Source organism: Arthrobacter sp. 8AJ (assembly GCF_902506025.1).
Classification (GTDB): Bacteria; Actinomycetota; Actinomycetes; order Actinomycetales; family Micrococcaceae; genus Arthrobacter.
The window spans coordinates 2,003,516-2,117,189 of record NZ_LR733289.1 but is presented as its reverse complement, the minus strand read 5'-3'; the positions used below and the strand labels follow the sequence as shown (position 1 = coordinate 2,117,189).

106 protein-coding genes (1 of these 106 only partly in view) are annotated in these 113,674 nt (G+C 66.7%); 30 read left to right on the top strand and 76 right to left on the bottom strand.

Annotation, left to right across the window (positions count from 1 at the left end):
• Positions 1–240 carry the 5' portion of an rRNA maturation RNase YbeY gene (gene ybeY / locus BACI349Y_RS09855; protein WP_159631944.1) on the bottom strand. The gene continues 234 nt to the left of window position 1, outside the view, so the window shows 240 of its 474 coding nt (coding positions 1–240); the start codon lies at positions 238–240; its stop codon lies beyond the left edge, outside the window.
• The gene (locus tag BACI349Y_RS09850) at positions 237–1,325 is read right to left on the bottom strand and encodes a PhoH family protein (protein ID WP_159635493.1); all 1,089 of its coding nucleotides are present in this window, start codon (positions 1,323–1,325) and stop codon (positions 237–239) included. Before BACI349Y_RS09850 ends, ybeY begins: the two co-directional genes overlap by 4 nt.
• Before the next feature lie 442 nt (positions 1,326–1,767).
• Here BACI349Y_RS09850 and BACI349Y_RS09845 point away from each other — a divergent pair, with 442 nt between their 5' ends.
• On the top strand, positions 1,768–2,685 hold the full coding sequence (locus BACI349Y_RS09845; protein ID WP_159631943.1) for a GerMN domain-containing protein: 918 nt from the start codon (positions 1,768–1,770) through the stop codon (positions 2,683–2,685).
• Here the strand turns inward: BACI349Y_RS09845 and BACI349Y_RS09840 are convergent.
• The 3 genes from BACI349Y_RS09840 to hrcA all read right to left on the bottom strand — a co-directional run bounded on the left by BACI349Y_RS09840 (position 2,678) and on the right by hrcA (position 5,683).
• Positions 2,678–3,451, bottom strand: coding sequence for a 16S rRNA (uracil(1498)-N(3))-methyltransferase (locus BACI349Y_RS09840; RefSeq protein ID WP_159631942.1), 774 nt, complete (start codon positions 3,449–3,451; stop codon positions 2,678–2,680). The genes BACI349Y_RS09845 and BACI349Y_RS09840 overlap by 8 nt on opposite strands.
• Positions 3,452–3,453: 2 nt before the next feature.
• Entirely contained in the window at positions 3,454–4,581 is a 1,128-nt protein-coding gene (dnaJ, locus tag BACI349Y_RS09835) for a molecular chaperone DnaJ (protein ID WP_159631941.1), read from the bottom strand.
• A gap of 88 nt (positions 4,582–4,669) precedes the next feature.
• Positions 4,670–5,683, bottom strand: a complete 1,014-nt coding sequence (gene hrcA, locus BACI349Y_RS09830; RefSeq protein WP_159631940.1) for a heat-inducible transcriptional repressor HrcA — start codon at positions 5,681–5,683, stop codon at positions 4,670–4,672.
• Between the two features lie 171 nt (positions 5,684–5,854).
• On the opposite strand from hrcA, the gene BACI349Y_RS09825 reads away from it, so the two are divergent.
• Together BACI349Y_RS09825 and BACI349Y_RS09820 are read left to right on the top strand one after the other, a co-directional pair.
• Entirely contained in the window at positions 5,855–6,706 is an 852-nt protein-coding gene (locus tag BACI349Y_RS09825) for a DUF3097 domain-containing protein (protein WP_159631939.1), read from the top strand.
• A gap of 119 nt (positions 6,707–6,825) precedes the next feature.
• On the top strand, positions 6,826–7,236 hold the full coding sequence (locus tag BACI349Y_RS09820) for a DUF4870 domain-containing protein (protein WP_141941485.1): 411 nt from the start codon (positions 6,826–6,828) through the stop codon (positions 7,234–7,236).
• A 53-nt stretch (positions 7,237–7,289) separates the two neighbouring features.
• Here the strand turns inward: BACI349Y_RS09820 and hemW are convergent, their stop codons facing one another.
• Both hemW and lepA read right to left on the bottom strand, forming a co-directional pair.
• Complete coding sequence (gene hemW, locus BACI349Y_RS09815) at positions 7,290–8,519, bottom strand: radical SAM family heme chaperone HemW (protein ID WP_159631938.1); 1,230 nt, start codon at positions 8,517–8,519, stop codon at positions 7,290–7,292.
• Between the two features lie 25 nt (positions 8,520–8,544).
• Positions 8,545–10,401: a translation elongation factor 4 gene (gene lepA / locus BACI349Y_RS09810; RefSeq protein WP_043454334.1), complete on the bottom strand. Its 1,857-nt coding sequence runs from the start codon at positions 10,399–10,401 to the stop codon at positions 8,545–8,547.
• Between the two features lie 173 nt (positions 10,402–10,574).
• Between lepA and BACI349Y_RS09805 the strand changes: the two genes are divergently transcribed.
• Together BACI349Y_RS09805 and rpsT are read left to right on the top strand one after the other, a co-directional pair.
• Positions 10,575–11,123, top strand: coding sequence for a type II toxin-antitoxin system PemK/MazF family toxin (locus BACI349Y_RS09805; protein ID WP_159631937.1), 549 nt, complete (start codon positions 10,575–10,577; stop codon positions 11,121–11,123).
• Positions 11,124–11,292: 169 nt separating this feature from the next.
• Positions 11,293–11,553, top strand: coding sequence for a 30S ribosomal protein S20 (gene rpsT, locus BACI349Y_RS09800; protein WP_018761400.1), 261 nt, complete (start codon positions 11,293–11,295; stop codon positions 11,551–11,553).
• A 166-nt stretch (positions 11,554–11,719) separates the two neighbouring features.
• Here rpsT and holA read toward each other — a convergent pair whose 3' ends face one another.
• The 7 genes from holA to leuS all read right to left on the bottom strand — a co-directional run bounded on the left by holA (position 11,720) and on the right by leuS (position 21,514).
• Positions 11,720–12,736: a DNA polymerase III subunit delta gene (holA, locus tag BACI349Y_RS09795; protein ID WP_159631936.1), complete on the bottom strand. Its 1,017-nt coding sequence runs from the start codon at positions 12,734–12,736 to the stop codon at positions 11,720–11,722.
• Positions 12,670–14,529, bottom strand: a complete 1,860-nt coding sequence (locus tag BACI349Y_RS09790; RefSeq protein ID WP_201302422.1) for a ComEC/Rec2 family competence protein — start codon at positions 14,527–14,529, stop codon at positions 12,670–12,672. The genes holA and BACI349Y_RS09790 overlap by 67 nt, the downstream gene beginning before the upstream one ends.
• A gap of 390 nt (positions 14,530–14,919) precedes the next feature.
• The gene (locus tag BACI349Y_RS20405; protein ID WP_159631935.1) at positions 14,920–15,885 is read right to left on the bottom strand and encodes a ComEA family DNA-binding protein; all 966 of its coding nucleotides are present in this window, start codon (positions 15,883–15,885) and stop codon (positions 14,920–14,922) included.
• 91 nt (positions 15,886–15,976) lie between these two features.
• Complete coding sequence (locus BACI349Y_RS09780; RefSeq protein WP_159631934.1) at positions 15,977–16,513, bottom strand: hypothetical protein; 537 nt, start codon at positions 16,511–16,513, stop codon at positions 15,977–15,979.
• Between the two features lie 186 nt (positions 16,514–16,699).
• A complete protein-coding gene (locus tag BACI349Y_RS09775) occupies positions 16,700–17,767 on the bottom strand; it encodes a hypothetical protein (RefSeq protein ID WP_236560788.1) in 1,068 nt (355 codons plus the stop codon).
• 138 nt (positions 17,768–17,905) lie between these two features.
• A complete protein-coding gene (locus BACI349Y_RS09770; RefSeq protein WP_159631933.1) occupies positions 17,906–18,901 on the bottom strand; it encodes a DegV family protein in 996 nt (331 codons plus the stop codon).
• Positions 18,902–18,988: 87 nt separating this feature from the next.
• A complete protein-coding gene (gene leuS / locus BACI349Y_RS09765) occupies positions 18,989–21,514 on the bottom strand; it encodes a leucine--tRNA ligase (protein ID WP_159631932.1) in 2,526 nt (841 codons plus the stop codon).
• Between the two features lie 288 nt (positions 21,515–21,802).
• Between leuS and BACI349Y_RS09760 the strand changes: the two genes are divergently transcribed.
• The gene (locus BACI349Y_RS09760) at positions 21,803–23,431 is read left to right on the top strand and encodes an FAD-dependent oxidoreductase (protein ID WP_236560787.1); all 1,629 of its coding nucleotides are present in this window, start codon (positions 21,803–21,805) and stop codon (positions 23,429–23,431) included.
• A 6-nt stretch (positions 23,432–23,437) separates the two neighbouring features.
• On the opposite strand, the gene glpK is transcribed toward BACI349Y_RS09760, so the two are convergent.
• The 3 genes from glpK to BACI349Y_RS09745 all read right to left on the bottom strand — a co-directional run bounded on the left by glpK (position 23,438) and on the right by BACI349Y_RS09745 (position 27,659).
• Positions 23,438–24,952: a glycerol kinase GlpK gene (gene glpK / locus BACI349Y_RS09755; protein ID WP_159631931.1), complete on the bottom strand. Its 1,515-nt coding sequence runs from the start codon at positions 24,950–24,952 to the stop codon at positions 23,438–23,440.
• A gap of 42 nt (positions 24,953–24,994) precedes the next feature.
• Positions 24,995–25,744 (bottom strand): MIP/aquaporin family protein, encoded by a 750-nt coding sequence (locus BACI349Y_RS09750; protein WP_159631930.1) that lies wholly within the window; start codon positions 25,742–25,744, stop codon positions 24,995–24,997.
• A 91-nt stretch (positions 25,745–25,835) separates the two neighbouring features.
• Positions 25,836–27,659: a glycerol-3-phosphate dehydrogenase/oxidase gene (locus BACI349Y_RS09745; protein ID WP_159631929.1), complete on the bottom strand. Its 1,824-nt coding sequence runs from the start codon at positions 27,657–27,659 to the stop codon at positions 25,836–25,838.
• 125 nt (positions 27,660–27,784) lie between these two features.
• Between BACI349Y_RS09745 and BACI349Y_RS09740 the strand changes: the two genes are divergently transcribed.
• Genes BACI349Y_RS09740 through BACI349Y_RS09725 form a run of 4 tightly spaced genes read left to right on the top strand, consistent with a single transcriptional unit; the run spans position 27,785 to position 31,654 of the window.
• Positions 27,785–28,750: a sugar-binding transcriptional regulator gene (locus tag BACI349Y_RS09740; RefSeq protein WP_159631928.1), complete on the top strand. Its 966-nt coding sequence runs from the start codon at positions 27,785–27,787 to the stop codon at positions 28,748–28,750.
• 19 nt (positions 28,751–28,769) lie between these two features.
• On the top strand, positions 28,770–29,639 hold the full coding sequence (locus BACI349Y_RS09735; protein WP_159631927.1) for an aldo/keto reductase: 870 nt from the start codon (positions 28,770–28,772) through the stop codon (positions 29,637–29,639).
• A 9-nt stretch (positions 29,640–29,648) separates the two neighbouring features.
• Positions 29,649–30,578, top strand: a complete 930-nt coding sequence (locus tag BACI349Y_RS09730) for an alpha/beta fold hydrolase (RefSeq protein WP_159631926.1) — start codon at positions 29,649–29,651, stop codon at positions 30,576–30,578.
• Positions 30,575–31,654, top strand: a complete 1,080-nt coding sequence (locus BACI349Y_RS09725; RefSeq protein WP_159631925.1) for a glycosyltransferase family 4 protein — start codon at positions 30,575–30,577, stop codon at positions 31,652–31,654. Before BACI349Y_RS09730 ends, BACI349Y_RS09725 begins: the two co-directional genes overlap by 4 nt.
• On the opposite strand, the gene BACI349Y_RS09720 is transcribed toward BACI349Y_RS09725, so the two are convergent.
• The 13 genes from BACI349Y_RS09720 to pyrR all read right to left on the bottom strand — a co-directional run bounded on the left by BACI349Y_RS09720 (position 31,651) and on the right by pyrR (position 46,660).
• Positions 31,651–33,735, bottom strand: coding sequence for a primosomal protein N' (locus tag BACI349Y_RS09720; RefSeq protein WP_159631924.1), 2,085 nt, complete (start codon positions 33,733–33,735; stop codon positions 31,651–31,653). The genes BACI349Y_RS09725 and BACI349Y_RS09720 overlap by 4 nt on opposite strands.
• 125 nt (positions 33,736–33,860) lie before the next feature.
• A complete protein-coding gene (metK, locus tag BACI349Y_RS09715; protein ID WP_159631923.1) occupies positions 33,861–35,096 on the bottom strand; it encodes a methionine adenosyltransferase in 1,236 nt (411 codons plus the stop codon).
• 76 nt (positions 35,097–35,172) lie between these two features.
• On the bottom strand, positions 35,173–36,411 hold the full coding sequence (coaBC, locus tag BACI349Y_RS09710; protein WP_159631922.1) for a bifunctional phosphopantothenoylcysteine decarboxylase/phosphopantothenate--cysteine ligase CoaBC: 1,239 nt from the start codon (positions 36,409–36,411) through the stop codon (positions 35,173–35,175).
• A gap of 38 nt (positions 36,412–36,449) precedes the next feature.
• On the bottom strand, positions 36,450–36,710 hold the full coding sequence (rpoZ, locus tag BACI349Y_RS09705) for a DNA-directed RNA polymerase subunit omega (RefSeq protein WP_026264487.1): 261 nt from the start codon (positions 36,708–36,710) through the stop codon (positions 36,450–36,452).
• A 15-nt stretch (positions 36,711–36,725) separates the two neighbouring features.
• A complete protein-coding gene (gmk, locus tag BACI349Y_RS09700) occupies positions 36,726–37,319 on the bottom strand; it encodes a guanylate kinase (RefSeq protein WP_159631921.1) in 594 nt (197 codons plus the stop codon).
• A 44-nt stretch (positions 37,320–37,363) separates the two neighbouring features.
• Positions 37,364–37,681, bottom strand: coding sequence for an integration host factor, actinobacterial type (gene mihF, locus BACI349Y_RS09695; RefSeq protein WP_201302514.1), 318 nt, complete (start codon positions 37,679–37,681; stop codon positions 37,364–37,366).
• Positions 37,682–37,791: 110 nt separating this feature from the next.
• A complete protein-coding gene (pyrF, locus tag BACI349Y_RS09690) occupies positions 37,792–38,652 on the bottom strand; it encodes an orotidine-5'-phosphate decarboxylase (protein WP_159631920.1) in 861 nt (286 codons plus the stop codon).
• Entirely contained in the window at positions 38,645–41,959 is a 3,315-nt protein-coding gene (carB, locus tag BACI349Y_RS09685) for a carbamoyl-phosphate synthase large subunit (protein WP_159631919.1), read from the bottom strand. Before carB ends, pyrF begins: the two co-directional genes overlap by 8 nt.
• On the bottom strand, positions 41,959–43,212 hold the full coding sequence (carA, locus tag BACI349Y_RS09680) for a glutamine-hydrolyzing carbamoyl-phosphate synthase small subunit (protein WP_159631918.1): 1,254 nt from the start codon (positions 43,210–43,212) through the stop codon (positions 41,959–41,961). Before carA ends, carB begins: the two co-directional genes overlap by 1 nt.
• Entirely contained in the window at positions 43,193–43,711 is a 519-nt protein-coding gene (locus tag BACI349Y_RS09675; RefSeq protein ID WP_159631917.1) for a PH-like domain-containing protein, read from the bottom strand. Before BACI349Y_RS09675 ends, carA begins: the two co-directional genes overlap by 20 nt.
• Entirely contained in the window at positions 43,711–45,051 is a 1,341-nt protein-coding gene (locus BACI349Y_RS09670; protein ID WP_159631916.1) for a dihydroorotase, read from the bottom strand. The genes BACI349Y_RS09675 and BACI349Y_RS09670 overlap by 1 nt, the downstream gene beginning before the upstream one ends.
• On the bottom strand, positions 45,051–46,076 hold the full coding sequence (locus BACI349Y_RS09665; protein WP_159631915.1) for an aspartate carbamoyltransferase catalytic subunit: 1,026 nt from the start codon (positions 46,074–46,076) through the stop codon (positions 45,051–45,053). The genes BACI349Y_RS09670 and BACI349Y_RS09665 overlap by 1 nt, the downstream gene beginning before the upstream one ends.
• Positions 46,073–46,660 carry a bifunctional pyr operon transcriptional regulator/uracil phosphoribosyltransferase PyrR gene (gene pyrR / locus BACI349Y_RS09660; RefSeq protein WP_141160350.1) on the bottom strand — a complete coding sequence of 196 codons (588 nt, stop codon included), beginning with the start codon at positions 46,658–46,660 and terminating at the stop codon, positions 46,073–46,075. The genes BACI349Y_RS09665 and pyrR overlap by 4 nt, the downstream gene beginning before the upstream one ends.
• 179 nt (positions 46,661–46,839) lie before the next feature.
• Between pyrR and BACI349Y_RS09655 the strand changes: the two genes are divergently transcribed.
• The gene (locus BACI349Y_RS09655) at positions 46,840–48,117 is read left to right on the top strand and encodes a PrsW family intramembrane metalloprotease (protein WP_159631914.1); all 1,278 of its coding nucleotides are present in this window, start codon (positions 46,840–46,842) and stop codon (positions 48,115–48,117) included.
• Positions 48,118–48,186: 69 nt separating this feature from the next.
• Here the strand turns inward: BACI349Y_RS09655 and nusB are convergent, their stop codons facing one another.
• From nusB to BACI349Y_RS09585, 14 genes are all read right to left on the bottom strand, one after another.
• A complete protein-coding gene (nusB, locus tag BACI349Y_RS09650) occupies positions 48,187–48,597 on the bottom strand; it encodes a transcription antitermination factor NusB (RefSeq protein ID WP_141160348.1) in 411 nt (136 codons plus the stop codon).
• Positions 48,597–49,160 (bottom strand): elongation factor P, encoded by a 564-nt coding sequence (gene efp, locus BACI349Y_RS09645; protein WP_141160347.1) that lies wholly within the window; start codon positions 49,158–49,160, stop codon positions 48,597–48,599. Before efp ends, nusB begins: the two co-directional genes overlap by 1 nt.
• 172 nt (positions 49,161–49,332) lie before the next feature.
• Positions 49,333–49,851 (bottom strand): tetratricopeptide repeat protein, encoded by a 519-nt coding sequence (locus tag BACI349Y_RS09640; RefSeq protein WP_159631913.1) that lies wholly within the window; start codon positions 49,849–49,851, stop codon positions 49,333–49,335.
• On the bottom strand, positions 49,851–50,942 hold the full coding sequence (gene aroB / locus BACI349Y_RS09635; RefSeq protein WP_159631912.1) for a 3-dehydroquinate synthase: 1,092 nt from the start codon (positions 50,940–50,942) through the stop codon (positions 49,851–49,853). The genes BACI349Y_RS09640 and aroB overlap by 1 nt, the downstream gene beginning before the upstream one ends.
• A complete protein-coding gene (locus BACI349Y_RS09630; RefSeq protein WP_159631911.1) occupies positions 50,939–51,508 on the bottom strand; it encodes a shikimate kinase in 570 nt (189 codons plus the stop codon). Before BACI349Y_RS09630 ends, aroB begins: the two co-directional genes overlap by 4 nt.
• Complete coding sequence (gene aroC / locus BACI349Y_RS09625) at positions 51,508–52,707, bottom strand: chorismate synthase (RefSeq protein WP_159635481.1); 1,200 nt, start codon at positions 52,705–52,707, stop codon at positions 51,508–51,510. The genes BACI349Y_RS09630 and aroC overlap by 1 nt, the downstream gene beginning before the upstream one ends.
• 23 nt (positions 52,708–52,730) lie before the next feature.
• Positions 52,731–53,591, bottom strand: a complete 861-nt coding sequence (locus tag BACI349Y_RS09620; RefSeq protein ID WP_159631910.1) for a shikimate dehydrogenase — start codon at positions 53,589–53,591, stop codon at positions 52,731–52,733.
• Positions 53,588–55,339 carry an endolytic transglycosylase MltG gene (gene mltG / locus BACI349Y_RS09615; RefSeq protein WP_159631909.1) on the bottom strand — a complete coding sequence of 584 codons (1,752 nt, stop codon included), beginning with the start codon at positions 55,337–55,339 and terminating at the stop codon, positions 53,588–53,590. The genes BACI349Y_RS09620 and mltG overlap by 4 nt, the downstream gene beginning before the upstream one ends.
• Positions 55,336–55,935 carry a Holliday junction resolvase RuvX gene (ruvX, locus tag BACI349Y_RS09610; protein WP_159631908.1) on the bottom strand — a complete coding sequence of 200 codons (600 nt, stop codon included), beginning with the start codon at positions 55,933–55,935 and terminating at the stop codon, positions 55,336–55,338. Before ruvX ends, mltG begins: the two co-directional genes overlap by 4 nt.
• A 7-nt stretch (positions 55,936–55,942) precedes the next feature.
• Positions 55,943–58,621: an alanine--tRNA ligase gene (gene alaS, locus BACI349Y_RS09605; protein WP_159631907.1), complete on the bottom strand. Its 2,679-nt coding sequence runs from the start codon at positions 58,619–58,621 to the stop codon at positions 55,943–55,945.
• Positions 58,622–58,747: 126 nt separating this feature from the next.
• The gene (locus BACI349Y_RS09600) at positions 58,748–58,978 is read right to left on the bottom strand and encodes a DUF6167 family protein (protein WP_224026156.1); all 231 of its coding nucleotides are present in this window, start codon (positions 58,976–58,978) and stop codon (positions 58,748–58,750) included.
• A 17-nt stretch (positions 58,979–58,995) separates the two neighbouring features.
• Positions 58,996–59,370 carry a DUF948 domain-containing protein gene (locus BACI349Y_RS09595; protein WP_141160339.1) on the bottom strand — a complete coding sequence of 125 codons (375 nt, stop codon included), beginning with the start codon at positions 59,368–59,370 and terminating at the stop codon, positions 58,996–58,998.
• A gap of 145 nt (positions 59,371–59,515) precedes the next feature.
• Positions 59,516–60,142 (bottom strand): 30S ribosomal protein S4, encoded by a 627-nt coding sequence (gene rpsD, locus BACI349Y_RS09590; protein WP_009357431.1) that lies wholly within the window; start codon positions 60,140–60,142, stop codon positions 59,516–59,518.
• 169 nt (positions 60,143–60,311) lie between these two features.
• On the bottom strand, positions 60,312–61,781 hold the full coding sequence (locus BACI349Y_RS09585) for a replication-associated recombination protein A (RefSeq protein WP_159631906.1): 1,470 nt from the start codon (positions 61,779–61,781) through the stop codon (positions 60,312–60,314).
• A gap of 67 nt (positions 61,782–61,848) precedes the next feature.
• Between BACI349Y_RS09585 and BACI349Y_RS09580 the strand changes: the two genes are divergently transcribed.
• The 6 genes from BACI349Y_RS09580 to BACI349Y_RS09555 all read left to right on the top strand — a co-directional run bounded on the left by BACI349Y_RS09580 (position 61,849) and on the right by BACI349Y_RS09555 (position 67,740).
• Positions 61,849–62,481, top strand: coding sequence for an acVLRF1 family peptidyl-tRNA hydrolase (locus BACI349Y_RS09580; protein ID WP_236560785.1), 633 nt, complete (start codon positions 61,849–61,851; stop codon positions 62,479–62,481).
• Positions 62,482–62,547: 66 nt separating this feature from the next.
• Positions 62,548–63,333: an IclR family transcriptional regulator gene (locus BACI349Y_RS09575; protein WP_159631905.1), complete on the top strand. Its 786-nt coding sequence runs from the start codon at positions 62,548–62,550 to the stop codon at positions 63,331–63,333.
• Between the two features lie 122 nt (positions 63,334–63,455).
• On the top strand, positions 63,456–64,217 hold the full coding sequence (locus BACI349Y_RS09570; RefSeq protein ID WP_159631904.1) for an SDR family NAD(P)-dependent oxidoreductase: 762 nt from the start codon (positions 63,456–63,458) through the stop codon (positions 64,215–64,217).
• Positions 64,218–64,311: 94 nt separating this feature from the next.
• Positions 64,312–65,988 (top strand): FAD-dependent oxidoreductase, encoded by a 1,677-nt coding sequence (locus BACI349Y_RS09565; RefSeq protein WP_159631903.1) that lies wholly within the window; start codon positions 64,312–64,314, stop codon positions 65,986–65,988.
• A gap of 1 nt (position 65,989) precedes the next feature.
• On the top strand, positions 65,990–66,319 hold the full coding sequence (locus BACI349Y_RS09560) for a Dabb family protein (protein WP_159635472.1): 330 nt from the start codon (positions 65,990–65,992) through the stop codon (positions 66,317–66,319).
• A 17-nt stretch (positions 66,320–66,336) separates the two neighbouring features.
• Complete coding sequence (locus BACI349Y_RS09555) at positions 66,337–67,740, top strand: MFS transporter (RefSeq protein WP_159631902.1); 1,404 nt, start codon at positions 66,337–66,339, stop codon at positions 67,738–67,740.
• 23 nt (positions 67,741–67,763) lie between these two features.
• Here BACI349Y_RS09555 and BACI349Y_RS09550 read toward each other — a convergent pair whose 3' ends face one another.
• Entirely contained in the window at positions 67,764–68,528 is a 765-nt protein-coding gene (locus BACI349Y_RS09550) for a GNAT family N-acetyltransferase (RefSeq protein ID WP_159635469.1), read from the bottom strand.
• 138 nt (positions 68,529–68,666) lie between these two features.
• Positions 68,667–70,463: an aspartate--tRNA ligase gene (gene aspS, locus BACI349Y_RS09545; RefSeq protein ID WP_201302421.1), complete on the bottom strand. Its 1,797-nt coding sequence runs from the start codon at positions 70,461–70,463 to the stop codon at positions 68,667–68,669.
• A gap of 98 nt (positions 70,464–70,561) precedes the next feature.
• On the opposite strand from aspS, the gene BACI349Y_RS09540 reads away from it, so the two are divergent.
• Positions 70,562–71,809, top strand: a complete 1,248-nt coding sequence (locus BACI349Y_RS09540) for an APC family permease (RefSeq protein WP_159631901.1) — start codon at positions 70,562–70,564, stop codon at positions 71,807–71,809.
• 9 nt (positions 71,810–71,818) lie between these two features.
• Here BACI349Y_RS09540 and hisS read toward each other — a convergent pair whose 3' ends face one another.
• A complete protein-coding gene (hisS, locus tag BACI349Y_RS09535; protein ID WP_159631900.1) occupies positions 71,819–73,189 on the bottom strand; it encodes a histidine--tRNA ligase in 1,371 nt (456 codons plus the stop codon).
• Between the two features lie 228 nt (positions 73,190–73,417).
• Between hisS and BACI349Y_RS09530 the strand changes: the two genes are divergently transcribed.
• The 3 genes from BACI349Y_RS09530 (at position 73,418) to BACI349Y_RS09520 (ending at position 76,821) form a co-directional block, all read left to right on the top strand.
• A complete protein-coding gene (locus tag BACI349Y_RS09530; protein ID WP_159631899.1) occupies positions 73,418–74,236 on the top strand; it encodes a peptidylprolyl isomerase in 819 nt (272 codons plus the stop codon).
• 66 nt (positions 74,237–74,302) lie between these two features.
• Positions 74,303–75,928 carry a DUF349 domain-containing protein gene (locus BACI349Y_RS09525; protein WP_159631898.1) on the top strand — a complete coding sequence of 542 codons (1,626 nt, stop codon included), beginning with the start codon at positions 74,303–74,305 and terminating at the stop codon, positions 75,926–75,928.
• Positions 75,929–76,044: 116 nt separating this feature from the next.
• Entirely contained in the window at positions 76,045–76,821 is a 777-nt protein-coding gene (locus BACI349Y_RS09520; RefSeq protein ID WP_159631897.1) for a hypothetical protein, read from the top strand.
• On the opposite strand, the gene BACI349Y_RS09515 is transcribed toward BACI349Y_RS09520, so the two are convergent.
• The 9 genes from BACI349Y_RS09515 to pdxT all read right to left on the bottom strand — a co-directional run bounded on the left by BACI349Y_RS09515 (position 76,702) and on the right by pdxT (position 86,663).
• The gene (locus BACI349Y_RS09515; protein ID WP_159631896.1) at positions 76,702–79,092 is read right to left on the bottom strand and encodes a RelA/SpoT family protein; all 2,391 of its coding nucleotides are present in this window, start codon (positions 79,090–79,092) and stop codon (positions 76,702–76,704) included. The two genes, BACI349Y_RS09520 and BACI349Y_RS09515, sit on opposite strands and share 120 nt — an antisense overlap.
• 149 nt (positions 79,093–79,241) lie before the next feature.
• Complete coding sequence (gene secF / locus BACI349Y_RS09510) at positions 79,242–80,258, bottom strand: protein translocase subunit SecF (protein ID WP_159631895.1); 1,017 nt, start codon at positions 80,256–80,258, stop codon at positions 79,242–79,244.
• A complete protein-coding gene (gene secD, locus BACI349Y_RS09505) occupies positions 80,258–82,015 on the bottom strand; it encodes a protein translocase subunit SecD (protein WP_159631894.1) in 1,758 nt (585 codons plus the stop codon). Before secD ends, secF begins: the two co-directional genes overlap by 1 nt.
• A gap of 100 nt (positions 82,016–82,115) precedes the next feature.
• Positions 82,116–82,523, bottom strand: a complete 408-nt coding sequence (gene yajC, locus BACI349Y_RS09500; RefSeq protein WP_159631893.1) for a preprotein translocase subunit YajC — start codon at positions 82,521–82,523, stop codon at positions 82,116–82,118.
• A 210-nt stretch (positions 82,524–82,733) separates the two neighbouring features.
• Positions 82,734–83,819 (bottom strand): Holliday junction branch migration DNA helicase RuvB, encoded by a 1,086-nt coding sequence (gene ruvB / locus BACI349Y_RS09495; protein ID WP_159631892.1) that lies wholly within the window; start codon positions 83,817–83,819, stop codon positions 82,734–82,736.
• Positions 83,812–84,456 carry a Holliday junction branch migration protein RuvA gene (ruvA, locus tag BACI349Y_RS09490; protein ID WP_159631891.1) on the bottom strand — a complete coding sequence of 215 codons (645 nt, stop codon included), beginning with the start codon at positions 84,454–84,456 and terminating at the stop codon, positions 83,812–83,814. The genes ruvB and ruvA overlap by 8 nt, the downstream gene beginning before the upstream one ends.
• A gap of 90 nt (positions 84,457–84,546) precedes the next feature.
• Positions 84,547–85,125 carry a crossover junction endodeoxyribonuclease RuvC gene (gene ruvC / locus BACI349Y_RS09485; protein WP_159631890.1) on the bottom strand — a complete coding sequence of 193 codons (579 nt, stop codon included), beginning with the start codon at positions 85,123–85,125 and terminating at the stop codon, positions 84,547–84,549.
• A 68-nt stretch (positions 85,126–85,193) separates the two neighbouring features.
• Positions 85,194–85,949 carry a YebC/PmpR family DNA-binding transcriptional regulator gene (locus BACI349Y_RS09480; protein WP_159631889.1) on the bottom strand — a complete coding sequence of 252 codons (756 nt, stop codon included), beginning with the start codon at positions 85,947–85,949 and terminating at the stop codon, positions 85,194–85,196.
• Between the two features lie 3 nt (positions 85,950–85,952).
• The gene (pdxT, locus tag BACI349Y_RS09475) at positions 85,953–86,663 is read right to left on the bottom strand and encodes a pyridoxal 5'-phosphate synthase glutaminase subunit PdxT (RefSeq protein ID WP_159631888.1); all 711 of its coding nucleotides are present in this window, start codon (positions 86,661–86,663) and stop codon (positions 85,953–85,955) included.
• Positions 86,664–86,752: 89 nt separating this feature from the next.
• On the opposite strand from pdxT, the gene BACI349Y_RS09470 reads away from it, so the two are divergent.
• The gene (locus tag BACI349Y_RS09470) at positions 86,753–88,045 is read left to right on the top strand and encodes a Mur ligase family protein (protein ID WP_201302420.1); all 1,293 of its coding nucleotides are present in this window, start codon (positions 86,753–86,755) and stop codon (positions 88,043–88,045) included.
• Complete coding sequence (locus tag BACI349Y_RS09465) at positions 88,042–88,797, top strand: type 1 glutamine amidotransferase (RefSeq protein WP_159631886.1); 756 nt, start codon at positions 88,042–88,044, stop codon at positions 88,795–88,797. Before BACI349Y_RS09470 ends, BACI349Y_RS09465 begins: the two co-directional genes overlap by 4 nt.
• Positions 88,798–88,813: 16 nt before the next feature.
• Here BACI349Y_RS09465 and BACI349Y_RS09460 read toward each other — a convergent pair whose 3' ends face one another.
• Positions 88,814–90,187, bottom strand: a complete 1,374-nt coding sequence (locus tag BACI349Y_RS09460; protein ID WP_159631885.1) for a ferredoxin reductase family protein — start codon at positions 90,185–90,187, stop codon at positions 88,814–88,816.
• 163 nt (positions 90,188–90,350) lie between these two features.
• Here BACI349Y_RS09460 and BACI349Y_RS09455 point away from each other — a divergent pair, with 163 nt between their 5' ends.
• Entirely contained in the window at positions 90,351–92,363 is a 2,013-nt protein-coding gene (locus BACI349Y_RS09455) for a M3 family metallopeptidase (protein WP_159631884.1), read from the top strand.
• 287 nt (positions 92,364–92,650) lie between these two features.
• Here BACI349Y_RS09455 and pdxS read toward each other — a convergent pair whose 3' ends face one another.
• The 6 genes from pdxS to BACI349Y_RS09425 form a co-directional block, all read right to left on the bottom strand.
• A complete protein-coding gene (pdxS, locus tag BACI349Y_RS09450; RefSeq protein WP_159631883.1) occupies positions 92,651–93,577 on the bottom strand; it encodes a pyridoxal 5'-phosphate synthase lyase subunit PdxS in 927 nt (308 codons plus the stop codon).
• Positions 93,578–93,714: 137 nt separating this feature from the next.
• On the bottom strand, positions 93,715–94,338 hold the full coding sequence (gene pgsA / locus BACI349Y_RS09445) for a phosphatidylinositol phosphate synthase (protein ID WP_159631882.1): 624 nt from the start codon (positions 94,336–94,338) through the stop codon (positions 93,715–93,717).
• Positions 94,328–94,915, bottom strand: a complete 588-nt coding sequence (locus tag BACI349Y_RS09440; protein WP_159631881.1) for an HIT family protein — start codon at positions 94,913–94,915, stop codon at positions 94,328–94,330. The genes pgsA and BACI349Y_RS09440 overlap by 11 nt, the downstream gene beginning before the upstream one ends.
• Positions 94,916–94,933: 18 nt before the next feature.
• On the bottom strand, positions 94,934–96,943 hold the full coding sequence (gene thrS, locus BACI349Y_RS09435) for a threonine--tRNA ligase (protein WP_159631880.1): 2,010 nt from the start codon (positions 96,941–96,943) through the stop codon (positions 94,934–94,936).
• A 128-nt stretch (positions 96,944–97,071) separates the two neighbouring features.
• Positions 97,072–100,587, bottom strand: coding sequence for a DNA polymerase III subunit alpha (locus BACI349Y_RS09430; RefSeq protein WP_159631879.1), 3,516 nt, complete (start codon positions 100,585–100,587; stop codon positions 97,072–97,074).
• A gap of 10 nt (positions 100,588–100,597) precedes the next feature.
• Entirely contained in the window at positions 100,598–100,948 is a 351-nt protein-coding gene (locus BACI349Y_RS09425) for a DUF6504 family protein (RefSeq protein ID WP_159635463.1), read from the bottom strand.
• Between the two features lie 133 nt (positions 100,949–101,081).
• Here BACI349Y_RS09425 and BACI349Y_RS09420 point away from each other — a divergent pair, with 133 nt between their 5' ends.
• A complete protein-coding gene (locus BACI349Y_RS09420; protein ID WP_159631878.1) occupies positions 101,082–101,471 on the top strand; it encodes a hypothetical protein in 390 nt (129 codons plus the stop codon).
• An 8-nt stretch (positions 101,472–101,479) separates the two neighbouring features.
• Here BACI349Y_RS09420 and BACI349Y_RS09415 read toward each other — a convergent pair whose 3' ends face one another.
• On the bottom strand, positions 101,480–101,803 hold the full coding sequence (locus tag BACI349Y_RS09415) for a chorismate mutase (protein ID WP_159631877.1): 324 nt from the start codon (positions 101,801–101,803) through the stop codon (positions 101,480–101,482).
• A gap of 16 nt (positions 101,804–101,819) precedes the next feature.
• On the opposite strand from BACI349Y_RS09415, the gene BACI349Y_RS09410 reads away from it, so the two are divergent.
• Positions 101,820–102,242: a VOC family protein gene (locus BACI349Y_RS09410; protein ID WP_159631876.1), complete on the top strand. Its 423-nt coding sequence runs from the start codon at positions 101,820–101,822 to the stop codon at positions 102,240–102,242.
• A 24-nt stretch (positions 102,243–102,266) separates the two neighbouring features.
• On the opposite strand, the gene BACI349Y_RS09405 is transcribed toward BACI349Y_RS09410, so the two are convergent.
• Positions 102,267–103,028, bottom strand: coding sequence for an SOS response-associated peptidase (locus tag BACI349Y_RS09405; protein ID WP_159631875.1), 762 nt, complete (start codon positions 103,026–103,028; stop codon positions 102,267–102,269).
• Between the two features lie 133 nt (positions 103,029–103,161).
• Here BACI349Y_RS09405 and BACI349Y_RS09400 point away from each other — a divergent pair, with 133 nt between their 5' ends.
• Positions 103,162–103,419: a mycoredoxin gene (locus tag BACI349Y_RS09400; protein ID WP_141941622.1), complete on the top strand. Its 258-nt coding sequence runs from the start codon at positions 103,162–103,164 to the stop codon at positions 103,417–103,419.
• Between the two features lie 28 nt (positions 103,420–103,447).
• Here the strand turns inward: BACI349Y_RS09400 and BACI349Y_RS09395 are convergent, their stop codons facing one another.
• From BACI349Y_RS09395 to BACI349Y_RS09380, 4 genes are all read right to left on the bottom strand, one after another.
• Positions 103,448–104,197 carry a lipoate--protein ligase family protein gene (locus BACI349Y_RS09395; RefSeq protein WP_159631874.1) on the bottom strand — a complete coding sequence of 250 codons (750 nt, stop codon included), beginning with the start codon at positions 104,195–104,197 and terminating at the stop codon, positions 103,448–103,450.
• Positions 104,198–104,319: 122 nt separating this feature from the next.
• Positions 104,320–106,032: an ABC1 kinase family protein gene (locus tag BACI349Y_RS09390; protein ID WP_159631873.1), complete on the bottom strand. Its 1,713-nt coding sequence runs from the start codon at positions 106,030–106,032 to the stop codon at positions 104,320–104,322.
• Between the two features lie 5 nt (positions 106,033–106,037).
• Complete coding sequence (locus tag BACI349Y_RS09385) at positions 106,038–106,577, bottom strand: PadR family transcriptional regulator (protein ID WP_159635460.1); 540 nt, start codon at positions 106,575–106,577, stop codon at positions 106,038–106,040.
• A 119-nt stretch (positions 106,578–106,696) separates the two neighbouring features.
• Positions 106,697–107,500 carry a thioesterase family protein gene (locus BACI349Y_RS09380; RefSeq protein WP_159631872.1) on the bottom strand — a complete coding sequence of 268 codons (804 nt, stop codon included), beginning with the start codon at positions 107,498–107,500 and terminating at the stop codon, positions 106,697–106,699.
• A 161-nt stretch (positions 107,501–107,661) separates the two neighbouring features.
• On the opposite strand from BACI349Y_RS09380, the gene BACI349Y_RS09375 reads away from it, so the two are divergent.
• Positions 107,662–108,339 (top strand): endonuclease/exonuclease/phosphatase family protein, encoded by a 678-nt coding sequence (locus BACI349Y_RS09375; protein ID WP_159631871.1) that lies wholly within the window; start codon positions 107,662–107,664, stop codon positions 108,337–108,339.
• 33 nt (positions 108,340–108,372) lie between these two features.
• Here BACI349Y_RS09375 and BACI349Y_RS09370 read toward each other — a convergent pair whose 3' ends face one another.
• Both BACI349Y_RS09370 and BACI349Y_RS09365 read right to left on the bottom strand, forming a co-directional pair.
• On the bottom strand, positions 108,373–108,888 hold the full coding sequence (locus BACI349Y_RS09370) for an NUDIX domain-containing protein (RefSeq protein ID WP_159631870.1): 516 nt from the start codon (positions 108,886–108,888) through the stop codon (positions 108,373–108,375).
• A 49-nt stretch (positions 108,889–108,937) separates the two neighbouring features.
• Entirely contained in the window at positions 108,938–109,129 is a 192-nt protein-coding gene (locus tag BACI349Y_RS09365) for a DUF1918 domain-containing protein (RefSeq protein ID WP_159635457.1), read from the bottom strand.
• A 73-nt stretch (positions 109,130–109,202) separates the two neighbouring features.
• Between BACI349Y_RS09365 and BACI349Y_RS09360 the strand changes: the two genes are divergently transcribed.
• Complete coding sequence (locus BACI349Y_RS09360) at positions 109,203–109,709, top strand: metallophosphoesterase family protein (protein ID WP_201302419.1); 507 nt, start codon at positions 109,203–109,205, stop codon at positions 109,707–109,709.
• Positions 109,710–109,860: 151 nt separating this feature from the next.
• Entirely contained in the window at positions 109,861–110,754 is an 894-nt protein-coding gene (locus BACI349Y_RS09355) for a glucose 1-dehydrogenase (protein WP_159631869.1), read from the top strand.
• A 42-nt stretch (positions 110,755–110,796) separates the two neighbouring features.
• Here the strand turns inward: BACI349Y_RS09355 and BACI349Y_RS09350 are convergent, their stop codons facing one another.
• Genes BACI349Y_RS09350 through BACI349Y_RS09335 form a run of 5 tightly spaced genes read right to left on the bottom strand, consistent with a single transcriptional unit; the run spans position 110,797 to position 113,493 of the window.
• The gene (locus BACI349Y_RS09350) at positions 110,797–111,243 is read right to left on the bottom strand and encodes a DUF1810 domain-containing protein (protein ID WP_159631868.1); all 447 of its coding nucleotides are present in this window, start codon (positions 111,241–111,243) and stop codon (positions 110,797–110,799) included.
• Positions 111,244–111,263: 20 nt separating this feature from the next.
• Entirely contained in the window at positions 111,264–111,794 is a 531-nt protein-coding gene (locus tag BACI349Y_RS09345) for a DNA alkylation repair protein (RefSeq protein ID WP_159631867.1), read from the bottom strand.
• Positions 111,791–112,150: a TraR/DksA family transcriptional regulator gene (locus BACI349Y_RS09340; protein WP_159631866.1), complete on the bottom strand. Its 360-nt coding sequence runs from the start codon at positions 112,148–112,150 to the stop codon at positions 111,791–111,793. Before BACI349Y_RS09340 ends, BACI349Y_RS09345 begins: the two co-directional genes overlap by 4 nt.
• A gap of 21 nt (positions 112,151–112,171) precedes the next feature.
• A complete protein-coding gene (locus BACI349Y_RS20250; RefSeq protein ID WP_236560782.1) occupies positions 112,172–112,483 on the bottom strand; it encodes a hypothetical protein in 312 nt (103 codons plus the stop codon).
• Entirely contained in the window at positions 112,480–113,493 is a 1,014-nt protein-coding gene (locus BACI349Y_RS09335) for a coiled-coil domain-containing protein (protein WP_236560780.1), read from the bottom strand. The genes BACI349Y_RS20250 and BACI349Y_RS09335 overlap by 4 nt, the downstream gene beginning before the upstream one ends.
• Positions 113,494–113,674 lie beyond the last annotated feature (181 nt).

Sequence of the window (113,674 nt, the reverse complement as noted above, 5' to 3'; positions counted from 1 at the left end):
CGTGGGCCGGTCAGGAGTCCCTGGAGTCAGCTCGTCCATGGGAACCGAGAGCACGTCCGTGGCTCCCGGTTCGTCCATCAGCTCGATGTGCAGCTTCTCCATGGCCGGTTCATCCACCAGGAGGATGGAGAGTTCAGCCTGCGGATGGATGTAGAGCTGCTCAAAAATGTACCGCGACAGGGCCACGAGCCCGGACTCGTCCACCTGGACGCCGGACTCGTTGTTCACCTCGATGCTCACGCGTGTTCCCCCCGTTTTTCGCGGCTTGCTGAATGTTTGACGCGGTTCCGCTGGGCTTCATCCCAGATGCTGTAGGCGTTGACGATGTCGCCAACAAGCCTGTGCCGCACAACGTCGGCGGCATCCAGGACAGAAAAGTTGACGCCCTCGATGCCCTGCAGGATTTCTTCGACGATCCGCAGCCCGGAACGCGTTCCGAAGGGAAGGTCAACCTGGGTGACGTCTCCGGTGACCACCATCCTGGATCCGAAACCGAGCCGGGTGAGGAACATCTTCATCTGTTCCGGCGTGGTGTTCTGGGCCTCGTCAAGGATGATGAAGGCGTCGTTGAGGGTGCGGCCGCGCATGTAGGCAAGGGGCGCCACCTCGATGGTGCCGGCCGCCATGAGCCGCGGGATGGATTCCGGGTCCATCATGTCGTGCAGGGCGTCGTAGAGCGGGCGCAGGTAGGGATCGATCTTGTCGCTGAGCGTGCCGGGCAGGAACCCGAGCCGCTCCCCCGCCTCCACCGCAGGGCGCGTCAGGATGATCCGGCTGACCTCTTTCTGCTGCAGTGCCTGGACGGCTTTCGCCATGGCGAGATAGGTCTTGCCAGTGCCGGCCGGGCCGATGCCAAAGATGACCGTGTTGGCATCGATGGCGTCAACGTAGTTCTTTTGGTTCAGCGTCTTGGGCCGAATGGTCCTGCCGCGGCTGGAGAGGATGTCGTGGGTGAGCACATCCACGGGATTCTGGAGTGACTGGGTGCGCAGGAGGGCAACCAGCTGCTGCAGCACCGCGGGCGTGATGACCGTGCCCCGGGCCACCAGGCCACGGACTTCCTGGAGGAGCCGCATGATGCGGGGAACGTCACTGACGGGGCCGCTGATGGACAGTTCGTTGCCGCGGGCATGGAAGTTGACGTCCGGGAACTGCTCTTCGATGAACCGCAGCGCCTCGTCATGGCTGCCGAGCGACTGAACCATTTGGTCGGAGTTCTCAAAGAGGACTACTTCGGTCCGGATGCCAGGCAGGGAGTGCGGGAATTCCCCCGGACTGCCGTCGCCCGTGTTGAGCCGGCGCTTACCATTTGCTGATTCAGTCATGGTGCTGGCCCGCAGGCCCGTGGTCCCCTCGAAGATCGACATCATTTATTTGCTTCGGCTGATGCCGGCGCCCGTTGCACGGTGCTCCTTGCCCAGCGATCCCTTTATCTTACGCCAGCACCCGCCCTGACCGGGCACTGGAACGCATACCAGGCGGGTCACCCGGCTGCCCGCGGCACCGGCCCTTCAGCCAGGGAAGTGGACCCGCAAACGGGTAAGAATGCAGCGTTAGGTATCAACTTCATATCGGCCTCATATCGTTCCCGTTGCAGTTGCGGCCGGGGAGGCCAAAGAGCGGCTGGAGGCACCCTCCCCTGTGCAATGCTGGAAATCCAGCGTCTGCTGGAACGCCAGGCCGCCAGGGGGATCGGCCCGCCACGCCAGGAAAGGACTAGGCAGGACAGTGCCGGAAACCTCTGTGCCCGAACGGGCAGGACGACCGATGGGCCGAGTGCGCCCTGCCGTCCTCGCAGGAATCCTGGTGCTCGTTCCCGCCCTTGCAGCCTGCACCGCCGAGAACGGACCAACGCCCTCCGTCACCTCCGCCTCAGTACCGGCCACAGGCGGCACCATGCCGGATGCGCCGGCCACCAGCGCCCCGCTGGAAACCACCCAGTCCTCCAATAAGGCCCCGGTGTACTGGATTGGCCGCAGCGGAGGGAACATCTTCCTCTACCGTGAGTTCCGGGACGTTCCGGAACAGGAGAACCCGGTAACACGGGCACTGCGCGCCATGATGTCGGAGAAGCCGCTGGACCCCGACTTCTTTACGCCCTGGCAGAACCCGGACAAACTTGCCACGTCCATCTCGGGCAAGGACATCATCACGGTCGACGTCTCGGCCGACGCCTTCAACAGCAACCTCGACGCCGACATGGCCGCCCGGGCCATCCAACAGCTGATCTACACGGCAACCGCCGCCGCTGCCAGTTCGGGCCTGATCGACACAGGGCAGCAGGTCCGGGTGCGGATCCTCGTGGACGGCCACACGGACTATGTCGCGTTCGGAAAAGTCCAGCTGGGCGCACTGATGACCCGGGCAGCCGGGCTGGTGGCGCCGGTGTGGATCATTGATCCGCAGGAAAGCACCGAGGTACCTGCCGGCAGCGTAAAGATCACCGGCCGCAGCACGTCGCCGGGAGCAAAGCTCCGCTGGCAGATCCTGCAGTCCGGGGACGGCGGCAGCAAGGCCCCGTTCCTGACCGGTGAAACCACGGCCGGCGCCGGGCAGGGGCAGGCGGGCGTCTTTACGCTGGCACTGACCTTGCCGGCCGGCGACTATGAGCTCCGGGTGGCGCAGGCAGGGTCCGGCGGGGAGCCGGACCGCAACGAGGACACCAGGTCCTTCAAGGTCAGGTAGCCGTCCACCGGCCGAGGATGTCGCTTGCAAGCACGACGGCGGCAGGCCCGGCCGTGGAGGACCGCAGGACGTGGTGCCCCAACAGGGCGGTCACAGCGCCTTTGTCGCAGAGTTTCGTTACTTCCCGCGCGCTGATTCCGCCTTCCGGGCCGACGATCAGCAGGACTTCCCGGATTCCGTCGTGCCCACTCCCCTGCCACGCTTCCAGGACGGTCCGTAGCGGACGCACGGCATCTTCGTGGAGGATGACGGCCAGGTCTGCACCCTCCACGGCGGCGGAAAGCCCGGCAGTATCGACGGCGGCCCGGACGTCGGGGATCCAGGCGCGCCGCGCCTGCTTGGCGGCGGCGGCCACGGTGGACTCCCACTTGGCGTGGGCGCGGGCGGCCCTGTCACCTTTCCAGCGCACGATGGACCGTTCCGACTGCCAGGGTATGACGGCATCGATGCCCAGCTCGGTGGCCGTTTCAATGGCCAGTTCGTCGCGGTCGCCCTTGGCCAGGGCCTGAACCAGCACCAGACGGACGTCCGGCCTGTCTTCCATTGCCAGTGCGCCGCACTCCACTTCAAGTCCCGTGGGCGCGGCGGAGGCGACCTTGCCGCTCATGCGCGCGCCGGCGCCGTCGACAATGTCCACGGCCTCGCCCGGAGACAGGCGTTTGACGGTGACTGCATGCCGGGCCTCCGCCCCTTCGAGGACAAAGAGCTGGCCGGGCATCATGCCCGCCAGTGAACCGGGGGAGGTGAAGAAGACGGGGTTGCTCACCGCTACAGGTTACCGAGCCGGTCCCGGAGCTTGGCGAACATGCCGCCGCTGGCGGCGAGCTTGCCCTCGGTGATCTGTTCGCCGCGGAGCTTGGCGAGCTGCCGGAGGAGGTCCTCCTGTGCCGGGTCGAGCTTGGCCGGAGTGTCCACCTGGAGGTGGACCTTCAGGTCCCCGCGGCCGTATCCCCGCAGGTGCGTGACACCCAGGCCACGCAGGGTGATGATCTCGCCGGACTGTGTTCCGGGCTTGACGTCGATGTCCTGGGTACCGTCGAACGTTTCCAGGCTGACGTCCGTGCCCAGTGCAGCCGCCGTCATGGGGATGTGCAGGGTGGCGTGGAGGTCATCGCCTTCCCGCACGTAGGTGGCGTCATTGTTGACGCGGATTTCCACATACAGGTCACCGGTAGGTCCGCCTGCAGGTCCGGCTTCGCCCTGCCCGGCGAGCTGGATCCGGGTTCCGGTGGCCACACCGGCGGGAACCTTGATGGTCAGCGACCGCCGGCTGCGGATACGGCCCTGGCCGCTGCACTCGTTGCAGGGATCCTTGATGACCGTGCCGAAGCCTTCGCAGGTGCCGCAGGGGGCGGCCGTCATGACCTGGCCCAGGATGGAGCGCACGGCCCGCTGGACCTGGCCGCTGCCGCCGCAGATGTCGCAGCGCTCGGGGTGGGTGCCGGGCCGGCAGCAGGAACCGTCACAGGTGGGGCAGACCACGGCAGTATCCACTTCGAGCTTCTTGTTCACGCCGAACACGGCGTCGCGAAGGTCGATCCGGACGCTGATGAGGGCGTCCTGGCCGCGGCGGACGCGGGAAGCCGGGCCGGAGGTGCCACCGGCGCCGAAGAAGGTGTCGAAAATGTCCTGGAATGCGAAGCCCTGGCCCGCGTAACCGGCAGCGCCGAAGCCGTTGTCCGTGCCGTTCTCGTTGCCTGTGGTGTCGTAGATCCTCCGCTTTTGGGGGTCGGAAAGGACCTCGTAGGCGTGAGTTACTGCCTTGAAGCGTTCTGAAGCGTCCGCACCGGGGTTTACGTCCGGGTGAAGGGTGCGGGCCAGTTTGCGGTAGGCCTTTTTGATCTCTTCGCCCGTAGCTTCGGGTGAGACTCCAAGGACGTCATAGTGGCTGCTCAAAGTTCGTATCTCTTCCTTGTTGTACTGCGTTCAGTTTGGGCGGCCCCGCTCTGTATTCCGGTCCGGAAAAGGCTCCGGCGGCGAAGAGTCAGGGCCCCAAAATCCTGGAAAGGTAGCGGGCCACAGCCCTGACGGCGGCCATGGTGGTGGGATAGTCCATCCTGGTTGGGCCGAGGATCCCTACCTTCGCGGCGCTGTCCGGGCCGTAGCCGGTGGCCACCACGGAGGCTTCGGCAAGGCCGTCGTAAGGGTTTTCCCTTCCGATACTGACAGCCACTCCCCGATGGTCCTGGGCCATTTCGCTCAACAGCCGCAGCATCACCACCTGTTCCTCCAGTGCCTCGAGCACGGGGCCGATGCTGAGGGGGAAATCCACGTTGGACCTGGCCAGGTTCGCCGTTCCGGCCATGACCATCCGGTCCTCCCTGGTGTTTTGCGCCAGCCCCTCGAGGCCAAGTGCCAGGGCGTGCGCGGCCTGGCGCTGGCCGTGCGCGGTGCCGGCCACGACGGCGGGGAGCGCCTTGGCCAGCTGGCTGAGCGGAGTTCCGGCCAGTGCGGCAAGGAATCGGGTGCGGAGCGCGGCCAGGGCGTCGTCGCCAAGGTCCTGGCCGACGTCGATGACCCGCTGCTCCACCTTGCCGCTGTTCGCAATCAGCACCACCAGCACCTTGCGGGGGGCCAGGAGCACGAACTCGATGTGGCGCACCAGTGCCTTGCTGAGGTGCGGATACTGGACCACAGCCACTTGGTTGGTCAGCTGCGACAGCAGCCGGACGGTGCGGTCCAGGACGTCGTCGAGGTCGTCAGCGCCTTCCAGCAGGGACTGGATGGCCCGGCGCTCCGCTGCCGACAGGGGCTTGACTGCCGAGATCTGGTCGACAAAGAGCCGGTAGCCCTTGTCCGTGGGAATCCGCCCTGCACTGGTGTGCGGGGCCGTGATCAATCCCTCGTCTTCAAGGGCCGCCATGTCATTGCGGATGGTTGCGCTGGAAACGCCAAGATGATGCCGTTCGACCAATGCCTTTGACCCGACCGGTTCGCGGGAGTGGACGTAGTCCTCCACGATGGCCCGCAGCACTTCCAGTTTGCGTGGCTCGCTCACTCTCCACCTCCATCCATGGTCCGGGGCGCATACCCCGCCAGGTGCCACCAGTGTTAGCACTCGACATGCCTAAGTGCTAACAGTCTATTATGCCTCGGCCCGTTGTTAGCATTGGTACCGCTCCGGGCGAAATTCCGGTGCGGAGGACCTAGCGCTAGGCGGATTGAATCCATGGATTACCAAAACTGGGGGCCCCGCGGCATTTCCGCCCCGGCCAAGGCGGAATTGCCCGAGGTGCCGGTGGAGCGGGGCATGGTGCTCGAGGATGTCCAGTCGGGCTGGGTGGGCGCCGTCACCCGGGTGGAAAAGTCCGGCGGCATGCACGTCGTGGCGCTGGAGGACCGCCGAGGGAAGTCCCGGTCCTTCAAGCTCGGCTTCGGTTTCCTCCTTGAGGGCCGCCCCATCCGGCTGATGCCTCCCGCCGCCCGGCCGGCAGCCTCAGGCCCCGCCGCCGGCAGGACAGCCTCAGGCTCCGTCCGGGTCGCCGGCCAGCGGGCCCAGGTCGCCAAGGCAAGCCGAATCTGGGTGGAAGGCAAGCACGACGCCGAACTGGTGGAAAAGGTCTGGGGAGACGACCTTCGGGTGGAAGGCATCGTCGTCGAACCCCTGCACGGCATTGACGACCTCACCGCTGCAGTTGCCGCCTTCAAACCTGGGCCGGGCCGGCGTCTCGGCGTGCTCGTTGACCACCTCGTCCCCGACTCCAAAGAGTCCCGGATAGCCGACGCCGTCATGGCATCCCCCGGCGCGGCCGGAAATGTCCTGATCGTGGGCCATCCCTATGTGGACGTCTGGCAGGCAATCCGGCCTGCGGTCCTCGGGATCGACAAATGGCCTGCCGTGCCGCGCGGACAGGATTGGAAGACCGGGATCCTGAAGGCCTTTGGCTGGCCGCACGCCACCAAGGAGGACATCGGGCTGGGGTGGCAGAAACTGCTGGGCGCGGTCCGTACGTATGCGGACCTGGAAGCGTCGCTGCTGGGGCGGGTTGAGGAAGTTATCGACTTCCTCACCGTCCCCTGAAGGCCGGGCCCTGGCCCGGGAGCCAGTATTCTTGGTAGTGCAGCGCCTTTTCCGAAGGCCGCTGCACACCGCGCCCGTACATGAAGTCAGCACCACTTGCACCTCCGAAGGAACAGACTGTGGCAGAAAACGCACGTGATCACAGGGACGGCCAGGGCCGTTCCGAGTACCATGGCGTCCCCGCCAATGCGCTGCCGCTCACGGCCAGCGAAGACCGCCAATGGGCCACGCTCGCGCATTTCGGCGGGATCCTGGGGTGCGTCCCCTCGCTGCTGATCTACCTGATCTTCCGTGACCGCGGCCCGTTCACCGCGCAGGAATCCAAAGAAGCGCTGAACTTCAGCCTGCCGCCCACCATCGCCGCCGTGCTGGCCAACATCCTGGTGTTCATCCCATATGTGGGAAACATCTTCGCGGTCATCGCCACCCTGATCTGGGTGGCGCTCACCTGCTTCTCCGTGGCAGCAGGGATCCACGTCAACAAGGGCCAGCCGCACCGCTACCAGTACAACCTGCGCTGGATTAAGTAGCCGCGCCTCCCCGCGGGGCACCGGCCCCGCGGACCCGACGGACGTGGGTACAGTCAGTCGGGCAGGATTCGGCGGACTACCGCGTCCGCCAGGAGCCTGCCCTTGAGCGTGAGGACCAGGCGGCCCTGGAAGGCAGCGGCAGGTTCCACCAGGCCGTCCGCGATCAGGCCGGCCACTTGGTGCCGTCCGGCTGCGCTTAGAGTGGAGAGTTCAAGCCCTGACTGCAGGCGCGCCTCCAGCATCACCCGCTCCAGGTTCCTGGTTTCGGCATCCAAGGTCTCCCTGCCCGCCGCAGGCGACAGGCCCTGGGACAGGCGGTTCGCGTAAGCGGACGGGTGCTTCACGTTCCACCAGCGCACCCCGCCCACGTGAGAGTGCGCGCCGGGGCCGATGCCCCACCAGTCGTCGCCACGCCAGTAGGCCAGGTTGTGGCGGCACGCGTGCTCCGGGCTCCGCGCCCAGTTGCTGACCTCATACCAGCCGAGCCCGGCTTCGGTGATGAGCTGGTCGGCGAGTTCGTACTTGTCGGCGTGGTCGTCGTCGTCAATTCCCGGCACCTCGCCGCGGCGCATCTGCGCGGCCAGCTTGGTCCCGTCCTCGACAATCAGGGCGTAGGCGCTGATGTGGTCCGGCTGGTAGGAGAGGGCCGTCTCCAGGGAGTGGCGCCAGTCCGCCAGCGACTCCCCCGGCGTGCCGTAAATCAGGTCCAGGCTGACATCCAGCCCGGCCTCCCGCGCCCACTGCACCACCTGCGGAACGCGGCTGGGCGTGTGGGTGCGGTCCAGGACCTTGAGCACGTGCGGGACGGCGGACTGCATGCCGAAGGAAACCCTGGTGAAGCCCGCCTCCTTGAGGACGGCGAGGGATTCGGGGGTGACCGAATCGGGGTTGGCTTCGGTGGTGACCTCGGCTCCGTCCTCGATGCCCCACTGGTCAATGGCAGCGCGAAGGATCAGGGCGAGGTCATCAGCCGGCAGCAGGGTGGGCGTGCCGCCGCCGAAAAAGACCGTGCCGAGCTTCCGCTCCGGGAGCCCTGACCGTGCCATCACGGTGCCGGCCAGGGACACTTCCGACACGGCGGTTTGGGCGTAGGCATCCTGTGACGCGCCGCCGCCCAGTTCCGTGGCGGTGTAGGTGTTGAAGTCGCAGTACCCGCAGCGCACGGCGCAGAACGGGATGTGGACGTACAGGCCAAAGGCCCGGGCCGCCGCACCGTCCGCTGCCTGTGCAGGCAGCAGACCGTCCGACGGCGCCGGGTCGCCGAGGGGAAGAACGCTGGGCATCAGCGGGTCCCCTGCTGCGCAGTGGTCACTTCTTCTTGGCCTTGTCCTTTGATTCGTCGGTGGTGAGGGCCGCGATGAACGCTTCCTGCGGCACCTCCACCGTTCCCACCATCTTCATGCGCTTCTTGCCTTCTTTTTGCTTTTCCAGCAGCTTGCGCTTTCGTGAGATGTCACCGCCGTAGCACTTGGCCAGCACGTCCTTGCGGATGGCCCGGATGCTTTCGCGGGCGATGATCCTGGATCCGATGGCCGCCTGGATGGGCACCTCGAACTGTTGCCGCGGGATGAGTTCACGGAGCTTTCCGGTCATCATCACGCCGTAGGCGTAGGCCTTGTCCCGGTGGGTGATGGCGCTGAAGGCGTCCACTTGCTCGCCCTGGAGCATGATGTCCACCTTCACCAGGTCGGCAACCTGCTCGCCGTCGGCCTTCCAGTCCAGGGAGCCGTAGCCACGGGTCTTTGACTTCAGGATGTCGAAGAAGTCGAAGACGATTTCCGCCAGCGGCAGCCGGTAGCGGATTTCCACCCGGTCCTCGGAGAGGTAGTCCATGCCGCCCATCACGCCGCGGCGGGACTGGCACAGTTCCATGATGGCGCCGACGAATTCGTTGGGGGCCAGGATGGTGGCCGAAACCATGGGTTCGCGGACCTCGGCGATTTTGCCCGTGGGGTACTCGCTGGGGTTGGTCACGCGGACCACCTTCTTGTCCTCCAGGGTCACCTCGTATTCCACGTTGGGTGCCGTGGAGATGAGGTCCAGGTTGTATTCGCGTTCCAGGCGTTCGCGGGTGATCTCAAGGTGCAGCAGGCCCAGGAAACCCACACGGAAGCCGAAGCCCAGGGCAGCAGAGGTCTCCGGTTCGTACACCAGTGCGGCGTCGTTGAGCATGAGCTTTTCAAGGGCGTCGCGCAGCACCGGGTAGTCGGCGCCGTCCAGGGGGTAGAGGCCGGAGAACACCATGGGTTTGGCATCGGCGTAGCCGGGCAGGGACTCGGCGGCCGGCTTGGCGAGGTTGGTGACGGTGTCGCCCACCTTGGACTGGCGGACGTCCTTCACACCGGTGATCAGGTAGCCCACTTCGCCAACACCGAGGCCCTTGGAGGGTGTGGGTTCCGGGGAGCTGACGCCGATTTCCAGGAGTTCGTGCGAGGCTCTGGTGGACATCATCTGGATGCGTTCACGCGGGTGGAGCATCCCGTCCACCACGCGCACATAGGTCACCACGCCGCGGTAGGTGTCGTAGACCGAGTCGAAGATCATGGCCCTGGCCGGCGCATCGGGGTCGCCCTTCGGCGCCGGGAGGTCGCGGACGATCTTGTCCAGGAGGGCTTCCACGCCAACGCCGGTCTTACCGGACACCCGCAGGACATCCTCGGGGTCGCCGCCGATCAGGCTGGCGAGCTCGGCGGCGTACTTCTCGGGCTGCGCCGCCGGCAGGTCGATTTTGTTCAAGACCGGGATGATCGCGAGGTTGTTCTCCATCGCCAGGTACAGGTTCGCGAGCGTCTGGGCCTCAATGCCCTGGGCTGCGTCCACCAGCAGGATTGCGCCCTCGCAGGCGGCCAGTGACCTGGAGACTTCATATGTGAAGTCCACGTGCCCCGGGGTGTCGATCATGTTCAGCGCGTAACTGACACCGTCCACCTCCCACGGCATGCGGACGGCCTGGGACTTGATGGTGATGCCGCGTTCGCGCTCGATGTCCATGCGGTCCAGGTACTGGGCCTTCATGTCGCGCGCCTGGACCACCCCGGTGGACTGCAGCATACGGTCAGCCAGGGTGGACTTGCCGTGGTCGATATGCGCGATGATGCAAAAGTTCCGAATAATTGCCGGATCTGTCGCGGCGGGCACCGGTGCGGTGCGGGCCATGGGAGACACGCAGGGTCCTTACTGTTGGCTTTTCTGCAGCCATCCGCCAGGCACGCGAAAGGCGCCTGCGGTCCAGCCGCACATCTTTAACGTCCAGTGTCCCACGTCCGCGACCCCGCCACCGCATCCTGGCCGGCCTGTGCACGCTGTTTCAACGGCAGCCCCGCCGATAGGCTGTGGGGATGGCCATAGATCTCCGCTCCCTGGGAAACGCCGTCCGCCGCGGCCTGCGCATGCTGCAGAAACGGTCCATCGCCCCGCGGCCGGTCCAGGACCAGCGCCCCGGCGGCAATCGGCGCGCCGACGGCCAAGGTGTTCCCGGCGAAGCGGCGGCCTATCCCGGCGATTACCGTGGCCGCGCCTCTGTCCGCTACGCCCCGCAGCCCGACGGCGACCCCGATCCGGGCGAGGTGGTGTGGGCCTGGGTGCCCTATGAGGAGGATCACGGCAAGGGGAAGGACCGGCCCGTGCTGCTGGTGGGGCACAACGGCCCCTTCCTCCTGGGGCTGATGCTGACCAGCAGGGACAGGGTTCCTGCCGGGACGTCGTCCGGGGACTACGTGGATCTCGGCTCCGGGGGTTGGGACGGGCAGGGCCGGGCAAGTGAGGTGCGGCTGGACCGTATCCTGCAGATCCGCCCGGACAGCATCCGGCGCGAAGGCGCGGTATTGGACAAGGCGCGCTTCGAAAAGGTGGCGTCCGGGCTTCGGCGGCGACACGGCTGGGCCTGACCCGCTGAAATGGCCAGAGCCGCCGCTGACCTGCTAGTCTTTATTGCTGTGTGTCCGTGCAGGTCGACGGTCACTGATGGTTGGCCGCCATAGGTATCCCCACGCCGCTCAGTCAAGGCCAGCCTGAAAGCCCTCTAGACCATTTCCGCATTACAAAGAGAGTTCACACGTGGCGAATATCAAGTCCCAGAAGAAGCGCATCCTGACCAACGAGAAGGCCCGCCTGCGCAACAACGCAGTCAAGTCTGAGCTGAAGACGGCCATCCGCGCCGTCAACACCGCTGTTGAGTCCGCTGACAAGGAAGCTGCTACTACTGCGCTCGTTTCTGCCAGCCGTAAGCTGGACAAGGCTGTCAGCAAGGGTGTTCTGCACAAGAACAACGCAGCGAACCGTAAGTCGGCGATCTCCAAGAAGGTCAACGCACTCTAAGGTTTCCAGTTCCCACGAACTGATGGTGTGGCCGGTACCCTCGGGTGCCGGCCACACGCTTTTAAGCCGTCAGTCCGCGAGCCGCGGCAGCTCGCCGTCGAACGCCCCCGGGACGTGCCGGACCCGGACACCAGGAGCGTCCGGGCCTCCTGGGCGCTGCCGGGGGCTATCTGCCCTGGACGGACATGGCAATCACGGTGACGGCGTGCTCCACGGCGTACACCGGATCCCGGGACAAGCCTTTGACCTGCGCGTCGGCTTCCGCCGTGGCCTGGATGGACCGCACCAGGCCTTCAGGGGTCCAGCGCCGCACGTCGCGCTGCGCCTGCTCCACCAGCCACGGCTGCATGCCCAATTCCGCAGCGATCTGCGCGGACGGCCCGGAGGCGCCCGCCACCCGCGCCACCGTCCGCAGCTTGGAGGCAAGTGCAGCCACCAGCGGTACCGGATCAGCACCGGTGGCGAGAGCATGGCGCAGCGTCGACAGTGCAAGAGGGGCGTTTCCGGCCATGGCGGCGTCGGCCACCTTGAACGCGGTGGCTTCGACCCGTCCGCCGTAATACTTGTCGACGGTGTCGGTGGTGACCGTGCTCCCTGCATCGGCGATCAGCTGGGAGCAGGCGGCAGCGAGCTCTGACAGATCTGCTCCCACGGCATTCACCAGGGCCTGCACGGCGTCCTGGTTGATCCGGCGTCCGGCCGCCTTGAATTCCGCGGCGACAAACTGGACCTTGTCCGCGTCCTTCTTCAGCGGCTGGCACTCCACTACCGGCCAGCCCCCTTTCCTGACGGCGTCGAGGAGCTTCTTGCCGCGGACCCCGCCTGCGTGGCGCAGCACGACGACGGCGTCCTCCTCCGGGTGCTGCAGGTAGCCGAGGGCATCGGCAAGGAAGGCGTCATTCATCCCTTCCACAGCCTCCACCTCGATCAGCTTGCTCTCGCCAAAGAGGGATGGACTCACCTGCATGGTCAGGGTGCCGGCCTCATATGCCGCCGCGTTGATGCGGCTGACCTCCACGTCCGGCTCGGCCGCCCTGACCTGGGACCGGATCCTGTCCATCGCCCTGATACCCAGGTACTCTTCGGGACCGCTCACCAGTACGATCCGGGCCGGGGTTACGTCCCGCCAGGAGGCTGTGTTCGACGCCGGGGAGCGGGGTGCTCGCTTTTGCGCAGCGGCCATCGACAGTTCCTTCCGGAGGTTTTATTGCAGGATCCCAGCCTGCCACGTCTGTGCCCGGGGTCCAAGCTGCGGACACCCCGGAAGCGATGCAGCCGCGACTCCAGCAACTCCAGGAATACGACAGTTCCTGCGTGCGCCGACCGGACCCAGCGGATGAGGCGGAGCGGCCTTGCCGCCGCCCCGACGGCAGCCAGCGACAGGACAGACAGCAGCATCATGGACAGCATCCCGGGCGCCCCCTCCGGCCATGGGAGCGCGGACCCCGGCAGCTGGGCCGCGATCCTTGCCGCAGCCGCGACGCCCCCGCTGAAAGTCCCGGCAACGGCTATCAGCGCTGCGGCGGCCCACGGCAGAACGACCACCAGGGGCACCGCTGCTGTTCCCAGCAGGGTCACGGGAGCCACCAGGGGCGAGGCGACGACATTGGCTGCCAGGGAATAGGTTGAAAACTGGGGCTGCAGAAGCACGATGACGGGCCCGCACAGCAGCTGGGCGGACAACGGAACCGCTACCGCGGCAGCGAGCCACCGTGGGACCGCCCCGGGAATCCAGCTGATGATCCGCCGGCCTATAAGAACGATTCCCAGTGTGGCCAGGACAGAAAGCAGGAAGCCAAAACTCGTGCCAAGGGCTGGATCCGCCCACAGCAGCCCCAGGACAGCCAGGCAAAGGAAGCTCAGTCCACGCCCTGAACGTCCACCCGCCAGCGAGGCGATGCCGATGGCTCCCATCAGCGCTGCCCGCAGAACGCTGGCATCAGGCCCCACCAGGACCACGAACAGGGCCAGGCCGCCAAGGGCCGCAGCTGCGGCCGGGGCACGCGGCATCCGGAACCACCGGCACAGCAGCAGCAACGCCCCCAGCACCAGGCTGCAGTTTGCCCCGCTGACTGCCGTCAGGTGCGTCATGCCAACGGCCTTCATGGCGTTGTTCAACCCCTCATCCAGCGCACTGGTGTCACCGGTGACCATCCCGGGGAGGAGCCCGCGGGCATCCGGTTCGAGGAAAGCCGAGGCGGAAACGAATCGCCCGCGGAGCTCCCTGGCTGACTCTTCCAGCAGTGAGCCACCCGAGGGCTTGCCTGGAGCCGTCGATGCGGCCAGGTTTCCCGCCTCCTGCCCACCGGGGTCTGCCGGCCGCAGCTTGCCGGCAGCGCGCAGCGTCTGACCCGGCACCACGCCGCCCCACCCCTGGCCGCCCATCACCACGAGCCGGGCGCGGGTGCGAACCAGGACGCCACCCGTTGTCACTTCCTGCGTCCACACCGGGACCGACCACCTCTCCGCCGCCCCTCCGGGCCCGGCCAGGGCCCGCGGGTTTCCGGCTACCTCGACAATGACGACGGCCGACTTTCCGCCCGCGATGGCCTCAGCGAGCGGCCCCTCGGACCGCTGGCTTGAGGAGGTCGCGGAATGGGCTGCCGCCGCGCCGGCCAGCATCAGGGAGACGCCCAGTGCTGCCCGGAAGCTTCGGCCCCGGGCACCATGCCTCCGTCCCGGACCCGAGGCGCGGGCGGCGGCACGCAGGCTTCCCCTCCGTCCTCCCTTCGCGGCACGGGCCAGGAAAAGGCCTCCAAGCACCGTCAGCGCGCAGCACACAGTAGCCAGCCACGGGGGCGGCAGCCAGAGCCCTGCCACCGAGGCAGCCCACACCGAAACTGCGGGGAGGGCGAGCCGGAGGTCCGTGCGGCGTCCCGGTCCTACTGAGCCGGAGTCGCTTTCCTCCCGCTCGCGGCCGCTTTCAACCATCCGCTGGCGAACGCGGCCCAGGCACTGCGCCCAATACCCTTTCATGTCCCCAAAGGTCAGAGCCCGGCAGGCCAGAGCCCCGGCTTTCAGGGCGCGGCCCTTCGGGGTCCGGCCTTTTGGGGTCCGGCCTTTTGGGGTCCCGCGGCGGCGTGCCGGCAGACCTGGCGCTTGCAGGCGTGCCCGTCGCAGGGACGGTGGAACTGCTCCGGGACGCGAACGTGTTCCGGGCGGGTGCGTTGTCGACGGTTGCGTTGTCGATGGGTGCACCGTCCGTGCGGGAGCCCCGGTGTTTGGCCTTCGGCCGGGCCCCTGAACCGCGGATTCCACGAACCGGCTCCAAGGGCTCCTGGCTCCCTCTCCCCCGGCGGGGCCTCCCCGCCTTTGCGGGCCGTCGGCCCTGCCTGGCCTGCCCATTTCCGTCGCCATCCGGGATGCCTAGACCGTCACCAGGGGCAGCAGGGCCTCGAGCATCTTCGGTCCGACGCCATCCACCGCGTCCAGTTCTTCGACGCTTTTGAAAGGTCCATGGTCTTTTCGCCAATCCACGATCCGCTGAGCGAGTACCGGCCCGACCTTTGGCAGCGTGTCCAGTTCCGCGGCGCCGGCGGTATTGAGGTTGATCTTCCCGCCGGCTGCCCCTCCTGCCTGGCCGGTGCCGGTGGACCCAACGCCGCCCGGGTCCATGCCACCCGGGCCCGTTCCCCCGGAACCGGAGGATTCGACTGCGGAGGACGCCGGCTCCCCTTGCCGCGGGACGTAGATCTTCTGCCCGTCCTCCACCGCCAGGGCAAGGTTGATTCGGTTCACGTCCGCGTCCGGGGCAGCCCCGCCCGCGGCAGCAATGGCGTCATCAACCCGGCTGCCCTGCTGGAGCCTGATGACTCCGGGCGCGGCTACAGCCCCGGCCACGTGCACCACTACAAGGCCGCCGGACGCGGGCTGCCCCGGGCCGCGCCCAGATTCCCCGCCGCCAGGTCCCCCGCCGTCTTGATCCACCGGCGTAGTGCTGTCCGCGGCGGCTCCTCCGGTGCCCGTGGCCTTGCCGCCGGAACTGGCGCCGCTCAGGGGAAGGACCTCCGGGGATGCCGTCCCGGCCTGCCACCAGAACCAGGCTCCCGCAGCCACTGCCAGGACACCCAACAGCACGGCAACCCGCAGTCCCACCCGCCACCGGAGCGACGGCACACCGCCGGAACAGTTCCCGGATTCGCCCTCAGGGCCGCTGCCGGTTTCGGGTCCGCCCGTTACCGTGCCTGTTGCGCCGGGGCCGCTGTACTCGAAACCGCCGGGGCCGGGGCCGTCCTCCAGGAGCCCGGGGGGCGCGTCCCCCAGGGTGGCCTGCAGCCGGTCCCTCGCATGCCGGGCCTGCTGACGTGCTGCTCCAGCATCCCGGCGTGACATAGCTCCACCCTAGGAACCTCCCCCGCTGCGCGACACACTCAAGGCCGCTATGTGGAAAGCTGTGCACGCCGTACACGTCCGGCAGTGGCGGCTACTGGTTCCTTGCCGCGTCGATAAACTCCTTCGCAATCTGCTTCATCACGCTAAGGGCCTCGTCCTCGCTTATCGCCATCCCGGTGTTGGCTCCCATGTCGAGTGACACTGTTCCGGCAAGGACGCGGAGCCCGACGCCGGTGATGTTCCCATTGAAGGATTGCCTGGTCGCGTAGGCCTTCTCGCCGATGTCCGGACCCGGAAGAAGTTGAATCGCGAACTTCTGGGGTCCGGTGGCGCCGGTCACTGTCTGGTCGAACGTGGCGCAGCGAGCCATCAGCTCCTGGCTGTAATCAAAGTCGGCTTTGGCGAGGGTGTCCCGGGGCGCGCTTCGCACATCGAAGAGGATCATGCCGACTCCATGATCGCCAAGGTTGGACACTTCCCCCAGCGCAAAGCCCATGGAGAGGTCCAGCTGTGCCTCGTGCTGCCACGACCTGTGGAATACGTTGCATTCTGCTGGTTCGGTGGGACCAAGGAGGGACGACCCGGACGCAGGTGGCTGGGTCATCAACGCGTACGACTTGCGTGCCATGGCCGTGTCAGCTGGCTGGCCGGACCCGCATGCGGTGAGGATCAACAGCGCAGCGGTTAGCACTCCAACGCTTCGGAACCGACCGGCGCACGTGGGCTATTACACGGAGCTGGCTTCCCTGGCCATCCGGATCCCCTCCTACGTGTACCGCCCTGGAGTTTGTTGGCGCAACAGGCACAGGCTGGTTTAGAAGTCGATGCCCTTGACCATCGTGACGAACTGTTCCTTGACCTGCTCTTCGGTGGGCCCCTGCGGCGAAATCAGGAGCTGTGCGGTGAAGATTGCCATGTTCTGCCCCCGGGCGACCATGAGGGACAAGATGGTGACCGGAACATCGCTCGGGGGCCTCAGGGACTTCGGTCCGCCTGGTTCCGAACGGATGATGAGAGTTGCTTTGTCGCCAACGCCCTGGATGTTGTGGCCATCCGGCGGCAACGGCCCTGAGAGCGCAGCAGCACCTCCCTGATGCAGTTCGAGGGCGAACACGAGCGAGTCCGGACCGGGTGTGCCCAACGCGCCGAAGCGGTACCGGCAGCTGCCCTCCCCCGGGAGAACTTGCGCCTGGGTGGTGGTACCAAAGGCCTGCTTGAGGGCATCAGCACTGACCAGGGCGCATACGGGGCTGTTTGTGGACGTCTGCGGACCGGTAGATGGCGCCGGCGGAACCCGAAGTTCAGTACCGTTGCCCCACCCGGCCTCGACAGCTGCCTGCGCCAGGGCGTGTGCGGACACGTTGCCGTCCGGTACCGGGGTTCCTGCTGCGATGGGCGGCATGGCCACGATGCGGAGGTCAAGGGATTCCTTGCCCTTGACGGCCTTGAGCACGGTGTTCGCCGAGGCCCCGCCGGGCTCGCCGCGGAACCATCCCGTCCACTGCATGCAGGCGAAGTCCCCAATGCCATCCACCACAGAGCAGTCGGGGGCCTTTTTCGCGTCGGTGATGTCGGCGGCCGATGCGGGCGAGATGAGCGAGACGGAGAGCGCAAGGACCTTCTCGTACTTGCTCATGTAGCTGCACAGATAGGCCGGACTTCCCGCCGGTTTCCCGTTTTGCCCCATCTGGACCAGGCCGGGATCGACCTTGGCAGCGATGGCAGGGGTGATCAGGTCGCAGGCCGGGTTCGCCGATCCGCTTGACGGGGCTTGGGTGGGCGATGGCTGGCGGCTTTCCTGTCCGCACCCGGCCAGGACGAGAGCCAGTAGGGCCGGGAGCGCAAGGACGGCCCGGAAAGTGCGAATTCCGTGAACACGCATGCTGGTCCTCCGGCCCTCAAACTGCCGTCCCGAACGGGAACGTCGCTGATGGGGCGACGCTACGGACTCCCGCGAATGGCCGCCAGAGGCCAAGGACCCTGCAGTCAGTGCGGCAGCAGGCCGCCCACAGTCACCCCGTCAGCTGGGGACAACACCGCCGTGAACCGTGGTGGTCCTGCCAACAATCACCGCAAGGACCCCAAGGCCGGCGTGCGCTGCCAGGACGGCAGGAAGGGAACTGATCTGGGCCGGAGGGCACTGTGGAAGGGCCGCCTCCAGCCGCACCGCCAGACTCTCCGCTTCCTCAGGATTGCCGAAGTGGTGGACAGCCAGGACCACGGAGTCGCCGGGATGCGCCTCCGCCTCCGCCACGACGATTTCCTCAAGCCGGGCCACAGCCCTGGCACCTGAGCGCACCTTTTCCAGCGGAACTATCCTGCCGCCGTCGACCGCCAGAATTGGTTTGATGGCGAGCATGGTCCCCAGGAGCGACGCCGCCGCCCCGATCCGCCCGCCGCGGCGCAACTGCTCAAGGGTGGGGACGTAGAAGAAGACCTTGGTGCGTGCTGCCTGGGCCGTTGCCGCCGCGGCCACCGCGGACCGGTCACCGCCGGCTGACGCTGCTTCCACCGCTGCCTGTACGGCCATGCCCTGCGCCATGCCCACCGTTCCCGTGTCCACCACGTCCACAGGAATCCCCAGTCTGGCCGCAGCCAGGCGCGCGGCGTCCGCGGTGCCGGAAAGTCCGCCCGAGATGTGGACCGAAACTATCCCTTCGTATCCCCGGAATTCAGCGGCCCGGTAGGCCTGCTCAAACTGCCCCGGTGAAGGCCTGGACGTCTTGACCGGCGTCCCCGCGGCCAGGGCCACGGCGATGGTCTCCAGGATGTCGTCTTCGCCCTCACCGTAGATTTCAGCGCCGACCATGACGGGCATCGGAGTCACCGTCAGGATCCCGTCCCGCGGCAGTCCGGCAACGTAGTCCGCGGGCAGGGCAGCAGCAGAGTCCGTGACGACGGCGGTGCGGGCGACAGGGCTGCCACCCGGACGCCGTGTTCCCGGCCGGGCCGCAGGACGGAGGCCCGACAGCCGGGCACGGACCCAAGGCCAGGCGGCGGCGTTACTGTCGGGCAAGGGGCCTCCTGGAGACGCTGTCCGGCTCAACCGGCACCGGCCGCCGGAAAGTTTCCGGCGGCAGGTGCATCACTGCGGGTGCAGCAACTAGGCCGGAACGATGTTGACCAGCTTAGGCGCCCGGACGATCACCGTGCGGATGCCCCGGCCATCCATGGCGCGCTGGACGTTCTCCGACGCCAAGGCCAGTTCGCGCAGCTGGTCTTCGGAGACGTCCGGGGACACCTCCAGCCGGTCGCGGACCTTGCCCTGGACCTGGACGACGGCGGTGACCGTGTCCTGGACCAGCAGGGCGGGGTCGTGGGACGGCCAGCCGGCGTTGGCAACCGATGCAGGGTGGCCCAGCAGGTTCCACATGTCCTCTGCGGTGTACGGCGCGAACAGGCTGAGGATTACGGCAACCGCCTCCGCGGCCTCGCGGACTGCGGGATCCGCTGCGCCCGCACCGGAGTCGATCGCCTTGCGGGTGGCGTTGACCAGCTCCATGAGCTTGGCCACCACCACGTTGAACTTGTTGGCGTCCAGCAGTTCGGCGGCATCGGCGATGGTGCGGTGCGTTACCGAACGCAGCCCGCGGTCTCCGGCGGCGGCATCCACTCCAGGTTCACTGGTGACGTCCTGTGCCAGGCGCCAGGCTCTGGCCAGGAACTTGGCGGAACCGGACGGCGACACGTCGGCCCAGTCCACGTCGTCCTCGGGCGGGGACGCGAACACCATGGTCAGGCGGACAGCGTCCACGCCGTATTTGTCCAACTGCTCGCCGAGGTCAACGCCGTTGCCCAGGGATTTGCTCATGGCCTTGCCGCCGTTGAGCACCTGGCCCTGGTTCAGCAGCGCACTGAACGGTTCGTCGGCATCGATCATGCCGAGGTCGTGGATGACCTTGGTGAAGAAGCGTGCGTAGAGCAGGTGAAGGATGGCGTGCTCCACGCCGCCCACGTACTGGCCCACCGGCATCCAGTCATTGATCTTCTGCGGATCGAAGGGCCCCTCGGTGTAATGCGGGGAGACGAAGCGCAGGAAGTACCAGGACGAGTCCACGAACGTGTCCATGGTGTCGGTGTCCCGCTTGGCGGGCCCGTGGCAGGTGGGGCATTCCACATTGACCCAGGACTCCGCCGCAGCCAGCGGCGAGGTGCCCTTCGGTGCAAGGTCCTCACCACGGAGGTCCGCGGGCAGGGTAACGGGCAGCTGCTCATCGGGCACGGGGACTTCACCGCAGGACGGGCAGTGGATGATGGGGATGGGGGTGCCCCAGAAGCGCTGGCGGCTCAGCAGCCAGTCGCGGAGCCGGAAGTTCACGAACTTCTCGCCGCTACCCTGCTGTTCCAGCATGGCAATGGCGGCAGGAATGGCCTCAGCCTTGGGCAGGCCGTCCAGCGCGCCGGAGTTGATCAGGGTGCCCTCGCCCGCTGTCGCGGTGCCGGAGACGGCCGGGTCTTCTTCGCCGGTGTCCAGGACAGCGCGGACCGGCAGGTCGAAGGTCTTGGCGAAGTCGAGGTCGCGCTGGTCGTGGGCCGGGACGGCCATGATGGCGCCCGTACCGTAGTCCGCCAGGACGTAGTCGGCGGCCCACACGGGCAGCTTCTCCCCGTTCAGCGGGTTGATGGCGTAGCGGCCGGTGAAGACGCCGGTCTTCTCGCGTTCCGTCGACTGGCGTTCGATTTCCGAGAGTGCCTTGACCCGTTCACGGTATTCGTCCAGGGCCGCGGCGTGTTCGTCCGTGACAAGTTCGACGGCGAGCGGCGCGTCCGCAGCGACCACGAAGAACGTTGCCCCGTACAGGGTGTCCGGGCGGGTGGTGAAGACCGTGACGTCCTTGGCGGGCCTGCCGCCATCGGCCTCGATCACGAAGTTCACGTGCGCACCCTCGGAGCGGCCGATCCAGTTCTTCTGCATGGCCAGGACGCGTTCGGGCCAATGGCCGCGGAGCTCGTCCATGTCATCCAGCAGGCGGTCCGCGTAGTCGGTGATCTTGAAGTACCACTGGTTCAGGGACTTCTTGGTGACGGTGGTGCCGCAGCGCTCGCAGGCGCCGTTGACAACCTGCTCGTTGGCCAGGACGGTCTGGTCCTTGGGGCACCAGTTGACCGGGGAGTTCTTCCGGTATGCCAGGCCACGCTCGTAGAAGCGCTTGAACAGCCACTGCGTCCAGCGGTAGTACCCGGGATCGGAAGTGTGCAGGCGGCGCGACCAGTCGGCGGAGATGGCGTACCGCTTGAAGGAGGCTGCCTGGGTGTCGATGTTGGCGTACGTCCACTCGCTGGGGTGGGCGTTGCGCTTGATGGCAGCGTTCTCCGCAGGCAGGCCAAAGGAGTCCCAGCCGATGGGATGCAGGACGTCGTAGCCCTTCTGACGCAGGTAGCGGGCCACCACGTCGCCCATGGCGAACGCCTCGGCGTGGCCCATGTGCAGATCGCCCGACGGGTACGGGAACATGTCAAGCACGTAGCGGCGCTCCCGCGACCCGTCGTCCACCGGGGTGAAGACCTTGAGGTCGTCCCACACCTGGGGCCATTTGGCCTCCATGGCGGCGAAACTGTAGGTGCCCTCTTCAGGCTCCGCCGATACTGTTGTTGCTGTTCCGGTCTCTGTCTCCGGCTGAACGCCCACTGCTGCCCTCTTCTGTTCTGTTACGGCATCTGTGCTGCCATAACGGCCTGATCCTCCTGCTGCCGGCCCGGCGCCATGCCCCGGACACACAAAAGCCCCTCTCCATGGAGGGGCTGCCGCTCAGCTGTCCGATAATCGGAGCCGGCGGCTAACTAAGCAGAAGGATCGCACGCATGGATCTACTTTAGCGCACCGGCACGTCCCCCGCCTCAGCCAGGCCGAACGGCCCTTTGCATTGGCCGGGGCAAGTGCGCATGATCGTCCCACAACGTTGGGAGGCGGCACACCATGTCAGAGGAAACCACCGCCGGGCCTGCTGAAGGACAGCCCCTCTCCCTGTGGCTGGCAACCGCCGGCGCCACCGATTTCCCGCAACTTCATGGCACCGTGGAAGTGGACGTGGCAGTCATCGGCGGAGGCATCGCCGGGCTGACCGCAGCACTGGCCCTGAAACGTTCGGGACACTCGGTGGCAGTCCTGGAGGCCGGCCGGATCGGCACGGGCGTCACTGGCCACACCACCGGCAAGGTGACCTCACTGCACCGCCTCGCCTACACGGACCTGCAGCGCAGTCACGGCGTTGCAGCGGCCAGGAGCTATGGATTGGCGAACCAGGCGGCGGTGGAGTACATCGGTGCGGTGGTGGACGCTGAGAACATTTCCTGCGGTTTCCGCCGGGTCGCCAACTACACCTTTGCCGCAGGCCCTGACGCGCTGCCACAGGTGCGGGCCGAAGCCGGGCTTGCGGCGGACCTCGGCCTTCCGTCAACGTTCACCGCCGACGTTCCCCTGCCGTTTCCCGTAGCCGGTGCCGTACGGTTTGACGGCCAGGCCCAGATCCATGCCGTCCAGTACCTCCAGGGGCTCGCCGGACGGGTGGACGGAAACGGCAGCTTCGTCTTCGAACGCACCCGTGCACTGGAGCTGCGCGAGGGCCGTCCCGTCACGGTGGCCGCCGCCGACGGCACCGTGCTCGCCCGGGATGCGATTGTGGCCACGAATGTTCCCTTCGCCGACCACGGCCGATTCGAAGCACTCTGCCGGCCGCACCGCTCCTACATCGTCGCCGCGCCGATCGATACCCCTCCCCTGGACGCCACCTTCATCAGCGCGGATGAGCCCATGCGTTCGCTGCTGACGGTCCGCCTCAACGGGGTGACGTACCTGCTGACGGGCGGCGAGGGCCATCCCGCGGGCACGCAGGTAGACCCGGCACCGCGCCAGGCGAGCCTGGCCCGTTATGCGCGCGTCCAGTTCGGGGCCGGCGGCGTGGCCTACCGTTGGTCCACCCAGGACGCGCTGCCCCTCGACGGCGTGCCCTACGCCGGGCCCCTGAACCCGGACTGCCGGCACGCGTTCGTCATCACGGGCCTGCGTAAGTGGGGCCTGACCAACGGTACGGCCGCGGCGCTGATGCTGGCGGATCTGCTCAACGGCACGCCCAATGAGTGGGCGGCCCTGTTTGACACCAACCGTGCGACGTCGCGGGCCGCCACGGCCCCAGGGCCACCAGCAGCGCCCGGGGACACCGTTCCCCGGCAAAAGGCCGCACGCCGGACAGCGGACCTTGCTCCCGGCGACGGCACTGTCATTGAAACGGACGGGACCAGCACCGCGTGCTACCGGGATCCTGCAGGACAGGTCCACGCGGTGTCCGCGACCTGCACCCATCTTGGCTGCACTGTCGGATTCAACCGGGAAGACCGCACGTGGGACTGCCCCTGCCATGGGCTCCCGCTTCGATGTGGACGGCAAAGTCATCCAGGGGCCGGCCACCGAGGACCTGCCGGGGCGCCCTGCGCCGTGACGTGCCCGCACGCTGCCGGCCGAACCCGGCCTGGCACAAATCCCGGAAAGGTCCGCCGGACACGGCAGGGGCCGCCCTGCCTTTCCAGGCAGGGCGGCCCCGAGGTGTGAAGGACGTTACCTGACGTCCTCGTCCACCCACTCCATGGACTTGGTGACGGCCTTCTTCCAGAGACGCATCTGGCGTTCCTGTTCGGCCTTGTCCATCTGCGGCTCCCAGCGCTTGTCCTCGGACCAGTTGGCCGAGCACTCGCCCAGGTCCTTCCAGAACCCGACGGCCAGGCCTGCCGCGTAGGCAGCCCCCAGCGCCGTGGTCTCAATGACCTTGGGACGGATGACCGGGACGCCAAGGATGTCCGCCTGGAACTGCATCAGGGCGTCATTGGCAACCATGCCGCCGTCGACCTTCAGCTCGCTCAGCGGCACGCCCGAGTCAGCGTTGACCGCGTCCAGCACCTCGCGGGTCTGGAACGCGGTGGCCTCCAGCGCTGCGCGGGCGATGTGGTTCTTGTTGACGAACCGGGTCAGGCCCACAATCGCACCCCGCGCATCGGAGCGCCAGTACGGGGCGAACAGGCCGGAGAACGCCGGGACGATATACACGCCGCCGTTATCCTTGACCGACGCGGCAAGGGTTTCCACCTCGGGGGCGCTGCTGATCATGCCCAGGTTGTCACGCAGCCACTGGACCAGTGAACCGGTGACGGCGATGGACCCTTCCAGGGCATAGTGCGGTTTGGCGTCGCCCAGCTTGTAGCCCACCGTGGTGAGGAGCCCGTTCTTCGAGTGGACGATTTCCTCGCCCGTGTTGAAGATCAGGAAGCAGCCCGTGCCGTAGGTGTTCTTCGCTTCGCCGGCGTCAAAAGCGGCCTGGCCAAAGGTTGCGGCCTGCTGGTCGCCCAGGATGCCCGCAACCGGTGTCTCGCGGAGCAGCTGGGAGCTGTGCACGGTGCCGTACACCTCGGAGGAGGACTTGATCTCCGGCATCATGCTGCGCGGTACGCCAAAGATGCCGAGGATCTCGTCGTCCCACTGCAGGGTTTCCAGATCCATGAACAGGGTGCGGGACGCGTTGGTGACGTCGGTGACGTGGACGCCGCCGTCGACACCGCCCGTCAGGTTCCACAGGACCCACGCGTCGGTGTTGCCGAAGACCAGGTCCCCGGCCTCTGCCTTTTCCCTGGCGCCGTCAACGTTGTCCAGGATCCACTTGATCTTGGTGCCGGAGAAGTAGGTGGCCAGGGGCAGGCCCACCTTCTGTTTGAAGCGGTCTGCCCCGCCGTCCTTGGCCAGCTGGTCCACGATGTCCTGGGTGCGGGTGTCCTGCCACACGATGGCGTTGTAGACCGGCTTGCCCGTGGTCTTGTCCCACACCACGGCGGTTTCGCGCTGGTTGGTGATGCCGACGGCGGCAATATCGTGCCGCGTCAGGTTCGCCTTTGAGAGGGCCGAACCGATGACCTCGCGGGTGTTGTTCCAAATCTCCGCGGCATCGTGCTCCACCCAGCCGGCCTGCGGGAAGATCTGCTCGTGTTCCATCTGGCCGGAAGAGACGATCGCGCCGCTGTGGTCGAAGATGATGGCGCGGGTGCTGGTGGTGCCCTGGTCAATGGCGATTACGTACTGGTTCATAATGACGTCCTTGTCTTGTTGTTCGGACTGGGTGCCGGGGGTTTAGGAAGCGGCGGTGACGATGATCGGGGCGATCCGGGCAACAACTCCGGCCAGGGCGCCGCCGACAAGCGGCCCCACCACCGGGATCCAGGAGTAGCTCCAGTCACTGGAGCCCTTGCCCTTGATGGGAAGCACTGCGTGGGCAATGCGGGGTCCGAGGTCACGGGCGGGGTTGATGGCGTAGCCGGTGGGGCCGCCGAGGGATACACCGATGCCGACCACGAGCAGTGCAACGGCCAGCGGGCCGAGCCCCGAGGGGGTGCCACCGAGGGTGAGGATGACGAAGACCAGGACAAAAGTGCCGATGATCTCGGTGATCAGGTTCCAGGGGGTGGACCGGATGGCCGGGCCGGTGGAAAAGGTCCCGAGCTTGCCGGCAGGCTCCGGCTCGTCATCGAAGTGCTGCTTGTAGGCCAGCCAGCAGACCACGGCGCCGAGGAAGGCGCCCAGAAGCTCGCCCCCAAAGTAGGTCAGGGTGGAGGCGAAGTCGACGGCGACTCCCGGAGCGTATTCCGGCTTGCCGTTGAGCAGCAGGCCGAGGGTGACGGCCGGGTTGAGGTGCGCGCCCGACTTGGCGGCGACGAAGACACCCGCGAAGACGGCGATTCCCCACCCCCATGTGACCATCAGGAAACCGCCGTTGTTGCCTTTTGTCCCCCGCAAAGCCACGTTGGCAACGACGCCGCAACCCAACAGGGTCAGCATGCCCGTGCCAAAGACTTCGGAGAGGAAGACTATTCCTAGAGACATCTTTGACTCCTTCTTTGTTTAGTTGTCGGTCCTCCGCGGGTGAAGGACCGTGGGGCCGGGACGCTGGCACGCCCCGGCCGGCCGCCTGGCCTTAGGAGACCAGGCTGTGCGTTTCCACGCGGTGGAAACGCTGCAGCACGTCCTGGGCGTGCTTGATTTCAGCGGCGCGGGTTGCGCTGTCCCACTTGAGCGGGACGGACAGCACCTCCGCCACTTCGTTGAGCAGCTCTCCGGTCACGAGCCCCCGGAATGCAAGGGAGGTGCGCCGGACGAGGACATCCACCAGGTGCCCCACCTGCTCGTTTGCCGCCATGAATTCCAGTTCGCGGACGCTGAGTTCCCGTGTGGACCGCAGGGCCTGGTCAGGCTCGGCATCAAGGTATTCGATGACGGCTTCGGCCCGGGTCCCGTAACGCGTCAGCAGCCCGGCCGTGCGGTCTGCGTCGCGGCCGGCGGCCATGTGGGCCTTGATCCACTTCTGAACGCGTGCTTCGTCGGCCGGGAAGCCCGCACCGCCGCCGATGGGAAGCTGCGCGGTCGAAAGCCTGCGCTGCACGCCGAGTTCGGTGAGGACATCGTTGGTCAGGTGTTCTGCGAGGGCGCGGAAGGTGGTCCACTTGCCGCCCACCAGGCTCAGCACGACGGCGCCGGTTCCGTTTGTTCCGGACGCGCGGCGTTCGATGCGGTAGTCCCGGGAGACAAACCCCGGCTGGGTGGCGTCATGGCTCGGCAGGGGGCGGACGCCCGAGAACGTATAGACGATGTCGTCAGGGGTCACGTCGATGGACGGGAAGACGTGGCCGATGAGGTCGAAGAAGTATTCGATTTCCTCGTCCGTGCAGATGGCGTCCTCTGACATGTCCGCGTCGACGTCCGTGGTGCCCACAAGCACCCGGTCACCCATGGGGTAGATGAGGACAATCCGGCCGTCAGTGTGCTCAAAGAAGATTTCCCGGCCCCGGCAGGCGGCGAGCAGGCCCGGGTGGTCCAGCACGATGTGGGAGCCCTTGGTTCCGCCCATGAAGGCGGAGGCTGCGCCCATGGCCCCATTGGTCAGGTCCACCCACGCCCCGGTGGTGTTCACGATGATGTCCGCCGTGAAATCGAACTCTTCCCCGGTGAGTTCGTCGCGGAGCCGGACAGTGCTCCCCCGGCCGGTGCCCGGGTTCGGGGTGGAAGACATGGACTGCAGCGAGAGGTAGTTGCTGGCACGGGCCGTGTCACCCTGCATGCTGGTTCCCTGCGCGTTGCCTGCCCGGCCCGCCTTCTCGCCATCCTGCAGGACGTCGAGGGTCAGCCGCTCAGGGTTGTGGACCGAGGCGTCGAAGTAGGTGGCGGTGTACTTGACGTCGGGCCGGAGGGCGGGCAGTTCCTGAAGGGCTGCCTTGTGGGTGCGGAACTGGTGCCGGGGCACCGTGCCGCCGTCGCGGGAAAACGAATCGTAGAGGCTGAGGCCCGCCTTGATGAGGAACGCGCCGCGCTCCTTGGGCTTGCCCTGTTGCTTGTGAGTGAGGAAGCGCAGCGGCGCGGAGAGGATGCCGGAGAAGGTGCTGAAGATCGGGATGGTGGTCTGCAGCGGCTTGACGTAGTGCGGGGCGATCTTCAGCAGGCGGTTACGCTCCACCACGGATTCCCGGACCAGGCGGAACTCCCCGTTTTCGAGGTAGCGGATGCCACCGTGGATCATGTGTGAGGACGCGCCGCTTGCGCCCTGGCAGTAGTCACCGCGCTCCACGAGCGCCACATCGACGCCCTGCAGTGCCAGGTCACGGAACGTGCCCACTCCGTTGATGCCGCCGCCAACCACCAGGACTTTTGCGTGCGGCCGGCGCCGCAGGCTGTGGACCGATGCGCGTTCGGCTCCTGGCCGGGGCGCACTGACAGATGGTTGGACAGTTGAATCCTTGGGTCCCAAAACGACTCCCTTGGGGCTTTGTGCGATGCGGTCACCGCTGGGTGGCGCCGCCGTTCTGCTCTATTGTTTGGAGAAATGGAAAATGGAGTCAAGCACTATGCACAAACGTGCAGAACGGAAGTGAGATGGCACTTTCCCGGGACCAGGATGCCCTCCGAGCTGCACAAATGTATTACCTGCAGGACCTCACCATGGATGCGATCGCCCGCGAGCTGCGGACGTCCCGGTCCACCGTTTCCCGGCTTCTGTCCTCGGCACGGGAGTCGGGACTGGTGCAGATCCAGATCCGCAACCCGCTGGACACCGGACCCGAGCTGGAGGGCATGATCCGGCGCCGGTACAACCTGGATGTCCACGTGGTTCCCATTCTCGGAACACTCAATGAGGCTGAGACCCTGGACCGGGTGGCCATGCAGGCTGCGCGGACCATCGGACCCCTGGTGGACTCCAACGCCATCATCGGCGTGGCCTGGGGATCGACGCTCAGCGCAGTGAGCCGGCACCTCACCCGGAAGATCACCCACGACAGTGTGATCGTCCAGCTCAACGGGGCCGGGAACATGCACACCACAGGCATTACCTACGCAAGCGACATCATGCGCCGGTTCGGCAGCGCCTACGGGGCACGGGTGGAGCAGTTCCCCGTCCCGGCGTTCTTCGACCATGCCGCCACCAAGACAGCCATGTGGAACGAGCGCAGCGTGCAGCGCGTCCTGGAACTGCAGGCAAAGATGAGCATCGCCATATTCGGCGTCGGATCCGTGCACGCCGACTATCCCAGCCACGTGTACGCGGGCGGGTACCTCGACGAAGACGACCTCAATGCCCTGGCCAACTCAGACGTGGTGGGCGACGTTGCCACAGTGTTCTTCCGGGCCGATGGGTCCTCTGACGGGATCGTCCTGAACGAACGGTCCACCGGCCCATCCCTCGCCCAGCTCCGGGAGGTGCGCCGGAGGATCTGCGTGGTGTCAGGGGTCTCCAAGATCAACGGCCTGCGCGGGGCACTGGCAGCACGGCTCGCCACGGACCTGATCCTCGACGAAGCCACCGCACGCCGCCTGGTGGATTACGAGGGCCTCACCAGCTGAAGTGGGTAGAGTCGTTGCCATGAGAACCTCACCCCGGCTCAGCCTGAACAACGGCGTGCTGATAGACCAGCTCGGCTTTGGGCTGTACAAGGTGCCGGCAGCAGACGCGGAAGGGCTGGTGGCCACCGCGCTCGCCGCCGGCTACCGGCACTTCGATACCGCCGCCATGTATGGCAACGAAACCGGCGTGGCGCGCGGCATCAGTTCCCAGCTGGACGCGGGGACCGGCAGCGGCGGCTCAGGCGAACTCTTTCCGTCCGTGACCCGCGAAGACGTGTTCATCACCACAAAGGTGTGGAATGACCACCACGGCTACGATGCAACGCTGCGCGCCTTCGACGATTCCATGGTCAACCTTGGACTGGATTATGTGGACATGTACCTCATCCACTGGCCGTGCCCCCGGCGGGGCCTGTTCCCCGAAACCTACCGCGCCCTGGAGACGCTCTACCGGGAGGGCAGGGTCCGCGCCATCGGCGTCAGCAATTTCCAGCCCGCCCACCTTGACCGCCTGCTGCAAAGCGCCGAGGTAGTCCCCGCCGTCAACCAGATCGAACTCCACCCATGGCTGCAGCAGGAGGAACTGCGCAGCAAGCATGCGGAACTGGGCATCCGGACCGAAGCGTGGAGCCCGCTGGGCCGCGGCCAGGTGCTGGCCGATCCCGTCATCCAGGCCTGCGCCGCCGAGCACGGCCGGACCCCGGCGCAGGTGATCCTCCGCTGGCACATGCAGCTGGGACATATTGCCATCCCCAAGGCCAGCTCTGAAGCCCGGATCCGGGAGAACCTCGACGTCTTCGGTTTCGAGCTCTCCGGGCGCGACCTGGTGGCCATCAAGGCGCTGGACCGCGGGCAGCGGACCGGGTCGCATCCGGACAACGTCAACTAGGCCTCCGCCATGGATACCGTGAACCCGGGGCCTTCCCCTGCGCCTGCGTACCTGAGTGCCGGCCTTGCCGCCCGCACCTCCGCGTCCACCGTGAGCATTGACGGCAGCACAGTGGCTTTTTGGACCTATGAGCCCGTCGAGGAGACCCCGGAAACCCGCACCATCCTGGTGGTCCACGGATTCCGCGGCGACCACCACGGACTCCTTCGCGTGGCCGACCAGCTTCCGGACATGCGCATCATCATGCCGGACCTTCCGGGCTTCGGCAGTTCTGACGCATTTGCCCGGGGCCCCCACTCCGTGGAGCGCTACGGACAGTTCATCAGCGGCTTCATGGCCAGCCAGGGCCTGGGGCCGGACACCGTGCTGCTGGGACACTCGTTCGGGTCCATCGTGGCGTCGCACTTCGTGGCCAACAACCCGCAGGCCGTGCGTCCCCTGATCCTGATCAACCCCATCGCAGCTCCGGCTTTGGAGGGTCCGAAGGGTGTGATGACCCGCCTGGCCGTGCTGTACTACCAGCTCGCGGCACGGCTTCCCCGCGGCCCGGGACTGGCTCTGCTGCGCAATCCGCTGATCGTCCGGGTCATGAGCGAGACCATGGCCAAGACCCGCGACCGGGAGCTGCGGGCCTTCATCCACGGCCAGCACTACGCCTACTTCAGTTCCTTTGCCGACCGGGACAGCCTTCTGGAGTCCTTCACCGCCTCCGTCAGCAACCATGTGGCGGAGGTGGCCGGCCAGCTGGACCTGCCCGTGCTGCTGGTCGCCGGCGAAAAGGATGAAATCGCCACCCTCCCCAACCAGCACCGCCTCCTGGAGCTGCTTCCCGACGGGGAGCTGAAGGTGATTCCCGGCGTCGGGCACCTGATCCACTACGAGACGCCTGAGCCGGCCGCCCGTTACATCCGCAGCTTCCTGAAGGACCATCCCGCGTGAAGATCGTCATTGATGCACGGTTCACCCGTACCGACCACCACGACGGCATCAGCCGCTATGGAGCCAGCCTGATTACTGCCACGGCAAAGATCGCGGACGTCTCCATGCTGGTGTCCGACGAGCGGCAGCTTGCCCTGCTGCCGGACGTTCCCTACACGCTCATCAGCAGCCCGCTCTCGCCGCTGGAACTGTTCGTTGCCCGGCAAGTCAACGCCACAGGAGCGGACGTGGTGGTCTGCCCCATGCAGACCATGGGCACCTGGGGCCGGAAATACGGGCTGATCCTGACCCTGCACGACCTCATCTATTACGAGCACCCCGCTCCCCCGGGGTTCTTGCCGGCCCCGGTCCGGCTGCTGTGGCGCCTCTACCACAAGGCTTTCTGGCCCCAGCGCGTGCTCCTCAACCGGGCCGATACCGTGGCAACGATCAGCCAGACCACGGCGGCGCTGATGGCCAAATACCGGCTGACGCGCAGGCCCGTGCGCATCATCGCCAACGCACCGCAGCCGGCGCAGGAACCCCGCGACCCCGCCGCCGGCGCGGACAAAACGATCATCTACATGGGGTCGTTCATGCCGTACAAGAACGTGGAAACCATGGTGGCCGGCATGGCCGGGCTGCCCGGCTACACCCTTCACCTGCTCAGCCGGATCACGCCGCAACGCCGGGCTGAACTCGAAGCCATCGTGCCTGCGGGCGCCTCGGTGATGTTCCATAACGGTGTGACCGATGCAGAGTATGACGGGCTCCTGCGACGGGCCACTGCCCTGGTGAGCCTGTCCAAAGCGGAGGGGTACGGCCTTCCGCTGGTGGAGGCGATGGCGGTGGGTACGCCCGTGATCGCCAGCGACATTCCCATCTTCCGCGAAGTCGGGGCGGACGCCGCGCTGTACGTGGATCCGGAGTCCCCCGGGCAGTTCGCGGACGCTGTGGGTCAGCTCCAGGACGACGTGCACTGGCAGGACATGTCCCGGCGTTCGATTGCGCGCGCGGCGGAGTTCAGCTGGGACGAGTCGGCGCGCCAGCTGGTGGATGCCGCGCATGAGGTCGTGGCGAAAAGGCGCCGGGCCTAGAGGACGTCCACGCCATCGAGCCGCAGCTGCACGGGGTCCAAGGTCCGCTTTGCAGCCACGGCTGCCCGGGTAACCCGCAGGACTCGGACGACGGCGGCAGCCTGGCCGTACGGGAAGAACAACAGGGTCCGGACGTCCTCGGCCGTGCGCCTGCCGGAGGGCGGTGCGGTGAGCAGCAGCGGCGCGGGGCCAGCCGTACGCACCGCGATGCCCGAGCCAGCCAGGTCCGCTTCCACCGCACCCGTGTAGTGTTCGACGGCGGCCCGCGGCCCTGTCACCGATGCGATGCGCACCGCCGGTGGAAGCTGCAGTTCCATCCGCAGGGACAGTTCACGGTGGGCGTAGCCGGCCGGATCCCACCGCAGCAGCGCCCCCGTGGCAGCGGTGTCCGTAGCCGTCACCACCACCAGTCCTTTGTCCGGGGCGGGACGCACCAGGGCGGCTGCGTTGAACCAGCGGCGCACGGTGTCCTCGCCCGCGCGGAGGGTTTCGCGGCGCAACAGGGAATCGCCGTCCAGCAGCAGCGCGGCAGCGTACCCGCCGTTTGCCACAGGTTCGGCCCCCACCGTGGCCACCACCAGGGCCTTGCCGGCACCCACTGTGGCCTTCACCTGGTCCCCCGAGGACGTGATGACCGTCGTCCCGGGAAACGCGCGGCCAAGCTCTTCGGCGGTTCGCAGGACGCCGGTGGCCCCTTTTCGCAGCCGCCTGCCACCGCAGTGCGAGCACTTCCAGTCCGGGGCGGGGGTGGAACACCAGCGGCATTGGGGCAAAACGGAGGTGCCGGCCAAAGCCAGGGGCCCCTGGCAGTGCGCGCACCGGGCGGGTTCACGGCACGTCTCACACACAAGGGAAGGTGCATAGCCCGCCCTGGCGACCTGGACCAGGACGGGACCACGCTCCAGCCCCTCCTTGGCCGCCTGCCACGCGGCATGCGGCAGGCGGGCGATGGTGGCCAACGGGTCCCGGCCCTGCTCGAAGCTGTCGGCAGTGCTGACGACGCGCGGAACCGACGCACGGACAGTGGACCGCCCGGCCTCCACGGGGACGGCCCAGCCGGCCTCCACCAGGCGCTGGACTTCGGTGCTGCGGGCGTGTCCGGCAAGGAGGCAGGACGTACCCTCCTGTTCTGCCCGCAGGAGCAGGACCTCCCGGGCATGGGCATACGGTGCGCGCTGCTCGATGTGGAGGTCGTCGCCGTCGTCCCAGCAGGCAACCAGCCCCAGGTCCTGCACCGGGGCGAAGGCCGCCGACCGCGTTCCGATCGCAATTTTGGCCCGGCCGGCCAGCAGGCGCAGGAAGTTCCGGTAGCGCGGCGTGGGACCGTCGTCGGCCGTTAGCCTGGCCACGGCCTCCTCCGGCACCACGCCCTTCAGGGCATCCTCGAGGCGGTCCAGGTCCCGGTAGTCGGGCACCACCAGGAGCGCGCCCCGGCCTGAGGCATAAGCGGCAGCTGCGGCCTGCGCCAGCAGGTCCGGCCAACCGGTGGGCCCGTACCCGTGCAGCGGATTGATAACGGCGCGGGGGGCGCCCCCTGCGGCCAGGTGCCTGAGGAAGGCAGCGCCGGTGCGGTACGGTGCCCACGATGAAACACCCGGGGCACCTGGCAGAGCGGGGACGCCTTCCGCTTCCCCGGTGTCCAGGGACGCAGGGTAGTCCTTCTCCAGCCTGGCAACCCGGGGCGGCACCGCAAGGCGGAGGACGTCGCTGACGGTGCCGGCATACCGTGCAGCAACGGCAGCAGCGAGGTCCTTGACGGCAGACGTGAGGACCGGAACCGGCGACACCACTTTTGCCAGCGGCACCAGGGTGTGTCCGGCGTCGGACTCAGCGACCCGTTCAAGGAGGAATCCGTTGAGGTCCTGGCCGTTGAACTTGACCTTGACCCTGACACCTGGCTGGGCTGCCTGGTCCAGCGCAGCCGGGACCGCATAGTCAAAAGGCCGGTCCAGATGGGGCAGCGAAGACTCAACAAGGACCCGGGCCACGGGAAGGTGCCCTGCCACGGCAACGCCAGTGGGCAGGGTGCGGGCCGGGAAGCCCTGCAGCAGGGACGGCTGCACGGAACTGTCAGCAACCACTGCGGTTACCTCCGTTCAGCTGCCGGGTTGGACAGGGACAGCAAAACACGGGGCACTGACAGTGGGCTTCCAGCCTGCCCCAATGGGATTCCTGCCTGCGCCGTGGGACTGCAGCTGCAGCGCGGCTAGGCGTTGAAGAAAGCCTTCAAATCATCCACCCGGTCAAGGCGTTCCCACGTGAAGTCGGGTTCGTCGCGGCCGAAGTGCCCGTGGGCAGCCGTCTTGGCGTAGATGGGCCGCTTCAGGTCGAGGGCGTCGATGATCGCCCTCGGACGGAGATCGAAGATTTCCGCGATGGCTTCGCTGATGCGGGCCGGGTCCACGGTCTCGGTGCCGAACGTCTCCACGTAGGTTCCCACGGGCCGGGCCTGGCCGATGGCGTAGGCGATCTGGATCTCGGCACGCTTCGCCAGTCCTGCGGCCACCACGTTCTTGGCGACCCAGCGCATGGCGTATGCAGCGGAGCGGTCCACCTTGGACGGGTCCTTGCCGGAGAAGGCGCCGCCGCCGTGGCGGGCCATGCCGCCGTACGTGTCGACGATGATCTTGCGGCCGGTGAGGCCGGCGTCTCCCACGGGGCCGCCGATAACGAACTCACCCGCAGGGTTGAGGATGTTCGCGGTGCGGGAAATGTCCAGGTTGGCGGCGGCGAGGACCGGCTCAATGACGATGGCGGCGAGGTCGGCGCGCAGCTGCTCAAGGCTCGCACCCTCGGCGTGCTGGCTGGAGATCACCACGGTTTCAACGGATACCGGAACGTCTTTGTCGTAGCCCACGGTGACCTGGGTCTTGCCATCCGGGCGGAGGTAGGCCAGTTGACCCGTCTTCCGGACGTCGGTGAGGCGTTCGGAGAGCCGGTGGGCCAACCAGATGGGCGTGGGCATGTAGGAAGGGGTCTCGTCGCTGGCGTACCCGAACATCAGGCCCTGGTCGCCCGCACCCTGGAGGTCATAATCGTCTTCCTGGCGGCCTTCGCGGGCTTCCAGAGAGTTGAAAACGCCGCCGGCGATGTCATTCGACTGTTGGCCGATGGATACGGACACGCCGCAGCGGGCACCGTCAAAACCGTTGGCTGAAGAGTCGTAGCCGATGCCGAGGATGGTCTCGCGGACGATCTGCGGGATTTCGACGTAGGCGTCGGTGGTGACTTCGCCCGCCACGTGCACCAGGCCGGTGGTCGCCATGGTTTCCACGGCAACACGGGATTCGGGGTCGGCGGCCAGGAGCGCGTCCAGAATGGCGTCGCTGATCTGGTCACAGATCTTGTCCGGGTGGCCTTCGGTGACCGACTCGGACGTGAAGAGCCGGAGCGCGGAGGGCGTGGCCCCATGGGACTGGGGAAGGTGCAGCGGTAAAGTCACTCAACTACCTTACTGGTTGGAGCACGCCGGCCCTGCGGGAGATGTCTTCCCGCGAAGCAAACGTGGTGCGGAACACTCAGGTCCGGGGTGAAACCCGGTTCAGTTCAAAGCTGATGCGGGTAATGATGGCCTCGGCAACCTCAGTCTTGGTTCCCGACGCTTCCTGTGGTTCGGAGCCGGAGCGGGAGAGGATGACCACGGAGTTCGAGTCCTGCCCGAAGACCTTGTCCGTCCCCACGTGGTTGACCACCAGCAGGTCGCAGCCCTTCCGCTGCAGTTTTGCCTCCGCATACTCCAGGACGTCGCCCTCGCTGTCCCCGGTTTCCGCGGCGAAGCCGACGATGAGTTGCCCGGCTGCCGACGCAGCGGCATTGCGCTGTTCCACGAGCTCCTGCAGGATGTCCGGGTTGCGGAGAAGGGTGATGATGGGATCTGCGGTATCGTCCCGCTTTTTGATCTTGGTGTCCGAGACATCGGCCGGGCGGAAGTCGGCCACGGCGGCGGACATAATGACGACGTCGGAGTCCGCAGCGGCGTCCAGCGCAGCTTCCCGGAGCTGCAGGGCGGTCTCCACGCGGACCACCTCCACCCCGGCCGGGGGCGCAACGTCCATGTGGGCGGCCAGCAACCGCACGGTGGCGCCGGCGTTCCGGGCAGCGACCGCCAGGGCCACGCCCTGCTTGCCGGAAGAGCGGTTGCCCAGGAATCGTACGGGGTCCAGCGGTTCGCGGGTGCCGCCGGCGCTGATGGTTACGGTGCGGCCCGCAAGCGGCAGCTGGTAATCGGACTGTCCCTGGACCAGCGCCATGGCTGCGTCGAAGATCACCTGCGGTTCCGGGAGCCTGCCCGGGCCCGAGTCTGCGCCGGTCAACCTGCCGGAGGCCGGCTCCAGGACGGCGGCGCCGCGGCTGCGGAGCGTTTCGACGTTGGCGCGGGTTGCCGCGTGCTGCCACATTTCGGTGTGCATCGCGGGTGCGAACAGCACGGGCCCGTGCGCCATCAGCAGCGTGTTGGTCAGCAGGTCCCCTGCCTGGCCGGTGGCAGCTTTTGCCAGGAGGTCCGCCGTGGCCGGTGCCACAACCACCAGGTCTGCCTCATGGCCCAGGCGGACATGGTTGACCAGGTGCACGTCATCGAAAACGCTGTTGCTGACCGGGTTTCCGGACAGCGCCTCCCAGGTGGCGGTGCCGATGAAGCGGGTGGACGCCTCCGTGGGAATCACGGTGACGTCATGGCCGGCTTCAGTAAAAAGCCGGAGGAGCGATGCCACCTTATAGGCGGCAATCCCTCCCCCGACTCCGAGGACTATGCGCACGTGACCTCCGTCAACAGCAAGTCAGTTCAGCGGCAGGATTACTCTGCGGCTTCGATCGGCGTGGAAACCAGCTTGCCTTCGTTGATCTCGCGCAGTGCGATCGAGAGCGACTTTTCGTTCAACTTGGTGTCGACCAGGGGGCCGACGTATTCGAACAGGCCCTCGTGCAGCTGGGCGTAATAAGCGTTGATCTGACGAGCGCGCTTAGCACCGAAGATCACCAGGCCGTACTTGGAATCAGCTACCTTCAGCAGATCGTCGATCGGCGGGTTGATGATGCCTTCAAGGTTCGTGGACACGAATTCTCCAAATTCCTAGCGGGCTGACGGTTCCGGCAGGTGTGGATGCGGTGTCAGCCCCATGAGTGAAACAAGCTCGTCCGCTGCCCGGCGGACGTCGTCATTGATGACGGTATGGTCGAACTCCGGTTCAGCAGCAAGTTCCAGTTTAGCGGTTTCCAGGCGCCGCTGCTGTTCTTCGGGAGTTTCGGTGCCACGGCCCACCAGCCGGCGCACCATCTCGTCCCAGGTGGGCGGGGCCAGGAAGACGAACTGGGCGTCCGGAACGGCTGCCTTGACCTGGCGTGCACCCTGCAGATCGATCTCCAGCAGCACGGACCGGCCTTCCGCGATGGCCGCATTCACGGTGCTCTTCAGCGTGCCGTAAGTGTTCTGGCCGTGCACAACAGCCCACTCCAGGAGTTCACCCTCGGCAATGAGCTGCTCGAACTCCTCCTTGCTCTTGAAGAAGTAGTGGACACCGTCCACCTCGCCCGGCCGGGGCGCCCGGGTGGTGGCTGAGACGGAAAGCCAAACCTCCGGATAATTGTCCCGGATATAGGTGGACACGGTGCCTTTGCCAACAGCCGTCGGACCTGCGAGGACTGTCAGTCCAGGTTTCTTGCTCACGTATTCCTTTTGCCACGGTTGGGGAAGGGCAGGCGCCGCCTGCCTCAGTGCTCGTCTATAAAATCTACCAGCGCCCGGCGCTGGTGGACGCCCAGGCCCCGGACCCTGCGGGACGCTGCGATCCCCAGCTGCTGCATGATGGCTGCGGCACGCACCTTTCCGATGCCGGGCAGCGCTTCGAGCAGTTCAGAAACCCGCATGCGGGCCAGGGCGTCGTCCTCCAGCGCGGAGCTGATGATGTCCGCCGCCGACCTGTCGCCATTCCGGAGGCTTTCCTTGGCGGCGGCACGGGTTGCCCTGGCTGCTGCCGCCTTGCCCAGGGCGTCGGCCCGTTCAGACGCAGATAGAGGTCGCAGGACCATCACGGACACCCCCGAAGTCGGCGGATTCATCCAAGGGCGGCCGCCCTTGGACCTGTCCTGAAACTACCCTCTGGTGCAGCCTGAATCAATGCATCCGGACAATTGCAGGCCTATTCGCCCCGCAGTCCGTCCAGCGTCCGCAGCGCGGCCTCGCGCAGGCCCCGGGTTTCCGGTCCCGCCGACAGGATGTCGCGGCTGGACGTTCCCAGGACCAGCGGGTATGCAGCGCCGAAGGTGGCCCGCAGGTCAGCCGGTGTTGCCCCCTGGGCCCCGAGGCCAGGCGCCAGGATGGGGCCGCGGACCGCAGCAAGGTCCAGTCCCAGGTCTTCCAGGGCGCCGCCGACCGTAGCGCCGACCACCAGGCCAACGGAACCGAGGCTTCCGGGATACCGGGAGTTCTCCGCTGCCGCGGACTCCGTGATCCTGCGGGCCACGGAATCCCTTCCGCCGACGTGCTGGACGGAAGCGCCCTCGGGGTTGGACGTCAGTGCCAGCACGAATACGCCCCGCCCGGTCTCCGCCGCGAGGTCCAGCGCGGGGCGAAGGGACTCGAAGCCGAGGTAGGGGCTCAGCGTGACGGAGTCCGCCGCGAGCGGAGACTCGTCGCGCAGCCACGCGTCCGCATAGGCGGCCATGGTGGATCCGATGTCGCCGCGCTTGGCGTCCGCGATGCTGAGCACCGATTCGTCCCGGGCCGTGGCCAGGACCTCCTCCAGCACCGCCATGCCGGCAGAACCGTGGCGTTCGTAAAGCGCCACCTGGGGCTTCACGGAGGCAGCGAGCGAAGCCACTGCCTCCAGGACCGTCAGCGAGAACCGCCGAAGCCCCGCGGCGTCGTCGTCCAGTCCCCAGCTCTTCAGCAGCGCCGGGTGGGGATCAATGCCAACGCAAAGGGGACCACGGGCGGCCATGGCCGCGCCGAGCCGGGAGCCAAAGGGCTCCCGGCCGGCAGTGGCTGCCTGCTCAGGCATGCTGCAGGGCCGCCTTCTGCGAATCGGCCAGCGCTGCAGCGTGCTCCTGCAGGCTGGTGACAGACCACTCGTAGGTGCGCATGGCTTCGATGGCCTGGACGGCGGCGTTGAACTCGGCCACCGTGGTGATGCACGGAATGCCGATGGACGTTGCCGCGGCGCGGAGCTCGTAGCCGTCGCTGCGGGCTTCGCCGCCGGAGGGCGTGTTGAAGACCATGTCGATCTCGCCGGCCACGATGAGGTCGGCAATGGTGCCCTCCCCCTCGGCGCTGCTGCCCTCGGCAACCTTGCGCACCGGGGTGGCCTGGATGCCGTTGCGGCGCAGGACGTCGGCGGTCCCGCCGGTGGAGACGATCTCGAAGCCGAGGTCGGAGAGCCGCTTGACGCCCATGATCACGGAACGCTTGTCGCGGTTGGCCACGGAGACGAACACCTTGCCTTCGGTGGGCAGGGCGTTGTTGGCGCCGGCCTGGCTCTTGGCGAAGGCGGTGTCGAAGTGCTTGTCGATGCCCATGACTTCGCCGGTGGAACGCATTTCCGGGCCGAGCAGGGAGTCCACCACCTTGCCTTCAAGGGTGCGGAACCGGCTGAACGGCAGCACTGCTTCCTTGACGGCAACGGGGGCGTCGAGCGGCAGGGTCGAGCCGTCACCGGTTTCCGGCAGCATCTTGTAGGCGCTGCGGAGCTGGTTGATGGTCACGCCGGTGCCGATGAGGGCAGCGGCCTTGGCCATCTGGACGCCGGTGGCCTTGGACACGAACGGCACGGTGCGCGAGGCACGGGGGTTGGCTTCCAGGACGTACAGCACGTCCGAGGCCAGCGCGAACTGGATGTTGATCAGCCCGCGCACGCCCACGCCCTCGGCGATGGCGCGGGTGGCCACGCGGACGCGCTCGATGACATTGCTGCCCAGCGTGATGGGCGGCAGGACGCAGGCGGAGTCGCCGGAGTGGATGCCGGCTTCCTCGATGTGCTCCATGATGCCGCCCAGGTACATGTCCGTGCCGTCGTAGAGGGCGTCGACGTCGATCTCGACGGCGTCCTCCAGGAACCGGTCGATCAGCACCGGGTGGTCCGGGGTGATCTCGGTGGCGTTGGCGATGTAGCGGGAGAGGTTGGGCTCGTCGTAGACGATTTCCATGCCGCGGCCCCCCAGCACGTAGGACGGGCGGACCAGGACGGGGTAGCCGATCTCGTCGGCGATCTTCTTGGCGTCCTCGAAGGAGACGGCGGTGCCGTTCTTGGGCGACACCAGGCCGGCCTTGTCCAGGACGCGGGAGAACGCGCCGCGGTGCTCGGCGAGGTCGATGGCCTCCGGTGAGGTGCCCAGGATCGGCACTCCGGCATCGGCGAGCTGCTGCGCGAGCTTCAGCGGGGTCTGGCCGCCGAGCTGGACGAACACGCCCATGACGCCGCCGGTGCGTTCCTCGGCCGCGATGACCTCCAGCACGTCCTCGAGCGTCAGCGGCTCGAAGTACAGGCGGGTGGAGACGTCGTAGTCGGTGGAGACGGTTTCCGGGTTGCAGTTGACCATGACGGTCTCGTAGCCGGCCTTGCGCAGCGCCATGGAGGCGTGGACGCAGGAGTAGTCGAACTCGATGCCCTGGCCGATGCGGTTGGGGCCGGAGCCGAGGATGATGATGGACGGCTTGGAGTGCAGCGCGACCTCGTCCTCCTCGTCGTAGGCCGAGTAGTGGTACGGCGTGTAGGCGGCGAACTCCGCGGCGCAGGTGTCCACGGTCTTGTAGACGGGGCGGATACCCAGGGCCTGCCGGACGCCGCGGACCACTGCCTCGGAGTTGTGGGTCAGGGCACCGATCTGCTCATCCGAGAAGCCGTGGCGCTTGGCGCGCTTAAGCATGTCGGCGGTCAAGGCGCCGGCCTGGCGGATTTCGTGGGAGATCTCATTGAGCAGCTGGAGCTGGTCCAGGAACCAGGGGTCGATCTTGGTGGCTTCGAAAAGCTGTTCCACGGTGGCGCCGCCCAGGAGGGCGCGCTGGACCTGGTGGAGGCGCTCCGTAGTGGGGCGCTTCGCCTTCTCGATGAGTTCGGCGACTTCCCATTCCGGGACGCTGCTGAAGTCCAGCTGCGAGCCCTTCTGCTCCAGGGAGCGCAGGGCCTTCTGCAGGGCCTCGGTGAAGTTGCGGCCCATGGCCATGGCTTCGCCGACGGACTTCATGGTGGTGGTGAGGGTGTTGTCCGCCGCCGGGAACTTCTCGAAGGCGAACCGCGGGACCTTGACCACCACGTAGTCCAAAGTGGGTTCGAAGGACGCAGGGGTCTTCTGCGTGATGTCGTTGGGGATCTCGTCCAGGGTGTAGCCGAGCGATAGCTTGGTGGCAATCTTGGCGATGGCGAAGCCGGTGGCCTTTGACGCCAGTGCCGAAGAACGGGATACGCGCGGGTTCATCTCGATGACCACCACGCGGCCGGTGGCCGGGTCGATGGCGAACTGGATGTTGCAGCCGCCGGTGTCGACACCCACCTCGCGGATGACGGCGATGGCAACGTCGCGCAGCTTCTGGTATTCGCGGTCGGTGAGGGTCAGTGCCGGGGCCACGGTGATGGAGTCGCCAGTGTGCACGCCCACGGGGTCGAAGTTTTCGATGGAGCAGACGACAACCACGTTGTCGTTCTTGTCCCGCATCATTTCGAGCTCGTATTCCTTCCAGCCCAGGATGCTCTCTTCGAGCAGGACCTCGCTGGTGGGGCTGTACTGCAGGCCCTGGCCGACGATGCGGCGCAGGTCATCCTCGTTGTAGGCCAGGCCGGAGCCCAGGCCGCCCATGGTGAAGGACGGGCGCACCACCATGGGGTAGCCGAGGTCTACGGCCGCCGTGAGGGCCTCGTCCATGGTGTGGATGATGTGGCTGCGGGCGGATTCGGCGCCGCAGCGCTCCACGACGCCCTTGAACTTCTCGCGGTCCTCGCCGAGCTCGATCGCGGCGATGTTGGCGCCGATCAGCTCCACGTTGTACTTCTCCAGTACACCGTTCTTGTCCAGGGCGATGGCGGTGTTCAGCGCGGTCTGGCCGCCCAGGGTGGGCAGTACGGCGTCGGGGCGTTCCTTGGCGATGATCTTCTCCACCACCTCGGGGGTGATGGGCTCAACGTAGGTGGCGTCGGCGAACTCGGGGTCGGTCATGATGGTGGCCGGGTTGGAGTTCACGAGGATGACGCGGAGGCCTTCCTCCTTGAGGACCCGCAGGGCCTGGGTGCCGGAGTAGTCGAACTCGGCGGCCTGGCCGATGACGATCGGGCCGGAACCAATGACGAGGACGCTTTTGAGGTCTGTACGTTTCGGCATTACTTCTTGTCCTCAGTCTTGTTGTCGGTGGCGGTCTTGGTGTCGGCGTTCTTGGCGTCGCCCATGAGGTCGATGAACCGGTCGAAAAGGTACGCAGCGTCGTGCGGGCCGGCAGCAGCCTCGGGGTGGTACTGGACGGAGAAAGCCGGGATGTCCAGGCAGGCGAGGCCTTCCACGACGTCGTCGTTCAGGCTGATGTGGCTGACTTCCACCCGGCCGTAGCGTGCCTCCGGAGCCTGGGTGGCGCCGTCGAGCGGGGCGTCCACGGCGAAGCCGTGGTTCTGGGAGGTTATTTCCACCTTGCCGGTGCGGCGGTCCATCACGGGCTGGTTGATGCCGCGGTGGCCGTAGCGGAGCTTGTAGGTGCCGAAGCCCAGGGCACGGCCCAGGATCTGGTTGCCGAAGCAGATGCCGAAGTAGGGCAGCTTCTCATCCAGGACGGAGCGCAGGAGCTTCACCTGGGCGTCGGCAGTGGCGGGGTCGCCCGGACCGTTGGACATGAAGAAGCCGTCCGGGTTGACGGCCTTGACGTCCTCCAGGGTGGCGGTGGCAGGCAGTACGTGGACGCGGACGCCGCGCTCGGCGAACCGTACCGGGGTCATGGCCTTGATGCCGAGGTCGATCGCCGCGATGCTGAAGCGGGGTTCGCCCTCCCAGCCGTGGTCCTTCGGTTCCACCACGTAGGCTTCGTCGACGCTGACTTCCTCGGCCAGGCGCGAACCCTCCATGGGGGCGCTGGCCAGGACGGCGTCGAGCAGCTCCTTGTCGGTGCCCTGCGCCGCCTCGCCGGAGAAGATGCCGGCGCGCATGGTCTTGTGCTCACGCAGGTGCCGGGTGATGGCGCGGGTGTCCACACCCTGGATGCCGACGATGCCCTGGGCCACCAGTTCCTCATCCAGCGACCGTTCGGAACGCCAGTTGGAGGGCCGGCGCGCTGCGTCGCGGACAATGTAGCCGGCCACCCAGATGCGCCGGGACTCGGCGTCGTCATCATTCACGCCGGTGTTGCCGATGTGCGGGGCGGTCTGCACCACCAGCTGGCGGGCGTACGAGGGATCGGTGATGGTTTCCTGGTAGCCGGTCATGCCGGTCGCGAAGACGGCCTCGCCCAGGGCGGTGCCGGCGGCGCCGTAGCTGGTGCCGCGGAAGATGCGTCCGTCTTCGAGAACCAGCGCAGCCGGGGCCGATACAGGAGCGGAGGTGGTTGCTGTCAATGTATTCGCTTTCACTGTCTTACTTTCCACTGGTGGCACCAGCCGCGGGGGCTGACGAAATCAAATCCTGAAGGGCCTGGTACAGCACGTCCTTGTCCGCGGCGCGGCGGGTTCGGAAGCCGGTGTCCAGGTCATGCGTGCCGTGCGTCCATCCGAGCACCAGGAGGCCGTCCTTTTCCACGAACTTCCCGGCCATGCCGCTGTCCTGCCGGACTTCCGTGAGGGAGGCGGCGGGGATGTACAGGGCAGGGGCACCGGATCGCTCATAGAGGACGCCGTGCGGGTAGACCTCGAGGGTGGCGTTGGTGCGGATGCCGAGCCCGTGCACGGCGATCCGGTCAAGCCAGTCACCGGCCGTTGTGGTGGCCACGTACTGCCCCTCGGCAGCGGCGGTGGGCTGGCCCGGCGCGGCGGGCACCTGGGGCAGTTGTCCGACGTCGGACTGGCGCTTCAGGCGGTTGCGCCACCCCACTGCGAGGAGGACAAACACGACGGCGACCACCGCCAGCATGGCAAGGCCGGGAAGGATCTTGTCCATCAGGCAGCGCCTGCAGGGGTTGCGGCGGCATCCGGGTGGGGCGTGTTGAGCGCGCCGTCGAGGACGGTGGCGTGCCCCCTGAAGAAGGTTGCCACCACCTTGCCCGGAAGCTCCCTGTCCTTGAAGGGCGAGTTGCGGCCCATGGTGGCCATCTGGAACGGGTCCACCGTCCAGCGCGCGGCCGGATCCACCAGGATGAGGTTGGCGGGTTCCCCGGCTTCGATGGGCCTGCCCTGGTCGCTCAACCGGCCGATCTTCGCAGCCGCGGTGGAGGTGACCCGTGCGAAGTCCGCCCACGTCATCAGGCCGGTCTCGATCATGGCGTGCTGGACGACGGACAGGGCCGTTTCCAGTCCGGTCATGCCCATGGCGGCCTGCGCCCACTCGCATTCTTTGTGCTCGCTGGGATGCGGTGCGTGGTCGGTACCCACAACGTCGATCGTGCCGTCTGCCAGGCCTGCGCGCAATGCCTGGACGTCGGCGTCGGTGCGCAGCGGCGGGTTGACCTTGAAGACGGGGTCGTAGCTGCGGACCAGGTCGTCGGTCAGCAGCAGGTGGTGCGGGGTGACCTCAGCCGTGACGTCGATGCCGCGTTCCTTGGCCCAGCGGATGATTTCCACCGAGCCTGCCGTGGACACGTGGCACACGTGCAGGCGGGAACCGACGTGCTGGGCAAGGAGGACATCGCGGGCGATGATGCTTTCCTCGGCGACGGCTGGCCAGCCGGTGAGGCCGAGGACGGCGGAGACGTCGCCCTCGTTCATCTGGGCCCCGGCGGTCAGGCGGGGTTCCTGCGCGTGCTGGGCCACCACGCCGTCGAACGCTTTGACGTATTCCAGCGCGCGGCGCATCAGCACGGGGTCGTGGACGCAGATGCCGTCGTCGGAGAACATGCGCACCCGGGCGCGGGAATCGGCCATGGCGCCCAGTTCAGCCAGCTGCTCCCCCGCCAGGCCAACGGTGACGGCGCCCACCGGGCGCACGTCCACCCATCCGGCGGCGCGGCCCAGCGTGTAGACCTGTTCCACGACGCCCGCGGTGTCGGCGACGGGCGTGCTGTTGGCCATCGCGTGGACCGCGGTGTAACCGCCCAGCGCCGCGGCACGCGTTCCGGTTTCCACGGTTTCGGCATCTTCACGGCCGGGTTCGCGGAGGTGCGTGTGGACGTCAACCATGCCGGGCAGGGCCACCAGGCCGGCGGCGTCGATGACGGTGGCACCGTCAGCGGAGAGCACGTGGCCGATCTCGGCGATGATGCCGTCGCGGACCAGCAGGTCCGTGGGGTCGCCGCCCAGGATGGCGGCGCCCTGGATGAGGTACGTTCCGGTGTTGCCTGCCATCAGTTGCTCTCCTTGGTGGACAGGGCGGCGGCGTAGGCCGGCGCCCGGGTTGCGGCTGGTTCCCGGGTGTCCCCGGAGAGCAGCAGGTACAGTGCGGCCATCCGCACGGACACGCCATTGCGGACCTGGGCAAGGACGGTGGAGCGGGGTGAATCCGCGGCGGCTGCGCTGATCTCCAGGCCACGGTTCATGGGGCCCGGGTGCATGATGATGGTGTCCGTCATGCCGAGGTCATCGAGGGCCCGGAGCCGGTTGTCGTCGAAGCCCCAGCGGCGCGAGTATTCTCGGGTGCTCGGGAAGAACGATGCATTCATGCGTTCGCCCTGGACCCGGAGCATCATGACGGCGTCAACGCCGTTTGCGAGGGTTTGGTCCAGGTCGTAGCTGACGCTGCAGGGCCATTTGTCGACGCCGACCGGCAGCAGGGTGGGGGGCGCCACCAGTGTGACCTCCGCGCCAAGGGTACGGAGCAGCCACACGTTCGAACGCGCCACGCGGGAGTGCAGGACATCGCCTGCGATGGCGACCCGCATGCCTTTGAGGTCCGTACCCTGGGAATCGGTCCCGGCCAGGCGGGCCCAGTGCCGGCGCATGGTGAAGGCATCGAGGAGGGCCTGGGTGGGGTGCTCATGGGTGCCGTCGCCGGCGTTGATGACGGCGGCGTCGATCCAGTCGGTGGCAGCCAGCCGGTGCGGCGCGCCGGAAGCCCAGTGCCTGATGACGACGGCGTCCGCCCCCATGGCGGACAGGGTCTGGGCAGTGTCCTTGAGGGACTCGCCCTTGGAAACGGACGATCCCTTGGCGGCGAAGTTGATGACGTCCGCCGACAGCCGCTTGGCCGCGGCTTCGAAGGAGATGCGGGTGCGGGTGGAGTCCTCGAAGAAGAGGTTGACGACCGTGCGGCCGCGCAATGCCGGAAGCTTTTTCACTTCCCGCTCCCCCACGGCCGACATTTCCTCGGCGGTGTCCAGGATGCGGATGGCGTTCGAAAGGCTGAGGTCCCCGGTGGACAGGAGGTGTTTCATGCGCCGCCCTCAATCACGACTTCGTTGACGGGCGCTCCGGCGTCGGACGTGTCCGTTTCCTCCAGCCGGACCCGGACCTTCTCGGCGGAGGAGGTGGGCAGGTTCTTGCCTACATGGTCTGCGCGGATGGGAAGTTCGCGGTGGCCCCGGTCAATCAGGACCGCGAGCCGGACAATACGGGGGCGGCCGAGGTCGACGAGGGCGTCAAGGGCGGCGCGGATGGTGCGGCCCGAGTACAGGACGTCGTCGATCAGCACCACGACTTTGTTGTCGATGCCGGTGCGGGGCAGCCTGGTGGGGTACGGCGGCCGGGTCCCTTGGTGGGAGAGGTCGTCACGGAACATGGTGACGTCCAGCTGGCCCACAATGGCAGCGGCGTCAACGGTGTTGTCCGCGGCGGCGATCTTTTCGGCCAGCCGGACAGCCAGCGGGTAACCGCGGCGGGGAATGCCCAACAGGACCAGGTCCCGGGATCCCTTGTTGGCTTCGAGGATCTCGTGGGCGATACGAGTGAGGGCCCGGTCAATGTCCGCCTGGCTGAGGACAACCCTGGCTGGAACCGGTGCGCTGGTGACAGATGTCAACGCTCGTCTCCCCTTTCCCCGCCTCACAGGACGGAATTAAAAAAGGAATGTTTGCTGTTCAAAATTACCACACGGTCCCTGCCGGGCCGGTGCCCGGACAACGCGGCGCTGATCACATTCCAGCGGCCCTGGAGGCCGGGTCCTTTGTGGTCCGGCAGCACCCGCTTAGGCTTTCGGGTATGCCGACGTACCCGCAGCAGCCTCCTTCCGGCCTCCCCGACGACCACTACCGCGCCGGCTACCGTCCCCTGCCCCAGCAGGCCAACCCCAGCTGGATGGGCCATGTGCAGCCGGAACACTACAGGGCTGCCCCGGGCCACCAGGGCCAGCCGCTGGCCGTGATGGTGCCGGCCCAGGCCCAGGGGACGGTGCTGCATGCGACGCGGGCCCGTGGCGGCCTGGTGGGGTTGTCGGTTGCCGGCGGCGTGCTCGCTTTCCTGAGCCTGTTCCTGGTGGTGCCGTTCCTTTTATCCAACACGGGCGCCGCCGGATTCCTGATCGGTTTCCTGGCATCCCTGGTTCCGCTGGCTGTGGTCCTGACCGCGGTCCACATCATCGACAGGTGGGAGCCGGAGCCGAAACGCCTGCTGTTCTTCGCCTTTACGTGGGGCGCGGCGGTGTCCGTGGCCGTCACCCTGCTGATCCAGCCGTTTTTCGTCATCGCATTCCAGTTCACCGACCAGCCTGACCTGCAGACCTATATGGCAACGGTGCAGGCGCCCATCGTGGAGGAATTCGCCAAGTCCCTTGGCCTGCTGATCCTCCTGCTCGCGGCGCGGCGGCATTTCGACGGCCCCGTGGACGGCGTGGTGTTTGCCTTCACCATCGCCGGCGGGTTCGCGTTCACCGAGAACATCCTCTATTTCGGCCGGGCCATCGCGGAGTCGGCGTCACCGGCCAGTGACTTCGCGCAGGTCTTCTTCCTCCGCGGAGTCATGTCCCCGTTCGCGCATGCCATCTTCACCGGCACCACCGGACTTGTCATGGGCTTCGCCGCACGGCGCTGGCACACCGGCGCGTCCATTGGCGCCTTCTTCGTGGGCCTGCTGCCGGCCATGTTCCTGCACAACAGGTGGAACAGCATGGGCCAGGGCTTCCTGCTGGACTACATCGTGGTCCAGGTGCCGATCTTCGTCCTGGCCGTGGGCGGCATCATCTTCCTGCGGGTGGCCGAAAAGAGGCTGACGCGCCAGCGGCTGATGGAGTACTCGGCGGCGGGCTGGTTCACCCCGGCCGAGGTCCAGTTGCTGGCCACGTTGGGCGGCCGGCGCACTGCCCTTGCCTGGGCCGCGAACTCCGGCCGGAAGCCGCAGATGAAGCAGTTCATGAAAGCCGCCACCCAGCTTGCCAATACCCGGCAGCGCATCCTCAGCGGGCGGGACGTGCCGCTCCACCAGGCCGAGGAGCGGCAGCAGCTGCAGCGGATCCTCGCCCTGCGCGCGGCCGTGGCCGGCTGAACCTGCACCCGTGGGAACGCGAAAGGGCCCCGCCTGTGGCGGGGCCCTTTCGCGTGTCCTGCGGGGAGGCTAGGCGAGCAGCGAAGGCTTCAGCTGCTGCAGCCGGCCCAAAAGGCCATTGATGAACTGCGGAGACTCGTCCGTTGACAGTGTCTTGGCCAGCGCAACAGCCTCGCTGACCGCCACGCCATCGGGGACGTCGTCGTTGTACAGGAGCTCCCAGGTGCCGATGCGCAGGATGATGCGGTCCACGGACGGCATGCGCTCCAGGGTCCAGCCCTGCGAGTACGTCTCCAGGAACTCATCGATGGCGGCCTGCTGGGACACTACCCCTTCGACAATTTCCAAGGTGTAGGGGTTGACCACCTGGTCGGTCTTTTCCCGGCGTGCGCGAAGCACGTCGAACGCCGAAACAGAGCGCTGCTCCGCTTCGAAAAGAACATCCAGTGCCCTGCTGCGGGCTTTACCGCGGGCGCTCACTACTCAGAAACCCGGCCCAGGTAGCTGCCGTCGCGGGTGTCCACCTTGACCTTGGTGTTGTTCTCGATGAAGAGCGGGACCTGGATTTCGTAACCGGTCTCCAGGGTGGCGGGCTTGGTGCCTGCGGAGGAGCGGTCGCCCTGCAGGCCCGGCTCCGTGTAGGTGATTTCCAGGACAACGCTCGGCGGCAGTTCGATGTAGAGGGGGTTGCCGTCGTGGATGGCGATGTTGACCATCTGGTTCTCGAGCATGAAGTTGGTGGCGTCACCAACCGTGGCGCCGGACACGGTGATCTGGTCGTAGTCCGAGGTGTCCATGAAGACGAAGTCTGCGCCGTCCTGGTACAGGTACTGGTAATCGCGGCGGTCAACGGTTGCCGTTTCGATCTTGAGCCCGGCGTTGAACGTCTTGTCAACAACCTTGCCGGACATCACGTTGCGCATCTTGGTCCGGACAAAGGCGCCGCCCTTGCCGGGCTTGACGTGCTGGAATTCGATGACGTTCCAGAGCTGGCCCTCGAGCTTCAGGACCGTTCCGTTCTTAATGTCGTTAGTGGTTGCCACTGGTTTCCTCTGGTTTCTTTGTCTGGCCGCGTGGTCAGATGCTGTATGCCGGGCGGGCACGCCACAACGGCCCGCCTGCACGTGTTTGTCAAAAATCGCGTGGATGCAAAAATTCCACAACCATTCTACCGGTAAATCCCCGGCAGCCTTTCCGCGGCCACCCGGCTCCGGATCAGCAGGCCAGGTCCAGGACGTCCCGGGCGCGCTGCAGGGCCACCGTGGAGGAGTAGATCTGGGCGGCATCGGCGGACTGCGCCACCCGCAGGTCAAGTGCCTTGGAGAAGGATTCAACGGCCGCGGACGTGTGCCCGGCCGCATACTGCGTCCGTCCCAGGTATTGCAGGGCCAGCGCTTCACGGGAGGTGCCATGCACCTCAGCCACAAGCTGGCGGAACAGTTCGATGGCACGGTCCATCCGGTGGGAGACGCTCAGCACCTCGGCCTCGAACACGCGCAGCCGGAACGATTCCGGGTCCTTGAAGCGGGCTTCGGCCAGCAGTTCGGCGGCGTCGGACGCGTGGCCCTCAACCAGCAGCACGAAAATCGGGTCTGCGGGATCGGTGGAGGCGGCCAGGGCGTCGCGGACAGCGTCCTCGTTCACGATCTGCGGCCGCAGGGTGTCCGGGTTGATCCGGATACCCGGGAACCCTGCCTCGGGCCAGTCGCCGGTGCCGCTCATGTCGCCCTTCATCAGGAAGCAATTTCCTGGTAGGCCGCAAACAGCAGCGACGTGTCCGGGACGTCGAGGATTCCCGGCTTGGCGATGCCGTCCAGGACAACAAAGCGCAGCAGGTCGCCACGGGACTTCTTGTCGCGGCGCATCCCGTCCAGCAGGCCCTGCCACCGGTCCCGCCGGTAGGTGACCGGAAGCCCAAGCCCGTCCAGGATGCTCCGGTGCCGGTCGGCGTCGGTATCGCTGAGCCGCCCGACGCTGCGGGCAAGTTCCGCGGCGAACATCATGCCCACGGAGACCGCGGCCCCGTGCCGCCAGGAGTAGCGTTCCACCAGTTCGATGGCGTGGCCCAGGGTGTGGCCGTAGTTCAGGATTTCCCGCAGCCCGGACTCTTTCAGGTCCTCGGAGACCACCTTGGCTTTGACGGCGATGGCCCGCTCGATCAGCTCGCGGAGCGCGTCGGAGCGGGGGTCCACCACTGCGGCGGGGTCCTTTTCCACCAGGTCAAGGATGGCGGGATCGGCGATGAAACCGCACTTTATGACCTCGGCCAGGCCTGAAATGATCTCGTTCTTCGGCAGGGTGTCCAGGGTGTCCAGGTCCGCCAGGACGGCGGCGGGCGGGTGGAAGGAGCCTACGAGGTTCTTTCCTTCGGCGGTGTTGATGCCGGTCTTGCCGCCCACGGAGGCGTCCACCATGCCCAGCAGGCTGGTGGGCATGTGGATGACCTTGACTCCGCGCAGCCAGGTGGCGGCGACGAAGCCTGCGAGATCGGTCACTGCTCCCCCGCCCAAGGCGACAATTGCATCCGAACGGGTGAAATCGTTCTGGCCAAGGACCTGCCAGCAGAAGGCGGCCACCTGGATGTGCTTGCCTTCTTCAGCGTCCGGGATTTCGGCGGTGAGGGACGTGAAGCCGGCGGCTGCGAGTTCGTCGCGGACGGTGTCACCGGTGAGGCGCAGGGCGCGGGGGTGGATCACCAGGACCCGGCGGACCCGCTCTCCGAGCAGCCCGGGAAGGTCACCAAGCAGGCCGCGCCCGACGACGACGCCGTAGTTGTTGCCGGCACCTTCGCCGGTGACGTTGATGACTGTTGATTGCGTGTTCACTTTTCAACTTCCTGTTTGGCAGCTGCGTGGTTCCGCAGTGCTGCTTCCAGCCGGCCGCCAAGCTCGGGTACCGAGCCGTGGCGGACGTCCAGGGTGATGTCGGCCAGCCTCTCGTAGACCGGCCTGCGGGTGGCGAACATTGCTGTCCAGCGGCCCATGGCGTCGCCGGCGAGGAGCGGGCGGCCGGAGTTCCGGGCGATCCTGTCCGCCACGGTATCGGCGTCGCACTCCAGGTAGACAACCGTGCAGCGGCTGATCAGCTGCTGCGTGCCCGAGTCGAGCACCGCACCGCCGCCCAGCGAAATGACGGTCAGGGTCCCTTCGGCTTCCTCCACGGCGTCAGCGACGGTGCGGGCTTCGATCTCCCGGAACGCGTGCTCGCCGCGGCCCGCGAAGATATCGGCGATGGAGCCGTGGCCGGCGACGATGACCGCGTCGGTGTCAATGAACCGGGCCCCCAGCTGCTGGGCAAGCTGCTGGCCGATGGCCGATTTGCCCACCGCCATGGGACCGATGAGCACTATCGGCCGGCCGCCGAGGGGTGCGGGACTGCTGCGGTGGAGCACTACTGGCCGATCGAGTCCAGGGATGCCGGGATGTTGTCCAGGTAACCCTTGATGTTGCGCGCGGTTTCCGCCACTGAGTCACCGCCGAACTTTTCGATGACGGCCTCGGCGAGGACCAGGGCCACCATTGCCTCGGCCACCACTCCGGCGGCCGGTACTGCACAAACGTCCGAACGCTGGTGGTGTGCCTTGGCCGGTTCGCCGGTGCTGACGTCGATGGTCCGCAGGGCGCGCGGAACCGTGGCGATGGGCTTCATGGCTGCGCGGACGCGGAGGACATCACCGATGCTCATGCCGCCTTCGATGCCGCCGGCACGGTTGCTGGCGCGGACAATCCGGCCGTCGCCGTCGCGGATGATTTCGTCGTGGGCGGCGGAGCCGCGGCGGGCAGCGGTCAGGAAGCCGTCACCGACCTCCACGCCCTTGATGGCCTGGATGCCCATGAGTGCCGCGGCCAGCCTGGCGTCGAGCCGGCGGTCCCAGTGCACGTAGCTGCCCAGTCCGGGCGGGAGTCCGTATGCCAGGACCTCCACGACGCCGCCCAGGGTTTCGCCTTCCTTGTGCGCAGCGTCCACCTCGGCCACCATGGCGTCGGAGGTTTCGCGGTCGAAGCAGCGCAAGGGGTCTGTGTCCAGGGCAATAACGTCGCCGGGCACGGGCAGCGGGCGGCCTTCGGGCACCGTCACGCTGGCAATGGACACGGTGTGGCTGACAAGTTCGATGCCGAGGTGCTTGAGGAACTGCGCGGCCACCGTGCCCAGCGCCACGCGGGTGGCGGTTTCGCGGGCGCTTGCACGCTCCAGCACGGGACGGGCCTCATCGAAGCCGTATTTCTGCATGCCCGTGAAATCGGCATGGCCCGGGCGGGGGCGTGTCAGGGGTGCGTTGCGTGCCTGGTCGGCGAGGAGTTCGGGGTCCACGGGGTCGGCGGACATGATCTGCTCCCACTTGGGCCATTCGGTGTTCGCCACCTGGATGGCGACGGGACCGCCCTGGGTCAGGCCGTGGCGGACGCCGCCAAGGATAGTGACCACGTCCTGTTCGAACTTCATCCGGGCGCCGCGTCCGTAGCCAAGCCGGCGGCGGGCCAGGGAGTCTGCGATGTGGCCGCCGGTGATTTCAACACCGGCGGGGACGCCTTCAATAATTCCCATCAGAGCCGGGCCATGGGATTCACCGGCAGTCAACCAACGCATAATTTCCATCCTGCCACGTAGGGCGGTCACAACGCGCGTCGGGCAAGGCCGACTGCGTCACACATCACATCTATGACAGGTGCGTTAACGTCTTCCCCGCGGCGGGTGAAGAGCCGCACCTGTTCCACGGCCTGGTACAGCAGCATCTCCAGGCCTGGCACTACGGCGCCCCCGCCGGCCTGCCACACCGAGGCGATGAGGCTGGGCCACGGATCGTAGGCAACGTCCAGCAGGACGCCGGGCGTCCTGGTCTTCAGCGCGGCAATTTCGGCGGCGAGTCCATCTGCGGCGCGGGGCGGCAGGGTGGAAATGACGACGTCGGCATCCGCCGTGGGGCGGGCCGCACCCACCATCGGGCGCACCTCAAGGGCCACGCCCAGGCTGTCCGCGGCGGAGCGGACGTCTGCTGTCCGCGACGCATCACGGACAAAGACCTGCACGCTGCCGGTGCCCAGCTCCTTCAGGGCCGCGACCGCGGATGCCGCTGTTCCGCCGCCGCCGAGGATGACGGCGGACGGTGCTGCCCGGGTACCGGCGTGGCGCAGGGCGTTGACGATGCCGGTCACGTCCGTGTTGGAGCCCACAGTCTTCACTCCGCCGGCGGATTCCTCGAAGGTGACAGTGTTCACCACTCCGAGGGTGCCTGCCACGCCCCGCACTTCGTCCACCTCGCCGAGCATGGCCGTCTTCAGCGGCATGGTCACCGAGAGCCCGCGCCAGCCCGGCTGGTTCCGGATTTGGCGCATGAAGGACGGCAGCAAGGCCTCCGTGACGTCGATGGCCGTGTAGCTGATGCCCGCACCCAGCCGCTCATAGGCGGACAGGTGCAGCGCCGGGGACTTCGAGTGGCTGATCGGGTGGCCCAGGACGGCAGCCCGCAGGCTCATGTGCAGCGGCCCGCGTTGGCCTGGCACCACGCGTTGTACTGCTCGACGTAGGCGTTGTGTTCGGCCAGTGTCTTGGCGAACTTCGTCTCCTTGGTGTCCAGGTTGATGGTTACCCAGTACAGGTAGTCATTCGCCTTTGGCCGGGCGGCCGCGTCAATGGCGGTCTTGCCAGGTGAACCGATGGGTCCTGGCGGCAGTCCCGGATTCGCGTAGGTGTTGTACGGGTTGGACTTGTCCTGGCGCTGCTCATCCGTGAAGTTGAAGCTTCGGGTGCCAAGGCCGTACGTGACGGCAGAGTCAACCTGCAGGAAACCGCCGGTCTGGTCGTTGGGCTTGAGGCGGTTGTAGATGGCGCCGGCCACGTCGCCGTAGTCGGCCTGCCCGCCCTCGGCCTGGACGATGCTGGCCACAATGACGGCCTCGTACTGCTTGGCGGGGTCCGTGATGCCCTGCGATACCAGTTCGTCGGTGGTGGCCTTGACCAGTGCCTGCAGGATGTCCTTGGCTTGCGTGCCCAGCGGGAAGCGGTACTCGCCGGGGGCCAGGTAGCCTTCAAGGTTTTTCGCGTTGGGAGGCAGGCCGAACTGGGCAGGCTGGTTGCTGAGCGCCTGCAGGGTCTGCATGGACACTCCGGAGCCCTCCGAAATTGCCTGCAGGGACTCGTTGACCCGCAGGCCCGCGCTCAGGGCGAAGTAGATGACTTTGGTCTTGTCCTTGCCCAGCAGCACATTGACGGCGTCCGCGTTCTTCATCTCGGTCTTGAAGGTGTAGTCCCCCGGTGACAGGGTCCCGCCGGAGGCGTGGAACGCCTGCATAAATGTATCCGCGTTGGCGACCACGCGCTGGTTTTCCAGCTCGGTGGCGACAGAGCGCGTCCCTTCACCGCTGGCGACGGTCACCTGGACCTCACCCGATCCTGGGCCGGGGAAATCCGAGGGCTTGCCGCTGCCCAGGAGGGGTTTGAGGAACTGGGCGCCCACGGCGACCGCCGTTACAAAGACAGCGAGGGTCAGGAACAGCGCCAGCAGCCTGCGGCGGCGCCGGACCTTTTTGGACGGCCGCACTACCTGGGCGGCCGATGAGCCTGGCAGCAGTTCGTGGCCTGCGTCCTGGTGCGGGACGTCCGCGTGGGGGTCCTCGTGGTATCCGGCGGAGTGGTACGCATGGTCATCGTGCACGCCTTCCTGGTGGCCGTGCACGACGGCCTCGTGGTGCAGGTCCGCCTCGTGCGCGTCGAAGTGGTGCTCGTGCGCGTCGAAGTGGTGGTTGTCCAGTGGGTGCGAAACGTCGTCGCGGTGCGCGGGGTCATCGAAGTCCGCCCCGGCATGGTGGACGTCGTCCGGATGGTACCCGACGGCGTCCGGGGTGGCGTGGTGCGCAGCGTCCTCGTGCCCGGGGACGGCGTCGTGGTGCTGGAGAGGGGCCGGCACACCGGGGCCGGCATCGTTGCCGAAGGAACCGGGCGCAGGCTGGTCTTCCTGGATGGACGGCGGTGTCTCCGGAACAGCCGGAACGTCTCCGGCGGCGGGGAGTGGAGCGAAGGTGGATTCGGCCGCGGGAGACGCGGCCGCGGGAGGAGCTGCGGGCGGCGGCGGGACGTCACCGGTTTCGTAGGCCTGCTCGGGTACGGCGTCGTGGCCTCCGGTGTTGAGGCTCTTCTCCCGGGCCCGCAGTTCCTTGCGGGTCAGCGGCCTCGCGGCCCCGGGGTCCAGCGGACCGGAGGTGTCGTCAATGTTGGCAGGGCTCACTGTTGCCTTCCATTATGTGAAGATTGGGCCGTGTCTGCGGGCATGGCGCGGACGGGCTGGTCCGCCCCACCGGCCCCCAGGTCCACGGACGGGGATGGCGCTGTCACGCGTGAGCCGACATCCGCTCCCCTGGCTTTCTGCATGTCGATGGCGTGCTGGAGAATCCCCGCCGCCGCGACCTGATCAACTACTTTACGGTGGTCCCTGCTGCTCATGCCAGCTTCGTGCAGGTTGCGGTGGGCCGAGACACTGCTGAGGCGTTCGTCCACCAGGTTGACCGGGACTGCCAGGCCGCGGGCGGCGAGCTCGGCCGCCAGGAGCAGGGCGTAGTCCGTGGCCATCCTCGCCGAGGAGTGTTCCTCGCCCTTCATGGTCCGCGGCAGGCCAACGATGACCTGCACGGCTCCCAACTCCTCCGCCAGTTTGGCGATGACGCGTACGTCGGAGTTTTTCCTGGCATTCCGGTCGAGGGTTTTGTAGGGCGTGGCCAGGATGGAGTCCCGGTCGCAGATGGCCACCCCTACGCGGACGGTGCCGACGTCCACCCCCAGTTTCACGCCCTGGGGGTAGCCGCCGGCAGCAACAGCATCCGTCATGGCTGGGTTATCGCCCCGCAATGGCGTCGACGACGGCGGTCAGGGCAGCGCCGACCTTACCGGCATCGGTACCGCCACCCTGGGCAACATCGTCCTTGCCGCCGCCTCCGCCGCCGAGCACGCCGGCAGCGACGCGCACCAGGGCACCGGCCTTGACGCCGGCCTCCCTGGCCGCTTCGTTGGTGGCGACCAGGATCAGCGGGCGGTCGTTGGCGACGCCTGCCACGGCAACCGCGGCAGCCGTGGAGCCGAGGCGGTTGCGCAGGTCAAGGGCCAGGCCGCGGAGGTCGTCGGCACCGCTGACGGTTCCCGCATCGTGGGCCACCACCCGGACGCCGGCGGCATCCTTGGCGGTGTCAACCAGCTGCGCGGCAACAGCGGTCAGTTGTTCCTTGCGGAGCCGGTCTAGTTCCTTCTCGGTAGCCTTCAGCTTGGCAAGGGTGGCGGAGATCCTGTCGGCGAGCTGGCCGGAGGGCACCTTCAGCAGGTCCGTCAGCTCGGTGACCAGCGCACGCTCCGCCGCGAGGTGGCGGAACGCTTCCATGCCGACAAAGGCTTCCACGCGCCGGTTGCCTGAACCCACGGACTGTTCGCCCAGGAGGGACAGGCTGCCGATCAGCGAGGTGTTGGCGACGTGGGTGCCGCCGCACAGTTCGCGGGACCAGGCGCCGTCGATTTCCACGACGCGCACTTCGCTGCCGTAGTTCTCACCGAAGAGGGCCATGGCGCCCATGGCCTTGGCTTCGGCCAGGCCCATGATCTTCGTTTCCACGGAGTAGTTGTTGCGGATCGCGAGGTTGGAAACCTCTTCGATCTCGGACCGTGTGGCTGTGCTCAGGCCCTCGCCCCAGGCAAAGTCGAAGCGCAGGTAGCCGGCCTTGTTGAAGGAACCGCGCTGGGTAGCTTCCGGGCCAAGGATCTGGTGCAGGGCGGCGTGGACGATGTGCGTTCCGGTGTGGGCCTGCTCGGCGGCATGGCGGCGTTCACGGTCGACGGCGGCGCGTACCAGCGAGTCGGCGCCGATTTCGCCCTCGCGGACAATCGCCTTGTGCACGCTCAGGCCCTTGATGGGGCGCTGGACGTCGAGGACCTCGACGACGAAGCCGTCGCCGGTGATCAAGCCCGTGTCCGCGGCCTGGCCGCCGGCCTCGGCGTAGAACGGGGTTTCCGCGAGGACGAGTTCAATCTCGTCTCCGGTGGCTGCCTGCTGCACCTGGCGGCCGGCGCTGAGCAGGCCGCGGACGCGCGACTCGCCTTCGAGCTCGGTGTAGCCGGTGAAGACGGTCTCGCCTTGGCCCAGGAGTTCCTGGAAGACGCTGACGTCCGCGTGGCCGCCCTTCTTGCCCTTGGCATCGGCCTGGGCGCGCTGGCGCTGTTCCTGCATCAGGCTGCGGAAAGCCGCCTCATCCACTTTCAGCCCGGCTTCTTCGGCCATTTCGAGGGTGAGGTCGATGGGGAAGCCGTAGGTGTCGTGCAGCGCGAAGGCGTCCTCGCCGGACAGCGGCTTGTTGGCTGCCTTGGATTCCTTGACGGCGTCCTCGAGCCGGGCCGTGCCGGAGGCGATGGTGCGCAGGAAGGCCTTCTCCTCGGCATAAGCGATGCGGCTGATCCGGTCAAAGTCGGTGGCCACCACGGGGTACACGCCCTTCATGGCGTCGCGTGAGGCGGGCAGCAGGTCAGGCAGGCAGGCCTGTTCGACGCCGAGCAGGCGCATGGAGCGGACGGCCCGGCGGATCAGGCGGCGCAGGACGTAGCCGCGGCCCTCGTTGGAGGGGGTCACGCCGTCGGAGATCAGCATCAGGGCCGACCGGACGTGGTCCGCTACGACGCGCATGCGGACGTCGTCCGTGTGGTGGGGATCGTCCTCGGACTCGGCGGAGGTGTACTCCTTGCCGGAGAGTTCCGCGGCTTTGTCGATCACCGGACGGACCTGGTCGGTCTCGTACATGTTCTCGACGCCCTGCAGGATCATCGCGAGGCGTTCCATGCCCAGGCCGGTATCGATGTTCTTCTTGGGCAGCTCACCGACGATGTCGAAGTCGACCTTGGAGCGGACGTTTTCGATCTGGTACTGCATGAACACGAGGTTCCAGATCTCGATGTAGCGCGTCTCGTCAGCCAGCGGTCCGCCTTCGATGCCGTAGGCCGGTCCGCGGTCATAGTAGATCTCGGAGCAGGGACCGGCCGGCCCGGGCTGGCCCGTCGACCAGTAGTTGTCCGACTTGCCCATGCGCTGGATGCGCTCAGCGGGCACGCCGGTGTTTTTCAGCCACAACTCCTCGGCTTCGTCGTCCTCCTCGTAGACCGTCACCCACAGCTTCTCGGGCGGAAGTCCGTACCCGCCGTCGTCAACGCTCTTGGTGAGCAGCTCCCAGGCGAACTTGATGGCGTCTTCCTTGAAGTAGTCGCCGAAGGAGAAATTGCCGCACATCTGGAAGAACGTGCCGTGGCGGGCAGTCTTGCCCACTTCCTCGATGTCGCCGGTGCGGATGCACTTCTGGACGCTGGTGGCGCGGGAGTAGGGCGCTTCCTCGCGGGCGGTGAGGTAGGGAATGAACGGGACCATGCCGGCCACCGTGAACAGCAGCGAGGGGTCGCTGGAGACCAGCGACGCGGAGGGAACCGCGGTGTGCCCCTTGCTGACAAAAAAGTCCACCCAGCGCTTTGTGATCTCCTGCGACTTCATGAGCTGTTTTCTTACCCTTCTTGGTCCGCGCCGAGGGGTGGCACGGGTATTTCGTTCAAGTGGCGGTTCCCTCAACGGGGACCTGCCGGTTGTTGGCTGGCTGCCTGCTGGAAGCCCCTGAGGGCCTTAGCGGCGGACCACTTCAGCGGACTCGATGCCCAGGGCGGTCCTCAGGTCGGTTTCCCGTTCATGCATCCCTGCGCGGACGGCGTCGGCGAAGTCGTAAACTCCGTCGGCCAGCCGTCCCACGGTGCGGTTGAGGCCCTCCGGCCCGAGGCTGGACTGGGCCTGGCTCACTTTTCGGAAGGCAATGACGCCAATGGCCACGCCGATTCCCATCCAGACAATTCTTTTCATGTTTGTTCTTTTCGAATCTAGCGGCTGCGGCGCCCGGCGGCGGGCTTCCGGCGGTTGGCGAAGGCGCTGCGGACGCCGTAGCTGAAGGCGGCAACCTTGATGAGCGGGGAACCAACCGTTGCGGCCACCAGCGAGGACAGCGCTGAGATGTTGGCGGACGCATCCGAGACGTTCGACGAGATACCGTCAACCTTCTTCAGCTGCTGGTTGGTGGTGGAAACGGTGGCCGTGACCTCGTCCATCAAAGGGGTGGCGCCGTCGCTGAGGGACCTGATGGTGGTCCGCACCTCATCGAAGACTTTTCCCAGCTTCAGGATGGGCACCGCAAGCAGCAGGACCAGGAGCGCGAACACCCCGGCAGCGATCAGGCCGGCAATATCGCCACCAGACATAGACGTTCATCTCCTCGAAATTCCGTGGGTGGGTCCCATCCTGCAGGCGCCCGGAGGGGGCGCCGCGCAGATGTCCCCCAAGTACCTTACATACAAAGAAGCCCGCGGCGCTTGCCACGGGCTTCTTTGGGTACGCTGCTGGGATTTAGCGTGCGTAGAATTCGACGACGAGCTGCTCTTCGCAGGTCACCGGGATTTCGGAACGCTTGGGGCGGCGCACCAGGCGGGCCTGGAGGGCTTCCAGCTTGACGTCCAGGTAGGCCGGAACGGCAGGCAGGACGTCGCGGTGGGCACCGGCAGCGGCAACCTGGAGCGGAACCATGGTTTCGCTGCGGCTGTGGACGTGGACCAGCTGGCCCTCGCCGACGCGGAACGACGGGCGGTCAACGCGGACGCCGTCAACCATGATGTGGCGGTGCACAACCAGCTGGCGGGCCTGGGCGATGGTGCGGGCGAAGCCGGCACGCAGGACCAGGGCGTCAAGGCGCATTTCGAGCAGTTCGATGAGGTTCTCACCGGTCAGGCCCTTGGTGCGGCGGGCTTCTTCGAAGGCACGGGTCATCTGTGCTTCGCGGATGCCGTACTGGGCGCGCAGGCGCTGCTTTTCGCGCAGACGTACGGCGTAGTCGGAGTCCTGCTTCTTGCGGGCACGGCCATGCTCACCGGGGCCGTACGGGCGGCGCTCCATGTACTTGGCGGCCTTGGGGGTCAGGGCAATGCCGAGGGACCGCGAGAGGCGGGCCTGACGGCGAGCACGAGTGTTGTTAGCCACTTGTGTCCTTCCAATATCTGCGGTGTGTCAGTGTTACTGGCCTCCACGATGGAGAGCATCGGCCAACCGCTGCCTTTTGCTACTGGGCGCAGGGCATAACCTTGCCAACCTGAATTGGGGAGATTGTGCGTCCGCGCCTTGCCAGACAAAGATTCAGCTTACCACGGCATTACGTGCCCCGGACAATCCTCCGCAGGCGTTCCAGCCGTTGGGCGATATCCCGTTCGGCACCGTTGCCGGTGGGCTGGTAGTAGTCGCGGCCCACCAGGTCATCCGGCGGGTACTGCTGGGTGGCCACTGCGTGCGGCGCATCGTGGGCGTATTTGTAGCCAACGCCGTGGCCCAGCTGCTTCGAGCCCGGATAGTGGGCATCGCGCAGGTGCGCGGGAATTCCGACGCCGAGGCCCGCCCGGACGTCCGCCATCGCTTTGTTGATGCCCATGTAGGCGGCGTTCGACTTTGGTGCGGTGGCGAGGTGGACCACGGCCTCGGCCAGGATGATCCGGCCCTCGGGCATACCGATCAGCTGGACCGCCTGTGCTGCTGCCACGGCGGTCTGCAACGCGGTGGGGTCTGCCATGCCCACGTCCTCCGCCGCGGAGATGACAATCCGCCGGGCGACGAACCGGGGGTCCTCCCCCGCCTCGAGCATCCGGGCGAGGTAGTGCAGGGCCGCGTCCACGTCGGACCCCCTGATGGATTTGATGAAGGCGCTGGCTACGTCGTAGTGCTGGTCGCCGGCGCGGTCATACCGGACGGCGGCCGCATCCAGGGCGCGCTCGGTGTGGCGCAGCTCCACGGTGACCGGCTCTTCGTCGGCAGGCGCGGAAGGTGCGCCTTCCTCCCCCACGGAACGTTCGACGTCGTCCGCGTCACCGAACGCGACGCCGGCCGCGGCCTCCAGGGCGGTAAGGGCGCGGCGGGCGTCACCGCCGGACAGCCGGACCAGGTGTTCCAGCGCTTCATCGCTGAGCCGGACCTTGCCGCCCAGCCCCCGCGGATCCTCCACGGCCCGGACCAGGAGGCCCTCGATGTCCGCATCGGTCAGGGGCCTGAGCGTCAGGAGCAGGGAGCGGGAGAGCAGGGGCGAGACCACCGAGAAGGAGGGGTTCTCCGTGGTGGCAGCCACCAGGACCACCCAGCGGTTTTCGACGCCGGGCAGCAGGGCGTCCTGCTGGGCTTTGTTGAAGCGGTGGATCTCATCGAGGAACAGCACCGTGGTGGTCTTGTACAGGTCGCGGGCCGTCAGGGCGTCGTCCATGACACGTCGGACGTCCTTGACGCCGGCGGTGATGGCGGACAGCTCCACGAACTTGCGGCCGGGTCCGCGCGCAATCACATGCGCCAGGGTGGTCTTGCCGGTACCGGGAGGGCCCCAGAGGATCAGGGAGCTGGGTCCGGCCGGACCGGCGGCATCCGCGCCCGCCCCGGCTGCCAGCTGGCGCAGCGGCGACCCCTGGCCAAGCAGGTGCTGCTGGCCCACCACTTCGTCCAGGGTGCGGGGCCGCATGCGCACGGCCAGCGGACTCCGCGGCGAACCCTTGCCGCGCGAACCCTGTCCCCGGGAACCTGCGCTTTCCCCCGCGACGGGACGATCGTCGTCGTCGTTTTCTGGCCCGTTCCCGAAGAGATCATCCACATAGATAGGCTACTTCCAGTCCAGCACCTGCTTTTCCCGCTCCCCCAACCCCAAGGACCCGCCGTCCGTGAGGACAGCATTCGTGTCCGGTCCGCGGCTGGCGGGCTGGGCGGAGCGCTTCGGCACCTCCCACGGCGGTTACCGGCTGCAGGATGGCGACGACGGCCTGCTCCTTGTGGCGGCCGACGGCACGGAGGCACTCCTGCAGGCGCCGTGGCCGGCTGATGGGCGTCCGGGACGCGGCGCCGGCCCGCTGGAGCGGCTGGCTGCGCTTGCGTCACAGCCACGCCGCCTGGGATTGCTGCTGGTGCGGCGGGGCGGATACGGCATCGGGGTGGCAAGCGAAGGCACCCTCCTCGCGTCCAAGGCCGGCACCCGGTACGTCCAGTCCCGCACGGCGGCTGGCGGCCAGTCCCAGCAGCGGTTTGCCCGCCGCCGTTCCAACCAGGCGGATGCCCTGGTGGCGGCCGTGGCGCAGCAGGCCGCGGAGGTGTTCCGCGCGGCCGCCCTCGAATATGTGGTGCCCGGCGGCGACCGGGCCCTGGCTGACCTGGTCCTCCAGGACCCCGCCCTGCGTGATTACGCGCGCCTGCCGCGCCTGCCCTACCTGGACGTTGCCGAGCCCCGGGCCGCCGTGCTGAAGAAGGCCGCGGCAGATGCCTGCTCCGTAAGGGTGACAGTGACCGATCCGCCAGGCTGAGCCTGAGGGGAACAGGGGGCGGCACAGGAGGAGGATTACCATTGAGCGGGAATCCGAAGGAGCAATGTGGCCAATTCCGCGTCGGGCGAGTCGATCATCGGCCGCTTCGTGAAGATCGTGAGTGCATTCGACGACCGCCATAGTTCCATGAGCGTCGCCGAACTTGGGCGCAGGACCGGGCTGCCGGTCACCACCACCTACCGGCTGGTCAACGATCTGCTCCACGAACGGCTGCTCGAACGTGAGCCCGGCGGCGACATCCATATAGGCACCCGGATGTGGGAACTGGCCTCCCGGGGGTCCAAGACGCTCAGCCTGAGGGAAGCCGCGCTGCCTTTCATGGAGGACGTCCAGTCCGTGGTGCAGCACTCCACCACGCTGGGCATCCTGGATTCGGACGAAGTGCTGTACATCGAGCGCTTGGGCTCGGATAAGACCATCGTGGACATCACCAAAGTTGCGGGCCGGCTGCCGCTCCACGCGACGTCGTCGGGCCTTGTCCTCCTGGCACACTCCCCCGCGGCCTACCAGGACAGGTTCTTGGCCCGGCCCCTGACGAAATTCACCGAAACGACGCTGACCGACCCGTCCGTGCTGCGCCGCCATCTGGCCGCGATCAGGCAGCGGGGCTTTGCAGCCATGCCGGGCGTGATTGTTCCCGAATCCAGCGGCATCGCCGTTCCCGTGTTCGGACCGGACAACTCCATCCGCGCGGCGCTCAGCGTGGTGGTCCCGCGCAACGAGGAGAATGCAGCCGCCCGGGTGCCCCTGCTGATGGCATCGGCCCGCGGGATCTCGCGGGCCCTCGGCTGGCGGGGCGAGTTGAAGGGCACCCTTCGCCAAAGCCACTAGGCAAAGCCGCAGGAACCAACTTTTGCCGTTGATCGGTAAACATGTGGTTCCAGTCACAGCTCCCCTGCCACTCTGGCTGGGATGCAGCAACGAGGCTGCTGGAGTTACGAGGAGCAGACCGCATGAACACCACAGCGAACCGCGTGGCAGGCAAGACTGCAGTCGTCACAGGCGGCCGCGGTGACCTGGGCAGGGCCACCGCCGCCCTGCTGGCAGAACACGGCGCAGCAGTCGCCAGCCTGGACGTTGCCGGCATCCCCGCCGCAACCTCCCACACCAACGTCAAAGAGTACGACGTCGATGTCACCAGCGAGGAGAGCGTCGCAGAAGCCATCCGCCAGGTCCGCGAGGATCTCGGGACGCCGGACATCCTGGTCAACGCCGCCGGAATAATTGGGCCGGCCGGAGCCTCGCACACCGCCTCGGTGTCCGACTTCGACACGATCTTCAACGTCAACGTCAAGGGCGTTTGGCTCATGACCAAGCACGTGGTCCCGGGCATGATCGAAAAGGGCGCCGGCAGTATCGTCAACTTCTCCTCCATCCACGGAATCACGGGCGGACGGAACGTGCCGCTGTACCACGCGACCAAGGGTGCAGTCCGGCTCCTGAGCAAGTCCGATGCGGCGGCGTACGGTGCCCACGGCATCCGGGTGAATTCCATCCACCCCGGCTCCATGGACACCCGGATGAGCCGCCGCTCGGCCGAGCAGTCGGACATGGGCGCTGATGCCTACTACAAGCAGCTGGTGGGCTCCAATCCCCTTCCCCGGCAGGGCAAACCGGACGAGATCGCCTACGGGGTGCTGTACCTGGCCTCCGACGAGTCCCGCTTCACCACCGGTTCCGAGCTGGTTATCGACGGCGGCTACACCGCCATCTAACCGGGCGCCGGGTTCCCGGCCCTGGCAGCCGCTTGATAGAGCCGTTGGCGCAGGCATCTGCGCAACCATTTCCTCCTCCTGAAAGGCAACACCCATGAAATTCGTCAATGGAACCGCAGCCGAAAGCTACGACGTCGTCATCGTCGGATCCGGCGCCGGCGCACTCACCGCGGCGGCCACCGCAGCGCGCGCCGGCAAGTCCGTCGTCGTCCTGGAAAAGAGCCCCCTGCTGGGCGGCACGTCCGCCGTCTCCGGCGGCATGCTGTGGGTGGCGGATAACCACCACGCCCGGGAATCCGGCATGACCGATTCGAAGGAAGCGGCCGCAAAGTACGTGCGTGCCGTGGCCCGGGGACGCGGACGGGAGGAGCTCCTGGACGCCGCCCTGGACTACGGGGACCAGATGCTCCGCTTCGTTGAGGAGGAATGCGGCGTCCGCTTCATCTTCCTCAACAACTTCCCGGACTACCGCCAGGACCTCCCCGGCGCCGTGGAGGGCGGCCGCACAGTGGAACCCGAGCTGTTCAACAGCAAGGAAGCCCTCGGCAAGCTCACCGCGCACGTCCGCACTGACGGCCGGGCCCCGTTCACAATGCAGGAATACGAAAACTGGGGCGCCTTCACCAAGTTCCCCTGGGACGACCTCAACCAGCGCCAGGCTGACGGGCTCGTGGCCAAGGGCCAGGCCCTGGTGTCCATGCTCCTTGCCAGCCTGGTCCGCGACGGTGCCGCACTAGTCACCGAAGCACGGGGCCGTCGGCTGCTGACAGACGGCACCCGGGTAACCGGCGTCGAGGTCGAATCCGGTCAGGCCTTCCACGCAAACGATGCCGTAGTACTGGCCACCGGCGGCTTCGAATGGGACAAGGCACTCGCCGACTCGATGCTGGCCTCGCGGCTTTACACGATGTGCTCGCCGCCCTCGAACACCGGCGACGGCCTGCGGATGGCCCAGCGGATCGGCGGCCAGACCCGCGGCACCAGGGAAGCCTGGTGGGCCCCAATGTCCGTCACCGGGGACACCCGGGACGGCCAGCCGATCGGCACCCTGCTGCGCTTCGAACGCCAGGGCCCTGGATCGATCATGGTGAACCGCCACGGCCACCGTTTCGCGAACGAATCCCAGAACTACAACGACCTCGCCCGGAGCCTGCAGTCCTGGGACTCCCCCAAAAACCAGACCCTCAATACCCCTGTCCACGTAATCGTCGACCACACGTACATGGAGCGCTATGGCATCCTGGCCCACCGCGCCGGCCAGCCCACTCCCGGCTACCTGATCGAGGCGGACACATTAGAAGAACTCGCGGCCAAGATCAACGTGCCTGCGGAAAACCTCCGCGAAACCGTGGCCCGGTTCAACGAATACGCGGTCAAGGGCGAAGACCCCGACTTCGGCCGCGGTGAAAGCGCCTACGACAAGTACTGGGGCGACGAGGAGAACCCGTACCCGAACCCCTCCCTCGGTCCGCTGCAGACCGGGCCGTTCTACGCCATGGAAGTGGTCAATGGCGCTTTCGGCACCAACGGCGGCGTTGCAACCGACGGGCTGGCCCGCGTGCTCGACGTCGACAACCAGCCCATCAAGGGCCTGTTCGCCGCAGGAAACACGACCGAAAACGCCTACGCAGCCGGATACCCCGGCGCCGGAGCAACCCTTGGGCCAATCATGACTATGGGCTACCTGGCAGGCCGCACCATCGCCGGGCTGCGGCCGGAGTATTGCGCGGCTGAACGAAACGGAGCAGGCGCGGAACTGGTGGGTGCCTGAGATGATCCGCCATACCGTGCTCTTCAAGTTCAAACCGGATTTTCCGCCCGCTGACAAGCATGCCTGGATCACCGGGCTCGACAGGATGGCCGGGAACATTCCCGGCATGCTCAGCCTGACCCACGGCGCTAACGTGCTCGGGACCGAGCGCTCTTTCGACTACGCCATTGTGGCCGATTTCGAAACGGTCGAGGACATTGCGGTCTACAACACCCATCGCCTGCACGAGCCGCTTAAGTCCTACTCATTTCCCAACAGCCAGCAAATCCTCTCGGTGGACTTCCACCTGGCGGATTCCCAGCAGGCTCCCACTGAGACACCGACGTCTTGAGGAGAACCATGCAGTCCATGTCCCCATCCCAATCGGCACCAGATACTGCCCAGCGTAAAACTCCGGGTAAAGCGGCGTTGGCGTCCTTCCTCGGCAGCACGCTTGAGTACTACGATTTCTTCATCTACGGGACGGCCGCCGCCCTGGTCTTTCCGCACATCTTCTTTCCGACCGCAGACCCGGCGGTCGGGTTGATCAGTGCATTTGCCACGTTCGGCGTAGCCTACGTCGCCCGTCCGGTTGGAGGCCTGGTCATGGGCCACTTCGGGGACAAACTGGGCCGCAAGAAAATCCTGCTGCTCACCCTCGGCATCATGGGCCTGTCGTCATTGGGTATCGGGTTCCTGCCCGGTTACGAACAGGTGGGCATCTGGGCCCCGATCCTCCTGGTGGCCGGCCGCCTGGCCCAGGGGTTTTCCGCCGGCGCGGAATCGGCGGGCGCCTCGACCCTGACCCTCGAACATTCACCGGAAGGAAAAAGGGGCTTCTTCACCAGCTTCGTGATGACCGGCTACGCCTCCGGCATGGTGCTTGCCACCCTCGTCTTTATTCCCGTGGCAGCCCTGCCACAGGAAGCCATGATGGCTTGGGGATGGCGCATTCCCTTCTGGCTCTCCATCGTGGTCCTCGGGATCGCTTATTGGGTGCGGACGCACTTGGACGAGACCCCCGTTTTTGAGGAAGCCCAGGCAACGGACCAGGTGGCCCCGATGCCGATTAAGGAAGTGCTCAGGTTCCAGGGGGCTGACGTTATGCGCGTCGTGGGGATGTCCATCATGTCCGTCATGCAGACCGTTTTCACCGTGTTCGGATTGGCCTATGCCACCACTACTGCCGGCTTTGACCGAGCGTCCATCCTGACCGTCAATGCTGTGGCCATCGGACTGTCGATGGTGGCCATGCCGCTCGCGGCCAGGCTTTCGGACCGGATAGGACGACGCCCCTTGCTGCTTACGGCCGCCATCGGCTGCTCGGTTACGATCTTCCTCTACTTCCTCGCCCTGTCCTCCGGCAACCTCGCGCTGGTCTTCCTGTCCGCCTTCCTCAACATGACGGTGCTCTATTCGGGCTTCAACGGCATTTGGCCGGCATTCTTCGCGGAACAGTTCGCCGCCCCCGTCCGTTACACCGGAATGGCACTGGGTAACCAGCTCGGACTGGTTCTCGCCGGATTCGCACCAATGATTGCCAGCATGCTCCTTGCCCCCGGTATAACCGGTTGGATTCCGGTGGCTGTCTTCGCCACGGTCTGCATGCTTATCGCGGCAGCATCGGCCTTCTACTCCCCGGAGACCTTCAGGACACCTATTGCCGAACTGGGCGCCTCCTACCTCAAGGGATCCGCACAGCGCCGTGATCTGCTGCAGGCAAGCAGGCATGAACTGCAGGACGCACCAACAGCGGGCACCCGGATCCACTGATCCCGCGGGCCCCTAATGCAGCACTAGCAGCCGGTCAGGGCTCGCCGCGGACGTTCCTGCCGGTACAGGTAGCGGCCGGCCTCACGGAACCCGGCTTTCCCGTAGAGTTGCTGCGCCCCACGGTTCGCCGCTGTGACCAGAAGCCAGAAGCCGTCCAATCCCCGCTCGTTGCCTGCCCGCAGCAGGGATTGCAGGATGACGGCCGCGAAGCCCTGGCGGCGCGCGGCGGGCAGGGTAGCCATGCAGTACAGGCCGCCCTGCCCGCTGCCGCCCGGGAGGGCAAGGCGGCCGACGGCGGAAGCCCTGCCATCGCCGTCCCGCACCAGGGCATACACGGAGGGACAGCCCTTAAGGATGGTTTCGGCGACGGCCAGGGAGTCCTCCCCGCCGCGGCCGTCCACCTCCCACCAAACCCGCAGCCACTCCCCTGACGGCTCCGTGGCGAGTTCCACCGCCGGCGTGGCGCGTGCGGGAATCCGGGCGTCCCTGGCGCTGCGGGTCATGACCAGGGTCTCGGACTGGCGGGTGAAGCCCTCCGCGTCCAGCAGCTCATGGAGACCGGACGCTGCCGGGGTGTCGAAGACTTGGAAGATGACCGGCAAGCGGCGGCTGCGGTACCAGGCCCTGGCCTCCCTGAGCAGGCCCGGGAGGTCGTCGCTGCACCGGTCGCCACCGTACTCTTCACTGCGTGGCCAGATGGAGTTGGCCCGTTGGGTGACGCCTGCGGCCGCACGAAGCGTCCAGCTGCCGGCCTCGTGGCGGTCCGGTGCTGGCCATGCTGCGTCCATGGCGGCTTCAAGGCCCGGGGGTGCGGGTTGGACCGGGCTCGGTGTGGTCACGGGGCTGTTCCTTCCTTAACGGCAGGAGGTCCCCCGGGCGAACCGGGGAACCTCCAATGATTGCGGCCTGGAGCCACTAACCGTGCACTACTGCTTGTCTTCGGGCTTCTTCACTTCGGGCTTTTTGGCCTCGGGCTTGAAGTCCACGCCTGCTTCCTTGCGCTGCTGCGGCGTGATGGGGGCCGGTGCTTCCGTGAGGGGGTCGTGGCCGCCGCCGGACTTCGGGAAGGCGATGACGTCGCGGATGGACTCCACTCCTGCCAGCAGCGACACCACGCGGTCCCAGCCGAACGCGATACCGCCGTGCGGGGGTGCGCCGTACTTGAAGCCTTCCAGCAGGAACCCGAACTTGGTCTGGGCGTCCTCCTTGTCCAGGCCCATCAGTTCGAAGACGCGCTCCTGCACGTCGCGCTGGTGGATACGGATGGAGCCGCCACCAATTTCGTTGCCGTTGCAGACGATGTCGTAGGCGTAGGAGAGCGCCGACTCGGGATCCTTGTCGAACGTGTCAAGGAATTCCGGCTTGGGTGAGGTGAAGGCGTGGTGCACGGCAGTCCACTGGCCTCCGCCGACAGCAACGTCGCCGGAGGCAACGGCAGCGGCGGCGGGCTCAAACATGGGCGCGTCCACAACCCAGCAGAAAGCCCAGTCCGTGGGGTCGATCAGGCCGGTGCGGTGGCCGATTTCCACGCGGGCGGCACCCAGCAGGGCGCGCGAGGGGGTCTTCTCACCTGCGGCGAAGAAGATGCAGTCGCCGGGCTTCGCGCCCACGGCGTCGGCCAGGCCGGCACGCTCGAACTCGGTGAGGTTTTTCGCCACCGGTCCCGCGAGCTCGCCGTCCTCCTTGTACAGGACGTAGGCAAGGCCCTTGGCACCGCGCTGCTTGGCCCATTCCTGCCACGCGTCCAGGGCACGGCGTGCCTGCGAAGCACCGCCGGGCATGACCACGGCACCCACGTAGGGAGCCTTGAAAACGCCGAAGTTGGTGTCCTTGAAGAATTCGGTAAGCTCGGTCAGTTCCAGCCCGAAGCGGAGGTCCGGCTTGTCGGAGCCGTACCTGGCCATGGCGTCGGCGTAGGTGATGCGCTGGATGGGCGTGGGGATGTCCGCCCCAATGAGCTGCCACACTGCCTTGACGATGTTTTCGCCCAGCCGGATGATGTCGTCCTGGTCAACGAAGCTGGCCTCGATGTCCAGCTGGGTGAATTCCGGCTGCCTGTCGGCACGGAAGTCCTCATCGCGGTAGCAGCGCGCAATCTGGTAGTACTTCTCGAACCCGCCCACCTGCAGGAGCTGCTTGAAAAGCTGCGGGGACTGCGGAAGGGCGTACCAGGAACCCGGGGCCAGGCGTGCCGGAACCAGGAAGTCACGGGCGCCTTCCGGCGTCGAACGCGTCAGCGTGGGCGTCTCAATCTCCACGAAGCCCTCCTGGTGGAGCAGGTCGCGCGCCACCCGGTTGGCCTCGGAGCGCAGGCGCAGGTTGCGGCTGGGGCCGGGGCGGCGCAGGTCCAGGTAGCGGTGCTTGAGGCGGGCTTCCTCGCCGACTTCCACGTGTTCGTCAATCTGGAACGGCAGGGGGTCGGAGGTGTTGAGGATGGTGACGTCCTCGGCGATGACCTCGATCTCTCCGGTGGCGAGGGCGGGATTCTCGTTCCCTTCCGGACGCTTGGACACGGTGCCCGTGACCTGAAGGACGTACTCGTTGCGCAGTCCGTGGAACACTTCTTCCTCGCGGACCACCACCTGGGCCACGCCGGAAGCGTCGCGAAGGTCAACGAATGCCACACCACCGTGATCACGACGGCGGCCCACCCAGCCGGCCAGGGTTACGGTTTGTCCAATGTGCTCGGAACGAAGGGATCCGAGGTCATGTGTGCGCAGCACAGCACGCCTTTCTGCGGGAAAACAGTGGGAAGTTTCAATATGATCGTTGCGGGAACGATCCCGTCCGAGTTTACCCGCTGGAAAGGGAATGCCGCCGCATGAGCGAACCGCAGCAGCTGCAGCGCAGGCTCGGGACCTTTGACGCCACCGCGATCGGACTGGGTTCCATGCTGGGTGCCGGCGTGTTTGTGGTCTTCGCTCCGGCCGCCGCGCTGGCAGGGAATCTCCTGGTCCTGTCGGTGCTCATCGCGGGAGTAGTGGCGTACTGCAACGCCGTGGCCTCTGCCGCCCTCGCCGCCAAATACCCCACCAGCGGCGGTACTTACGTGTACGGGCGGAACCAGCTCGGCGAGTGGCCGGGTTTCCTGGCCGGCTGGGGTTTCGTGACAGGCAAGACGGCGTCGTGCGCGGCCATGGCGTTGACGTTCGGCAGCTACGTGGCGCGGAATTATGCGGTCCCGGTGGCTGTGGCCGCCGTCGTGGCGCTCATCGGAGTCAACCTGCTCGGCATTACCCGGACCGCCCTGCTGACACGCATCCTGCTGTGCATGGTCCTGGCGACGCTGGTGTTCGTCGCCGTGGCCGCGTGGCTGGGCCCGCACACCGCGGCGGTACTGGCCGGGCCGCCGTCGGGCAACCCGGCGGGAGTCCTGCCGGCAGCAGGGCTCATGTTTTTCGCTTTCGCCGGCTACGCACGGATCGCCACGCTGGGCGAAGAGGTCAAAGACCCCACACGGGCCATCCCGCGGGCCATCCTGGCGGCCCTGGCAGCCGCTTTCGCCATCTACCTGCTGCTGGCACTGCTCCTGCTGAACCACCTCGGAGAGCGGCTTGCCGCGTCCGGAACTCCCCTGCTGGACGCAGTATTGGATTCCCGCCTTGCCCCTGCCGCGCCGCTGGTGCAGGCGGGCGCAGCCGCTGCATGCCTGGGTGCCCTCCTCGCCCTCATCACGGGCGTGGGGCGGACCACCCTGGCCATGGCACGGGAACGCGACCTGCCGGGTCCGCTGGCAAAGGTGGGCGGCACCCACACCGTCCCGTTCGTTGCGGAACTGGCTGTGGCCGTCGTCGTCATCCTGCTCCTGCTGACCACCAACGTGATGACGGTGGTGGGCTTCTCAAGCTTCGGCGTACTGGTGTATTACGCCGTGGCGAACGCGTCGGCCTTCACCCTCACGGCCCATCCCGGCTATGCCCCCCGCTGGCTGAACGCCGTGGGATTCCTGGGCTGCGTCGTCCTCGCCTTCACCCTGCCGCCGGCGCCCGTCCTGACCATGGCCGCGGTCCTCGCTGCCGGGGTTACCGGTCGCTGGCTGGCGCTGCGCCTCCGGCAGCACCAGCCCTGAGTTGCCGGGCTACACGGAGGCTGCTGCGGGGGCGGTGGTTTCAACCTGAACCGTCAGGTCCTCCAGCGGCGGCATCCAGGTTTCGGGCGCGGCCAGCACCTGTTCGCCAGTACGGATGTCCTTGACCTGGTGGGTGCCGTCCTCGTCGGTGAACCAGACGAACGGGATGCCGCGCCGGTCCGCAAACTTGATCTGCTTGCCGAACTTTTCTGCCTTGGCCGCCACTTCCGTGGGGATACCCCTGCTGCGCAGGAGCGCGGCGACGTCCTGCGCACCGCCCCAGCTGTCGTCGTGGTTCAGGGCCACCAGCACCGCCGTGGGAACCGAACGGGAGGCCTTGGCCAGGTCCTGGCTCAGGATCCGGGAGACCAATCGGGTCACGCCGATGGACAGCCCGACGCCCGGGAACTTCCGGTTTCCCTTGGACGCCAGGGCGTCGTAGCGGCCGCCGGAGCAGATGGACCCGAGCTGCTCGTGGCCCACCAGCACGGTTTCCACCACGGTGCCGGTGTAGTAGTCCAGGCCGCGGGCGATGCTGAGGTCGGCCAGCACCTTGCCGGGAGCCCGCTGCACGGCGGCATCGATAACCTGCTCCAGTTCGTCGAGGCCTTCATCCAGGAGCTCGTTGGTGACGCCGAGGGCACGGACCTGCGCCACGAAGGATGTGTCGTCCGTGCGGATTGCTGCCAGCTGCAGCGCCTTGGCGGCCTGGTCATCGGAAGCGCCCAGCTCGGACTTCAGCAGCTCAGCCACCTTGGCGGGACCGATCTTTTCAAGCTTGTCGATGCTGCGCAGCACGCCTGCGGTGTCATCGAGGCCGATGCCGCGGTAGAAGCCTTCGGCGAGCTTGCGGTTGTTGATCCGGAGGCGGAAGTCGGGGATGGGCAGGGCACTGAGGGCCTCGGCGATGACCAGTGCAATCTCGACGTCGTAACGGAACGGAAGCTCGCCGTCGCCCACAACATCGATGTCCGCCTGGGTAAACTCACGGGCCCGGCCTTCCTGGGGCCGCTCGCCGCGCCACACTTTCTGGATCTGGTAGCGGCGGAACGGGAAGGCGAGGTAGCCGGCGTTTTCAACGACGTAGCGGGCAAACGGCACCGTCAGGTCAAAATGCAGGGCCAGCGCGTGGGGATCCGCTTTACCGCCCTTTACCGGGTTGTCGCTCTCATCCTCCTGGAGCCGGCTGAGTCCATACACTTCCTTGTCGATCTCACCCTTGCGGAGCAACTGGCCCACCGTCTCCACAGCCCGGGTTTCGATCGAGGCAAAACCATGCAGCTCAAAGACCCTGCGCAGGGTATCGAGCACATGCAGCTCCACCAGCCGCTCCTCGGGAAGCCACTCGGGGAATCCGGACAGGGAGGCGGTGCGTGCCATGGGGAAGGTTCTCCTTAGGGATGGAAGGCGCGGCGCACTGCCGGCCACACCGTTCAGGGACGGCGTACGGCGGCAGCACAGCCGGCCATGCATAAACTATGTGCGGCAGCCAGTTTATGCGTTCATCCGTGTGCATCTCTAATACGGCGGACGGCACGGACTGGCCGCTGAATTCTTCGCGCCGCGGCCAACCGCGGCACACCAGCAGCCCGACGATGAGGAGGACCCTTGCCGGCCAGTTCACGCAGTGCCCGCGAAACGAAACGGCGCATCCAGCAAATGGAAGCCAAGCGTGACCTCCGGCGCGACCAGGAAAGGCGGCGCAAGCGCGACAACCTCGTGGCCGCCGGCGCGGGAACCGCCGCCGTACTGCTCGCCGTCGTCCTCCAGCTCACGGCGTTCGCCGGAAACCCGACCGAGGACGAGTATGCTGCCGCGCAGGCAGGCCTGACCGAGCCATCGGCCTCGGCCAGCGCCTCCCCCACTCCATCCGCTGCTGCAACCAACGGGCCGAACATCCCGGCCGCAGACTCGGCGGCCGGCAAGACTTTCACGGGCCAACTGCTGCTGAACGGCAGTCCTCTGGGCGTGGAGGTGGACGGAACCAAGGCTCCCCAGGCCGCGGCGGTCTTCAAGTCCCTCAGCGACGAAGGCTATTTCAACGGCAAGACGTGCCACCGGCTCACCACCGCAGACCAGTTCGGCGTGCTGCAGTGCGGTTCGCCCACGGGCGACGGCCAGGGAGACCCCAACTACACGTGGGGCCCGCTGGAGAACACCCCGGCGGACAACATGTACCCCGCCGGCACCATCGCCGTGGCCCGTACCGGCAACAACGCCTACGGCAACGGGACACAGTTCTTCATTGTCTATAAGGACACCGCGATTCCGGCAGACGCAGCGGGGGGCTATACCGTGGTGGGAAAGGTGACCTCGGGGCTTGATGTGGTGTCCAACATTGCTGCCGCCGGTATCACGCCAGGTGCCAGCGACACGGACGGCGCACCAAAACAACCAGTCACGATAGACTCGTTTTCTCTGAAGTAGGAGCCGGGCCGGCAAGGCCGCGGTGCAGTACGTGAGTATTTCCCTCCAAGCGAAAGACTTTTAGCGGTGACAGACAGTCAGAAATCCGACGAAACAGCAACAGGCGTAACCGAACCAACGGCTCCGGCCGAGGACGCTGCCGATACTGCTGCACAGGCCGGGCACGCACCCGCGGCCCCCGAAGCAACCGCTTCAGAGGAGGGCACTGCTGAAGAAAGCCCTGTTGACGAGGACACTGCTGACGCAGCCAGTGTTGGCGCGGCCAGTGGGCAGGATGCAGAGGGCCAGTCCGGGGTAGCCACTGCCGCGGAGCCGTCTGTGCCTGCTGCCGCACCCGGCCCCCGGCCGTCAGCACCGTCGCCTGCCGCCTTCGCATCGCGTCCCAAGCCCGCTGCCGCCGCTCCCGCTGCCGCACCGGTGCCCGCTGCGCCCAGCACGTCTGTCGCCGAGGCCTCCAAGTGGGGCCGAGTGGAAGGGGACGGCCACGTCTACCTGAATATCGACGGCGGCGAGCACCCCGTGGGACAGTACCCCGGCGTGAGCGGTGACGAGGCGCTGATCTACTTTGCGCGGAAGTACGACGACGTTGTGGCGCAGATCGTCCTCCTCGAACAGCGTGTCAGCTCCAAGGCTCCCAGCACGGACATGCAAAAGACGGTGACGCACCTGCGTGAACAGCTCGCCGAACGGAACATGGTGGGCGACCTGCGGGCAGCCGAAGCGCGACTGGACAAGCTCGCCGTCGAAATCACGGAGCTGGAGAAGGCCGAGAAGGCCGAGCACGATGCCGTGCGTGCATCCGAGCTTGCAGCGCGTGAGGCCATCGTCACCGAGGCGGAGCAGATTTCCGGCCAGGATCCCGCCCAGACGCAGTGGAAGACCTCCAGCGCCCGGATGAACGAGCTGTTCGAGAACTGGAAGGCAGCCCAGAAGAGCGGCGTGCGGCTGGGCCGCAGCAACGAGGACGCCCTCTGGAAGCGCTTCCGCGCCGCCCGCACCGTCTTCGACCGCCACCGCCGGGCCTATTTCTCCCAGCTGGACAGCAACAATTCCGCAGCCAAGGCTGCCAAGGAGAAGCTGATCGCCGAGGCCGAAGCCCTATCCACGTCAACCGACTGGGGCTATGCCGCGGGCGAATACCGCCGGCTGATGGACCAGTGGAAGGCATCACCGCGCGCCAGCCGGAAGGATGACGACGCCCTGTGGGCACGGTTCCGCGCCGCCCAGGACGTCTTCTTCACCTCCCGCCAGGCGGCCAACGACGAAATCGACCAGGAGTACGCGGCGAACCTTACGGTGAAGGAGGCGTTGCTGGCCGAGGCCAACGGCATCCTTCCGGTGAAGGACCTGGCAGCCGCCAAGAAGGCGCTCCAGTCCGTCCGTGACCGTTGGGAAGAGGCCGGCAAGGTACCCCGGGCCGACATGGGCCGGATCGAAGCCGGGCTCCGGAAGGTTGAAGACGCCGTCCGCCACGCCGAGGAAGAGCAGTGGCAGCGGTCCAACCCCGAACGCAAGGCACGCACCAACAGTGCACTCTCGCAGCTGGAATCCGCCATTGCCGGGCTCCAAGAAGACCTCGCCAAGGCCGAAAAGAGCGGTGACCAGCGCAAGATCAAGGCTGCCCGGGAGGCCCTCGAAGCGCGCCAGGCCTGGCTTGACCAGATCCAGCGCTCCGCCAGCGAGCTGTCCTAGGCTTCTCGCGCTGAGCTTCTCTGGCTTGGGCTGGAAGTCACAGGCCCGGTCCCGGTTATCCACATAACCCGGACCGGGCCTGTGCCCGTTAACCACGGTCCGGGCAGGATGGGGGTATGGCCACACCACCAGCATCCTCCGACGCCGGACCGGGCAGGGACCCCTCCGCTTCCCCACCGGGGCCAGGGTGCCCTGCAGGCGCAGCAGAGGCGGCGGCGGCGGCGCCACGCTTTCCCGAACTGTACGCACCCGGGGTCCCCTTCGCCGGTCCGGAACTCCAGTCCCTGGCCGCCGACGGACTGCTGGCCCGCTTCCACCAACACGGTTACACGCTTCCGGGGTTGCCGGCGTCCCCGCAGTTGCGGGCAAGGGCGGCCGCGGGTGCTGTGCCCGCGGCCATCCGGCAGCGGGTCGTCGCGGGGCGGATGACTGCGGCGTGGATCTACGGCTGCGCGGCGGAACCGGACAGGCTGGCACTCCTGGTTGATGCCAAGCGGCGGGTATCCAGCCTGCGGAATACCCGCGGCTGCACGCTCCACGAGGTGAGGCTGGGGCCGTTCGACGTGATCAGCCTGGGCGGCCTGATGGTTTCCAGCCCCTTGCGGACCGCCCTTGACATCGCCCTGCACGTGGAACCGGAACGTGCCGTACCGGCCCTCGCCGGCTTGCTGGCCCGCCCGCAGCAGGACGTGCGGTTGCGGCTGCTGGTGCGCGCCATCGAAGCAACACCCAGGGTGCCGCACAAGCGGGCTGCTTTGGAAAAGCTCGCCCTTTTAGCTCCGGCGTTTGTTGCCGGTGGTGCGGTAGACGTCGAAGACCCCGTCGATCCTGCGCACGGCGCTGAGGACGTGGCTGAGGTACTTGGGGTCGCCCATCTCGAACGCGAACTTTGAGATGGCCACCCGGTCCGTGGAGGTGTGGACGCTGGCCGCGAGGATATTGACGTGGTTGTCGGAAAGGACCCGCGTCACGTCAGACAGCAGTGATTTGCGGTCCAGGGCCTCCACCTGGATCTCCACCAGGAAAACGCTCGACTGGGTTGGCGCCCAGTCCACGTCCACGATCCGGTCCGGCTGGTCCTTCAGGTCCGAGATGTTGGTGCAGTCGGTGCGGTGCACGGAGACGCCGGATCCCCTGGTCACAAAGCCCAGGATCGGGTCCGGTGGAACGGGCGTGCAGCAGCGGGCCAGCTTCACCCAGACGTCGCCCACGCCGCGGACCACAACACCGGAGTCGGAGAAGCGGGCCTTGCTGACCTGGGTGGGGATGCTGACCTCTTCGACGTCATCATCGGCACTCTCGTTGCCGCCCAGGCTTTCGATCAGCTTTTCCATGACCGACTGGGCAGATGTGTGCCCGTCGCCCACGCCGGCGTAGAGGCCGGAGATGTCCGTGTATTTGAATTCCTCGGCCACGGCGGCCAGGGCCTCGTGCGTCATCAGCCGCTGCAGTGGCAGGTTCTGTTTCCGCATGGCACGGGTCAACAGCTCCTTGCCGCGGTCAATGGCCTCTTCGCGGCGTTCCTTGCTGAACCACTGGCGGATCTTGTTGCGTGCCCTGGCACTCTTGACGAAGTGCTGCCAGTCCTGGCTGGGTCCGGCCCCCTCGGCTTTGGAGGTAAAGATTTCCACCCAGTCGCCGTGGTTCAGCTCGCTGTTAAGCGGGACCAGCTTGCCGTTGACCCGGGCGCCAATGGTGCGGTGGCCTACCTCCGTGTGCACGGCGTAGGCAAAGTCCACGGGCGTTGATCCTGCCGGCAGCGCCATGACTTCGCCCTTGGGCGTGAAGACGAACACTTCGCGGGCGTTGATTTCAAAGCGCAACGAGTCCAGGAACTCGCCGGGATCCGAGGTTTCCTGCTGCCAGTCCACCAGGGAGCGCAGCCATCCCATATCGCCGTCGCGGGGACTTCCGGGGCCCACCGCGGTGCGGTTGGGCTGGTCCTTGTACTTCCAGTGGGCCGCCACGCCATACTCGGCCCGGCGGTGCATCTCGTGCGTGCGGATCTGGATCTCCACCGGTTTGCCGCCGGGGCCGATCACGGTGGTGTGCAGGGACTGGTACATGTTGAACTTGGGCATCGCGATGTAGTCCTTGAACCTGCCGGGCAGGGGGTTCCAGCGCGAATGCATGGTGCCCAGGGCGGCGTAGCAGTCCCGGACAGAATCCACCAGGACACGGACACCCATGAGGTCGTTGATGTCGTCGAAGTCCTTGTCGCGGACAATCATCTTTTGGTAGATGGAGTAGTAGTGCTTGGGCCGGCCGGTAATAGTTGCTTTGATCTTGGCCGCGCGCAGGTCCTCGGTGATCTGGTCCCGGATGACGCCCAGGCTCTTTTCCCGCTCGGGGGTCCGGTCCCCCACCATCCTGACGATTTCCTCGTACACCTTGGGGTAGAGGGCCGCGAAGGACAGGTCCTCGAGCTCCCACTTGATGGTGTTCATGCCCAGCCGGTGCGCCAGCGGGGCGAAGATTTCGAGGGTTTCACGGGCTTTGCGGGCGGACGATTCGGCTGATACGAAGCGCCAGGTACGGGCGTTGTGAAGCCGGTCGGCCAGCTTGATCATGAGGACGCGGATGTCCTTGGCCATGGCCACGACCATCTTGCGGACCGTTTCCGACTGGGCGGCCTCGCCAAAACTGACCTTGTCCAGTTTGGTCACGCCGTCCACCAGCATGGCCACTTCCGGCCCGAAGTCCCGCTTCAGGTCCGCGAGGGTGTACGGGGTGTCCTCGACGGTGTCGTGCAGCAGGGCCGCCGCCAGGGTGGTGCCGCTGAGGCCAAGCTCGGCGAGGATGGTGGCCACAGCCACCGGATGGGTAATGTACGGGTCCCCGCTCTTGCGCTTCTGTCCGCGGTGGCTCCGCTCAGCTACGTCGAAGGCGCGCTGGATGAGGTCGAAGTCCTCTTTGGGATTGTTGGCCCGGACAGTGCGCAGCAGCGGCTCAAGGATAGGCGAATAGGTGGCTGCTCCACGACCGGTCAGGCGGGCAAGGCGCGACCGGGTGCGCTCCCTTCGGCCGGGAAACGTTGCCCGTGATCCCGAATTGTCAACAGGAACCAAGGACCCTGGGCGCGCAGACGATGCCGCACCGGTTTGTACACCGGCAGGACTTTTTTCTTCCTCTGCCGTTGGCACCGACGCCGAACGTTCTTCCAATGAAGCACCCCTCACCACCGTTTAATTACTCCAGTCTATTCCCCCGGGCAGCCACTTCTATAACCGGGCGCGGACAGCCAAAGGCCGGGCAGCGCACGGTGTGCGTTGCCCGGCCTTTGAGGGAATGGCGGGTGCCTGTAGCTGGCGGGTCAGGCTTTAGCCGGCGATGCCGGAACTGCCCGTTCGGTTGAACCGGCCCGCCGCTGCTGGACGCGCCGCGCCTGCTTGACCAGGTCCGGTTCACCCTGCCGGAGCCAGGCGTACATCGGAGCTGCGACGAAGATGGTCGCGGCGGTGCCGATGAGGATCCCGACGAACAGGGCCAGGGACAGGTCGCGCAGCGTTCCGGCACCAAGGAGCCCTGCACCGATGAACAGGATGGCGCCCACGGGGAGGATCGCCACCATCATGGTGTTGATGGAACGCACCAGGGTCTGGTTGACGGCGAGGTTGACTTCCTCACCGAACGTCCGGCGTGTGGAGGCGTCGATTCCGGTGGTGTTTTCCCGGATTTTGTCGAAGACCACCACGGTGTCGTAGAGGGAGTAGCTCAGGACGGTCAGGAATCCGATGATGGCCGACGGTGTGACCTCAAAATCACTGAGCGCATACACACCGGCCGTGATGAACATGGTCACGGCCATGCCGGCAAGCGCCGACAGGGACATCTTCCAGGTCCGGAAATAGAGGGCCATCAGCAGGGCCGCCAGCAGCACGAACACCACCAGGCCGATCAGCGCCTGCTTGGTCACGTCAGCGCCCCAGGTGGGGCCAACGAACGTGGAGGTCACCTCGTTGTCGGTGACACCGTAGGCGCCGGTGAGGCCCTGCTTGATCCGAAGGGTCTCGTCGTCGGTCAGCTTGTCCGTCTGGATGCGCATGGTATTGCCGGCCACGTTCGCAACGCGCGGAACACTGCCGGCAACCACGTCAGTCACGGCCTTTTCGCCGATGGTGGCGTCCGTGGTCTTGACGTTCGAGACCGTGAATTCGGAGCCCCCACGGAATTCGATGCCGAGGTTGAAGCCACCCTTGGCCGCCGGGATGATGATGGACAGCGCGACTCCCACCGCGGCGATGATGAACCATATCTTCTTGGCCCCTACAAAGTCGTAGGAACGCTTTCCGGTGTAGAGCTCGTTGCCGAACGTAGCGAAGCCTGACATTACTTGTTCTCCTTCGCGGAGGTCTTGGACGAGCCGGCCAGCTGTTCCTGCTTCTCTGCCAGGCGCCGTTCAGCGATGGTCATGCGGCGTTCGGCCTCGGCCGCTGCGCCGGTGTTCTTGGTACGGACCACCGCGGGCTTGTCCTCGGGAGTGCGGACCCGGCCGGCACCGCGGTACAGCGGCACGGCGCCCAGACGTTCGGGGTCCAGGCCGGAAAACTTGTGGCCTTCACCGAAGAACCGGGTACGGGCCAGCAGCTGCAGCGTGGGGTGGGTGAACATGAACACCACGATGAGGTCGGCGATGGCCGTCAAGCCCAGCGTGAACGCAAAGCCACGGACGTTGCCCACGGCCACGAAGTACAGGACCAGGGCGGCCAGGAGGTTGACGGCCTTGGAGGCAAGAACCGTGCGCTTGGCCCGCTTCCAGCCGTTTTCCACGGCGGACACCAGGCCGCGCCCTTCGCGCAGTTCGTCGCGGATGCGTTCGAAGTAGACGATGAAGGAGTCGGCAGTCTGGCCGATGGCCACGATGATGCCTGCAACACCTGCAAGGGACAGCCGGTAGTTCTCCGTCCAGCCCAGGATCGCGATAGCCAGGTACGTCAGGGCACCGGCCACCACCAGCGAGGCGATCGTGACGAAGCCCAGGGCGCGGTACTGGAACAGGGAGTAGACCACCACGAGCAGGAGCCCGATCAGGCCCGCCAGCAGGCCCATGCGCAGCTGTTCGCCACCAAGCGTGGCGGAGATCTGCTGCTCGCTCTGGATGTCGAAGCTGATGGGGAGGGCACCGAACTTCAACTGGTCGGACAGCGCCTTGGCGGTCTTCTCGGTGAAGCCGCCGGTGATCTGCGGACGTCCGTCGGTGATGACAGCCAGCGACCGCGGGGCGGAGATGACCTGGTCATCCAGCACAATGGCGAACTGGGACTTGGGGTCGGTGCCGGACTCGCCGCCGGCGGCCACGTAGAACTGGTTGAGGCGTTCGGTGACGGATTTGAACTTGGCCGTGCCGTCGGCGTCGAACTGGATGTTGACGGCCCAGTCGTTGGTCACCGCACCCTGCGCACCCTGCTGCAGCTGGAAGGACGAGGTGACGATGTTGCTGCCCTTCACCTCCACGGGACCCAGGATGTACTTGATGGCAGGAGACTTGTCGGTGGCAGGCTCGCAGGTCACCAGCGGCTTGGTGGGATCTGACCGCTTGGATTTCTCGGCTGCGGGGCTGTTGCAGTCCAGCGCCTCGAACTGCTTGTAGATCTCCGGGGTGATCCAGTTGGTGTCACTGCTGTTGGCCGGCTCAGCTGTGGGTTTGGGCAGCTGGTCCTCCGGGGTCTGCGACTCCGGCGGCACGGGGGCGCCATCGCCGTTGAGGAGGACGGGGCGGAAGTTCATGTCCGCGGAAGCCTGGATGAGGTTCCGGGTTTCGGCGGAGGGGGTGCCGGGAAGGCTGACCACCACGTTGCGCCCGGACTGGGTGCTGATTTCCGCTTCGGAGACGCCGGATCCGTCAACGCGCTGCCGGATGATCGCCACGGCCTGGTTGAGCTGCTGTTCGTTGATGTCCGAACCGCCCTCCACCTTCGGCGCCAGGATCATCTGGGTGCCGCCCTCGAGGTCCAGGGCCAGTTTGGGTGCCCAGCTGGCCTGCCCGGCGACGGTGCCGCCGGCCAGGACGGCTGTCAGCGCTGCCAGGAGTACGCCAAGCCAGACCAGGACGCGGAGCCCTGGTTTCTTGCGGCCAGTTCGTGCCATTGTCGATCTTTCTCTTATTCGCGGAAGAACCGCCGGCGCGGGTTGTTACCTGCGCCGGCGGTGGTCCGCAGCGGTAGAGGGAGGAAAGGGGCCAGCGGGCCTAGCTGTCCTTCTTGCCCTCGTCGTTGAGGCGCTTCAGGGTTTCTTCCGGAGTCTCGGTGCCCGTTGCAGTGCTTCCGGCTTCCGGCGTGGTCAGTGAGGATGCGTCATCCGGCACCACGGGTGAGGCAGCGGCGGGCTCGACCGTGGCTTCCGCGGCAGGCTCGACGACCTTGGTGACTGCCTGGCGGTGCACGGTGGCCAGGTTGCCGGGGGAAAGTTCAAGGGTGACCTTGTTGTCGGCGTCGTCGATGTCCACGATCCGGCCGAAAAGGCCAAAGCTGGTCATGACCTCCACGCCTGGGGCGAACTTCGACTGGAGCTCTGCCTGCTGCTGCTGCGTCTTCTTGTTGCGGCGGAACATCATGAAGATGAACACGCCGAGCATGACGAACAGGAGAATTGACATTGGATCCAAGGGGGAATTCCGTTCTTTTGCGTGGTGCTGCTGGTTTTCCAGCGACGTGGGCTTCGCTTCAGCCGGGGCGGTTGGTGGCACAGGCAGAACGCCTGACATTTCCTTCCCCAAACGACGGGGGCGTCAGGGCCACCCGCGAAACAAAGACCCGAACGTGCCGGGCGTCATACCAGTCTAAAGGGAAAAGCTGAACGGAGCCTGCTATTGGCTCTCCGGGGCCCAGTCCCCCGCGGCGGGGGCGTCCCCGCCGGGCTCGAAAAGGTCCAGCTGCTCCTGGGCGAAGACACCGGATGGAATGGCGTATCCGAGGTGCGTCCAGGCCGGCGCCATCGCAATCCGTCCGCGGGGTGTCCGGCCCAGCAGCCCTTCCCGGACCAGGAAGGGTTCGGCCACGGTTTCCACTGTTTCGGTTTCCTCGCCAACGGCGATGGCCAGGGTGGACAGGCCGACGGGGCCTCCGCCGAATTTGGTGATGAGGGCATCGAGGACAGCACGGTCCAGCCGGTCAAGGCCTTTCTTGTCCACTTCGTACATGTCCAGGGCGGCGGACGCAGCCCTGGCATCGATTTGTTCGACACCATGCACCAGCGCCCAGTCCCGGACCCGGCGCAACAGGCGGTTGGCGATACGGGGGGTCCCGCGTGAACGGCCGGCGATTTCAGCGAATCCGGCGGAGTTGACCTTCAGGTCCAGCAGCCCGGCTGACCGGCGCAGGACCAGTTCCAGTTCAGGAACGGAGTAGAACTCGAGGTGCCCGGTGAAGCCGAACCGGTCGCGCAGTGGGCCCGGAAGCAGCCCGGCGCGGGTGGTGGCGCCCACCAGGGTGAACGGTGGCAATTCCAGTGGAATGGCGGTGGCACCGGCGCCCTTGCCCACGACGATGTCGACGCGGAAGTCCTCCATGGCCATGTACAGCATTTCCTCGGCGGGCCGGGACATGCGGTGGATCTCGTCGAGGAACAGGACCTCGCCCTCGGACAGCGAGGACAGGATGGCCGCAAGGTCGCCCGCGTGCTGGATGGCGGGCCCGCTGCTGAGGCGCAGCGGAGCGTTCATTTCCGCGGCCACGATCATGGCGAGGGTGGTTTTGCCGAGGCCCGGCGGCCCGGAGAACAGCACGTGGTCCGCTGTGCGCCCGCGCATCCGGGAGGCCTGGAGCACGAGCGAAAGTTGCTTGCGCACCCGGTGCTGGCCCACGAAATCGTCGAGGTTCTTCGGCCGGAGCGCAGCCTCGATGGCCCGCTCCTCCGGTTCCTCCCCCGCGGCGACCAATGAAGGTTCAGCCACGGCTGCCTACGCGGTTGCCGGCGCGGGCGCCGTCCTGCCCCAGCCAGCGGAGGGTGGTGCGGAGGATTTCGGCCACATTGCCGCGGAAGGATACTTCCGGCTCGTCAGCCAGGGCTTTGTCGATGCTGGCGGAGGCATCCTTCTCGGACCAGCCCAAGCTGGTCATGGCGGCCACCACCTGCGGCTTCCATGCGGCCTCGGCAGGGGTGGCGGCGCCGGCGGGTGCAGCGGTTCCGTGCGGTACCAGCTTTCCGGCCAGCTCCAGCACGATCCGGCCCGCGACCTTGGGCCCGATGCCGGGAACCTTGGTGAAGGTCTTGCTGTCCTCCGTATGGGCCGCAACCCTGATTGCTTCGGGGTCGTGGACCGCCAGGACTGCGAGGGCAAGACGGGGACCGACCCCGCTGACACTCAGCAGGACGTCGAACACCTCACGTTCGTCGTCGGATGCAAAACCAAAAAGGGTGAGCGAATCCTCCCGGACAATCAGGGACGTAAACAGCTTGCCCTCTTCCCCCACGCGCAGCCGGCTCAGGGTCTGCGGGGTGGCGTTGACGCTCATCCCGGCACCGTTGAGGTCAATCACGGCCGTGGACAGGCCGACGTGCGCTACGGTTCCGCGGAGGAAACTGATCAAGGCCGGGCTCCCGTTGTACTGCGGGCCTCCCCACTGGGAGCCCGGCTATCCGAACATATCTACGAATACCCTAGCAAGCGGCAAGGACAATCAGCGTGCACGGCGCGCTTTCGCCTCTGCTTCCGCCCATGCCCGCTGGGCCGGCGTCAGGGAAGAGCTGCCGGGACCGGTGGTGGCGACGGCAGCGCCACTCCCGGCCCGCCACGCATGGGTGATGGCCAGCGCCAGCGCATCGGCCGCGTCGGCGGGCCGCGGCGGAGCGTCAAGCCGGAGGATCTTGGTGACCAGTTTGGTCACGGCGTCCTTGTTCGAGGACCCGCTTCCGGTCACCGCGGCTTTAACTTCCGACGGCGTATGCAGCGCCACCGGGATTCCCCGGCGGGCCGCCGCCGCGATCACCACGCCGGACGCCTGCGCGACGCCCATCACCGTGCTGACGTTGAGCTGCGAGAAGACGCGTTCGACGGCGAGGACCTCGGGCTCGTAACGGTCCAGCCACTCGTCGATGGCCGTGGCGATCACCAGCAGGCGGCGGTCAAGGGTCTCGTCCGGCGAGGTGCCGACAACCCCTACCGCCACCATGCTGGCCCGGCGGTTGCGTTCAACATCCACCACGCCGATGCCGCAGCGGGTCAGGCCGGGGTCAACGCCCAGGACGCGGAGCGTCACTTCTGCCCCGCTGCGGGCGGCAGGGCCGGCTGGAGCTCCCGCTGCGGTCTAGCTGGCAAGGCCGGACGTCACTCGGATTCCAGGGCGGCCTGGACTTCGTCGCTGAGGTCGGCATTGCTGTACACGTTCTGGACGTCGTCGAGGTCTTCAAGAGCGTCCGCCAGCTTCAGGAACTTGCGGGCGCCGTCGACGTCGAGTTCCACCTGCATGGAGGGCACGAATTCAACCTCGTCCGTGTCGTACTCAATGCCGGCTTCCGCCAGGGCCTCCCGGATGGCCTGGAGATCGCCCGGTTCCGAGTGGATCTCGAAGGTCTCGCCGTTGTCCTTGACTTCCTCCGCGCCCGCATCCAGGACGGCCATCAGGACGTCGTCCTCGCTCAGGCCGTTCTTAGGCAGGTTCACTACGCCCTTGCGGGTGAAGAGGTAGCTCACGGAACCGGGGTCGGCGATGGTGCCGCCGTTGCGGGAGATGGCCAGGCGGACTTCGGAGGCTGCCCGGTTCTTGTTGTCCGTGAGGCACTCGATCAGCAGGGCCGAGCCCTGGGGGCCGCGGGCCTCGTACATGATCTCGGTGTAGTCCACCACTTCGCCGGTGAGGCCGGCGCCGCGCTTGATGGCACGGTCGATGTTGTCGTTGGGAACCGAGGTCTTCTTGGCCTTGGTCACGGCCAGTTCCAGGCCGGGGTTGCCGGCGAGGTCCGGTCCGCCCATCCGGGCGGCAACTTCGATGTTCTTGATCAGCTTGGCGAACGACTTTGCGCGGCGGCTGTCAATGATCGCCTTTTTGTGCTTGGTCGTTGCCCATTTGGAGTGGCCTGACATGCTTTACGCTTCTCCTCTGATCATGCGGATAAAAAGTTCGTGTACGCGTTTCTCGCCGGTCACTTCCGGATGGAAGGAGGTGGCCAGCAGCTGGCCGGAACGCACTGCGACAATTCTAGCCGCCCCGGGCAGCGGTACGGCGTGCGAGGCTTGTCCGGGATCTGCCGGTTCCACCTGGGCCAGGACCTCCACGTCCGGCCCCACGCGTTCCACCCAGGGCCCGCGGATGAAGACAGCGTGCACCGGTTCCACGCCCGATTCGGTGGCACTGAAGTCCAGCCCCTTGAAGTCCAGGTCGGTTTCGAAGGATTCGCGCTGCCGGCCGAAGGCATTGCGGCGGACGGTGATGTCCAGGCCGCCGAACGTCTGCTGGGGGGCGCCGGACAGGTCGGTTGCCGGGTCGGCGATGTCCGACGCGAGCAGGATCATCCCCGCGCATGAGCCGTAGACGGGCAGGCCCTCGGCGATGTACTTGCGCAGCGGGTCGGCAAGGTCGAAGGCCCGCGCCAGCTTATCGATCGTGGTGGATTCGCCGCCGGGAATAATGAGGCCGTCCAGGCCATCGAGCTCCTCCGGGCGGCGGACGGCAACGCCCTGCGCGCCGGTGGCCTCTGCGGCACGCAGGTGCTCGCGAAAGTCTCCCTGGAGGGCCAGGACACCGATCCGCAGGCCTGAGCCCACGCGCGCAGGATCAGCAGAAGGCGGGTTTGTCATCCCTCCAGCATACGGCCCCGGCCCTCCGCCCGGTGCGGCGGGCCGGGGCGGGCAAAGGTTGCATGCCGCTGCTGGGATATATTCGAAACATGGTCTTCTTCACTGTTCCGCTCGGCAAGCTGGTCCGCAGGGTATCCCGGCTGCGGGGCGGCGGGTCCGCACTTCCGGGCCTGGTGGTCGAGAAAATCGATCCCGGCTTCATGCGGCGGACGCTCACCACCCTGCCCCACGGCGTGGCTGTGGTCAGCGGCACCAACGGAAAGACCACCACCACCAAAATGGTGGTCGAACTCCTGGAAAGCCAGGGCCTGAAGGTTTTCACCAACCGGACCGGCAGCAACTTCACGCGGGGCGTGGCAGCGGCCCTCCTGGGCGAGGTGGACTGGCGCGGCAGGCTGGACGCGGACGTTGCCGTCCTGGAACTCGATGAAGCCCACGCCGTCCATTTCGTGAACAGCGTTCCGCCCCGGTACTGCCTCCTGCTGAACGTGCTTCGCGACCAGCTGGACCGCTTCGGCGAAATCGACAAGACCGCACAGCTCCTGCAGCACATCGCCGCCAAGACCACGGGAACAGTGGTCCTGAACCGCGAGGACCCGCGGGTTGCCCGGATCGCGGACACGCTGACGGGACAGGACGTCAGGTACTTCGGCCTGGACGACTCCCTGCTGGGCACCTTCCCGAACGATGACGACATGCGCGCCGCTCCCGGCAGCCCCGCCCCGGCGGGCCTGCCCGCCAAACCGGAGGCCGACGTCGTCCTCCGCAAGGTGGGCGCAGACAGCGCCGAATTCGAGTACGACGGCGGCACGGTCACCACGGCGATGAAGCTGCGCGGCGTGTACAACATCTTCAACGCAGCCGCTGCTCTTACGCTCGCCCGCAGCATTTGCGGCGGCGGGGCCGCCACCGCGAACCACGAGACCCTGCTGCAGGCGCTGTCCCAGGTGGCACCAGCCTTCGGCCGCGGCGAAAGCCTGACAGTGGACGGCCAGCCCCTGGACCTGGTGCTGGTCAAGAACCCCAGCGGCTTCCGGCTGGGACTGAAATCCTTCCCCGCTGCCGGTTACGCCACGATGATCGCCATCAACGACAACTACGCCGACGGCCGGGACATGTCCTGGCTGTGGGACGTGGAATTCGATTCTCTTCGCGGGGGCGGGGTGGAGGTGCTGACCGGATCGCGCGCCTATGACATGGCGCTGCGGCTGCAGTACGACGAAGTCCGCGTTGGCGCCGTGGACACCGACATTCCCGCCGCCCTTGCCGCCTTCATCCGGGAAGGCCGGGGCAAACCCAAACGGATCTTCTGCACCTACACCGCCATGCTTGCCATCCGCCGCGAGCTGTCCAAAATCACCACCGTGGAGGTTGTCTCGTGAGTCCGGCAGAAGCAGCAGAAGCTGGCGACCAGTCCAAGGGCACGCTGCGCGTGGTCCAGCTGTACCCGCGGGACATGAACATCTATGGCGACTGGGGCAATGCCCTGGTCCTGCAGCGCCGCATCCAATGGCACGGGTACACCCCCGAACTGCTTGAGTACAACGTGGGCGATCCCTTTCCCGAAGGCGTGGACATCATTGTGGGCGGCGGCGGCCAGGACAGCGGCCAGTTGGTCATCCAGGACGACCTGCAGGCCCGGGCCGGCCAGCTGAAGGAGTTGGCCGAGGACGGCGCACCCATGCTGGTCATCTGCGGCCTCTACCAGCTTTTTGGCCGTTTCTTCAAGACGCGGACGGGTACTGTCATCCCGGGCATCGGCGTCCTGGACGTGGAAACCCACGGTACCGACGAGCGCCTGATCGGCAACGTCAAGGTCTCAACCACCGAGTTCGGCGAAGTCCTCGGTTACGAGAACCACAGCGGCCAAACCACCCTGGGCAGCGGGGTGCGGCCGCTCGGGACGGTGGCCAAGGGAACGGGGAACAACAGCAACGACGGTCATGAGGGGGCGCGGTACCGAAACATCGTTGCCAGCTACCTGCACGGCTCGCTGCTTCCCAAGAACCCTGCCATTGCCGACTACCTCATCCGCACGGCCGCGGAGCGCAAGTTCGGCAGCTTCTCCCCCGGCACCCCTGACGACGCCTACGCGGTCCTGGCACGGGAGCACGCCGCCCGCCGGCCCCGCTGAACTGCGACCGCCTGGATCACCGCCACTGGAAGTACTCCCGGTGGATGTTGAGCCTGCGGACACCCGCTGCCCGGAAGGCTTTGCGGAACTGCCGGAGCATGGCGTCGGGCCCACCCATGAAAACTGACAGCAGGCGCGGTTCGGTGCCCACCGCGGCCATGACCGCGGCCGGGGTCAGCCGCCCGTCCCTTTCGGTGTCAACCACATGGACCTTGAGCCGCGGGTGGTTCCTGGCGATGGCGATGATTTCCTCGGCAAAAGGCGACGGGCCCGCCGAGGTAACGAAGAAGTCGACATCTTCCTGCAGCCCGCCGCCCGGGTCTGCGTCCAGCGACCGCAGCCAGCTCAGGAAGGGCGTGATCCCCACCCCGCCGGCGATCCAGACCTGGTGGGCAGTGCCCTTGTGCCGGTCAAATCGGCCGTAGGGGCCGCCCACCACGGCCGGCATCCCAGGCTGGACCACGTCGGGAAGCCTTGTGGTGTGGTCACCCAGCGCCTTGACCGTGATGCTGATGCCGCCCTCCTGGGCGGGCCCGGAAATGGAAAAGGGGTGCCGCTGCCAGCCATCCGCTGTTTCGAGGTAGACCATGGCGAACTGGCCGGGTTTGAACACCAGGGGGCGGCCCAGGGGACGGAGCGCCACCTCCACCAGATCGGCCGCGACCGGGCGGACCCCTGCGACTTGGTAGTCGTGATGGGGCAGGAAACGGCGCGCCAGCAGCTCCCGGTAGACGTAGAATGCCAGCCCCGTTCCGCCGATGGCCACATAGCTCCACCGCAGGACGGGCGCCGCTTCAAACGCACTGGCATCGAGCAGTCCATGCAGGAATCCGGCAGCCACGAACAAGCCTGTGAGGCGGTGGAAGCCGCGCCAGCGCTCATAACCACCCAGCAGGCGCACCACCAGGCGGACACCCTTGGTCTGCAGTGCGGCGAGCACCACGCGGCGGACGGGCGCCGGCAGCATAGTCCGCCAACGCGGCAGCACCGCCCACACCACCAGTGCGGCAAGGCCGGAAATGGCCACCACGGCCAGTGTCTTACCCACGCTGGTTGCCTCCGGGTTGGACGCAAGTTCTATGTGCGGCAGCAACAGGACAGTAGCCGTAACGGCGGCCCTGCGGTGCCAGATCGCTGCATGGTCTATGCCGCCGAACACCGGCTCAACGTGCGGGAGTGTGCTGACCAGGACCAGGGCGATGGAATACAGCAGCACGGATTCGCCGCCGAACAGCTGGCCCACATGGCGGAGTACGGGTTCACCTTCCGGGCGCGCGAAGTACCAGAAGATGCCGTAGGCCAGGGCCAGGACCGTGACGGCGCCCGGGCCCACCCACCGTACGGGCACACCCAGGGATGCAGCCGCCTGCGTCGTGGCACTTTTGCTCATGGACCGGTGGCCCCCTCGTATAGCCGAACCCGTGTACGCCTTCCAGCACGTGCGGAATGGGGCCCGGAACGGACACCATAGCGGCAATTCTAGGGATGTGACCTGGGAGGCAGCACCATTTCCATCAATTGAGAACCGCGCCCTGCTGTGAAAGGTTTACCCCATGACCAACCCCCTCCTTGCCGCCAGTCCCCTGCCCTACGGTCTTCCGCCTTTCGAGGCCCTCACAGCAGGCCAGTACGGCGCCGCCATCGAATCAGGACTGGCTGCCCACCTGGACGAGATCCGGGCCATCAGCAGCAACGCCGCACCGGCCACGTTTGAAAACACGGCACTGGCCATGGAACGCTCCGGGCAGCTCCTCAACAGGGCGGCTGCGGCATTTTTCACCTTGGTGTCGGCGGATGCCTCCGCGGAAATCCGGGAACTTGAAACAGAGCTTTCGCCGCGCTTCCAGGCCCACCAGGACGAAGCTTTCCTCAACAGTGCACTGTATGGGCGCTTTGCCGGCATAGATACGGACAGCCTCGATCCCGAGTCAGCCCGCCTGGTGGAGGAGTACCTCAAGGAGTTCCGCCAGTCCGGGATCCAGCTCGATGCGCCCGGCCAGGAGCGGCTGCGTGCCATCAACGCTGAACTGGCCCGGTTGGGCACGGAGTTCGGACAGCGGGTCAAGGAGGGGATGAAGTCCGCGGCGCTGCTGCTGGAGGACGCCGGCGACCTGGCGGGCCTGCCGGCGGACGACGTCGCCAGTGCCGCGGAAGCGGCACGCGCCGCCGGGCACGACGGCAAATTCCTGCTTACCCTGATCCAGCCCGGCAACCAGCCGGCGCTGGCCTCGCTCGAGAACCGGGACGTCCGCCGTCGTCTGTTCGAAGCATCCGTGGCCAGGGGCAGTGGCGGCGGGAGCCTGGATGTCCTGGACCTGGCCCGGGAGATGGCCGGGCTGCGGGCGGAAAAGGCCCAACTGCTGGGTTTCGCCAACTACGCCGAACTGGTGGCCGACCGGCAGACGGCGCCGGACTTCGAAGCCGTCCGGACGATGCTGGGCCGGATGGCGCCGGCGGCCGTCCGCAATGCTGACGCCGAGGCGGCAGCCCTGGCCGACGCCGCCGGGCATCCGCTGGAGGCTTGGGACTGGGCCTACTATTCGGCAAAGGTGCGGCGGGAGAAGTACGACGTTGATGAACAGGCACTGCGTCCGTATTTTGAGCTGGACCGGGTGATCACGGATGGAGTGTTTTTTGCAGCCACTGCGCTGTACGGGATCACGTTCCACGAGCGGCACGACCTCCGCGCCTATCATCCGGACGTTCGCATCTGGGAGGTCCGGAACGGGGACGGAACCGGCCTGGGGTTGTTCCTGGGCGACTACTATGCGCGTGAATCCAAGCGCGGCGGTGCGTGGATGAACTCGCTCGTGGACCAGTCTGGACTCCTGGGCACCCGGCCGGTGGTGATCAATACGCTCAACATTTCCAAGCCGCCCGCGGGTGAGCCGACGCTCCTCACCCTGGACGAGCTGCGCACCCTTTTCCACGAGTTCGGCCACGCCCTGCACGGCTTGTTCTCCGACGTCACCTATCCCCGCTTTTCCGGCACTGCCGTGCCCCGGGACTTTGTGGAGTATCCGTCGCAGGTGAACGAGATGTGGATCATGTGGCCGGAGGTGCTGTCCAACTACGCACGCCACCACGTCACCGGCGAACCTCTTCCGCGGGACGTTGTGGACAGGCTTGAGGAATCCCGGCTCTGGGGCGAAGGGTTTGCCACCACCGAGTACCTGGGCGCAGCCCTCCTGGACCTGGCATGGCACACGCTGGAGCCAGGCGACGTTCCGGACGATGCCGTGGAGTTCGAGGCTAAGGCCCTGGCTGCGGCAGGGATTGCGCACCCCCTGATCCCGCCCCGGTACCGCACAGGCTACTTCCAGCACATCTTCGCCGGCGCCGGCTACGCGGCCGGCTACTACTCCTACATCTGGAGCGAGGTCCTGGACGCGGAGACCGTGGACTGGTTCAAGGAGAACGGCGGCCTGTCCCGCGCCAACGGCGAACGCTTCCGGCAAGAACTCCTCAGCCGCGGCAACAGCCGGGACCCCCTGGAGTCCTTCCGGATCCTGAGGGGCCGCGAAGCAGGACTGGACCCGCTGCTCAAGCGCCGAGGCCTGGAGTAACCCCCATCGATTGCTGAGTACTTGTCGTTTTGAGCCCGGAAAACGACATCTACGGAGCAACCGATTTAAAAGAACGACGCCGGTCCCCCACCAAAGAAGGTGAGGGAACCGGCGTCGTAAGTTAGGTCAGTAAACCCGACCCGAAGCGGCAGGCGGTGGTGATCCGGCAGCGTGCGTAAAAGGGGCCCCGCGTCCCGGCTCGCCGCGAAGCGGCTTTAGCGGGACGCGGGGAATAGCACGCAGAGGATCAGCGCCGCCAGGCGCCCAAAGTGGACGCGAGGAGAGACTTACCAGCCGCGCTCAGCCAGGCGGTGCGGCTGGGGGATCTCGTCGACGTTGATGCCCACCATGGCTTCGCCGAGCCCGCGGGAGGCCTTGGCAATGACGTCGGGGTCGTCAAAGAAGGTGGTGGCCTTGACGACGGCGGCGGCGCGCTGGGCAGGGTTGCCGGACTTGAAGATGCCGGAGCCGACGAACACGCCGTCGGCGCCGAGCTGCATCATCATGGCAGCGTCAGCGGGGGTGGCGATGCCGCCTGCAGTGAACAGGACGACGGGGAGCTTGCCGGCAGCGGCAACTTCCTTGACCAGTTCGTACGGGGCCTGGAGTTCCTTGGCGGCGACGTACAGCTCGTCCTCGGGCAGCGAGGAGAGCTTGGCGATCTCCGAGCGGATCTTGCGCATGTGGCCCGTGGCGTTGGAGACGTCGCCGGTGCCGGCCTCGCCCTTGGAGCGGATCATGGCCGCGCCCTCGTTGATGCGGCGCAGGGCCTCACCGAGATTGGTGGCACCGCAGACGAAGGGAACCTTGAAGTTCCACTTGTCGATGTGGTTGACGTAGTCGGCCGGGGTCAGGACCTCGGACTCGTCGATGTAGTCGACTCCGAGGGACTGCAGGACCTGGGCTTCCACGAAGTGGCCGATGCGGGCCTTGGCCATCACCGGGATGGATACGGCGTCAATGATCTGGTCGATCATGTCGGGATCGGACATGCGGGACACGCCGCCCTGGGCGCGGATATCGGCCGGAACACGCTCCAGCGCCATGACTGCCACGGCACCGGCGTCTTCGGCGATGCGGGCCTGCTCGACGTTGACGACGTCCATGATGACGCCGCCCTTGAGCATCTCGGCCATGCCACGCTTCACGCGGCTGCTGCCCGTGACGCTGTTCGCGGACGAACCGGCCTCGTTGCTTACATCAGGTGTAGACACAAAAACCCCTATGGGTAGACAGATGATCTTCGCCGGGCATGCGGCGGCAGCTGCCGGAGGTGCACGCACGGATTGCCGGGTCGCTTGACCGGGCACTTATATACTAGTCCCCCGCCGCACGGCCAGCTTAATCATGCTTAATCAGCGGGCGTGGGTTCCGCCAGTGACTGCCGGCGCACGGAAACGACGCGCTGCACGACGGTGATGAGGCTCGCCGCAGCCAGGAGGACCAGGGTGGCCAGGAGCACCACCGGTGGCAGTCCCAAACCGGTCAGGCCGGTGACCACCAGCACGGAGACCAGGCGTTCGGCCCGTTCTGCGATCCCGACGTTGGCGGTGAACCCCAGCGACTCGGCCTTGGCCCTGGCGTAGGACACAACCATGCCCAGGACCAGGCACAGCAGCGCGCTGACGGCGATGGCGGTGTTGTATCCACCGGTGAAGAACCATACGGACACGCCGGCGAAGAGGGCCCCATCAGCGACCCGGTCAAGGGTGGAGTCGAGGAAGTTTCCCCAACGGCTCTTGACGTCCTGCATCCGGGCCATGATGCCGTCCAGGACGTCGGAAAAGATGAACGCGGTGATGAAGACGGTCCCCCAAAAGAGTTGACCCAGGGGGTAGAAGATGAGGGCTCCCGCGGCAACACCCGCGGTTCCGAGGATGGTGACCGCGTCCGGGGAGACTCCAATTTTCAGGAGCCAGCGGGCCAGTGGGGTAAACAGCGCGGTGAAGAAACCGCGGGCATGCCTATTCAGCATCCGACTCCCCGGGCCAGGCCTCAGCCACTTGTTGCCGGACCTCATCAAGGGTCTGGGTAATGGCTTTGGTCTGGGCGATGATGGGGAAGAAATTACCGTCCCCGCCCCAGCGCGGCACAATGTGCTGGTGCAGGTGTGCGGAGATACCTGCACCGCCCACCACGCCCTGGTTCATGCCCAGGTTGAAGCCGCCGGGATTGGACACTTTCCGCAGGACCCGCATGGCCGTCTGGGTCAGCTCGGCGAACTCCGCTGTTTCTTCAACCGTAAGGTCCGTGTAGTCCGGAATGTGCCGGTAGGGGCAGACCAGCAGGTGGCCCGGATTGTAGGGGAACAGGTTCAGCACCACATAGCAGGTCCGTCCGCGGTAGACGATGAGCGCCTCTTCGTCAGTGCGGCCGGGGCCTACGCAGAACGGGCAGTCGTTCTCGTTCTTGAACTGGTGCTGGCCGCCCTTGATGTAGGCCATGCGGTGCGGAGTCCACAGGCGCTGGAAGGCGTCCGGGACACCGGCGAGGGCAAAGTCGTCGGTAACGCCGGCATCGCCTGGATATCCTGCGCCTGTGTTCTCCTGCACTGTGCTGCTTCCGTTCGGCTAGCTGGTCCGGTTGCGGACGGCTTCGGTGATGCGCTTGACCGCTTCCGCGACGGGCACGCCGTTGTCCTGGCTTCCGTCCCGGAAGCGGAACGAAACAGCGCCCGCCTCTGCATCGTCTCCGCCCGCGATCAGCACGAACGGGATCTTGTCCTTGCTGGCGGTGCGGATCTTCTTGGGGAAGCGGTCCGAGGACGTATCCACCTCGGCGCGGATACCTGCCGCCTTGAGCTGGCCAACGACGTCGAACATGTAATCGTTGAACGCCTCCGCCACGGGGATGCCCACCACTTGGACCGGAGCCAGCCACGCGGGGAACGCCCCGGCGTAGTGCTCGGTGAGGACGCCCATGAAGCGCTCCACCGATCCGAAGAGCGCGCGGTGGATCATGACGGGACGCTGGCGGCTGCCGTCGGCGGCCTGGAATTCCAGCTCGAACCGTTCGGGCAGGTTGAAGTCCAGCTGGATAGTGGACATCTGCCAGGTACGGCCCAGGGCATCCTTGGCCTGCACCGAAATCTTGGGACCGTAGAAGGCTGCTCCGCCTGGATCGGGCACCAGCTCCAGCCCGGACTCCTGGGCTACCTCGGCGAGGGTCCTGGTGGCTTCCTCCCAGGTGGCGTCGTCGCCGACGTACTTCTCGGGGTCCTTGGTGGACAGCTCGAGGTAGAAGTCGTTCAGCCCGTAGTCCTTGAGCAGGTCCAGGACGAAGGTGAGGGTCTTGGTGAGTTCGTCCTTCATCTGCTCGCGGGTGCAGTAGATGTGGGCGTCGTCCTGTGTCATGCCCCGGACACGGGTGAGGCCGTGCACCACACCGGACTTCTCGTACCGGTACACGGAGCCGAATTCGAACAGCCGCAGGGGCAGCTCACGGTAGGACCGGCCGCGGGAGCGGAAGATGAGGTTGTGCATGGGGCAGTTCATCGGCTTCAGGTAGTAGTCCTGGCCGGGCTTGCGCACTGTGCCGTCCTCATTGAGTTCAGCGTCGACGTGCATGGCAGGGAACATGCCGTCCTTGTACCAGTCCAGGTGCCCCGAGACCTCGTACAGGTGGCCCTTGGTGATGTGCGGGGTGTAGACGAACTCGTAGCCGGCCTCGACGTGCCGCTGCCGCGAGTAGTCCTCCATCTCCTTGCGGATGATGCCGCCCTTGGGGTGGAAGACGGGCAGGCCGGAGCCCAGTTCGTCCGGGAAGGAGAACAGGTCCAGTTCGGAGCCGAGCTTGCGGTGGTCGCGGCGCTCGGCTTCGGCGATGCGTTCCTGGTAGGCCTTCAGGGCGTCCTTGGTGGGCCAGGCGGTGCCGTAGATGCGCTGCAGCTGCTGGTTCTTCTGGTTGCCCAGCCAGTAGGCCGACGACGAACGGGTCAGGGCGAAGGCGTTGGAGATGAGCTTGGTGTTGGGCAGGTGGGGGCCGCGGCAGAGGTCGCACCAGACGGTGGCGCCTTCCTTGCGTTCCACGTTGTCGTAGATGGTGATGTCGCCGGCGCCGACTTCGACGTTCACGCCTTCCCCGGCTTCGGCGGCTTCGTTCTTTTTGCCCAGGAGCTCGAGCTTGTAGGGCTCGTTCTTCATGGCTTCGCGGGCCTCGTCCTCATTGACCACGCGGCGGACGAACTTCTGGTTCTGGTTGATGATCTTCTGCATCATCTTTTCGAGGGTCTTGAGGTCCTCGGGAGTGAACGGCTCGGCAACGTCGAAGTCGAAGTAGAAGCCGTCGGTGATGTAGGGGCCGATGCCGAGTTTGGCGTCGGGACGGAGCTGCTGCACGGCCTGGGCCATGACATGGGCGGTGGAGTGCCGCAGGACATTCAGGCCATCGGGGGAATCAATGGTGACGCCTTCCACCTCGGCGCCTTCAGGAAGTTCCTGGTCCAGGTCCTTCAGCTCGCCGTTGACGCGGGCAACAACAACGTCACGGCGCTCAAAGAAGAGTTCCGCACCGGTTGTCCCGGTAGTCACCTTGGTCTCTTCGCCATCGACGAGAAGGGTGATCTGCTGGGCATCTGACACGGGTGTCTCCTATTCAAAGTTGAGGCTTCATAGCTTGTGGCATACGGGGACCACAGCCAGCCACCGTCAATGCTATCGGTTCCGGTATGGGCCGACCAACGCGGCACACGGGGGGTGCGGAACCGCGGTTACCCGTTGAACCCGGTAATCGCCAGCGTCCTGCTGATGCCATCCAGGGGATGTGGCACATCGCCGAAGGCCTCCGGGCCGGACACCCCGGTGGACCCGCCGATGGACTCCGGCAAGGGCAAACTGTCCGTTTTGCCCAGGTCCCAGGCCATGCTCGCGCTGATGCTGATGCCCCGAGGACCGGTCCTTCGGGTGGTCCCGCGGATCAGCAGCAGGCGTGTTCCAAACAGAAGCGGACCGGCGTTTTCCTGGGCCTCGTGGAAGAAGACCGAATCCACGCAGCCGGTGCCGTCGTCGATGCTGATGAACACCACCCTCCTGCCGCCACGCATGGGTGGGGTCTGGGTGGCCACCCGCACTCCTGCCACCAGCACTTCTGTACCGTTGCGCAGGCTGAGGAGTTTATCGGCAGTGGTGACGCCCAGCCTTTCCAGCAGGGGACGGTGGCTGTCCATCAGGTGCGTGCTGACATCCACGGCCATGAGGTCAAGTTCTGCCCGGACGTTTTCCACCAGCGTGGGGGCAGGGAGCCCGGGCTTGATGTTGCGCAGTTCGACGTCGCCCAGGGGAAGGGACAGCTGCCCCTCCAGCACCTCAAAGCCTTTCCGCGGGCCATTGGCTGATTGAAGCTGCTGCAAATGGTGCACCAGGTCCGCGCGGTTGGCGGTGCCTCCGGCTTCGCGGTGCAGGGAATCAAAGGCCCCCAGCTGTGCAAGGCGCCTGATGCTTGGCTTGCTGAGCCGCGAGCGCGCCCGGAGATCCGCAAGTGAGTCATAGGGCTGGCCGGCGACAATCCGCTTCAGTTCTGCAGCAGAGAGGCCGTAAATCCCGTTCAGGCTGAGCCTGATTCCCAGCCTGCCGGCGTCCCTGCCTGTCCCGATCCGCTCCACCCGGTATTCGGCTTTGCTGCGGTTAATGTCCAGGGAAAGGATGGGGATGCCCAGCCGGCGGGCTTCGGCCACGAGCAGCCGTTTGGGGTACATGCCGGGGTCGTGCTCCCATAATCCTGCAAGGAAGGCTTCCGGGTGGTGTGTCTTGAGCCAGGCGGACTGGTAGGTGGGGACAGCGAAAGCAGCCCCGTGGGCTTTGCAGAAGCCGAAGCTGGCAAAGGACTTCAACGTCCCCCACACTTTGTCCACCACCTCGGGGGCGTACCCCCTGGCCTTGGCGTGGCACCGGAAGTACTCCTCCACCCGCGCTTCTCCGGCCTCGCTGCTGAGTGCCCGGCGGAATTCGTCGGCTTTTGCCAGGCCGCAGCCGGTCATGACGTGGAGGGTTTTCAGGATCTGCTCGTGGAAGACGGTGACCCCGTGGGTTTCCTGCAGCACCGGCTTGAGGTCAGGGTGCGGGTAGACCTCAGGGGCGAATCCGTGCCGGTGTTCCAGGAAGGGCCGCACCATGTCCGATTTCATCGGTCCCGGGCGGAACAGTGAAATATCGATGATGAGGTCGTTGAACTCCCGCGGCGCCATTTTGCCGATCAGTTCCCGCTGCCCGGGTGATTCGATCTGGAAGCAGCCAAGGGTATGCGTGCTCCTGATCAGCTCATAGGTGGCTTCGTCGTCGAGGGGGACGGCGTTGAGGTCTATCCGGCCGTTGGCGGCAATGTAATCGGGGCCGGAACCTTCCGGGCCAGCAGGGTGGTTCCCCGCCTTGACCACTTCCTCCTTGGAGGGATGGATCCTGATGATCTCCCGGACCGCAAACGCCATGGCGCTTTGCATGCGGACACCCAGGACATCGAGTTTGAGCATGCCCATGGGGTCCATGTCATGTTTATCGAACTGGCTCATGGGCAGTCCAAGACCGCTGGGCTGGACCGGGGTGCGGTCCAGGAGGGTGGCATCACCCAGGATGACGCCGCACGGGTGCATGGATATGTGGCGGGGCAGCCGGTCGAGCCGTTCGGTCAGGTCCACCAGCAGGTCCAGTTGCTGGTTGCCATGGGCGTCGCGTTGCTCCACCCGGCCGGCAAACTCTCGCAGTTCCGGTTTTTCCTGCAGTGCTTCCCGGAATTTCCGTGCAGAGAACCGCCACAGCTGCTTGGCGATCTCCCCCACCTCGTCGTCGTCCATGCCCAGCGCCAGGCCGGCGTCGCGCACGGCACCACGGGCGCGGTATCCGTTCTGCATGCTCATCAGGGTTACCCGTTCAGAGCCGAAGCGTTCGAAGATGCGGTGGTAGACGTTGTGGCGTTCAGCGCTTTCGACGTCGATGTCGATGTCCGGAAGGGTGGCGCGGTCGTTGGAGAGGAAACGTTCAAAGATCAGGTCGTGCTGGAGGGGATTCACATGGCTGACATCGATCAGGTAATTGACCAGGCTGGATGCTCCCGATCCTCTTGCTGCCGCCCTGACCCCCATGTCCTGGATCATCCGGGACACCTCGGCAACAGTGAGGAAGTACGAGGAGAAGCCCAGGTTGTGGATGATCCCAAGCTCATGGTCCAGGCGGGCCAGGATCTCCTTCTCCGTGTTGCCAGTGGCGCCCGGGAACCTCCGGCCGATTCCTGCATGGCAACGCTGGATGAGTTCAGCGTGCGGATCCTGGTTGATGCCAATAACGGATGCTTCGGGAACCACGGGCTGTTTCCATCCCATGTCTGAGGTGGGATCGATCCGGCAGAGATCGGCGAGCGCCTCCGTCTGCGTCATCAGCTGCTTGAGATCGGCGGCACCATAACCGGCAGCGGAAATGATTTCCTTGCCCAGCCCCAGCATCTGCGCCGGGGTTTTCAGCCACCCCTGGCCGGTGGGCTGCAGGAGTGGCTCCCCTGCCAGTTCGGGCAGGGACTTCAATGTCCGGGCCGAATCCAGGACGTCAGCGGTTGGTGCTCCGTCCGCAGCGCAGTACCTAACGGCATTGGACAGGACCGCCGGTACCTGGTGTTCCTCGGCGAGCCTGAGCATGCGCACAGCATGCGCCGTGCTCATCGGGGTACCAGGTGCGCTGAGTTGGGAGACGATTTCAGCCACCACGGTTCCGGCGGGCATGGCGTCAAGCCACTGCTTGAAGAGGGTCCGGGGCCGCAGGTAGCGCCGTCCGCCCATGGCCCGGCCCACATCCGAATCAGGGCCGAGCAGTACGGTGAGCACCGGCTTAAGGGTTTGGGGGTCCAGGGTGCGGGAGGCCAGTTCGGCGCGGGTGACAGCAGCGGGCACCGCTCCCCCGGCTTTCCCCGAGGTCCTTGCGTGGGCGTCCGAAACCAGCCGGCACAGCGCACGGTATCCGGCACCGTTGTTTTGGCCGCGGGCCAGCACCACCACCCTGCCTGACACCTGCGTTCGGTGATCGCCGTCGTCGTCAAACACTGCAAGGTCCACCCCCACAATGGGGTCGATGCCCGCTGCCATGCAGGCCTTGAGGTGCTTGATGGTTCCGTAGAGGCCATCCCGGTCTGTACAGGCGAGGGCTGTGGCACCGTCGGCGGCGGCAGCCATGGCCAGTTCCTCCGGCCAGGAAACACCGTAATGGGCGCTGAACGCCGTGGAAACGTGAAGGTGGGTGAAGCTCATGCTGGACTGGTCAGGCTGTTCTGTGGCGGAGGGCGTCATGGATCCGCAGCAGCCGCCAACGGTTGCTGCGGAGATGGCGGGTCAGGTCAAGGGTGAGGGGTTCTGCGCCGGCCGGTTCTTCCGGCGCAGCGGAACGGGAGGCTGCCCGGGAGGGCAGAACCTGCACGCGCCAGATTTCGTGATCCACCACGCCCTGGCCGCTTCCCAGCGGTGCCCTGCTGTCCTCCGCCCACCATTGCCGGCGTTCGTACCACCGGAGGGGTTCGGCGCAGACGGTGTAGGAAGCCCCGGCCCAGGTCAACGATTCCGGCTGTCCGGCTTTGTTGCACACCACGTCAACAGACTCGCTGAACATGCCCATGCGCACCTCCCGGACGATTCTCCCCATAACAGGCATTCGAATATGTATTCGAATAAAAACCAGTCTACGCCGGGATGGCATCAAAACATAGGCGGGGGTGGACGGGGCGTGCGGCAGGGAGCAGGATGTTGGCATGAGTACCGATGACGCACTCCTGAAGCAGGCCAGCATCAAGACCGAGGACTCCACCCTGGTCGCCACGTTCGATATCGACGGCACCATACCGGTATCCGGTGCCTACGTGGTGGGGTTGATGGGAGCCTCGCCTGATTATTCGGCGCAGCGCCGGCTGTGCATTGAGTTCATGAACGGGGAGGCCATCGCCTGCTACGCGTTCAACCGGGACCAGGGAATCGAAGAGGATTACGACCTGTCCGGCGTCACCCACTCACAGAGCAGCATCACCGGCAGCTTTCCCCTGACGGCGTTGAACGGGCTCGGGCAGGGGCATGTCCTGTCCGCCTTCAGTGAGGCGGACGGACGGGAGTTCCAGCACGGGGTGCCGGTGGAGGAAGCGCTCTAAGCTCTTCCTCAGCTGTTTTCTTTATGGATCCGCAGTTCAAGTTCAATGAACGCGGAGATCATGGCCCGGTAGGTTGACTCCACGATGTCCGGGTCAATGTCCTTTTTCTCGGCAGCAGCCCGCACGTGTTCAATGATCCGCTCCACCCGGCCCGGGGCGCGCACCTCGGCGTCATCACCCTTCAGCGTGCCGGCGATCCTGATCAGCCGCTCGCGGCGGGCGATGAGGGTGACAATCTGCTCATCCACCTCGTCAACAGCAACCCGGACGGCAGCGAGCTGTTCCCTGTCGGCCCGGGCATCCCTATCGTTTCCTTGAATTGTCGCCATCATCTGACAGTATCGAAGCATGGAGCCCAGAGTCGACTTTATCTCCCTCGGTGTCCGCAGTGTCGAGGCCTCGCGCGCCTTCTACGTGGACGGCCTTGGCTGGCCCGTCCACCGCGAGGTTGCCGGGGAAGTCCTGTTCATCCAGGTAAACCATGGGCTGGTGCTCTCCCTCTGGGACAGCACCCAGATGCAGGCCGAAGCCGGCACCAGTCCTCCCGCCGGCGTCCCCGGCATCACGCTCAGCCACAACCTGGGAAGCCCGCAGGAAGTGGACAGCGTCATGGAACAGGCTGCGGCGGCCGGTGCTGCCATCGTTGCCGAGCCCGTCACCAAGGCGTGGGGCGGCTACGCAGGATATTTTGCCGACCCTGACGGGTTCCGCTGGGAAGTGGCGTACAACCCCACCTGGGCAGTGGACGACGCCGGCACGGTCACCGTCTGACGGGCGGCGGCCCCGGCGGGGCTGCTAGAACAGGGCTTCCACCGGGCGGATCAGTTCCGGGCCGTTGTTGCGGACATTGCCCACTTCCTTGCCCACGGAGTCCACCTGCCAGTCGGCGGCTGCCTCCTTAACCCCTGACCGCACCAGGTCAACGAGTGCAGCGGCATCGTCCGCCTGCGGGTCCAGCCAGGCCTCCATCGTGGCCTTGTCCATGGGCAGCGGCACCCTGTCATGCAGCTCGGTCAGTTTCCCGAAGATGGTGGATTCCGTCCCTGGCGGCGGCGTGTCGGCCGTGAGGATCGACGTCGACAGCAGCCAGCGTCCGGGCTCCCCCTCCGGCACGGACGGGTCCTTCCACCACTCGTAGAGGCCGGCGAAAACCAACCCATGGTCCCCGCCCGGGTGCACGTAGTAGGGCTGCTTCGATTTCCCGGGCCCCTGCTTCCATTCGTAGTAGCCGTCCGCCGGGACGGCGCAGCGGCGGGACTGCACAGCCTTCCGGAAGGCCGGCTTCTCCAGCACGGATTCGCTCCGGGCATTGATCATGCGGGATCCGATCCCGGGATCCTTTGCCCAGGACGGGACCAGGCCCCAGCGCGCCACATGCAGCTGGCGGACCTGCCGGGGCTCGGCATCGCCATCCACCAGCCGCTCCAGCACGATGGGGACCGCGTCGGTGGGTGCCACGTTCCAGGACGGCGGGATGGTGACCTCGTCCTCCAGCCCGGCGTCGAATTCGGCCAGGAGATCACCCACGGCGCGTGCCATTACGTAGCGTCCACACATGCCACAAGCTTGCCACCGCCCGCCACAAACTGTCATCCAGGCACCGCAGCGGCCACCCGGCACGGGGGAATACCGCCGGCCACGCTACGGTTGACAGTAAGGAAACCTTTCAAGCGACGTATAGGAGATCCCTGTGGACTTCACTCCCGAATCCGGCACCATCACCATGTTTTCCACCACCTGGTGCGGCTACTGCAACCGGCTGAAGAAGCAGCTGGACGCACAGGGCATCGGCTACACCGAAATCAACATCGAAGAGGTGGACGGCACGGCTGAACTCGTGGAGCAGCTGAACGGTGGCAACCGCACCGTCCCCACGGTCCTCTTCCCGGACGGCACCGCGGCCACCAACCCGTCCGCCGCGGAGGTCAAGAGCCGCCTGGCCGCCTGACCGGCCGCCGCGCCGGAACTGTTGCGGGTCATGCCCCCAGGCTGCTGAAGGAACCAGCTTCCAGGGTGGCATGGCCCGCATACGTGTTAAGGATGGCCTGCTCGACGGCGGCGACGTCCAGGCCTGGCACCAGATCGTTGGCGGCGCCGGCGGTGGCGGGATCCCAGTCCAGGCCGAGCGCGGCATAGCTGTCGGTAAGGACCTTCCGGATCGGGGCGGAGTCCTCCACCACAATCACCGAGCTGAAGAGCCAGCCGCCGGAGACAACCCGCTGGGCGGTGCCCACCAGTTTCACCCTCCGGGAGCTGTCTGCGGGGTCGGTACCGTGGACACTGAATTCGCCGGGACAGTATTCACCGGGAATTTCACCCACGGCCGCCTGCACGCCCACGCTCCGCAGCGCCTCCGCAAACAGGTCCCCGAAGTAGCCGAACCGGGCTTTGGATCCGGCGACGGCGTCGGTATCCGGTTCAATGTGGTCCACCACCAGGGTGCCCCGGTGGTAGGCGGCAGCGCGGCCGCCCGCCCTCCGGACCAGGGGTTCGAAGCCGTTGTCCCGGCAGGCCTGGGCTGCGGCGTCGAATCCCGGCAGCCGGGTATCCCGCTGCCCGAACGCCACGGTGGGCGACGGCCGGTACAGCCGCAGGGTGGGACCAATGGCGCCGCTCCGTGCTCTTGCCAGCAGCTCCAGGCCGAATTCGAGGTCCCGGCCCGCGCCGAGCGACACGTCCTGCCGCACCACGGTGAGCGTGCTGGATCCGGTACCGGTGTGGTGCATTGTGGCGAAGCTCCCATGGTGTGGCGGCGACAATTTCAACGTCGACAGGTTTCAGTGGCGGCGGTTCATGGCCCGCGGACGGGCAGGCCACCCCTAGGTTACGCCCGACGGCGGCAGCCGCCTTAACGTCCCCGCCGCCCCACCCACAGCGCGTGCAGCAGCGGAAGGGCCGACGCGGTCATCAGCACATTGCCCAGCGCAAGGTCGTCGGGGCGGACAATGGCTCCCGCGAGCAGCAGGGCCCCGAAGACCAGGGCCGAGGCTGAGCGGCGCACAGCCCGGTCCAGCCGCGCAGCCTGGCGCTCCAGGCGTGGGACGGAAACCTGCAGCGATCCTTCCTCCAGCCTCCCGGCCAGGGCATCCAGGCGGCCCGGGAGGCGGAGGGCAACACCGGCAGCGTCGACAGCCTGCCGGGCAACGTCCTGCACCACGTTGCCCCGTTCGTTCCGCAGCAGCTGCGCGGCGTAGGGCTCCACCGAATCCCAGAGGTTGAAACGCTCATCCAGGGCACTGCATACCCCGGAGGTCAGGGACATGGCCCGGATGATCAGCAGGAAGTTCTCCGGCAGCTGGAACGGCAGCGACCGGACCACGTCGCCGAACTCCACGGCAAAGTCACGGAACTCCCGCGGGTCGACCTCGCGCAGTTCGGCGAATCCCATGCCGCCGAAGCGGGCGAAGAGCTGCGTCATGGCGCGTTCCAGGCCCACGCTGTCGGCTGACGGCATCAGGACGCCCACGTCATTGATGGCCGCCACGAGCCCCTTGCCGTCCCGGGCGGCGGCTGCGATCAGCAGCTTCCGCAGGCCGCTGCGCGTGGAGGCCGTGACTTCGCCCATCATCCCGAAGTCGATGAACGTCAGCTTCCAGGGAAGTCCCCCTGCGTCCGGGGGGACCGGGGTGACGAAGATGTTCCCCGGATGAGGGTCGGCGTGGAAGAAGCCGTTGGTGAACAGCTGGTCGAACATGATGGACGCGAATACCGGTGCAACCGCGGCGGGATCGATGCCGGCGGCACGGAGCGCCCGGACGTCCGTGATCTTGATGGCTGTGACGTCCTCCAGGGTGAGCACACGGCGGGTGGTCCGTTCCCACACCACGCCCGGGACTTCCACGCGGTCGTCCCCGGCGAAATCCGCGGCGAACCGCTCGGCGTTGACGGCCTCGTGCAGGTAGTCGATTTCCAGCAGGCTGGTCTGGGCGAATTCCTCCACCAGCGCCGGCATGTCGGCGCGGCGGGAAACGAGCCGGATGTGGCTGAGCCAGCCGGCAACCTTGCGCAGGGCGGCAAGGTCGACGTCGACAATCGCGCCGATGCCCGGGCGCTGCACTTTCAGGACCACGGCGTCGAGTCCGGTGTCCCCGGCGTCGGCAGGATTCAAGCGGCCGCGGTGGGCCTGGCCCAGGGAGGCAGCCGCGATCGGTGCCGGGTCCACCGAGGCAAAAACGTGCTCCAGCGGTGTTCCCAATTCCCTGGCGGCCAGGGCGGAGATGGCCGGGAAGTCGACCGGCGGCACCTCGTCCTGCAGCCCCTCCAACTCCTTGGTGATCTCGGGCGGAAGGACATCGAGCCGGGAGGACAGGAACTGGCCCACCTTGATCATGAGGCCACCGAGGTCCACGGCCAGGTCATGGAAGCGCTGGGCAAAGCTCCGCATCCGCCGTGACCGCGTCCTGGCGGCCACCCGGCCGAGGCCAATCCGGGGCAGGAACAGCTCGAACCACCACGTGGCGGCGAGGTTCCAGGCAGCGAAGCGCAGAATCCGCCGGTAGCGGCCGCGGTGTTCCCGCAGGGGCAGCTGGGGGTTCGCCCTGTCCTGGACGGTGGACGCCACCCCCGTCAGTCCTGGGCGAGGATCGCGTACAGGCGGCGGCGGGCCTCGTCCAGCACCGCCACCGCCTGGTGCACCTGCTCCTGGGTGCCGGTACGGCCAACCTGCGCCGCGGCCTGGGCCAGCTCGATCCCGGCTTTGGGCAGGGAAGCAACGCCGCCGGGCAGGGGGCCGGCCGGATCCCAGGGCGCAGCCCCGGGGTGGGCCGCCACTTCCTCGCGGCCGGCTTCGGTCAATGAGTAGATTTTGCGGCCGTTGGATTCCTCGGCAGTGATTGATCCTTCATCCGCCAGCAGCTGCAGGGTGGGGTAGACGGAGCCCGCGCTCGGTTTCCAGCTGCCCCCGCTGCGTTCTTCGATCTCGCGGATGATCTGGTAGCCGTGCATGGGCCGTTCGGCCAGCAGGGCCAGCACCGCCGTCCTGACCTCACCTTTCCCGGCGCGGGTTCCGGCCCGCTTTTCGAACCGGGAGCGCAGTTCCTCGACGGCCTGCCACATACCGTCAAGATTGTTCCCGCCGAATCCGCCCGCAGGGTATGAAGCACGCATCATGAACTCCTTTGCCAATCGTGAACGATATACAACGATACTCAGCGATACATGCCCGCACCATAGGTCAGGACCCGCGCACGGCGAGGACCAGTCACAAGGTCAGGGAGTGGGAATCATCAGGATTTGCGCAGGGTCAGGATCTGTTCAGCCCGCCCGAACGGCCCCTGCCGGTCGTGCAGGACGGTGGATGTCAGCCCGATTCCGTCGCTGCCGAACGACACCGCGTTGTCCAGTCCGAGCCATTCCCCCCGGGGGCGGCGGTACATGTGGATCTGTAGGTCCAGGTTGGGGAACGCGTAGCTGCCTTTCCCCGGCGGAACCCTGGCCGCGATGCCGTTGGCCGTGTCCACCATGCCCATGAGGCGGGCCAGGTCGCCGCTGTCGGCGCGGTCGGTCAGGGGGTGGTCGGTGCGGAGCCACACCTTGCCCGCTCCGGGCCGGTGGCCCTCGGCCACCCTCATTTCGAGGGAGCGGATGTAGCCGCCGGGCCAGACGGCGGCGCCGTCGTACGGCTTGCATTCGTCGGGGCCGGGGATCCCTGCGTCCTCGACGGCGGCGACTTCAGCGGTGTCGCTGGTCAGCATGCGCCACCCGGCGGCGCGGATGGCGGTGCGGCCGCCGGCCACCAGCTCCGCCTGCACCAGTTCGATGGTCCTTCCGGGACGCAGCGTGGTGGTCTCGATCCGGAACTCGCCGCCCGGGATCAGTCCAAGGATCTCGTAGCTGAGGCGGGCCATCCGCATGTCTTCCCGTGGCTGGTGCCGTTCCAGGGCATCTGCCATGAGGCCCGACGCCGGGGCCATGTGCTGTTCGTGGACGTTCCAGGCACCCTGGGCGTGGATGGTGGAGCGGAGCCGCCCGCCGCCCAGGTCCTGGTAGTAGAAATTGCCTTCGGCGAGTTCAGGCAGGTCTGCAGTCAAGGCTGGCCCCTTACGGAAATTCAGTGAATTGCCACTAACTCTATCCCCCGTGGACACCGCACGGCGCGGCGGCGCGGGCAACGAAATGTTGGAGGGTGCGGGTGGCAATCGGACTAGAGTAAGGAACTGGTCCTGTCAGCAACCCTCAAAAGAGGTGTTTCATGCGCGTCATCAGCTACAACCTCCGCAAGCACAAGGCCAGCGGCGAACTTCTCGCCCTGGCCCGCAACCATGACATCGATGCGCTGTGCCTCCAGGAAGTGGACGCCAGCGACCTCCCGGAGACCCTCGGCCCGCTGCACCTGGCGGATGCCACCAAGGGCAACCGGCTGGGCCTGGCCATCTACTACCGCACGAGCCGCTTCACCGCACTGGACACGCAGTCCTTCGCATTGAAGAAATCAATGCATGACAGGGTGCTGGCTCCGGCCCATGAACGGCTCATCGGCATCAGGGTGATGGACACCGAAACGCAGCACGAGCTGGTGATCGGTTCCTTCCATGCAGCCCCGCTGACGGCGTCGAACTCGCTGCGGCGCAAGCAGATCCACGCCGCCCACGCGGAACTGCTCAGCATGGGCAAGGGCCTGATGACCCTGATGGTGGGTGACTTCAACTACCCGTTCTTCACCAAGAACCTGGACATGCACATGAAGAACTCCGGGTACGCCCTCTCCCTGAGCAACCGGCGCACGTACACCCGCTACAAGGTATTCAAGGGCCACTTCGACTTCGCCACCTCGCTGGGCCTGGACATCGCCAGCGTGGAGACGCTCCCGCGCGGAAACTCAGACCACCTGCCCATCCTGGTGACCGCCGAGTACGGCGAAGGCTACTAGCCGGAAGCCCCCTGGGAGGAGTCCGGGGCCGGCCTACCAGGGTTCGCCGGTGTCCAGCTGCGCCAGCAGTTCCGGCCACGCCGCCGCGAAACCGGGGTGCAGGTCCAGGGCTTCCACCTCTGCCACCGGGATCCAGAGCAGGGCGATGCTTTCGGGGTCGCTGATCACCGGCTCGAAGGATTCCCGCACCCTCACTACCACCGTGGTGTAGGACCAGTAGCCATGGTCCAGCACGGACGTGAACAGCACTTCCACGCTCTCCGATGGGACGGCGGCTTCCTCGTACGCCTCGCGGAGGGCGCCGTCAACGGGTTCTTCGCCCTGGTGGAGGGCACCGCCGGGCAGCCCCCAGGTTCCACCGTTGTGGCTCCAGACCGCACGGTGCTGCAGGAGCACGCCTTTGGCGGGGTCCCAGGCAAGGACGCCCGCGGCGCCGAAGCGGCCCCAGTACCTGCCGCGGTCCCCTTCCACCCAGGCGTCGCCCGGGTCGCGGGGACCGGTGCGCTGCGGCGGGGTGGAGGACATGCCTGCGGACGGAAAATGATCCATTGCTCCAGTCTGACAGGTGAAGCGGCGCCGGTGCAGTCCTGCAGGAGCGTCAGGTGCTGTGTCCGTGCTCGACGGCGAAATCGCCGCCGGGATACATGACGGTTTCGTGCCCGTCGTCGAAGCGGACGACGTACGGCGGACTGCCGCCCTCGCCGCGGACCTCCAGAATCACCCCGCGCCGGTCCGAAGACCCCACCGTCCTCCCGTGCACAACGATGCGGTCGCCTTGGGCTGCCTCCACGGCAATCACCTCCAAGCCCCCAGATTACGACTCCCGGCCGCACGGGAACAGGGCACCGTGGCAGGATTCGGGTATGCCATTGAACCTTGTCCTGCTCGCCGATACCCACGTGCCCAAAAGGGCCAGGAGCCTGCCCGGACAGGTGTGGGACGCGGTTGACCGCGCCGATACGGTCTTCCACGCCGGCGACTGGGTGGAGGCGGCACTGCTGGACGAGTTCGAACGCAGGAGCAGGCGCCTGCTGGGGGTTTTTGGCAACAATGACGGCCCGGAGCTGCGGAGGCGGCTGCCCGCGACCGCCACCGCAGTCCTGGATGGTGTCCGTTTTGCCATGGTCCACGAGACCGGCCAGGCAAAGGGCCGGGAACAGCGATGCGACGCGCTGTTTCCCGACGCCGACGTCCTGGTGTTCGGGCACAGCCACATCCCCTGGGATACGGTGTCGCCGAACGGGCTGCGGCTGTTGAATCCAGGATCGCCCACCGACCGCCGCCGCCAGCCGGCATGTACCTTCATGGAGGCCGTGGTGGACGGCGGGCGGTTGGCGGAGGTCAGGCTGGTGGAGGTCCGCCGCGACTGAGCCCGCGGAGCAGCTTGGCAGGGCGGCGGATTTCTGCCTAGGGTAGGAACCGTAAGCATGCTTAGTTTTAGTGGTTGCCCCGGCAGCCCGGGGCTGCTGCACCATCCGGGCGAAGAACCAGCCCGCGTCCAGCACGAACAGGAGTACCACCATGACTGACCAGTACACCTTCCGTAATCCCGTGACTGCCTACGAAAAGATCTCCCCGCCCAAGCAGCACCAGCCCGAGCCCGGACTCGATGCTGAGCTGGCGCCCAAGGCCGACCTCGGGGAAGAGACCTACCGGGGCACCGGGCGGCTGGAAGGCCGCCGGGCCATCGTGACCGGCGCGGACTCGGGCATCGGGGCAGCAACGGCGATCGCTTTCGCACGGGAGGGCGCCGACGTCGTGCTTTCCTACCTGCCGCAGGAAGAGGAGGACGCCTCGCGCATTGCCGGACTCATTGAGGCCGCCGGCCGCAAGGCCGTCAAGGTACCCGGCGACCTGAAGGACTCCGCCGTGTGCCGGGAACTGGTGGACACGGCGGTGGCCGTGCTGGGCGGGGTTGACATCCTGGTCAACAACGCCGGAAAACAGGTTGCGCAGGAGGACTTGCAGGACATCAGCGACGAGCAGTTCGACCACACGCTGAAGACCAACGTCTATGCCATGTTCTGGGTGACCAAGGCCGCCGTGCCGCACATGCCGGCGGGCTCAACCATCATCAACACCACGTCGATCCAGGCCTACAACCCGTCCCCCACGCTGGTGGACTACGCCACCACCAAGGCCAGCATCAACAACTTCACCAAGGGCCTGGCCCAGCAGCTGGCGCCCAAGGGAATCCGGGTAAACGCGGTGGCCCCGGGACCCATCTGGACGCCCCTGCAGGTCAGCAGCGGCCAGCCCAAGGAGGAACTGCCCGAGTTTGGCCAGTCCACTCCCCTGGGCCGCGCGGGCCAGCCCGCCGAGCTTGCCCCCGCCTATGTCTTCCTGGCCTCGCCCGAGTCCAGCTACGTGGTGGGCGAGACGCTCAACGTCAACGGCGGCAGCCCAACACCGTAGCGCGACCCGGGCTCCCCGCAGCAGCGGGGCAGCCGCCGGAGGTCAGCCGGCCGCGTCCTGGCCGGCCAGGAGCTCGTCCGTGGCCGGGTCCGGTTCCCCGTTGAAGAACTGGGCGAGGACGGTCTTGAACACTGTTTCTCCGGGCGCCGCCCGGAGAAACAGTGTCATGCTGGAGCGGAGTTTCCTGGCGTCGATACCGCCGAAAATGTCGTCGGCCGACTGGTCGGCGTGGTTTGCCAGGACCAGCGCGCACTCCAGGAGCCGCGGACCCAGCACCTCGTGGTCCAGGTAGGCGCGGGCCTCCGCCAGCGAGGAAATGGCGTACTTGCGGGACATGTCGCTCTGTCCCAGCCCGGCAATCTGCGGGAAGACAAACCACATCCAGTGCCCGGACTTCCTGCCGACCTGCAGCTCGCCCAGCGCCTGCTCATAGGTTCCGCCGGTGTTTTGGGCGGCAACAAAACGCTCAAGGTCAAACGGTTCATTCATGTGGATCTCCTCGGTACGTTTCAAATGGACAAGCCTTTTTCAAGGGCGCCGGCCGCCGCCCGCAGCTGCGGGTCCGGGTCTTCCCGCCACCGCGCCAGGACAACGCCTGCCCGCTGCCGCTCGCGCTCCCCCAGCCCCGCCAGCAACGGGACCAGGACGTCGGTAAGAAGGGGCCCGGTCAGGTCCGCCGCCTGCGCGGAGCGAAGGAAGCCCTCCAGCCGGGTCAGGTCAGAGTGACGGAGCAGCCGCACCCGTGACTGCAGCAGCACCACCGCTGCCAGGCGGCGCTCGAACACCGGCCGGGAACCGGGCCGCGGCTGACCCCACAGGGCGGACGCCAGCATGACCGTGCCGTCATGGTCCAGGTCCTTGAACTTCCGCAGCGCATCACGCACGGTCCCGCGGACGGCCCCCACAGAAGAACCATAAGAGGCCAGTACCCCGCCCAGCCGGGCCCCGACGTCGTCCGCACGATACCAGGCGCCCTCGTTCTGCAGGGTCCGGTCCACGAAATCCGCCGCCGCGGACACAACGTCCGCCGTACCGGTCACCGTCCGCGCCCGGACGCCGCGTGCCGGATGCAGTACGGGGTCCAGGGGCGGGCTTCCAGCCTGCCCTCGGCGATGGGCTCCCCGCAGACGGCGCAGGTTCCATAGGTCCCCGCCGCCAGCCGGGCAAGGGCCGCCTCAATCTGGTCCAGGCCCGCCGAACTCTGTTTCAGGAGCGCGGAGGCCTGTGAGAGTTCGAAGGCGATGGTGGCACCCTCGGGATCGTGCTCGTCATCGACATTGGAATCCTGGCGCGCCGAGTTTGCTGCCTCGATGTCCGCCCGCAGCGCCGGCAACAGTGCCAGGCGCCGCGCCCGCTCCTCTTCGAGCATCGCACGGAACCGTTCGAAATCTGGCATGTTGACAGCCTAACGCGTCAGTCAGTACCAGTTCAGGGATACGGAGTGGTTCCAGGCCGCGCACGGGGAACCGTAGCGGTCGCGGATGTAGCCCAGGCCCCATTCGATCTGGGTGCGGTAGCTGGTGAGCCAGTCACCGCCGGCGCTGGCGTACTTCCCCGGGGGCAGGGCCTGCGGAATCCCATAGGCTCCGGAATAGGCATTGGTGGCGGTGGTCAGCCAGTTGGACTCCTTGGTCCACAGCTGGGCCAGGCACAGGAACTGGTCCTGACCCCACCCGTAGGCGGGCAGGCGTCCGGACGCGTAGCTTTTGGCCCCGGCGGGGTCGTTCACCGCACCGCCGGGAACAGAAGGCACGACGACGGCGGGAGGGCTTGGCGGGGCCGGTGCCGGGTCTTCCGGAGCGGGAGGGCCGGGGTTGCTGACGCCGGGATTGCTGACGGCGCCGGGGGCTGGACCGGGTTGTGCCGGATTGGCCTGGGCCGGGCTGCCACTGCGGCCGCCCTGGCTGCAGCCTCCGCCTGCCCGCGGGCCTGCTCCTCAGCGGCGGCACGTTTGGCCGCCTGGGCCGCCTCGTAGGCGGCCAGTGCGGCCTGGCCCTGGCGGTACTCACCCTCCATGGCCGCCGTCGTACCTTTCAGGGTGGCGAGCTGGGCGGTCAGCTCGCTGCCGTGCCGCTGCTCCTCTGCGACGCGTCGGGCCAGCGAATCCTGGGCGGAACGTGCGGCGTCCAGTTTTGCTTTCGCTTCCCCGGACAGGCGTTCCCGCTCGCTCCTGGCGGCTTTTTCCTGTTCGGTGAGGGCGGTGGCCGTCTTTTCGGCGGCGGCAGCACTGGCGACCAGGGTGGCAGTCTTGTCGCCCACGAGCTTGACCAGGTTGAGCCCCTGGACGCTGTTGGTTTCCAGGGCGTCCAGCGCGACGAAGAATCCTGCATTGGTACCGCCGGTCTTGTAGGACTGGACGGCCAGGGCACCGATGTCCTTCCGGTGCCGGGCCAGTTCCGCGTTGGCACGGGCGGCGTGGGCGGACAGGGTATCCAGGCGGGAGGTGGCTGCCTGCAGCGCGGCGTCTGCGGCGGCGTAGTCGGCGGCCGAGCGCACGGCCATCCCGCCTGCTGCCTCCGAATCCGCCTCAAGGTCCGTCAGGAGTCCATTAATGGTGGCGATTTCTGCGGCTTTTGCCGCTTCGGACGATTTCGCCTCCTGCACGTCCGCCCAGGAGGGATACCCGCCGGGCGGTGGCGGCTCGTCGGCCGCCGCCGGCAGCATGGTGCCTGCGGCCAGGGCAAGGGCCAGGAGGCCTCCCTGCCAAGGGAGCCTCGCGATGGTCACGAACAGGGGCATAGTCCGGAAGCTTACCGCCGGATTCCCGCGCAACGCAGGCTGCTGTTTCCACATTGTTACCGTGCTCAACAGGAAAAGTATCAGCAGAGGTCCGCCCAGGAACGCCCTGGAATGTCCAGACGTTTGCGCAATGCGAGAGAAGAACATCGTATGTTATCCAAATGTGACAATTGCGATGCAC

Excerpts from the sequence above, each read along its gene's own strand:
- BACI349Y_RS09850 (WP_159635493.1), bottom strand. The coding sequence starts at position 1,325 with ATGACTGAATCAGCAAATGGTAAGCGCCGGCTCAACACGGGCGACGGC.
- BACI349Y_RS09845 (WP_159631943.1), top strand. The coding sequence starts at position 1,768 with ATGGGCCGAGTGCGCCCTGCCGTCCTCGCAGGAATCCTGGTGCTCGTT.
- BACI349Y_RS09825 (WP_159631939.1), top strand. The coding sequence starts at position 5,855 with ATGGATTACCAAAACTGGGGGCCCCGCGGCATTTCCGCCCCGGCCAAG.
- hemW (WP_159631938.1), bottom strand. The coding sequence starts at position 8,519 with ATGCCCAGCGTTCTTCCCCTCGGCGACCCGGCGCCGTCGGACGGTCTG.
- BACI349Y_RS09805 (WP_159631937.1), top strand. The coding sequence starts at position 10,575 with ATGGCCATAGATCTCCGCTCCCTGGGAAACGCCGTCCGCCGCGGCCTG.
- holA (WP_159631936.1), bottom strand. The coding sequence starts at position 12,736 with ATGGCCGCTGCGCAAAAGCGAGCACCCCGCTCCCCGGCGTCGAACACA.
- BACI349Y_RS09790 (WP_201302422.1), bottom strand. The coding sequence starts at position 14,529 with ATGAAAGGGTATTGGGCGCAGTGCCTGGGCCGCGTTCGCCAGCGGATG.
- BACI349Y_RS20405 (WP_159631935.1), bottom strand. The coding sequence starts at position 15,885 with ATGTCACGCCGGGATGCTGGAGCAGCACGTCAGCAGGCCCGGCATGCG.
- BACI349Y_RS09780 (WP_159631934.1), bottom strand. The coding sequence starts at position 16,513 with ATGGCACGCAAGTCGTACGCGTTGATGACCCAGCCACCTGCGTCCGGG.
- BACI349Y_RS09775 (WP_236560788.1), bottom strand. The coding sequence starts at position 17,767 with ATGCGTGTTCACGGAATTCGCACTTTCCGGGCCGTCCTTGCGCTCCCG.
- BACI349Y_RS09760 (WP_236560787.1), top strand. The coding sequence starts at position 21,803 with ATGTCAGAGGAAACCACCGCCGGGCCTGCTGAAGGACAGCCCCTCTCC.
- glpK (WP_159631931.1), bottom strand. The coding sequence starts at position 24,952 with ATGAACCAGTACGTAATCGCCATTGACCAGGGCACCACCAGCACCCGC.
- BACI349Y_RS09750 (WP_159631930.1), bottom strand. The coding sequence starts at position 25,744 with ATGTCTCTAGGAATAGTCTTCCTCTCCGAAGTCTTTGGCACGGGCATG.
- BACI349Y_RS09740 (WP_159631928.1), top strand. The coding sequence starts at position 27,785 with ATGGCACTTTCCCGGGACCAGGATGCCCTCCGAGCTGCACAAATGTAT.
- BACI349Y_RS09735 (WP_159631927.1), top strand. The coding sequence starts at position 28,770 with ATGAGAACCTCACCCCGGCTCAGCCTGAACAACGGCGTGCTGATAGAC.
- BACI349Y_RS09730 (WP_159631926.1), top strand. The coding sequence starts at position 29,649 with ATGGATACCGTGAACCCGGGGCCTTCCCCTGCGCCTGCGTACCTGAGT.
- mihF (WP_201302514.1), bottom strand. The coding sequence starts at position 37,681 with ATGGTCCTGCGACCTCTATCTGCGTCTGAACGGGCCGACGCCCTGGGC.
- pyrF (WP_159631920.1), bottom strand. The coding sequence starts at position 38,652 with ATGCCTGAGCAGGCAGCCACTGCCGGCCGGGAGCCCTTTGGCTCCCGG.
- carB (WP_159631919.1), bottom strand. The coding sequence starts at position 41,959 with ATGCCGAAACGTACAGACCTCAAAAGCGTCCTCGTCATTGGTTCCGGC.
- BACI349Y_RS09675 (WP_159631917.1), bottom strand. The coding sequence starts at position 43,711 with ATGGACAAGATCCTTCCCGGCCTTGCCATGCTGGCGGTGGTCGCCGTC.
- BACI349Y_RS09670 (WP_159631916.1), bottom strand. The coding sequence starts at position 45,051 with ATGGCAGGCAACACCGGAACGTACCTCATCCAGGGCGCCGCCATCCTG.
- BACI349Y_RS09665 (WP_159631915.1), bottom strand. The coding sequence starts at position 46,076 with ATGAAACACCTCCTGTCCACCGGGGACCTCAGCCTTTCGAACGCCATC.
- BACI349Y_RS09655 (WP_159631914.1), top strand. The coding sequence starts at position 46,840 with ATGCCGACGTACCCGCAGCAGCCTCCTTCCGGCCTCCCCGACGACCAC.
- BACI349Y_RS09640 (WP_159631913.1), bottom strand. The coding sequence starts at position 49,851 with ATGAAGGGCGACATGAGCGGCACCGGCGACTGGCCCGAGGCAGGGTTC.
- BACI349Y_RS09620 (WP_159631910.1), bottom strand. The coding sequence starts at position 53,591 with ATGAGCCTGCGGGCTGCCGTCCTGGGCCACCCGATCAGCCACTCGAAG.
- ruvX (WP_159631908.1), bottom strand. The coding sequence starts at position 55,935 with ATGACGGATGCTGTTGCTGCCGGCGGCTACCCCCAGGGCGTGAAACTG.
- alaS (WP_159631907.1), bottom strand. The coding sequence starts at position 58,621 with ATGAAGTCGCAGGAGATCACAAAGCGCTGGGTGGACTTTTTTGTCAGC.
- BACI349Y_RS09600 (WP_224026156.1), bottom strand. The coding sequence starts at position 58,978 with ATGAAAAGAATTGTCTGGATGGGAATCGGCGTGGCCATTGGCGTCATT.
- BACI349Y_RS09595 (WP_141160339.1), bottom strand. The coding sequence starts at position 59,370 with ATGTCTGGTGGCGATATTGCCGGCCTGATCGCTGCCGGGGTGTTCGCG.
- BACI349Y_RS09570 (WP_159631904.1), top strand. The coding sequence starts at position 63,456 with ATGAACACCACAGCGAACCGCGTGGCAGGCAAGACTGCAGTCGTCACA.
- BACI349Y_RS09565 (WP_159631903.1), top strand. The coding sequence starts at position 64,312 with ATGAAATTCGTCAATGGAACCGCAGCCGAAAGCTACGACGTCGTCATC.
- BACI349Y_RS09560 (WP_159635472.1), top strand. The coding sequence starts at position 65,990 with ATGATCCGCCATACCGTGCTCTTCAAGTTCAAACCGGATTTTCCGCCC.
- BACI349Y_RS09555 (WP_159631902.1), top strand. The coding sequence starts at position 66,337 with ATGTCCCCATCCCAATCGGCACCAGATACTGCCCAGCGTAAAACTCCG.
- BACI349Y_RS09550 (WP_159635469.1), bottom strand. The coding sequence starts at position 68,528 with ATGGACGCAGCATGGCCAGCACCGGACCGCCACGAGGCCGGCAGCTGG.
- BACI349Y_RS09540 (WP_159631901.1), top strand. The coding sequence starts at position 70,562 with ATGAGCGAACCGCAGCAGCTGCAGCGCAGGCTCGGGACCTTTGACGCC.
- hisS (WP_159631900.1), bottom strand. The coding sequence starts at position 73,189 with ATGGCACGCACCGCCTCCCTGTCCGGATTCCCCGAGTGGCTTCCCGAG.
- BACI349Y_RS09520 (WP_159631897.1), top strand. The coding sequence starts at position 76,045 with ATGGCCACACCACCAGCATCCTCCGACGCCGGACCGGGCAGGGACCCC.
- secF (WP_159631895.1), bottom strand. The coding sequence starts at position 80,258 with ATGTCAGGCTTCGCTACGTTCGGCAACGAGCTCTACACCGGAAAGCGT.
- secD (WP_159631894.1), bottom strand. The coding sequence starts at position 82,015 with ATGGCACGAACTGGCCGCAAGAAACCAGGGCTCCGCGTCCTGGTCTGG.
- yajC (WP_159631893.1), bottom strand. The coding sequence starts at position 82,523 with ATGTCAATTCTCCTGTTCGTCATGCTCGGCGTGTTCATCTTCATGATG.
- BACI349Y_RS09480 (WP_159631889.1), bottom strand. The coding sequence starts at position 85,949 with ATGTCAGGCCACTCCAAATGGGCAACGACCAAGCACAAAAAGGCGATC.
- pdxT (WP_159631888.1), bottom strand. The coding sequence starts at position 86,663 with ATGACAAACCCGCCTTCTGCTGATCCTGCGCGCGTGGGCTCAGGCCTG.
- BACI349Y_RS09470 (WP_201302420.1), top strand. The coding sequence starts at position 86,753 with ATGGTCTTCTTCACTGTTCCGCTCGGCAAGCTGGTCCGCAGGGTATCC.
- BACI349Y_RS09460 (WP_159631885.1), bottom strand. The coding sequence starts at position 90,187 with ATGAGCAAAAGTGCCACGACGCAGGCGGCTGCATCCCTGGGTGTGCCC.
- BACI349Y_RS09455 (WP_159631884.1), top strand. The coding sequence starts at position 90,351 with ATGACCAACCCCCTCCTTGCCGCCAGTCCCCTGCCCTACGGTCTTCCG.
- pgsA (WP_159631882.1), bottom strand. The coding sequence starts at position 94,338 with ATGCTGAATAGGCATGCCCGCGGTTTCTTCACCGCGCTGTTTACCCCA.
- BACI349Y_RS09430 (WP_159631879.1), bottom strand. The coding sequence starts at position 100,587 with ATGAGCTTCACCCACCTTCACGTTTCCACGGCGTTCAGCGCCCATTAC.
- BACI349Y_RS09425 (WP_159635463.1), bottom strand. The coding sequence starts at position 100,948 with ATGGGCATGTTCAGCGAGTCTGTTGACGTGGTGTGCAACAAAGCCGGA.
- BACI349Y_RS09420 (WP_159631878.1), top strand. The coding sequence starts at position 101,082 with ATGAGTACCGATGACGCACTCCTGAAGCAGGCCAGCATCAAGACCGAG.
- BACI349Y_RS09415 (WP_159631877.1), bottom strand. The coding sequence starts at position 101,803 with ATGATGGCGACAATTCAAGGAAACGATAGGGATGCCCGGGCCGACAGG.
- BACI349Y_RS09410 (WP_159631876.1), top strand. The coding sequence starts at position 101,820 with ATGGAGCCCAGAGTCGACTTTATCTCCCTCGGTGTCCGCAGTGTCGAG.
- BACI349Y_RS09405 (WP_159631875.1), bottom strand. The coding sequence starts at position 103,028 with ATGTGTGGACGCTACGTAATGGCACGCGCCGTGGGTGATCTCCTGGCC.
- BACI349Y_RS09395 (WP_159631874.1), bottom strand. The coding sequence starts at position 104,197 with ATGCACCACACCGGTACCGGATCCAGCACGCTCACCGTGGTGCGGCAG.
- BACI349Y_RS09385 (WP_159635460.1), bottom strand. The coding sequence starts at position 106,577 with ATGCGTGCTTCATACCCTGCGGGCGGATTCGGCGGGAACAATCTTGAC.
- BACI349Y_RS09375 (WP_159631871.1), top strand. The coding sequence starts at position 107,662 with ATGCGCGTCATCAGCTACAACCTCCGCAAGCACAAGGCCAGCGGCGAA.
- BACI349Y_RS09370 (WP_159631870.1), bottom strand. The coding sequence starts at position 108,888 with ATGGATCATTTTCCGTCCGCAGGCATGTCCTCCACCCCGCCGCAGCGC.
- BACI349Y_RS09360 (WP_201302419.1), top strand. The coding sequence starts at position 109,203 with ATGCCATTGAACCTTGTCCTGCTCGCCGATACCCACGTGCCCAAAAGG.
- BACI349Y_RS09355 (WP_159631869.1), top strand. The coding sequence starts at position 109,861 with ATGACTGACCAGTACACCTTCCGTAATCCCGTGACTGCCTACGAAAAG.
- BACI349Y_RS09350 (WP_159631868.1), bottom strand. The coding sequence starts at position 111,243 with ATGAATGAACCGTTTGACCTTGAGCGTTTTGTTGCCGCCCAAAACACC.
- BACI349Y_RS09340 (WP_159631866.1), bottom strand. The coding sequence starts at position 112,150 with ATGCCAGATTTCGAACGGTTCCGTGCGATGCTCGAAGAGGAGCGGGCG.
- BACI349Y_RS09335 (WP_236560780.1), bottom strand. The coding sequence starts at position 113,493 with ATGCCCCTGTTCGTGACCATCGCGAGGCTCCCTTGGCAGGGAGGCCTC.